A 113,498-nucleotide genomic window follows, 5' to 3' on the forward strand; every position below is an offset into this window, starting at 1 on the left:
CTGCCTCGTCCTCGGCGTCAAGCGGCTCGGCGGCGGCGAGTCGCCGCTCGGCTCGACGACGCTGCTTGCCCTCGCCGTCGGCGGCGGGCTGCTCGTCGCCTTCGTCCGCAGGCAGCGGCGGCGCACGCATCCGCTCGTCGACCTGGCGATGTTCACGCGGCCCGCGTTCAGCACGTCCGTCGGGTGCATCGTGCTCGCGATGCTCGCCCTCGTCGGCCTGGAGCTGATCGCCGCCCAGTACCTGCAACTGGTGCTCGGCCTGTCCCCGCTGGAGACCGGCCTCAGGCTCCTGCCGCTCACCATCGCCGCCATGGCCGCGGGCCTCGCGGGCTCCCGGCTGCTCCAGCGCTTCGGGCCGCGCCGCATGGTCGCCTGCGGCTTCGGCCTCACCGCGCTCGCGGTGGTCGCGCTGACCGGCATGGGCGGCGACGACAACGCCCCGCTGCTGCTCACCGGCTTCGTGCTGCTCGGCTTCGGCTTGGAGACGACGCTGTTCGGGGCGTACGAGTCCATGCTCAGCGAGGCCCCGCAGACCCAGGCCGGTGGCGCCGCGGCCATCGGCGAGACCTCCTACCAGCTGGGCGCGGGCATCGGCATCGCCCTGCTCGGCAGCGTCATGAACGCGGCGTACGCGCCCGGGCTCTCCTCCGTGCGGGGCGTCCCCGCGGCCGACAGCACGGCGGCCGGGCACTCCCTCGGCGAGGCCTACGAAGTCGCCGACCGGCTCGGCGGGGGACAGGGCGAGGCCCTGCGGGCCGCGGCGCGGAACTCCTTCGTCCACGGCCTGCACGTGACCCTCCTGGTCAGCGCGGGACTGCTGCTGCTCGGCGCGCTCGCGGCCCTGCGGCTGCCGCGCCGCATGGACTGCGGTGGCCCTGCCGGGCAGGGCGAACCGGGGATGCCCCTGCCCCGCGACGGCGCGGGCCTTCCCGCGGAGTCCCTCCGCTGAGGCGCACCTCGGCGGGGCCTGATCGGCCTTCGGCCTCGTCCTCAAACGCCGAACGGGCTGAAAGATCCAGCGTGGCCGGTCGCTCTGGACGCGGGGGACCGCGCGTCGTAGCGTCGGGCCGAGCCTGACTGACTACCAGCGCTAGTTAAGAACGCCCCGCCGGAGGCCCCGCATGTCGTCCGCAAGCAGCCGCACCCGCCCGTCCTTCGACCCCGCCGACCCGCTCGGCGTCGACGACCTCCTCGCACCGGAGGACCTCGCCGTCCGCGACACCGTCCGGTCCTGGGCGGCCGACCGCGTGCTCCCGCACATCGCCGAGTGGTACGAGACCGGCGAGCTGCCCCAGGTGCGGGAACTCGCCCGCGAGCTCGGCTCGATCGGGGCGCTCGGCATGTCGCTCACCGGCTACGGCTGCGCGGGGGCCAGCGCGGTGCAGTACGGGCTCGCCTGTCTGGAGCTGGAGGCGGCCGACTCCGGCATCCGCTCGCTCGTCTCGGTCCAGGGCTCGCTCGCCATGTACGCGATCTGGCGGTTCGGCTCCGAGGAGCAGAAGCAGCGGTGGCTGCCGGGGATGGCCGCGGGCGAGATCATCGGCTGCTTCGGCCTCACCGAGCCCGACCACGGCTCCGACCCGGGCTCCATGCGCACGTACGCGAAGAAGGACGGCACGGACTGGGTCCTCACCGGCCGCAAGATGTGGATCACCAACGGCTCGGTCGCGGGCGTGGCCGTGGTGTGGGCGCGGACGGATGACGGGATCCGCGGCTTCGCGGTGCCCACCGACGCCCCGGGGTTCTCCGCCCCCGAGATCAAGCACAAGTGGTCGCTGCGCGCCAGCGTCACCAGTGAGCTGGTCCTGGACGAGGTGCGGCTGCCCGCCGACGCGGTGCTGCCCGGCGCCAGTGGGCTCAAGGGCCCGCTGAGCTGTCTCACGCACGCGCGCTACGGCATCACCTGGGGCGCGATGGGCGCGGCCCGCGCCAGCTTCGAGGCCGCCGTGGAGTACGCGAGGACCCGGGAGCAGTTCGGCAGGCCCATCGGCGGCTTCCAGCTCACCCAGGCCAAGCTCGCCGACATGGCGGTCGAACTGCACAAGGGGATCCTGCTCGCGCACCACCTCGGGCGCCGCATGGACGCCGGGACCCTGCGACCCGAGCAGGTCAGCTTCGGCAAGCTCAACAACGTACGGGAGGCGATCGAGATCTGCCGCACCGCGCGCACGATCCTCGGCGCCAACGGGATCTCTCTTGAGTACCCCGTGATGCGGCACGCCACGAACCTCGAATCGGTGCTCACCTACGAGGGCACCGTCGAGATGCACCAGCTGGTGCTGGGCAAGGCGCTCACCGGAATCGACGCCTTCCGGTGAGGCCCCGCCTCAGCTCTGGTTGAAGAAGCCGTCGGCGCGGCGGCCGGGGCCCTCGCCGTTGACGATCTCCGTGTGGGCCGGGGTCAGCAGGAAGACGCGGTGCGCCACCCGGTCGATGGACCCGCGCAGGCCGAAGATGAGCCCGGCCGCGAAGTCCACCACGCGCTTGGCGTCGGCGGGCTCCATCGCCGTGAGGTTCACGATGACCGGAACCCCGTCACGGAAGAGCTCGCCGATGCCCCGGGCGTCGCGGAAGCTGTCCGGCGTGACGGTGCCGATCCTGGCGCCCTTCTCCTCGGCCACGTCCGACGCCACCTTCACGCGCGGGTCCGTGACCCAGGCGTCGGCCTCGGGGCCATCGGCCCCGTCGTCTTCGTAGCCGTCGTAGTAGCGCTCGTCGTTGTTGTCGTCGACGAGGCCAAGCCAGGCACTCGCCTTGCGCACCGATCCCATGGACGCCTCCTCTCGCTGCGGTCTGCTCGTGTTCCGCACCCCTATCGTCGTCCATGATGCGGATGGTGCGCCAAGGGGATAGACGCCGCACGGGGGTTTCGTGACGGTACTGGTGCACAGTCAACGGGCCGACACGCGTGGTTCTTCAAGGGGATTGCCGTGCCCGGCTGCTGACTGTGAGTGAAATATGATTTCTCTCGGCGTCCGGGTGACGGTCGGTGCGTCCGGGTGAACGGGCCGCTCGCTACGATGCCCGCGGGGGGTCCGTGGCGCGGTGCCGAGCTGCCGTTGACGGACCGTCAGTAGTCGTTCGACCACGCACGGGACCGCCGGTGGGCCACGCGTATGACGCGTCGGCGCACGGGGGAGCACACGGGGGTAATCGTCTTGTTCGGAATAGTCAGGCCCTGTGCCCATCGCCTCGGTGAGGGCCTCAAGACCCAGTGGATGGCGCATCTGTGCGGGCTCTGCCTCGCGCTGCGCGGTGACCACGGACAGTTCGCGCGCGTCGTGACCAACTACGACGGGCTCATCATCTCGGTCCTGACGGAGGCTCAGGCCGAGCGCACCACCGGCTGGCGGCGCACCGCGGGCCCCTGCCCGCTGCGCGGCATGCGCACCGCGTCGGTCGCCCGCGGCGAGGGCGCGCGGCTCGCCGCCGCCGTGTCGCTGGTGCTCGCCTCCGCGAAGGTGCGCGACCACGTCGTCGACGGCGACGGCCTGTTGGCCCGCAGGCCGGTGGCCGCCGCGGCGCGCCGGGTCGCCGGGCGCTGGGACCGGGCGGGCGCGCGCACCGGGGCCTCCGTGGGCTTCGATACGGCCGTCCTCGTCGACGCCGTGGAGCGGCAGGAGGGCATCGAGGCCCTGGCGGGCCCCGGCACGTCCCTGCTCACCGTCACCGAGCCCACCGAGACGGCCACCGCGGCCGCCTTCGCGCACACCGCCGTCCTCGCGGGCCGCCCCGGCAACGCGGAGCCGCTCGCCGAGGCGGGGCGGCTCTTCGGCCGGCTCGCGCATCTGCTCGACGCCGTGGAGGACCGGCAGGCCGACGCCGCCGCGGGCGCCTGGAACCCGATCACGGCCACCGGCGCCACCGCCGCCGAGGCGCGCCGCCTCGCCGACGACGCGCTGCACGGCATCCGGCTCGCCCTCGCCGAGGTGGAGTTCACCGACGCCAAGCTCGCGCACTTCCTGCTCGTGCACGAGCTGGGCCGGTCGGTGGACCGGGCGTTCGGGACGGCGTCCTGCGGCCACGCCCCGCACGAAGGGCGGGGCGCGACCGGCCTCGACGTGACGGCGTACGACGGTTCGTACGGCGGCGGGAGCGGGCAGGGCCCCTACGGAGGCTCCGGCGGCGGATCGCCGTACGGGGGCGGCGGCCCCTACGGCGACGCGTACGGCGGCGGGTACGGCGGCGCGGCCGGTGGGGGCGGGTACGGCGGCGGGGGCTTCGGCCCCTGGTCGGGGGAGCCGAAGAAGCCGCGCGGGTTCTGGGCGGGCTGCCTCGTCGCGATCGGCCTGTGCTGCACGTGCCAGCTGTGCTGCGCCCGCGAGTACGAGGGGCCGTGGTCCCGGAAGAAGCGCAAGGGCGCCTGCCGGGACTGCGACTGCCCGTGCGAGTGCTGCGAGTGCTGCGCGTGCGACTGCTAGCCCCGGCCCCGCCCGGCCGGGGTGACGCCGGGTCAGTCCTTGATCTCCCGTGGTGAGATCCGGGACGCGTCGATCGCCGACGCCCGCGTGCCCCACTTCTTCAGGATGCGGTCGTACGTCCCGTCCTCGATGAGCTGATTGACCGCCGCCTGGAACGCGGGCGCCAGCTTCGTGCCCTTCTTGAACGCGAAGCCCACGTCCAGGCGGTGGAACTCGCCGAGGAACTTCAGGCCCGGCTGCTGCTTCACCGCGTACCGCAGGCCGTTGATGGTCGACATCACCACGTCGCTGCGGCCCTGCCGCAAAGAGCCCCAGATCGCGCCCTGCTCGGTGTACGTCTTGACGCTGTACGGCCTTTTGCCCGCGTCGGCGCACACGTGCTTGTTGTCCTCCAGGGTCGCCTCGAACGTGGTGCCCGCGCCGGTGGCCACGTTCAGACCGCACAGCTGGCGGAAGTCCGTGACCTTCTTGAGCTTGCTGTCGTCGCGGACGGCGAAGCCCTGGCCGTCGTTGATGTAGGTGACGAAGTCGATCGTCCTGCGCCGCTCCTCCGTCACGCCGAAGTTGCCGGTGCCCAGGTCGTACTTGCCGCTGCCGAGCGCGGGCAGGATCGCCTCGAAGCTCGCGGTCTCCCGCTTCAGGCGCAGGCCGAGGGTCTTGGCGACGGCGTCGGCGAAGTCGATGTCCTGGCCGACGACGGTCCTGCCGTCCTCCAGATAGGCGGAGCCCGGTGGGGTGCCGCCGACGCTGCTGCCGATTCTCAGGGTGCCGCGTTCGCGCACGTCGGCGGGGAGGAGGGCCGCCGCCTTCGCGTTCTTGCGCACCGCCGACACCACGTCGGTCGTCGGGAGCTTGCCGCTCCCGCCCCCGGGCGCCGCGCCCGCCGAGGCGCCGGACGAGCCGCCGGAGCCGCACCCGGTCAGCGCGAGCGCGGCGGTCGTGATCAGGGCGAAGGCGGACAGGGACGTGCGGGACGTGCGCATGGCGTGGCGTTCTCCGGTGTCGGGGCGCGAAGGCGGGCGGAAGGAGGGGGCGAGCGAGGGGAGGGGTGTGGCCGCGTCCACGGACGCGTGTGAAGACGGGGGCAACCGCGCGCGGACGCGCGGGAGTTACGGCAGGGCGGACGTACGGGACGACGTCCGTACGGGGGTACGGGAGCGCCGCGTACGGAGGTGCGGGACCGCGGGAACGCGACGTGCGGGAGTACCGGAGAAAGGTGAGACGACCGGTCCGAAGAGTGGGACGCGGTGGGCGAAGGGCCCGGAGGCGCGGCGGGGCGGTCGGCTCAGAGGAGCATCAACAAGACGCCGACCACACACGACCGAAGTCGATGTGGGAGCGCGTGACCAGCCACTGCTGCGGATGCATGAGCACAAGTGGAACAGGCATCCGGAAAGGCGTCAACTGCGTTGAGACGTACGGCTCATATTCTGGACAGAGGCGTGAGACGGCGTGGCGGTCGGTCTTGACAGCGGGCGCGACGTGCCACGTAGTCTCGGGAGGCGGACGCGTGCTGAGGGGCTCGCTCCGTGCGGGCCGGTCGGCCCGGCGTGGCCCGCGTGTCGCACGCGGCGCATGTGAAGGCATCACTCGCACCATCGGAGCTTTCGCATGTCATCCGACGCCCTCACCAAGGTGGCCGTCCACCGGCCCGACCCCTCCAGAGACCATCCGCCCGAGCCGCGCATCGTGCCCCGGCGCCACCTCGGCCAGTGGGCGGCCGCGGCCGTCCTCGTCGCGGTGCTCGCCCTCGCCCTGAACTCCGTCGTGCGCAACGACGCCTTCCAGTGGGGCGTCGTCGGCGACTACTTCACCACCGCGGCCGTGCTGCGCGGACTGTGGCTCACGCTGTGGCTGACCGCCGCCGTGATGGTCCTCGGCTTCGCGCTGGGCACCCTGCTCGCCCTCGGCAGACTGTCGAGCAACCCCGTTCTGCGGGCGGTCAGCTGGGGCTACGTCTGGTTCTTCCGGTCGATGCCGATCCTGGTGCAGCTCCTCTTCTGGTTCAACATCGGCGCGCTGTACCCGACGCTGCTCGGCATCAAGACCGTCGACCTGCTCGGGCCCGTCACCATCGCCGTCATCGGGCTCACGCTGCACGAGGCCGCGTACGCCGCCGAGGTCGTGCGCGGCGGCATCCTCTCCGTCGACCGGGGACAGACCGAGGCCGCGCAGTCGCTCGGGCTCGGCCGCGCGCGCCGCTTTCGGAGAATCGTTCTTCCGCAGGCCATGCGCTCCATCGTGCCCCCGGCGGGCAACATGCTCATCGGCACGCTCAAGGGCACCTCCATCGTCAGCGTCATCGCCGTGCAGGACCTGCTGTACTCCGTGCAGCTCGTCTACCACCGCACCTACCAGGTCATCCCGCTCCTGCTCGTCGCCACGCTCTGGTACGTCGTCGTCACCTCCGTGCTCAGCGTCGGGCAGTACTACGTGGAGCGGCACTACGCGCGCGGCTCGGAGCTCGCCCGATGAGCACCGCGACGGCCTCGTCGACGGTGGCGGGGACACCCACCCTCGTGATCGTCGGCGCGGGCCCGCGCGCCACCGGCCTGATCGAGCGCATCGCCGCCAACGCGCCGTCCCTGTACGCCGGGGCGCGCCTGGACATCCACCTCGTCGACCCCTACCCGCCGGGGCCGGGGCGCATCTGGCGGGAGCGGCAGTCGCCGCTGTTGTGGATGAACTCGCACGCACAGGACGTCACCCTCTTCACCGACGACACCGTGGACCTCGCGGGACCCGTCCGGCCGGGCCCCGCGCTGCACGAGTGGGCGGGTCTCGACGGGCAGACCTTCGCCGGGCGCCGCACCCAGGGCGCCTATCTGCGCTGGGTGTACGAGACGTCCGTGGCCGCGCTGCCGCCGGGCATCACCGTGCACCACCACGCCCGGCGCGCCCTGCGGCTGACCGGGCCCCGCGCGGGCCGCCAGCGGGTGTGGCTCGAAGGCCGCCCGCGCCCCCTCCTCGGCGACCTCGTGATCCTCGCCCAGGGCCACCTCGACGCCGAACCCGACGCCGAGCAGCTCCACCTGGCCCGGCACGCCCGCGAGCACGGGCTCGTGCACCTGCCGCCCGACTTCACCGCCGACAGCGACCTCGACGCCCTCGAAGCGGGCCAGGACGTGCTGGTCCGCGGCTTCGGCCTGGCCTTCGTCGACCTCATGGTGCTCCTCACCGAGGGGCGCGGCGGACGCTACGACGGCGACACCTACGTGCCCTCGGGCCGCGAGCCGGTCCTGTACGTCGGCTCGCGGCGCGGCGTGCCGTACCACTCCAAGCTCGGCTACACCTGGGACGACGGCGAACGGCCGCCGCTGCCGCGCTACCTGGGGCCCGCGCAGATCGACGAGCTGCTCGCCCGGCCCGGCGGCTTCGACTTCGGGCGCGACGTGTGGCCGCTGATCGAGAAGGAGCTGGGCTTCGCCCACTACCACCGCCTGTTCAGCGCGCACCCCGAGCGCACGGCCACCGCCTGGCACGACTTCGACGAGAAGTACGCCGCCTGCCCGCCCGGCAGCCCCGAACTGCACGCCCTGGTCTCCGCCGCCGTGCCCGACCCCGCCGACCGGCTCGACCTCACCGCCCTCGACCACCCGCTGGACGGCGTCCGCCACTCCTCGTACGCGGGGCTCCAGGAGGGCCTGCGCGCCTACATCACCGCCGACCTGACCCGCCGTCACGACCCCGCGCACAGCCCCGACCTGGCCGTCTTCCTCGGCCTGCTCTCCGTCTACGGGCAGCTCACCCGGCTCGGCGACATCGGGCCCTGGTGGCACGGCTACTTCAGCTACCTCGCGTCGGGGCCGCCCGGGCCGCGGCTGCGCCAGCTGCTCGCCCTGTCCCGCGCGGGGATCGTCCGGTTCCTCGGCGCGGACCTGCGCGTCGAGGCGCGCGACGGAGTGTTCCGGGCGACGAGCGCCACCGTGCCCGGACAGCACGTGGACGCCCGCGCCCTGGTCGAGGCGCGCCTTCCGCAGCCCACGCTCGCCCGCACCCGCGACCCGCTGCTGCGCGCCCTGCACGCCGAGGGGGTGGCCGAGACGCCCGACGGGCTCCTCGCCGTCGACCCCGCCGACGGCCGTGTCCGGGACCGCGCGGGCAGCCCGCACCCGCGCCGCTTCGCCCTCGGCCCGCACACCGACGCGCGCGGCGCGGGCGCCTTCACGCGGCCGCGCACCAACAGCCCTTCCTTCCGGCAGAACGACGCCACCGCGCGCGCCGTCCTCACCTTCCTGTACGAGACCTGCCTGCACGAGGCCGGGCGGTGACCGCCGCCCGAGAGAGGTGTACTCCGATGTCCGCAAGCCCACCCCCCTGCCGAGGCCCGCTGCATCTCGCCGCCGCCGTCGACCTGCCCGGCGCCCACGACGCCGCGCCCTTCGTCGAACTCGCCCGGCTCGCCGAGCACGGCGCCCTCGACTTCGTGACCCTCGGCGACGGCTTCGCCCGCCGCGGGCTCGACGCGCTCGCCGTGCTCTCCCGCGTCGCGCCCGCCACCGGCCGCGTCGGCCTGGTGCCCACCGTGACCACCACGCACACCGAGCCCTTCCACGTGCAGGCGGCCGTGGCCACGCTCGACTGGGTCAGCCACGGCCGGGCCGGGTGGGCCGTCGAGGTGTCCGCGACCGAGGCCGAGGCCAGGCTGTTCGGACGGCGCCGGGCGGCCCCGCGCGACGCGCTGTGGCGCGAGGCGGGCGAGGTCGCCGACGTCGCCCGGCGGCTGTGGGACAGCTGGGAGGACGACGCCGAGATCCGGGACGTGGCCACCGGCCGCTTCATCGACCGGGACAAGCTGCACTACGTCGACTTCGAGGGCACCGCCTTCTGTGTGCGCGGGCCCTCCATCGTGCCCCGGCCGCCGCAGGGCCACCCCGTGGTCGTCGTCGACGCCACCGCCGAGCACACCCGCGACGTGGCCGTCTGGCACGCGGACGTCGCCCTCGTCCGGGCCGCGAGCCCGGCCGAGGCCGGGGCCGCCCGCGCCGAACTGCGCGGCCGCGCGGCCGCGCTCGGCCGGGACCCCGAGGCACTGCGGGTGCTCGCCGCGCTCGTCGTCGACCTCGGCGGCGGGGAGCACGCGGCGCAGCCGGGGCACGGCGGCGGCCCGCACCCCACCGCCGACGGGCCGCTCTACCGGGGCGGGCCCGTCGACCTGGCCGACCTCATCGCCGCCTGGCACGCGGCGGGCGCCGCCGACGGCTTCCACCTCACGCCCGTGGAGCCGCGGCGCGACCTGGAGCGCCTGGTCAACGGCACGGTCTCGCTGCTCCAGCACCGCGGCCTGTTCCGCACCTTCTACCCGGGCGCCACGCTCCGGGACCACCTGGGCCTCGCCCGGCCCGCCAACCGCTACGCGGCGCACGCGAGGGAGGCGTCATGACCTCCGGCACCCACGGAGCCGGTCCGCGGGGGTCCCGTCCGCAGGGGCCCCGTACGGCCGGATCCGCCGCGCGCAAGCAGATGCACCTCGCCGCGCACTTCCCCGGCGTGAACAACACCACCGTGTGGGCCGACCCCCGGTCGCGCTCGCAGATCGAGTTCTCGTCGTTCGAGCACCTGGCCCGGACCGCCGAGCGCGGGCTCTTCGACTTCTTCTTCCTCGCCGAGGGCCTGCGGCTGCGCGAGCACAAGGGCCGCATCCACGACCTGGACGTCGTCGGCAGGCCCGAGTCCCTCACCGTCCTGAGCGCCCTCGCGGCCGTCACCGACCGCCTGGGCCTGGCCGCCACCGTCAACGCGACCTTCAACGAGCCCTACGACCTGGCCCGCAGGCTCGCCTCGCTCGACCACCTCAGCGGCGGCCGCGCCGCCTGGAACGTCGTCACCTCCTCCGACGCCTTCACCGGCGAGAACTTCCGGCGCGGCGGCTTCCTCGACCGCGCCGACCGGTACACCCGCGCCGCCGAGTTCGTCGCCACGGCCCGGGAGCTGTGGGACTCCTGGAGCCCCGGGGCGGACGGCTCCCCGGGCGAGCCGCGCCCCTTCGCGCACAGCGGGCGGCACTTCACCATCTCCGGGGAGTTCGGCGTGGCCCGGCCGCCGCAGGGCCACCCCGTCGTGATCCAGGCCGGGGACTCGCCCGAAGGCCGCGAGTTCGCCGCGTCGGCCGCCGACGTGGTCTTCACCCGGCACGGCACCCTGGAGGCGGGCCGCGCGTTCTACGCGGACGTCAAGGGCCGCCTCGCCCGGTACGGCCGCGCGCCCGAGGACCTCAAGATCATGCCCGGCGTCACCTTCGTCCTCGGCGACACCGCGGCCGAGGCGCAGGAGCGGGCCACCGAGATCCGCCGCCAGCAGGTCTCGCCGCAGAACGCCCTCCTGGCCGCGGAGCAGGTGTGGGGCGTCGACCTGTCGGCGTACGACCCGGACGGGCCGCTGCCCGACATCGACCCGGACCCGCACTCCACGCTGGTCCAGGGCCGGGTGCGGGTCGGCGACCCGCTTGCCGTCGCCGAGAAGTGGCGGGCGCTGTCCCGCGCCAAGGGCCTGTCCCTGCACCAGACCGTCATCGAGACGACCGCGCGGCAGTCGTTCGTCGGCACGCCCGCCGCCGTCGCCGAACAGCTCGACGAGTTCGTACGGACCGACGCCGCCGACGGCTTCATCCTCGTCCCGCACCTGACGCCGGGCGGGCTCGACGAGTTCGTCGAACGGGTGGTGCCGCTGTTGCAGGAGCGCGGCGCGTTCCGCACGGAATACGAGGGCGCGACGCTGCGCTCACACCTCGGGCTGTCCGAGCCCGCACGGAAGGGTTGATGCACCATGAGTACGACAGGCTCCACCGAGGACGCGCTCCGCGACTGGAAGCAGTGGCACGCACAGCGCGTCGAGACGGTGTCCGCGCCCTACGGCCCGCTGTCCCTCACCGGCACGCACTGGCTCGCCGACCACCCGGACGGCGCCCTGCCCGGCCTCCCGGGCCACTGGGCCGAGGACGGCGACGAGGTCGTCCTGACCGCGGGCCCCGACGACGGCCTCACCCTCGACGGGAAGCCCTTCCCCGGCACGGCCCGGCTCACCGCGGACCCCGGCCCGGTCACGGCCGCGCGCCTCGCGCTCGGTGCGCGGCGCCTCGTCGTGCTGCGCCGCGAAGGGCTGTGGGCGGTGCGCGACTTCGACCCCGACGCCCCGGCGCGGCGCGCCTTCACCGGGATCGAGGCCACCGCCCACGACCCGCGGTTCGCGGTGGCGGGCCGCTTCACCCCGTACGGCGAGGACCGCACCGTGCGGGTGTCCAACGCGGACGGCGTGGAGCGCGGGCTCGGGCTCGGCGGCGAACTCGCCTTCCGCCTCGCCGGGCAGGACCACACGCTCCAGGTGAGCGTCGAGGCCGACGGCTCGCTGTGGGCCGTCTTCGCGGACGCCACCAGCGGCGGCTCCAGCTACCGCTTCCGGTTCCTGCGGCCGCCCGCGCCCGGCGCCGACGGCAGCGTCACGGTCGACTTCAACCGCGCGCTGCTGCCGCCGTGCGCGTTCGCCGACCACTTCATCTGCCCGTTCCCGCCGCCCGGCAACACCCTGCCCGTCGAGATCGCCGCGGGGGAGCGGACCGTGGCGCTTCGCTGACCTGCGGCCCCGGTGACGCATGCCGGTAGTGCGGCACCGGGGCCGCTTCGGGCGCTCCCGTCACGCGGGCCTGCGGAGGCGTTGCGCTGGCATCCGGCCATAGCGGCTGGAAACGGCACCTTGTGCGGTGCGTCACCCCGCCGAATACTCCCGTGCAGCGCTTGTCAGGGGCACGACGTAGCCGGAATCCGTCGTGTCCGCTGGCTGCGCCTCACGGGCCCGGCCCCCACGGACCCCCTGACTTCCCTCGGGAGGAACCAGCAGTGAGGATCAAGCGCACCACCCCCCGCGGCACCACGACGAGACACCTCCGCACCGTCGCCCTCGCGACCGGTCTGGTGGCCGCGGCGGCGCTCGCCGTGCCCGCCGCCAGCGCCGACGAGGCGCGTACGTACAGCGCGTCCGACCTCACGGCCGCCAGTGACGCCGTCCTCGAAGCGGACGTGGCGGGTACCGCCTGGGGCGTCGACGCGAAGACCGGACAGGTCGTCGTGACCGCCGACAGCACGGTGTCCGCGGCCGAGATCGCCCGGGTGAAGAGGGCGGCGGGCGACAAGGCGGGCGCCCTGAAGATCGAGCGCACGCCGGGCACCTTCCAGAAGTACATCTCCGGCGGCGACGCGATCTACGCCGACAGCTGGCGCTGCTCGCTCGGCTTCAACGTGCGCAACGGCAGCACCTATTACTTCCTCACCGCCGGGCACTGCACCGACGGCGCGGGCACGTGGTGGGCCAACTCCGCCAAGACGACGGTGCTCGGCACCACCTCGGGCTCCAGCTTCCCCGGCAACGACTACGGCATCGTCAAGTACACCAACAACTCGGTCACCAAGTCCGGCACGGTCGGCAGCCAGGACATCACCCGCGCCGCCGACCCGACGGTCGGCCAGAGCGTGACGCGGCGCGGCTCGACCACCGGCACGCACAGCGGCCGCGTCACCGCCCTCAACCAGACCGTGAACTACGGCGGCGGTGACGTCGTCAGCGGCCTGATCAAGACCACCGTGTGCGCCGAGCCGGGCGACAGCGGCGGCCCCCTCTACGCGGGCTCCACCGCGCTGGGCCTGACCTCCGGCGGCAGCGGCAACTGCTCCTCCGGCGGTACGACCTTCTTCCAGCCGGTCACCGAGGCGCTGCGCGCGTACAACGTCAGCGTGTTCTGACGCCGCGCTCCGAGCCGTTCCCGACGAGCCCCCGCCCAACTCCCGGGCGGGGGCTCGCCCTTGGCGCGCCGCGGGGCTCGCCCTGGGGTGGGCGGCGCGTTACCTTCGTACTGCATGCCCTATTCGCCCCATGAGACCCCGGGGGCCGTCGTGGTCGAGGAACTGGTGACGGCCGGAGCGGCCGTCGCGTCCGCCGGACTGCTGTACCTGCTGTCCGCGGCGCGTGTCGTCAAGCAGTACGAGCGCGGTGTCGTGTTCCGGCTCGGGCGGCTGCAAGAGGGAGTGCGCGGCCCCGGCTTCACGACGGTCGTGCCGATCGTGGACCGGATGCGCAAGGTCAACCTCCAGATCGTGACGATGCCGGTGCCCGCGCAGGAGGGCATCACACGGGACAACGTCACCGTGCGCGTCGACGCCGTCGTCTACTTCAAGGTCGTCGACGCCGCCAACGCCATCGTCCAGGTCGAGAACTACCGCTTCGCCGTCTCCCAGATGGCCCAGACCTCGCTGCGGTCCATCATCGGCAAGAGCGACCTGGACGACCTGCTCTCCAACCGCGAGAAGCTCAACCAGGGCCTGGAGCTGATGATCGACAGCCCCGCCATCGGCTGGGGCGTGCAGATCGACCGCGTCGAGATCAAGGACGTCTCCCTGCCCGAGACCATGAAACGCTCCATGGCCCGCCAGGCCGAGGCCGACCGCGAACGCCGCGCCCGCGTCATCAACGCCGACGCCGAACTCCAGGCCTCCAAGAAACTCGCCGAAGCCGCCAAGGAGATGTCCGAACAGCCCGCCGCCCTCCAACTCCGCCTGCTCCAGACCGTCGTCGCCGTCGCCGCCGAGAAGAACTCCACCCTCGTCCTGCCCTTCCCCGTCGAACTCCTGCGCTTCCTGGAACGGGCGCAGGCGGGCCCCGCGCCGTCGGACCCGGCGCCCTCGGGCCCCGCGCCCGCCGCCGCCCCGCCGGAAAGCGGACCGGAAAGCGGAGTGGAATCGTCAACCACCCCTCCCGCCGTGCCGCCCGGCGCTACCGCGGCGACGGAAACCGGACAGGACTAGTCCTCACCCGCTGCCCACCGCCCGCTCGCACCCGGTGTTTGCACCGGGGACCGGCGAGGGGACGACTAGGCGTGACCACGTTGGGTCAACGAGCCGCGGGAACAGGCGCGTTGCCGGGCGGGCGTCCTGAAGTCGACCTTGTGTGCCGCCTGTGAGGCTGGGAATAGTGGGCCGCGTCCTATTGGCATGGACGCGGCTTCACCAGGGCCGCGCCGCCATGCGCTCACGCTTACCGGCCGCCGAGGTCCCCACACCGGAGCGGGCGGACCCCCCACAGGAGGACAAGAGTTGAAGCACCGACGCATACCCAAGCGGCGCGTCGCCGTGGCAGGCGCGGGAGCCGTCGCCCTGATCGGCGCGGCAGTCACCTTCCAGACTGCGAACGCGAGCGACGACAAGCCCACCCCCACACCGGACACGCTGTCGGTGGCACAGGCCGGAAAGCTCGCCTCGTCCCTCGACAAGGAGCTGGGCGCCGACGCCGCGGGCACGTACTACGACGCCGGGGCCAAGCAGCTCGTCGTGAACGTCCTGGACGAGGACGCGGTGGACACCGTCGAGACGGCGGGCGCCAAGGCCAGAGTCGTCGAGAACTCCCTGGCCGCGCTGAAGAGCGCCCGCTCCACGCTCAGCGACAAGGCGTCGATCCCCGGCACGTCCTGGGCCACCGACCCGGCCACCAACAAGGTCGTGGTGACCGCGGACCGCACCGTGCGCGGCGCCGCGCTCCAGAAGCTGGACGCGGTCGTGAAGCAGCTCGGCGGCAAGGCCGAGCTCCAGCGCTCCAAGGGGGAGTTCAAGCCCCTCATCGCGGGCGGCGACGCGATCTACGGCGGCAGCAGCCGCTGCTCCCTCGGCTTCAACGTGGTCAAGGACGGCGCCCCGCACTTCCTGACGGCGGGCCACTGCACGGAGGCCGTCTCCAGCTGGTCCGAGAAGCAGGGCGGCCCGGCCATCGGCAAGAACGTGGGCTCCAGCTTCCCCGACAACGACTACGGCATCGTCAAGTACAGCGGCGACACCGCCCACCCGAGCGAGGTCAACCTCTACGACGGCGGCACGCAGAAGATCACGAAGGCGGGCGCGGCGACCGTCGGCCAGCAGGTGCAGCGCAGCGGCTCCACCACGCAGGTCCACGACGGCAAGGTCACGGGCCTGGACGCCACCGTGAACTACGGCAACGGCGACGTCGTCAACGGCCTCATCCAGACCGACGTCTGCGCCGAGCCCGGCGACAGCGGCGGCGCCCTCTTCGCGGGGGACACCGCGCTCGGTCTGACCTCCGGCGGCAGCGGTGACTGCTCCGCCGGCGGCGAGACGTTCTTCCAGCCGGTGCCGGAGGCCCTCGAAGCCTTTGGCGCGAAAATCGGCTGACGCCTGGGCGGGCGGCCTGAGGGCCCCGGAAACCTTTCGGTTTCCGGGGCCCTTCCGCATTTACGGGGGTGCGTCGGGCGGGTTTAAGTAATGGAGTTGAATAATTTCCCTTCCCTGAATTCCCAAGGGGTGACGCGCGTAGACTCCTGGCCAAAGTGAAGGCTGCGTGCGTGGTGCGCCTTATGAAGCAAGGTCGTGAGGTGCTTCGACCTTGCAGAGTGTGGGTATGTGACGCGTATCTCAAGTCGGGCAAGATGCCCGTTTGACCCCCGTTTGGGGGCCTGGAATGTTGCGCCCCTGTAAATCTCCGCAGCATTCCGGAAATGTCTTCTGTGGAGGATTTGCAAGGGCGCCGCATTGCTGGCTCTAATGATGCGCACCCCGACGCGGGACACCTCCGCGTCCGCACGTCATCAGGAGTTGGGCAGCATGGCCGACGCGCCACGAACCGAGCCCCGCGGCCCGCTCGCGGCAGCCGTCGGCGCCTTCCGCAGGGACCGCGTCGGCCTCGCCGCGCTCGGCGTGGTGGCCTTCTTCGTGCTCCTCGCGCTCGCCGCGCCGCTCGTCGCCGCGCTCTACGGCAAGAACCCCACCGAGCACTACGGCCAGGACGAGGCGGGCCTCCTCAGCCCGGAGGGCCTGCCGGTGCGGCCCAACGGCGGCATGTCCGGCGAGTTCTGGTTCGGCCTCGAACCGGGCCTCGGCCGGGACGTGTTCACCCAGCTCCTGTACGGCATCCGCACCTCGCTGCTCGTCGCGGGCGCCGCCATCGCCGTCATCGCGGTCCTCGGCGTCGTCCTCGGTGTGACCGTCGGCTATCTGAGCGGCCTCGCCGACCGGGTCTTCACCTTCGTCTGCAACGTGCTGCTCGCCTTCCCGACGCTGCTGCTCTTCCTCGCGCTGAGCCCCATCGTGCAGACCCGCTTCGTCGACCCCGGCGAGAACGAGCCCGCCTGGATGCAGTTCACCGTCCTGGTGCTCGTCTTCGCCGCCTTCGGCTGGGTGCCCCTGGCGATGGTCCTCAGGACGACCGTGCGCTCCCTGCGCGAGCGCGAGTTCATCGAGGCCGCACGGGCCGTGGGCGCCTCGCGCCGCCACATCGTGCTGCGCGAGCTCCTGCCGAACGTGTGGGCGCCCGTCCTCGTGCACGTCACGGTCGCCCTGCCGGGCATCGTCACCGCCGAGGCCGCCCTGTCCTTCCTCGGCGTGGGCATCAGCGAGCCCATCCCCGACTGGGGCCGCATGATCGCCCGCGGCTCCGAGGTCTTCTACGACGACCCGACCTACATGATCTTCCCCGGCGTGACGATCCTGCTCTTCGTCCTCGCCTTCAACCTGCTCGGCGACTCCGTACGGGACGCGCTCGACCCCCGTACCGCCCGCTGAGCCCCGGCGCGCCGCGCGCCACCCTCACCCGCACCATCCGCAATGGAGTTCACCATGCCCAGGATCACCTCGCGCACCGTGGCCGTCCCCGTCGTCGCCGCCGCTTCCGCCCTGCTCGTGCTGTGCTCCTGCTCGGCCGGGGCGGGGTCCAAGAGCGACGCGGCCGCGCCCCGCGAGGAGGCCGACCTGGTCGCCGGGGTGGGCAGCGCCAAGGACAGCACCGGCCCGGCGCCCGCCGTCGAGGGCGCGCACCAGGGCGGCACCATCCGCGTCGCCAACCTGCGCGACTACTCTCACCTGGACCCGGCCAAGATCTACGCGGGCGAGGCGTACAACACCTCGCTCCTGTGGGGCCGCCAGCTCACCCAGTACCAGGTGATCGACGGCAAGCCCAAGCTCGTCGGCGACCTCGCCACCGACATCGGCAAGGCCTCCGACGGCGGCCGCACCTGGACGTACCAGCTCAAGGACGGCATCGCCTGGGAGGACGGCAAGCCGATCACCTCGAAGCACGTCAAGTACGGCATCGAGCGCACCTTCGCGCCCGGCTTCGAGGTCGGCCCGCCCTACTGGCCGCAGTGGCTCACCGGCAAGTCCGACCTCGCCCAGGCGCGCAAGGTCTACGGCGGCCCCAAGAAGGACGGCGACTTCGACCGCATCGAGACGCCCGACGCCAAGACGATCGTCTTCCGCTTCCACAAGGCGCAGTCCGACGTGCCGTTCATGGCCGCCCAGTCCTCCTCGTCGCCGGTGCGCCCCGACAAGGACACCGGCACGCGCTACGACCTCAAGCCGTTCGCGACCGGCCCCTACCGGATCGTCTCCCACCGGCAGAACCAGTCGCTGACCCTGGAGAAGAACCCGCACTGGAAGGCGGAGACCGACCCGATCCGCCACCAGTACGCCGACAAGTTCGAGTTCACCTTCGAGAAGAAGGAGCTCAACACCGCCCAGGAGATCCTCAACGGGCGCGGCGACGGCGCCGACACCGTCACCACCAAGAACGAGTTCCCGCCCGAGCTCATCGGCGAGGCCGAGCGCGACCCGAAGAAGAAGGGCCTGATCGTCGACGGGCGGCGCGGCGCCTTCACGTACCACCTGGTCGTCCGCAACGACCGCGTCGCCGACCCCGAGGTCCGCAAGGCCATCCACTACCTCTTCCCGCGCCAGCAGGCCCGCCAGGCGCTCGGCGGCCCCCGCGTCGGCGACATCGCCACCACCTACTCCTCGCCCGCCATCGTCGGCTGGGAGAGCTACGACACCTACCCGGTCAAGCCCACGGGCGACATCGAGAAGGCCAAGCAGCACCTGGCCAAGGCCAAGAAGAAGGTCAAGCGCCTGTCGTACGCCTACGAGTCGAACGCCGTCAACGACCGCATGGCGCAGGTCCTCGTCGACGCCTTCGCCAAGGCGGGCATCGAGCTCGTCACCAAGCCGCTGCCGCTGCCCGCGTACACCAACGAGGTGCTGCGCGGCGCCGACCCCAAGTACGACCTGTGGATGTCCGGCTCCTCCGTGGACTGGCCGACCCCGGCCACCGGCGTGCCCTACCGCTTCGACAGCCGTCGTGACTCCCTCGACAACGACCCGCGGTACAAGAACCCGGCCGTCGACAAGGAGCTCGACCGCATCGCGAAGATCACCGACGCGACGAAGAAGGCCAAGGCGCTCATCGCTCTGGAGAAGAACACGATCATGAAGGACGTGCCGGTCGTGCCGTTCCTGCACCAGCGCGTCCAGCAGGTCCGCGGCGCCCGTGTCGGCGGCGCCTTCATCCACCCGATCTACGGCACCATCAGCCCCGCCTGGCTGTACCTGAAGAAGTCCTGACCCATGCTCACCTACGTCCTGAGACGGGCGCTGACGGCGGTCGTGGTGCTCCTCGCGATCTCCGCGACCGCCTTCGCGCTGTTCTACGCGGCGCCGTCCGACCCCGCCGTCATCGCCTGCGGCCCCAAGTGCGACGCCTCCCAGGTCGCGGCGGTGCGCGCGTCCATGGGCCTGGACCAGCCGGTTCTCGCGCAGTACGCCGACTACGTGCGCGGCCTGTTCGCGGGCCGCACCATCGCGGACGTCGACGGCACCCCGATCGCCTGCGACGCGCCGTGCCTCGGTTACTCCTACGCCCTGCACGAGCCCGTCCGCGCGGCCATCACCAGCCGCTTCCCGGTCACGCTCTCGCTCGCGGCGGGCGCGCTCGCCGTCATCCTCGTCGTCGGCGTCGGCGCGGGCTTCGTGTCCGCGCTGCGCCGCGGCCGCCTCAGCGACCGGGTCCTGTCCGCCTTCACCCTGGTCGGCGCCAGCGTGCAGATCTATTTCCTCGGCTACGCGCTCCAGTACCTGCTCGTCTACCAGACCGGCTGGTTCGCGCTGCCCGGCTACACCCCGCCCGGCGAGGACCCCGGCGCCTGGCTCGCGGGCCTGCTGCTGCCCTGGCTCGTCCTCGGCTTCGTCAACGCGGCCGTCTTCGCCCGGCTCTCCCGCGCCCAGATGCTGGAGGTCATGCACGAGGGGTACGTGCGCACCGCGCGCGCCAAGGGCCTCAGCCCGCTGCGCGCCCATCTCAAGTACACCGCGCGCGGGGCCGCGGCACCCCTGGTGCAGCTCCTCGGCCTGGAGGTGGGCGCGCTGCTCGGCGGCGCGTTCATCACCGAGACGGTCTTCGGGCTCAGCGGCGTCGGCAAGCTCGCCGTGGACGCGGTCGTCCAGAACGACCTGCCGACCGTCGTGGGCACCGTGCTGCTCGCCGCGTTCTTCGTCGTGGTGTTCGTCGCCGTCGCCGACCTCGTGGTCGCGTGGCTCGATCCGAGGGTGAGGCTCGCATGACCGCTCCTGTTCCGGCGACCGCTCCCGCGCTGCGCGTACGCGATCTGAGCGTGACGTTCACCGGGCCGCGCGGCGCCGTCACCGCCGCCGAGGGCGTCACCTTCGACCTGGCGCGCGGCGAGGTGCTCGGCCTGGTGGGGGAGTCAGGATCGGGCAAGTCCACCGTGGGCCTGGCCGCGATGGGTCTGCACGACCCGGCGCGGACCCGGATCACCGGCAGCATCGAGGCGGGCGGCACGGAGGTCGTCGGCGCGTCCGACGCCGAGCTGCGCGCGCTGCGCGGCCGGGCGGTGGCGATGGTGTTCCAGGACGCCCTCGCCGCCCTGTCCCCCTTCCACGCGGTGGGCGCCCAGCTCGCCGAGGCCTACCGGATCCACCACCGGGGCGCGTCCCGCGCGGAGGCCCGGGACCGGGCCGTCGACATGCTGGAGCGGGTGGGCATCGCCGCCGCCCGCTCCCGGGACTACCCGCACCAGTTCTCCGGCGGCATGCGCCAGCGCGTGATGATCGCGATGGCGCTGATCAACAGCCCCGACGTACTGATCGCGGACGAGCCCACGACGGCGCTCGACGCCCGGGTGCAGCGCCAGGTCCTCGACTTGCTCGACGAGCTGCGGCACGAGCACGGCACAGCCGTCGTCCTGGTCACCCACGACGTGGGCGTCGTCGCGCACGCCACCGACCGCGTCCTCGTCATGCGCCACAGCCAGCAGCTGGAGCTGGGGCCGACCGAGCGCGTGCTCACCGCCCCCGAACACCCCTACACCCGCGCCCTGATCGGCGCGGCCCCCACGCTCAGCACCGTCCCCGGCACCCGCCTTCCGACGGTCGACGAGCCGGACCCGGGGCCGCGCACGGCGGCCCGGGCGCTGGTGGCACCCCCCGAGCGGCCCCTCGCCGAAGTCGTGGACCTGCGCGTGGAGTTCGGCGGCGGCCGCACCCTGCTCGGGCGGCGCCGCGAGCCCGCCCGCGCGGTGCGCGGCATCAGCCTCCAGGTGCGCGAGGGCGAGACCCTCGGCCTGGTCGGCGAGTCCGGATCGGGCAAGTCCACCACGGCCCGGGTGCTCGCCGGACTCCAGCGGCCCACCTCGGGCGAGGTCCGCTTCCACGGCCGTGACATCTCCGGCGCCGCCGGGTCCGCCGCGCTGCGCCGCGAGCTCAGCCGCGAGGTGCAGCTCGTCTTCCAGGACCCGTACGCCTCGCTGAACCCGCGGCGCACCGTCCAGGAGATCGTCACCACGCCCCTGCGGGTGCACACCCGGGCGGACGCGGCCGAGCGCCGCGAGCGCGCCGCGCAGCTCCTCGCACAGGTCGGCCTGTCCGCCGACCACCTGGACCGCTACCCGCACGAGTTCTCCGGCGGCCAGCGCCAGCGCATCGGCATCGCCCGCGCGCTCGCGCTGCGCCCCCGGCTGATCATCGCGGACGAGCCGGTCTCCGCGCTGGATGTGTCCGTGCAGGCGCAGGTCCTGAACCTGCTGATGGACCTGCGCGACGAGCTCGGCCTCTCGCTCCTGTTCGTCTCGCACGACCTGGCCGTCGTCCGGCACTTCTGCGACCGGGTCGCGGTCATGCGGCACGGGGAGCTCGTCGAGACCGGTACCCGTGACGAGGTCTTCGACGCGCCGAGCGCCGCGTACACCCGCGAACTGCTGGCCGCCGTGGTCTGACCGGGCCGTCCCAAGGCGGTGCCCCGCCCCCTTCACGAGGGGAGCGGGGCACCGCCGTTTCGCGTACCGGGATCAGCAGGTGCCCGCCGGGCGGGCCCGGGTCACCAGGTCCGTGTGGCCCGTGGTGCCGTCGATCCACACCACGCGCCTGCCGGTGTCGGCCGCGTGGCCGGTCTGCTCACCGCGGTTGCAGGAGACCCGCTTCAGGCCCTTGCCGTCCAGGTCGGTCTGGACGAGCTTGGTGAGGTTGCCGTTGCTCCAGCCGCGCTGCGGCTTCCACTGGGTGAGGGTCACCGCGGAGTCCGAGGCGTCCACGTTCCAGAAGTACGCGGTGGCCGAGCTCTCGGGGATGACGTCCGTCAGGCCGGTGCCGTCCAGGTTGGCGCGGCGCAGGCCCATGCGGTTGTCGTCGGCGATGTCGTCGACCAGCCAGTACAGGTACTTTCCGTTGATCGCGGGGGTCGCGATGCCGAGGTAGGCGCCCTTGGCCGGGACCAGGGTCTGCTGGCCGCTGCGCACGTCCGTGATCTCGGTGGAGATCTGCTGCTGCCCGTCCTTGTCGACGTACACCTTCGCGTAGCCGAGCTTGTCGCCGCTGAGGGTGGGCAGCGCGGTGGCCACGTCGTAGCGGCCGCCGTCCACGAACACCGGCTCGCGCTCGCCCTTGCGCAGGTACGCGACCCGCTGCTGGCCGTGCGGGCTGGACTCCTGCCAGGTCACGGTCTGGCCCGAGACGTGCACGTTGGCGACGGTGGTGCCCGCCGACCACAGCTTCTTCACCGGGCCGCCGGTCAGCGGCCGGGACAGCACCTCGACGCTGGTGGGGCCGTACGCCACCCACGCCACGGTCCTGCCGTCGGTGTCCGGGTAGACGTGGTAGCGCCCGTCGTTGGGGCTGATCAGCTTCTTCGCGCCCTTGCCGTCGGTGCGGCCCGCCCAGACGGAGAAGGCCTCCTGGCCCTCGTCGTCGGACTTCGACGCGGCCCACCAGCCGCCGCCCGCGCCCGCGCCGGTGTTCGGCAGGCGGCCGCCGACGCGGGTGGCGTTCACGTCGCCGAGGAGCTTGTCGGAGTCGGCGCCGATGGCCTTCTCCCAGCCCTTGGTGATGCCGTGCGCGTCGAAGGCCCGGTTCACGGACCGCAGCTTCGTGCCCTTGACGCCGAGCGCCTTGGCCGCGGCGACCACCGCGTTGCGGGCGTCGGTGTAGCCGTCGAGGGGCGTCAGGTACTCGGCGAGGGCCTTGTAGACGATCCGGTCGGCCAGGGTGCCGCCGAGGTCCTCGCGGATGTCCCACAGGGCGCCCGAGAAGATCGTCGAGTTGAGGTGCACACCGCCGCTGTCGGTGCCGATGGTGACGCCGAGGAAGTCCTTGGCGGTGGTCCGCCCGTCGTTCAGGTTGCGGAACGCGCAGGCCTCGGGCGCCTTGGTGCGGCACAGGTCCTCACCGATGAGGGCGGCCTTCGGGTCGCTCATCGGGGTCTTGGACGCGGTCACGTCGATGGCGTTGCCGAAGTAGTCGGCGACCGCCTCGTTCAGGGCGCCGGACTGGCCGACGTAGACGAGGCCCGCGGTGTGCTCGACGACGCCGTGCGTCATCTCGTGGCCCACCACGTCCAGGTCGGCGGAGAGGGTCTTGGTCTCCTCGTCGCCGCCGCCGTACACCATCTTCTGGCCGTCCCAGAAGGCGTTGACGAACGGGAACCCGCCGTCCGTCACGCCCACCAGGGAGTTGATGGCCATGCCCTTGCCGTCGAGGCTGTCGCGGCCGTGCTTCTTCTTGTAGTAGTCGTAGACCTGCCCGGCCGCCCAGTGCGCGTCCACGGCCCCCGACTCGGTGGCGTCCTTGCCGAACTCCTTGGTCGTGGAGGCGACTTCGGCGATGCCGTCCGGCCACCTGCCGGACGCGTCGTTGGCGTCGACGCCGCGCGCGTCCCAGGTGGTCAGCGCGTTCTTGCTGCCGTCCCACTGGTGGCGGTAGTCACGCAGCTGGTACGCGTCCGACGCCGCGTCGTGGGTGAGGTCGAGGTCGACCTTCTCGCCGTCCAGCTTGACGCCGCTGCCCGTCGTGCCGGGGAAGTCGGCGTCGTCGGCTATGGACTGGATGCCCGAGTACTGGAGCACCGGGAAGCCGGAGGCGGCGTCGACGTACACCTCCTGCTTGACCGGCGCGCCGCTCACGGGGTCGGTGCCGGTGACGGTGACGTGGTACGTCAGGACGCCCTTGCCCTGGGGCAGCACGACCAGGCCGTGCGAGGAGCCGGAGAGCGGGGTGCCGCTCTGGGCGCTGCGCTTCCTGGCCTTGGCGTTCGCCTTGGCGTCGGCCGACTTGGGGGCCAGCTTGGTCAGGCTGCCCGTGCGGCCGTCACCGGCGGCGGTCGCCGCGACGGCCCGCGCGACCGCCGTCCTCTCCGCGACCCGCGCCTTCGTCCCCACGGCCAGGCCCGTGAAGTACTTGCCGGAGGTGCCGGTGACGACCCGGTCGCCGTCCTTCTTCTCCATCCGCACCAGGTACTGGCCGCCGAGGACCGGCAGGCCGTGGTACTTCTGCTGGAAGCGGACCGTTTCCCCGGCGCCCTGCCTCAGCGTCTGCTCGGCCGTCAGGTCCCGTGCCGGGTCGGCGATCTCGTACCGGTCCTGCTTGGCCGCGAGGTGGTCGCGGGCCGCGGCGGCCGGGTTGCCCGAGTCCTTGGCGGCCTCCTCGATCCCGTCCACCAGGGCCGGGGTCCTGGTGCCGGTGCCCGGGACGACCTCGGCGGCCGGTCCCTGGGGCGTCTCGTCGGCGGCCTGCGCCGCCGGAACGCCGGACGCGAGCAGCGCCGCCGCGCCGAGCAGCGCGGCGCCGCCGGATATGCGGGCCCGTCTGCGTGACTTGCTCATGTTCCCCTCCACACGCCGAAAAGGCGCACGTCAACAGAGCGCACGTCATGTACGTGCGTGAGCCATGCAAGTCGTTGCCCGAGTGTTGATCAAGGAATAACTACGGGTCACAAGTGGGTCCGCACACTTGTGTGCACCCAGGGGCGGCGTGAGACTTCCGGTCATGACCATGGTGGGGAGCGACAAGGGAAGCGCGCTGCGCGACCTGGGCCTGGGGGAGTCGGACGAGCGGGTGTACGGGGCGCTGCTGCGGCGCCGGGCCGCGGCGGCCCTGGACGCGGAGCAGCTGCGGCGGGAACTGGGGATCACCCGGGGCGAGTTGGAGCGGTCCCTCGCGCGGCTGCGGGAGCACGGCTTCACCCTGCCGGAGCCGGACGCCGCGCCCGGCGCGGGGCGGCCGCGGGCCGCGCTGCCGCGCCCGGTGCCGCCCGCGCCCGCGGTGCGCGCCCTGATCCGCCGAAGACAGGCGGAACTGCGCTACCGGGCAGCGGAGTTGGAGCGCCTCAGGCGGGAGGCCGACGAGATCGCCGAGCACCTGGAGCCGGACCCGGCCGCCGCCCCCGGGGTCGGCGCGGCGGTCGAGACGGTCAGGGGAGCGGCCGCGGTCCGGCGCCGCGTCGACCACCTGCTGGCCCACGCCGAGCGACAGGTGCTGATCCTGGACCGGCCGCCGGGCCTGGACTTCTGGGCGGCGGGGGACACCGCCCCGGCCACCGGCTCCCGGGCGACGGACGGCGTGCTCCCCGGCGCGGGCGTCGCGGCGCTCCTGGAGCGCGGGGTGGCGGTGCGCGCGGTCCTGGCCCGCGCAGGCGCTGCCCCGCCCGGCCTGCTCAGGCCGCTCTCCCCGCTCCTGGAGCGGGGCCTTGAGGTGCGGACGGCGGCACACCTGCCCACCGGGCTCATCGCCGTGGACGGCCGCGCCGCGCTGCTGCTGCCCGCCGGGGACGCCACGGGGGACGCGGGGGAGGGGGCCGCCGTGGTGGTGCGCGGCACGCTGCCCCGGCAGGTCTTCGGGCCGCTCTTCGAGGCGCTCTGGGAGCGGTCCCTGCCGCTCGGCGGCGGTGCGCGGCGCCCGCCCGAGGAACACCGCGACCTGCTCCGGCTGCTCGCCGGGGGCCTCAAGGACGAGGCGATCGCCCGCCGCCTCGGTGTCCATGTGCACACCGCGCGCCGCCGCATCAGCCGACTGCTCGACGAACTGGACGCGGACACCCGCTTCCAGGCGGGCGCCCAGGCGGCGCTGCGGGGCTGGCTCGCGGGCCCGTGACGGCATGAGCCCCGCCGCGCGGGGAACTCGTCCCGGCGTGACGGGGCTTCGGAGGGTGCACGGGCCGCGAGCGGCGAAGCCTCGCGGGCCTCAGAAGGAGAAGACCCGCCCCTGGCCGATCTTCAGCGCACAGGGGTTGGCGAAGGTGTGCGCGTACGAGACCCGGCGGCCCTCCCACACGCCCTGGGCGGTGACGACGATCGGGTTCCACTCCTTGGTGCAGGGGCGCGACGACGACTTCTTGGTGATGGCGTCGAACTTGCCGCCCACCGAGCGCAGCTGGTCGCACGCGGCGGCCGCGTCGGGGTGGCTGCCGACGCCGCCGGAGGAGCAGCCGAGCGTCACGGCACGCTGGATGTCCGCGGTCTCGGCCTTCTCGCCGTAGCCGATGGTGAGCACCAGCTCGGAGGGCGCGTAACCCTGGACCCGGGTGGGCTCGGGCGCGGGACCGGCCGTGGCCGCCGTGGTCAGACCGCCGAGCGCGAGGGCGGCGCCCAGCGCGATCCCCCCAGTGATGTACCGCATTTCGAACACTCCCTTGCTTGATTTCCCGGATAACGAACGGAACCGGAAGCGAGTCTTGCTTAGGGCGTCACGGAAAGCACATCGGACGCTGACTTTCAGTCGTTGGTTGAGAACTGAGGGTAGTGGCGTGAAGTGATGTGCTCCGACGGGCGCGCCGGGAGGTCCGACACCCCTGTGACCGGCGGGGAGTGGGCATTGGGGGGAAATCTCCCGATCGTCGCAAAGTAGGGCGCATGGCTGCGCATGGGTGGTCTGCGCCGCGCCGTGCGCCCCGCGGAGGGGACGGGATTGGCCGGAGGGCGCACCTCGAACGCGTCTGCGGCGGGTGCGCCCGGGGTCAGCGCTTGGGCCAGTACCAGAGCGGCTCGTCCAGCAGGCTGGCGCGGCCCGCCACCTGTGTCTGGCCCAACTCCTTCACCAGCTCTATGGAGTTGACGTCCGTGCGGTGGCGGCGCGCGCCCTCGGCGATCGCGTCCGCGAGGTCCTGGGCGTGGGTGACCAGGACGACCTGGGTGTCCTTGGCGGCCGTCAGGAGCAGGTCCGCGAGGGGGCGAAGGAGGTCGGGGTGGAGGCTGGTCTCCGGCTCGTTCAGGACCAGCAGCGCGGGCGGCCGGGGCGTCAGGAGCGCGGCCGTCCACAGCAGATAGCGCAGGGTGCCGTCGGACAGCTCGGCCGGGCCGAGGGGGCGCCGCAGGCCGCGCTGGTGGAGCTGGATCTCGAACCGCCCGCCGTTGTCGGCGATCCGCACCCGGCTGCCCGGGAACGCGGCGTCCACGGCGGCGTCCAGGGCCTCGTCGTCACCGGTCTCGCGGATGGTCTGGAGCGCGGCCGCGAGGTCTGCCCCGTCGTGGGCGAGCACCGGGGTGCGGGTGCCGACGCGGGCCGCGCGGGCGGGCGCCCCGGCGTCCGTGCGGACGTGGTCGTAGAACCGCCAGGAGCGGATCAGCTCGCGCAGCCTGAGCAGGTCCGGCGCGAGCTGGGGGTCCGCGAACTCGCTCAGCATGCTGTCGTACGGGCGGATGCCCTGGGAGCGGTGCCAGCCGCCGTCGGCGGTGCGGGTGCGCACGGCGGGGCCCGCGCGGTCGCAGAGCAGCGCGGCGGTGCGCAGCACCGGGCCCGCCCAGGTGCACTCCCGCTTGATCTCCGGGTCGAGGGCGAACATGGACGGGGCGCCGCCGGGCTGTGCCCCGTTGGACTGGGGCATGCCGAAGTCCAGCGCGTACCCGAACTCGTCGCCCGCGAATCCCAGCCGCAGGGCGGCGGCCACTTCCTTCCTCTCGCCCGCCCACAGGGCGGAGGGGAGGCCGCCCTCGCGGGCGAGCGCGGCTACCGCGCCGCCCTGGGCGGAGTCCGCGAGGAGCCGCAGGGACCGGTAGAGGCTGGACTTTCCCGTGCCGTTCGCTCCTGTGATGACGTTCAGCCTGCCGAGGGGGACGACCAGTTTGTGGAGTGAGCGGTAGTTCTCCACGGCGAGTGTGCGGATCATGCTGTTCAGGGTCGCAGGTGGGTCTGACACACGGGGGCTTCGCCCTCAGGCGCCGGGCAGGCGCTTCTCGCGCAGCTTCGCCACCGCGAGGGTGGCCGCCGTCCCCGCCACCGCCCACGCCGAGAGCACAAGCAGCGGGCCCGTCACCGCGTTGCCCTTGAAGTACGCGATCGAGCGGGCGACCCAGGTGCCCGCGCCCGGGGGCAGCGCGGGGCCGATCGCCTCCCAGAACGGGGGCAGCATCGGCAGCGGGAAGGCGCCGCCCGCGCTCGGGTTGCCCGCGACCACGATGAGCAGCACCGCGAGGCCGATGCCGACGACGCCGGTGAGCCCCTCCAGGGCGAGGGTGATCGCGCCGACCGCGAAGGTGAGCAGCGAGCCGAGGCCCCACAGGGCCAGGACCGAGCCGGGCAGGGCGCCCAGGATCGGGCCGACGATGACCGCGCCGCCGATGCCGCCCGCGATCGAGAGCAGGGCCATGGCGCCGAGCCTGATCGCCGCGCGCGGCGGGGTCGCGGGCCGGGAGCCCGCGCTGATCGACATGATCGACGCGCACAGATAGCCGCCGACGCACCAGCCGACGACCAGGTAGAAGGACGACAGGCCGTTGAAGTCCTGGGCCGACGCCGGGGCCACGTCCACGGTCTTCACGGTGCGCTTCTCGGCGCCCGCGACCTTGGTACTGATCATCTCCAGGGCGTTGGCGAGCGCCTTGCCGCCGCCGGAGGCGACCAGGAGGGTGTCGTTCGTCCCCTGAGGGTCGACCACCAGGGCCCCGTCGATCTTCCGGTCCATGATCTGCTTCCGGGCCGCGGCCTCGTCCTTGACCACGCGCGGGTCGAGCGGATCCCCGGGGAGCCGGGCCAGCCGGTCCTTGGTCTGCTCGGCCGCGGGGCCCGGCGCGACGACTCCGAAGGGCACGTCCGTCGGCTTCGGGTGGTGCAGCGCCCCCACGTAGGAGGCGATGAACAGCAGCTGCAGCGCCAGGACGCCGATGACCAGCAGGGCTGCTCGCGGGGTGACGGCGCTCTTCAACTCGTCGGCGAAGGTCATGCCCCCACGCTCCGAGGCGCCCGCGGCGGGCGCAGGCGGGGCGGGCCGAATGGATGACGGGTGCCCCGCGCGGGTGCCCCGCACGCGTGGTCGAACGAATATTCGAACGTGGTCTATGGTGGAGGTGGGGGACAGGAAGCGGAAGGTTCAGGAGGTGCGTGTGCCCGGGTTCACGCATCTGCACACCGCCTCCGGGTTCTCCCTGCGGTACGGGGCCTCGCACCCGGAGCGGCTCGCCGAGCGCGCCGCCGAGCGGGGCATGGACGCGCTCGCGCTCACCGACCGGGACACCCTCGCGGGCGCGATCCGCTTCGCCAAGGCGTGCGAGAAGGCGGGCGTGCGGCCGCTGTTCGGGACGGAGCTCGCGGTGGACCCGCCCGCGCCCCGGGAGGACGGCGAGCGCGGCGCGCGCCGCCGCGCCCCGGTGCGCGGCGGTGCCTTCATCGACGAGTCGACCCCGAGGGTGACCTTCCTCGCCCGGGACGGGGCCACGGGCTGGGCGGAGCTGTGCCGCCTGGTCAGCGCCGCCCACCGCGACGGCGGGCCCGTGCTGCCCTGGGACGACAACCACGGCGAAGGCCTGACCGTGCTGCTCGGCCCCGCCTCCGGCGTCGGCCGGGCGCTCGCCGCCGGGCGCCCCGACCGCGCGGCCCGGCTGCTCGTCCCCTGGCGCGAGCGGTACGGCGACGCGCTGCGCCTCGAAGCGGTGTGGCACGGCCGCTCGGGCACCGGGCCCGGTTCGCTGCGGCTCGCCGCCCGCACCGTCGGCTTCGCCGCCGAGCAGCGGCTGCGCCCCGTCCTCAGCAACGCCGTCCGCTACGCCGACCCGGGCCAGGGCCCCGTCGCCGACGTCCTGGACGCCGCGCGCCGCCTGGTGCCCATCGACCCGCGCGGGGAGCACGACGGCGGCGAGCGCTGGCTGAAGGGCGAGGCCGCCATGCGGGACGCCGCCGAGCGGATCGTCGAGGCCGCCGGGTTCCGCCGCGACGCCGCGTACCGGCTGCTCGAACAGACGGCGGCGGCCGCCGCCGAGTGCCTGGTCGACCCCCAGGACGACCTCGGCATCGGCTCCGTGCGCTTCCCCGAGCCCGCCCTCGTCGGCGCCGGGCGCCGCACCGCGCAGCGCGTCCTCGCCTCCCGGGCGGCCGCGGGCATGGTGCTGCGCGGCTACGACCGGCGCGCCGACCGGCGGGCGTACTGGGAGCGGATGCACCACGAGCTGGACATCATCGCCCACCACGGCTACGCCTCGTACTTCCTGACCGTCGCCCAAGTCGTCGACGACGTACGGGCCCTGGGCATCCGCGTGGCCGCGCGCGGCTCCGGCGCCGGGTCCCTGGTCAACCACCTCCTCGGCATCGCGCACGCCGACCCGGTCGCGCACGGGCTGCTCATGGAGCGGTTCCTGTCCACGCGGCGGCGGGTCCTGCCGGACATCGACATCGACGTGGAGTCCGCGCGCCGCCTGGAGGTCTACCGCGCGATCCTCGGCCGGTTCGGCCAGGAGCGGGTGGCGACGGTCGCGATGCCGGAGACGTACCGGGTCCGGCACGCGATCCGCGACGTGGGCGCAGCCCTGTCCATGGACCCCGCGGAGACCGACCGGATCGCCAAGGCCTTCCCGCACATCCGCGCCCGCGACGCCCGCGCGGCGATGGCGGAGCTGCCCGAGCTGAAGGCCGTCGCGGCCGACGCGGACCGGCACGGCCGCCTGTGGGACCTGGTCGAGGGCCTCGACGCGCTGCCGCGCGGCGTCGCCATGCACCCGTGCGGCGTGCTGCTCTCCGACGCCTCGCTGCTGCGCCGCACCCCCGTCATGCCCACCAGCGGCGAGGGCTTGCCCATGTCCCAGTTCGACAAGGAGGACGTGGAGGACCTCGGTCTGCTCAAGCTCGACGTGCTCGGCGTGCGGATGCAGTCGGCGATGGCGCACGCGGTCGCCGAGGTCGAGCGGGCCACGGGGGAGCGGGTCGACCTGGACGACCCGCGCCGGGTGCCGGAGGGCGACGCGGCGACGTACCGGCTCATCCGCTCCGCCGAGACGCTCGGCTGCTTCCAGATCGAGTCGCCGGGCCAGCGGGACCTGGTGGGACGCCTTCAGCCCGCGACCTTCCACGACCTGGTGGTGGACATCTCGCTGTTCCGCCCGGGGCCGGTCGCCGCCGACATGGTGCGGCCGTTCATCGAGGCCAGACACGGCCGCGCGCCCGTCCGCTATCCGCACCCCGACCTGGAGGAGCCGCTGAAGGAGACGTACGGGGTCGTCGTCTTCCACGAGCAGGTCATCCACATCGTCGACATCATGACCGGCTGCGGGCGCGACGAGGCGGACCGGGTGCGCCGCGGCCTGTCCGACCCCGAGTCGCAGGGCCGCATCCGCCACTGGTTCGCGCGGGCGGCGACCGCGAAGGGGTACGACGCCGAGACCGTCCGGCGGACCTGGGAGATCGTCGAGGCCTTCGGCTCCTACGGCTTCTGCAAGGCGCACGCCGTGGCCTTCGCCGTGCCCACGTACCAGTCGGCGTGGCTGAAGGCCCACCACCCGGCGGCCTTCTACGCGGGCCTGCTCACGCACGACCCGGGGATGTACCCGAAGCGGCTGCTGCTCGCGGACGCGCGGCGGCGCGGGGTGCCCATCCTGCCCCTCGACGTGAACCGGTCCGCGGCCGCCCATCGCATCGAACTGGAGTCCGAATCCGGGGTGTGGGGCGTACGGCTCGCGCTCTGTGACGTGCACGGCATCAGCGAGGCCGAGGCGGCCCGGATCGCGGCCGGACAGCCGTACTCCTCGCTGCTCGACTTCTGGGAGCGGGCCCGGCCGAGCCGCCCGCTCGCCGGACGGCTCGCCCAGGTGGGCGCGCTCGACGCCTTCGGCGCCAACCGCCGTGACCTGCAACTGCACCTGACGGAGCTGCAGCGCGGCGCCCGGGGTGTCAGCGGCCCCCAGCTGCCGCTGACCGGCGGCCGGGACACCGCGCCCGCGGGCCTGCCCGACCTCGACGACGCGGAGCGGCTGAGCGCCGAGCTCGGCGTGCTCTCCATGGACGCCTCGCGGAACCTGATGGACGACCACCGCGCCTTCCTCGACGAGCTGGGCGTCACCTCCGCGCGCCGGCTGCGCACCGCGCGGCACGGCGACACCGTCCTGGTCGCGGGCGCCAAGGCCGCGACGCAGACCCCGCCGATCCGCTCCGGCAAGCGCGTCATCTTCACCACCCTCGACGACGGCACCGGCCTGGTCGACCTGGCCTTCTTCGACGACGCCCACGCCGCCTGCGCGCACACCGTCTTCCACTCCTGGCTGCTCCTCGTCCGCGGCGTGGTGCAGCGGCGCGGCCCGCGCAGCCTCAGCGTCGTCGGCTCGGCGGCGTGGAACCTCGCGGACCTGGTGGAGCTGCGCCGCGAAGGCGGCCTGGACGCGGTGGCACCACGCCTGGCCGAAGGCGGCGCGGCGGCCGCGGCGTCCGGGGCGCCGGGCCGGGGCGGCGAGCCCGGAGGCGGCCGCCGCATCCGGATGGAGACCGGATACGAGATGCACCCGTGGGCCGACCTCAAGCCGCCCGGCGAACGGGCGCCCACGGGACGGAAGTTGTGGCACCGGAGCCCGGGGAGTGCGGGATGACCATCCTCTGCGTACGTTTCCAGCTGCCGCCGATGTACGAGGCGGCCCTGCCGGGCCTGCTCGGGCTCCTGGAGGAGTTCACCCCCGTCGTCGAGGCGCTGCCGCCGGACGGGGCCCTCGCCGATCTGCGGGGTGCCGAGCGGTACTTCGGGCGCGACGCCATCGCCCTCGCGTCGGTGATCCGCGTGCGCGCCCTCGCGCTGCACGGCGTCGACTGCCTGATCGGCGCGGGGCCCGGCCCGATGCTCGCCCGGGTCGCGCTGCGCGACGCCCGGCCCGGCGCGCCGTGCGCGGTGCCCGCGGGCGCCGCCGCCGAGTTCCTCGCCGAGAAGCCCGTCGCCGCGCTGCCCGGCGTCGGCACGGCGACCGCCCGCACCCTGTGCGCGTACGGCCTCGACACCCTCGGCCGGGTCGCCGCCGCGCCCCTGTCCACGCTCCAGCGCCTGATCGGCGCCAAGGCGGGCCGCGAGCTGCGCGAGCGGGCGGGCGGCGTGGACCGGGGCCGGGTGGTGCCGAACGCGGTCTCCCGCTCCCTGGCCACCGAACGCGCCTTCTCCCACGACGAGATCGACCCCGGCAGGCACCGCCGCGCCCTGCTCTCGGCCGCCGAGGAGCTGGGCACCCGGCTGCGCGCCCTCGACAAGGTCTGTCGCACCCTGACCCTCACCGTTCGCTACGCCGACCGCTCCGCGACCACGCGCAGCCGCACCCTGAAGGAGCCGACCGCGCACTCGGCGGAGCTGACGCGGGCGGCGTACGGCCTGTACGAGACGCTCGGTCTGCAACGGGCCCGGGTCCGCGCGATCGCCCTGCGCGCCGAGGGCCTCGGCCCCGCCGACCAGGCCGCCCACCAGCTCACCTTCGACCCGGCGGACGAGCGGGCCCGGCGCATCGAGGCGGTGGCGGACCGGGCCCGGCGGAAGTTCGGGGCGACCGCGATCGTGCCGGGATCGCTGGCGGCGTAGGGCGCCCGGGGGCCGCGGCCCACCGGGGAAGTCGTGCCCGCACGCAACTTCACACTTCTGCTACCGGCGCGTAATTTAGCGTGAACGCGTCAACTCTGTGATCCGGGCCACAGCCGATCGTTAGCCGGTCGTCGCACCTGCCTTGAGCCGCGAGGAGATCGCCCGATGCTGCCCTGGAGACGAGCGCTGCGCGCGCTCACCGCCGCCCTGCTGATCACGGGCGCCGCCACGCTCACCCCCACCGCCACGGCCGCCGCGTCCCCCGCTCCCGCCACCTCCGCCCCGACGCGCGGCTGGAACGACTACGGCTGCCGCCCGTCCGCCGCCCACCCCCGCCCGGTCGTCCTCGTCCACGGCACCTTCGCGAACTCCGTGGACAACTGGCTCGTCCTCGCGCCCTATCTGGTGGGCCGCGGCTACTGCGTCTTCTCGCTCGACTACGGCCAGCTGCCGCTCGTGCCCCTCGTCCACGGCCTCGGCCCCGTCGAGAAGTCCGCCGAGCAACTCAAGGCCTACGTCGACGAGGTCCTCGCGGCGACCGGGGCCGAGGAGGTCGACCTCGTCGGGCACTCGCAGGGCGGCCTGATGCCCCGCCACTATCTGAAGTTCCTCGGCGGCGCCGCGAAGGTGAACGCGCTCGTCGGCCTCGCGCCCGACAACCACGGCACGACCCTGCTCGGCCTGACCAAGCTCCTGCCGTACTTCCCGGGCGTCGAGGCCCTGCTCACCACGGCCACGCCGGGCGTGGCCGACCAGATCGCCGGATCGAAGTTCCTGACCAGGCTGAACGCGGGCGGCGACACCGTGCCCGGCGTGCGCTACACCGTCATCGCCACCCGCTACGACGAGGTCGTCACCCCGTACCGCTCGCAGTTCCTCGACGGGCCGAACGTACGCAACGTCCTGCTGCAGGACCTGTGCCCCGTGGACCTCTCCGAGCACGTGGCCATCGGCGCCTTGGACCGGGTCGCCCACCACGAGGTGGCCAACGCGCTCGACCCGGCCCACGCGACCCCGACGACCTGTCTGTCCTAGGCTCTAGGGCCTGTCGGGAAGCTCTCAGCTCACCCACCGGTACCGCCGCTCGGGCCGCCCCGCGCCGCCGTACCTCAGCGTCACCTCCACGCGGCCCGTCATCGCGAAGAACTCCAGATAGCGGCGGGCGCTGACGCGCGAGAGGCGGCCCGCCTGCGCGCACTCGGACGCGGACAGGCCCCGGGGGTGGGCGCGCAGGGTGTGCTCGACCAGGTCCGCGGTGTGCGGGGCCAGGCCCTTGGGGAGTGCGCGGGAGCCGGGCGGACGGCCGCCGAAGAGCTGGTCGACGTCCTCCTGGCGGGCCTCGGCGAGGCCGTCGAGCCGGGCCCGCAGGGCCGCCACGTGCCGCAACTGCTCCCGCAGCGCGGCCTGGTGGAACGGCTTGATCAGATAGTGCAGGGCCCCGGCGCGCAGGGCCGCGCGGACCACCCCCGCCTCGCGGGCGGCGGTGATGAACAGGGCGTCCACCGGCACCCGGCCGGGGTCGAGCCCCTCCGCCGCCCGCACCTCCCGCAGCACCGCGAGCCCGTCCATGTCGGGCAGGTACACGTCCAGGAGCAGCAGATCGGGCCGCAGCCGCTCCACCGCCCGCAGCGCGTCGGCGCCGCTGTGCGCCACGCCCGCCACCGCGAACCCCTCCACCGCGGCGACGTACCGGCTGTGCAGCCTGGCGACCATGAAGTCGTCGTCGACGACCAGCACCCTCGTCATCGCCCGGCCTCCTCGGCCCCTCGTCGTCGCCGCAGGGTACGAGCGCGACCACAACGACCACAACGTCCGTTGATTCCGGAAGGGAGACAGGTTCTCCACGCGTGGGCAGCATGTGGGCCACCTCACCCGCGTACCCGGCCGAAAGGCGGTGGCACCCGTGCGACTGCGCGCCCCCAGGCGACTTGGCACCCCCCTGGCCCTGTGCGGGGCCGCGCTCCTGGTCCTCGTGGGGCCGCCGCTGCTCACCACGGGCGACGGCGACGACACCGGCACCAAGATCCCCGGCCTGCGCCTCATGGTCCCCAACACCCCCGGCGGCGGCTACGACATCACCGCCCGCACCGCGGCGAGGAACGCCGAGGACGCCGGACTCACCCACACCATCGAGGTGTTCAACCTGCCCGGCGCGGGCGGCACCGTGGGCCTCAGCCGCCTCGTCGGCGAGCGCGGCAACGGTCGGCTCGCCATGTCCATGGGCCTCGGCGTCGTCGGCGCCGTCCGCTCCAACGACGCGCCCACGTCCCTCGCCGACACCACCCCCATCGCCCGGCTCACCGAGGAGCAGGACGTCGTCGTGGTGTCGAAGGACTCCCCGTACGACACCATCGACGACCTCGTCGCGGCCTGGAAGGAGCGGCCCGGGAAGATGCCCGTCGGCGGCGGCTCGGCCCCCGGCGGGCCCGACCACATCGCGCCCATGCTGATGGCCCGCGCCGCCGGGATCCCGCCGGAGGACGTCAACTACGTGCCCTTCGACGGCGGCGGCGAACTGCTCGCGTCCCTCCTCGGCGACAAGGTCGCCTTCGGCGTCTCGGGCGTCGGCGAGTACCTGGACCAGATCAGGTCCGGGGAGCTGCGCCTGCTCGCCGTCACCGGGCCGCAGCGGGTCAAGGGCCTCGACGGGCCCACCCTCAAGGAGTCCGGCTACGACGTGGACTTCACCAACTGGCGCGGCATCGTGGCGCCCCCCGGCCTCTCCGACACCGAGCGCGACAAGCTCATCGGGCTCGTCCGCGAGCTCCACGGCTCCACGCAGTGGCGCGCGTCCCTCAAGAAGAACGGGTGGGACGACGCGTTCCTCGCGGGCGACGCGTTCGGCGACTTCCTCGACGCCCAGGACCGGCGCGTCGCCTCCGTCCTGAAGGAGCTCGGCCTGTGACCTCCACCGAACCAGTGCCCGCGCCCGCGGCCCGCGGCCGCCGCGCCTGGCTGCGCGACCACTCCGAACTCGGCGTCTGCGTCCTGCTGTTCGCCCTCGGCGCCGTCGTCCTCACCGACGCCCTCACCATGGACGTCGCCATCGCCCAGCGCGGCCCCATCGGCCCGCGCACCGTGCCGCTCGCCGTCGGCGCCGGGCTGCTCCTCATCTCCGTCCTGCTCGCCGTGGACGTCCTGCGCGGCGGTTCAAGGGTGCCGCGCGAAGCGCGTCCTGCCGGGGTGGCGGTCGGGCGGCGGGCGGGCGCGGCGGAGGGCGGCGAGGACGTCGACCTGTCCGAACCCGCCGACTGGCGCACCGTGCTGCTGCTCGCCGGGGTCTTCCTCGCCACCGCCGTCCTCATCGAACCGGTGGGCTTCCCTGCCGCCGGAGCCCTGCTCTTCTGGGGCGCCGCCCACGCGCTCGGCAGCCGCGCGCCCCACCGCGACCCGCTCATCGCGGCCGGGCTCTCCCTGGTCACCTACGCCGTCTTCGACCACCTGCTCGGCGTGCCGCTGCCCGGCGGCCCCCTGATGGGAGTGCTGTGACATGAACTCCTTCACCTCCCTCATGGACGGCTTCGGCACCGCGCTCACCCCGGTCAACCTGCTCTGGGCCGCGATCGGCGTGCTCCTCGGCACGGCGATCGGCGTCCTGCCCGGCATCGGCCCCGCGATGGCCGTGGCCCTGCTGCTCCCGGTGACGTACGGACTCGAACCCACGGGCGCCTTCATCATGTTCGCGGGCATCTACTACGGCGCGATGTTCGGCGGCTCCACCACGTCGATCCTCCTCAACACGCCGGGAGAGAGCGCCGCCGTCGTCGCCGCCATGGAGGGCAACCCGATGGCCAAGTCCGGCCGGGGCGCGCAGGCGCTCGCGGCCGCCGCCATCGGCCACTTCGCGGGCGGCGTGATCGGCACGATCCTGCTCGTCGCGCTCGCGCCCAAGGTCGCGGACCTCGCCGTCGACATCGGCGCGCCCGACTACTTCGCCGTCATGGTGCTCGCCTTCATCGCCGTGACCTCGGTCCTCGGCTCCTCCCGCGTCCGCGGCCTCGCCTCCCTCCTGATCGGCCTGACCCTCGGCCTGGTCGGCCTCGACCAGATGACCGGACAGCAGCGCCTGACCTTCGGCTCGCTCCAACTCGCCGACGGCATCGACGTGGTGATCGTCGCCGTCGGCCTCTTCGCGATCGGCGAGGCCCTCTGGGTCGCCGCGCACCTTCGGCGCACCAGCGGCCGGGCCATCCCCGTCGGCCGCCCCTGGCTGGGCAAGCAGGACGTCAAGCGCACCTGGAAGTCCTGGCTGCGCGGCCCCCTCATCGGCTTCCCGTTCGGCGCGATCCCCGCGGGCGGCGCCGAGATCCCCACCTTCCTGTCGTACGTCACCGAGAAGCGCCTGTCGAAGCACAAGGACGAGTGGGGCAAGGGCGCCATCGAGGGCGTCGCGGGCCCCGAGTCCGCGTCCTCCGCCTCCGCGGCGGGCACCCTCGTGTCCATGCTGACCCTCGGCCTGCCCACGACCGCCGTCGCCGCCGTGATGCTCGCCGCCTTCCAGAGCTACGGGATCCAGCCCGGACCCCTGCTGTTCGAGCGCGAGTCGGAGCTGGTGTGGGGCCTGATCGCGTCCCTGTTCGTCGGCATGGTGCTGCTCCTCGCCCTGAACCTGCCGCTGGCCCCCGTGTGGGCGAAGCTGCTGCGCGTCCCGCGCCCGTATCTGTACGCCGGGATCCTCTTCTTCGCCGCGGTCGGCGCGTACGCCGTCGGCGGCGAGGCGCTCGACCTGGTCATCCTGCTCGTCATCGGCCTGATCGGCTTCGGCATGCGCCGCTACGGCCTGCCGGTCCTGCCCGCCGTCATCGGCGTCATCCTCGGCCCGAACGCCGAACTACAGCTGCGCCGCGCCCTGCAGATCAGCGACGGCAGCGTCCGGGGCCTGGTCGACACGCCCTTCTCGATCAGCGTCTACGCGGTCGTCGCGCTGCTCCTGCTCTGGCCCCTGCTGCGGAAACCGGCGCGCGGCCTGCTGAACTCCCGCCGTACGGTGAGGCCATGACCGACGAGATCACCCCGCCCGGCGCGCGGGCCGCCGTCCGCCCCGCCACCGCCGCCGACGTGCCCGCCGTGCGGGCGATCACACACGCGGCGTACCACCACTACATCGAGCGCATCGGCCGCGTGCCCGCCCCCATGGAGTCGGACCACGCCCAGAACGTGGCGGCGGGGCGGGTGCACGTCGCCGAGACCCCGGAGGGCACCGTCGTCGGCCTGGTGGTCGTCTACGCCTACGACGACCACCTGTACCTGGACAACATCGCCGTCCACCCCGACGCCAAGGGCACGGGCCTGGGCCGACGCCTCCTGGAGTTCGTCGAGGAACACGCGCGCGGCCTGGGCCTGCCCGAGATACGGCTCTACACCAACGCGATGATGTGGGAGAACCAGAAGCTCTACCCACGCTTTGGCTACGAGTTCGTGGAACGGCGGGTGGAGGGGATCTACGACCGTTTCCACTACCGCAAGACCCTTACGGGGCGGTGAAGGGGCCGTCGGGGGCGAAGGCCAGGGTGGCGAAGCGTTCGCCGATGTGGCGGTGCGTGGCGGCGTCCGGGTGGAGGTTGTCCGGGAGGGGAAGGCGGGCGGCGTCGGCCTCGCCGTACAGGGCGCGGCCGTCCAGGTAGGACAGCTGAGGGTCCTCGGCGGAGCGCTCGCGCACGATGCGGGCCAGCTCGTCGCGGATGACGGCGAGCGTCAGCTTCCCGGCGGCGCGCTCCGCGGGGTCACCCGTGGCCACGAACCGGAGCTTGCCCTCGCCGATGCCGCTGAAGTCCGGCGCGCTGGGGCCGGGCGTGTCCTCGTGGACGGGGCACAGGAGGGGCGAGACGACGAGCAGCGGTACGCTCGGGTGGCCCTCGCGGATCGTGTCGAGGAAGCCGTGCACGGCGGGCCCGAAGGCGCGCAGGCGCATCAGGTCGGCGTTGACCACGTTGATGCCCAGCTTGACGCTGATCAGGTCGGCGGGGGTGTCCCGCAGGGCGCGGGCGGTGAACGGGTCGAGCAGCGCGCTGCCGCCCAGGCCCAGGTTGATCAGCTCCACACCGCCGCGCGCCGCGGCGAGCGCGGGCCAGGTGGTGGTGGGGCTCGCGGCGTCGGAGCCGTGGCTGATCGAACTGCCGTGGTGCAGCCACACCTTGCGGCCGCGCTCGGGCAGCGGCGCGACCGGGGCGTCGGTGCGCAGCGCGACGAGCTCGGTGGTCTCGTTGTGCGGCAGCCAGATCTCGATGTCCTTGTCGCGGTCCGGCAGGCCCGCGAAGCGCAGGGTGCCGGACGGGCCCGGCCGCGTCTCGGCGGATCCGGCGACCATGTCGATGGTCAGGGTGTTGCCCTCGGCCAGGCTCTCCTGACCGCGGAGGTCGCCGTCGACGAGCAGGTCGTAGACGCCGTCGGGCCGGGGCGGCGCGCCCACGTAGACCCGCTTGGTGGGCAGCGCGTCCAGCTCCACGACCGTGGCCCGGCTGCGGAAGGCGAGGCGTACGCCGGAGGGCTGGGACTCCGCCATGGCGAGCTGGCCGTCGGCGCACTGGGCGCGGGCCCGCGCGGGCAGCCGGTGCGGCAGCAGCCCGTGCGCGGTGCGCTCCAGGTCGAGGGCGCCGCGCAGCAGGTCGGCGGTGAGGGGGACGGGGGTCAAGGGGGACTCGGTACGCATGTCTCAGCCTGTCGGGGTGGGGTGGGGAAGCGAGGTCCGGTGGTTCCGGGCAGGGCGCGGCCGCCGTGCCTCCGCTCGGGGCGGGGCACGGCGGGGCCGGGGAGCCACGTGCCTCAGGGCGCGGGCCAGTTCCGCAGCAGGGCGTCGAGGGAGTCCAGGATCCGGGCCCAGCTCTCCCGGGGATCCGGCTCGCTGTGGCTGAACGCGCCCGCCGTCTCCAGGCTGACGTAGCCGTGGAAGACGCTGCCGAGCAGCCGGACGGCGTGCGTCTGGTCCGGCTCCGCCAGGTCGTAGCCGCGCAGGATCGCCCGCATCATCGCCGCGTGCCGGACGCCCGCGCTCGCGGCCGCCGTCTCGGGGTCGAGCCGCAGCCGGGCCGCGGCGTAGCGCCCGGGGTGCTCCGTGGCGTAGTCGCGGTAGACGTGCGCGAAGGCGGTCAGCGCGTCCTTGCCGGAGCGTCCGGCCAGCGCGTCGGCGGCCCGGTCGGCGAGTTCTCCCAGGGCCAGCAGGGCGATCCTCGTCCTGAGGTCCTGGGAGTTCTTCACGTGCGAGTACAGGCTCGCGACCTTGACGTCGAACCGCCGGGCCAGCGCCGAGACGGTCACCTGGTCGAAGCCGACCTCGTCGGCCAGCTCCGCGCCCGCCCGGGTCAGGCGTTCCGGGGTCAGCCCCACGCGTGCCATAGCGGTCCTCTCTTTCGACAGAACCGATTATGCAGTTACCTAAAAGCTTTAGGCAAGCTGGATTACTCCTTAGGCTGAGTCGAGAGGGCCTCGGGCGACCTCGGCAGGAGCCCCCGCTCGGCGAGCCGCTCCAGCTCGTCCAGGGCCCGCACGGCCGCGGCGGCCGCGGCCGGGTCGGCCTCGGTGATGCCGCTCGCCGCGAACTCGTCCTCGTCCAGGCGCAGCACCGCACCGCGGTCCGCCGCGCACCACAGGTCGAGGTCCAGGTCCTCGACGGTGAGGACGCCGCCGCTGCGGACGGCGGGCCGGGTCACGTCGCAGTACCAGCCCTTGAGCGCGCCGTCCGCGGCGTACACCTCCTTGACGGCGTACCAGCGGTCGCGCCAGTAGTGCTCCACGAACGTGTCGCCCGGCTCGAAGCGGACGAAGCCGAAGTCCCGTACGCCCGCGCCCGCCCAGGGTGCGCGGACCGTGACGCGGGTCCCGTCGTCCGCGAGCAGCCGGGCCGGGTAGCGGATCTTCGTGCGCCCCGCCTTGCGCAGCTCGACCTCGACGTCGGCCGAGGGCTCGACGTCAGTCGACAGAACGGACATGACGGACCTCCGTGTCATAGATGTCGTATCCGAACCACTGGTTGATCGCGACCATCGGGCCGTTCTCGCTGTCGTTGCCCGTGAACGCCTCCGCGAAGCCCGCCGCCCGCGCCCGGTGCAGCGAGGCGTTCTTCGCGAGCTTGGCCAGGCCGCGGCCCCGGTGGGCGCGGGCCGTGCTGGTCATGCCGGACGCGTACCGGGACGCGTCGTCGGTGTGCGCGAGCGTGAACGCGGCGGGCTCCCCGTCCACCACGGCCACCGTGGTCAGCTCGTGGTTCAGGAGCGGGTGGCGCCAGGTCTCGGTGAGCCAGTGCGCGTAGTCCGTGAACTGGGCGGCCACGTCGCCCGGTTCGTCCGCCGCGGTCTCCGCGTCCAGGGCGAACAGGGGGCGCGGGTCGTCCCGGAAGTCGGCCGCCGAGCGCAGTTCGACGCCCGAGGGCGGGGCGGCGAGCGGCGGCAGCTCGCCCCGCGCCAGGTCGAGGCGGAGGAAGTGCGCGGTACGGCTCGCGCGGTAGCCGCGCCGGGCCGCGAACGCCCGGTTGCGCGGCGCGTCCAGGACCCACGAGTACAGCGCCGTCGCGCCCGCGCCCGCGAGGTGCTCCTCCGCCGTGCGCACGAGCAGCGAGCCCGCGCCCAGGCCGCACCGCTCCGGGTGCACGTAGACGTTGAGGAAGCCCTGGCCCGGCTCCGGGCTGTCGTGCGCGATGCCCACCTGGGCCGTGCCGATCACCTCGCCGTCCGCCTCCGCGACCAGCGCGCGGTAGTGGGCGTCGGGATGGGCGTGCGCGCAGGAGTACGCCACCGACGCGGCGGTGGCCAGCAGGGCGGGCACCGCGGCGCGCCGCACCGCCGCGTAGGCGGCGGCGTCCCGCGGGTCGGAGGTGCGCAGGTCGCGCACCTGGATCTCGGTCATGGCCCGGACGGTACGCGCGGGGCGGGCCCGGGTGCCTCCGAATTTCCGCGCGTGCGGGACAATCGGCGGGTGGCTCTGAAGATCGTCATCAAGGAAGGCGCGGGTGCCGCGCCGCCGTTCGAACAGGTGCGGACGCAGATCGCCGGGCAGGCGCGGGGCGGGGTGCTGCCCGTCGGCTACAAGCTGCCGACGGTACGCGGGCTCGCCGAGGAGCTCGGGCTCGCGGCGAACACCGTGGCCAAGGCGTATCGGGCGCTTGAGGCGGACGGGGTGGTCGAGACGCGGGGGCGGCACGGGACGTTCGTCGCGGCGGCGCGTGAGGCGGGGGCCCGGGCCGCGGCCGGGGCCGCGCAGGCCTATGCCGAGCAGGTGTGGCGCCTTGGCCTCTCCGAGGCCGAGGCGACCTCGGCGGTCCGCGATGCCTTGCGTGCGGCTTACGGCTCCACCGCCTGAGCCCCAGTGCACGGTTGCTCGGCACCTAGGTGCTGTGCCCACCCTTCCCCAAGCCCTCGGCTCCGCTCGAGCAGGGGAGACCCCACTCGCCCTGCGGGACGATTGCCCACAGCCGGGGGGCCGGGGGGCTATAGATACAGCCCGTCGTCCGCGCCGTCCCGGGTGGGTGGGATGGACGGTGGGGGCGTGCCGCGGCGCAGGGCGTAGAGTTCGGCCAGGGTCGCGCCCTCGCGGGAGACGCCCTCGGGGGTGCCGAGCCAGCTCACCGACTCGGCGCGGGTGAGCGCCCCCACCTCGATCCGGGCCAGGCACCGCCCGGGCCGCACCACCGCGGGGTGCAGCCGCTCCAGGTCCTCGTTGGTGGTGACCCCCACCAGCACGTTGCGGCCCTGGCCGAGCAGGCCGTCCGTGAGGTTGAGCAGGCGCGAGAGGGCCTGGCCCGCTGTGTGCTTGGCCTCGCCGCGGATCAGTTCGTCGCAGTCCTCCAGGAGCAGCAGCCGCCAGCGGCCCTTCGCCGTGCCCTCGTCCTCACCGATGGCGATGTCCATCAGATAGCCGACGTCCGTGAACAGGCGCTCCGGATCCAGGACGCAGTCCACCTGGCACCAGTCGCGCCAGGAGCGCGCGAGCGTGCGCAGCGCGGACGTCTTGCCCGTGCCGGGCGGACCGTGCAGCAGGAGAAGCCGCCCGGAGATGTCCTCCGGCGTGGTCTTCATCAGCTTGTCCATGGCGTCGGCCACCGGCGCGGTGTAGTTCTGCCGCACCTCCGACCACGTACCGGCGGAGATCTGCCGCGTCGTGCGGTACGGGCCGCGCCGCGGCGAGACGTACCAGAACCCCATGGTCACGTTCTCCGGCTGGGGCTCCGGGTCGTCCTGCGCGCCGTCCGTGGCCCGTTTCAGGACGTCCTCGGCGAGCTCCGCGGTGGTCGCCGTGACCGTGACGTCCGCGCCCCGGTTCCAGCGCGAGACGAGCAGCGTCCAGCCCTCGCCCTCGGCGAGCGTCGCGCTGCGGTCGTCGTCGCGGGCGGCCCGCAGCACGCGGGCCTCCGGCGGCAGCAGCGTCGAGCCCGCCTTGACCCGGTCGATGTTCGCGCTGTGCGAGTACGGCTGCTCGCCCGTCGCGAAGCGGCCGAGGAACAGCGCGTCGACGACGTCCGACGGGGAGTCGCTGTCGTCGACGTTGAGCCGGATCGGCAGGGCGTCCTGAGGGTTCGCAGACATGCCGCCATGATCCGCCACGAATGCGCCGCTGTGCACCCCGGTTTCGGTACTCCGCCCGAACGCCACGCGTAAGTCCCGGACACTCGTACGGAACGCGCCCGACCGGGAAACGCCGCCGTTACGCTGACCCTCGATGCGACGGCATGGGTGGAACTCGGATGCGCGGAAGTGGCGTCTCGCCGCTCTGCTCGGCGTTGGTGCGGCCGCTCTGGCCCTGGTCCTGACCGTGCTCACGCTGCCCGACGAGCGCGGCGGCAGCACCGCGGGCACCACCAAGGACGGCGACAAGGTGCACGGCACGCCCATGGACCCGCCGCCCCGGGGGGAGGCCCAGGTCGGCTGGGGCTTCACGCACACCCAGCACAGCGCGGACCAGGGCGAGGACGCCGCCGTCGCGCGCGCCGAGAAGCTGCTCAAGGGCCAGCCGCGCCCGCTGCCGCAGATCCAGCACATCATGGGCTGGGGCTCGGGCAACCCCGAACCGGTCAAGGGGCGCTACGACTTCGACGCCATGGACCGCCGCGTCGACTTCATCCGCGCCACCGGCGGCACGCCCGTCGTCACCCTGTGCTGCGCCCCCGACTGGATGAAGGGCGGCACGCCCGGCTCCGACCACACGGACTGGAGCAAGAGCTCCCTGGAGACCGCCCCGAAGCCCGAGCACTTCGACGACTTCGCCCGGCTCGCCGCCACCGTCGCCAAGCGCTATCCGGACGTACGGCACTTCGTCGTCTGGAACGAACTCAAGGGCTTCTGGAACAGCACCGAGCACCGCTGGGACTACGAGGGCTACACCGAGCTGTACAACCGCGTCTACGCAGCCCTGAAGGCCGTGAACAAGGACATCATGGTCGGCGGCCCGTACGTGGTGATGAACAGCGTCGACCCGCGCCAGACCGACGGCGTCGCCAAGGACCTGAAGGGCCCCTGGGGCGCCATGGACCAGCGCTCGCTCGACGCCTTCGACTACTGGAACAAGCACAAGGCGGGCGCCGACTTCGTCGTCGTCGACGGCGCCAGCTACACGGTCGACGACGAGCTGCTCCCCGACGAGTTCAAGGCCACCGAGAAGTTCACCGACGTCAGCCGCTGGCTGCGCGAGCGCTCCGGCGACCTGCCCCTGTGGTGGGCCGAGTACTACGTGGAGCCCGGCGACGGCGAGGACGAGCGCGACGGCTGGTCCGAGGCGCACCGCGTGGCCGTGCACGCCGCCGGCCTCATGGCCCTGGTCCGCGGCGGCACCACCAGCGGCTTCTACTGGAACCCGCAGAAGCGCGGCGACTGCGCGGGCTGCCTGTGGAGCTCGACGCAGCTCGCCGACGGCGGCCGCGGGAAGCCGATACTGGACCTGCTCGGGAAGTTCGCCGCGGCCTTCCCGCCCGGTACCCGGTACGAGAAGGTCACCGTCGCCGCCGACGACGTGCCCAACGTCCGCGTCCTCGCCGACGACGCCACCGTCCTCGTGGTGAACACGCTCGACCGGCCCATCAGCGCGCTGGTGGACGGCAAGCGGTTCGACCTCGCCGGGTACGGGGTGAAGTGGCTCAAGCGCTGAGCCGCTCCACACCCGCCCACGGCCCCCGGGTCTACGCCATCGTCAGGAACCGCTGGATCAGCGACGCCAGGAACACCGCGAGCAGCGGCAGCGAGAACCAGAAGCTGCTCTGCAGCCAGCGCTGCTGAGCCACGCTCGGCGCCACCGCGACGCGCACCACCTCGCGCGCCGCGAGCAGCAGCACGAGCGCCACCACCGCGAGGCCGCCGACCACCGACCACGGCGTCCACGTCACCTTGGGGCCGACCGCGCCCGGATCCGCCTTCGGCACCGCGCCCTTCGGCTGCTCGCGCAGCGTGTACAGCGTCGCGTCGGCGTTGCTGAGGACCTTCTTCAGATCCGCGCGCCTGTCCAGGTTCCGCACCAGCCGGGTGTCCCAGTGCTCCGGATAGCCCGAGTCCATCTGGAGGTACACCGTCTGGCCGCGGTTGACCATCAGATACGAGTTGGGCCCCGCGTCCTTGAGCGCCTTCACCAGGCCCGACACCAGGCGCGGGTCGGGCGGCGCGAGCGTGGGCAGGTACTCGACCTTCTCCGGGTCCCGCTCGCCCCAGGGGATCGCGGGCGTCACGTTGGTGACGGTGTCGTTGCTCATCCACAGCAGCCGCACCGTCGGGTCGTCGTGCGCGTACACGTACTCCATCGCGGCGACCTCGCCCGTGCGGACGCGCTCGAAGGGCTCGTTGCCCCAGCGGGCCACCAGGAAGCCGCCCACCAGGACGAGCCCCGCGAGCAGCGCGGCGTACGGCGCGAGGCTCACCCGGTCCCGGTCCCGCTCCTTGGCGGTGGCCCCGGTGCGCGGGAACAGCGCCAGCCCGCCGAGCAGGGCCGCGCCCGGCAGCGCGAACATGAAGACGCGCAGCGCCATCTCGCCGCCGTAGCTCTGCATGCCGAAGCCCAGGAACGGCACGAAGGCCAGGACGAGAAGGGACACCTCGCGGTACTTCAGGCGGCGCCTGCGCAGCCAGCCGAAGCAGGCGAGCGCCAGCACGCTCCCGGCCAGCGCCACGCGCGTGTACAGGACCAGCTTGTGCGTGGGGTCGCCGCCCTCGATGCGGCCGGAGACGGACGACGACACGTTGCCGCCGACCCCGCCCACGCCGCCGAACAGCTCGTCGAAGTGCCCCGACCAGTACGGCTCCGCGAGGAAGCCCAGCCAGAGCACCACCAGGACGCCGAAGAGCAGCGGCAGGCCCCGCAGCTCACAGCGGCGCACGAGCACGAGGACCGTGACCACGCCGAGCATCACGAACGGCGTCAGCTGGTGCGCGGGCACCGTGGCCGCGAACAGGCCCATGAGGACCAGGAGCAGCACCGCCTGCTGCCGCCGGTTCGCGGGCTCCACCTCGGCCTCGCCGGGCCGCCGCTTCGACCAGAGCACGCGCGGCGCCCGGAACCACACCAGGAGGATCGCCACGAAGGCGATGTACAGCAGATACGTGAAGCCCTGCGGGGAGAAGTAGTCCTGGCCCACCCAGCCGCTCAGGACGAAGAGCCACAGGCCCGTCCACTTGGCCCGCCAGCTCGCCCGCAGGTGCCGGGTGAGCAGGTACATGGGCGGCAGGTACAGGAGCTGGATGGTCAGCGGCCACCAGCGGATGAGCCCGGTCAGGTCCGAGACGCCGCACGCCTCGGCGAGGAACGAGGCGCCCGCGAAGAACCCGGGCCAGCTCCAGCGCGCGTCCAGGTCGGGCGCCGCCGTGCCGGTCCGGTCGATGAACTCCATGAATCCCAGGTGCTGCCAGGCCGTCGCGAACCGCGGCTCGGTCTCGATGACGGCGGGCAGCGCGTGCAGCGACACGACGGTGGCCACGAGCGTCGCCGCGAGCAGCCAGGTGCGGGGCCGGTCGAGGCGCAGCAGCGAGGCGAACACGACCACCAGGAGCACCGCCCCGACCAGCGTGGGCGCCGGCAGTACGGAGATGAGGCCGAGCCCGCCCATCGCGTCGAGGTCGCCCTCGCCGAGCCCGAGCGCGGGCACCCAGTACAGGCCGAGGGCCAGCGCCAGGAGCAGCGCGAGGACCAGCGGGGTGCGGTCCGGGGCCGGGGCGGGCCGCGGCGGGGGAGCGGGGGCGGCGGACGCCGGTGAACCGGCGGGCGGCGCGGGCGACTTCGCCGCGGCGGACCCGGACGCGCCCCGGGTGGCCGGGGCGCCCGTGACGGGTGTCGGTGTCTTCATGCCCGGTGAACCGGGCGAGGCGGGCGCCGGTGACGGCACGGCGGCCGCACCCGGGGCGGAACCGGGCGCGCGGCCCGGGCCCGGGCGCTCCACCGGCGTCCCGTGCGACGGCGCGCCGCCGAACGGCCGCCCCACGGCCCACGTGGGCCGGTGCCCGTCCATGCCGCCCCCGTCCGTGTCCCCCGAGCCCGGGCGCGGCCGCGTCCCGAACACCGGCGTCGCCGGGCCGGGCCGCACGTCGGGCCTGCGCTCCTGGTGGTCCAGGTCGGCCCGGTGGATCGCCAGTTGCAGGGTGTCCGAGTCGAGGGAGTCACGCAAGGCCCACGCCGGGCCGAGGCGGTGCCCGGGGGCCTTCCTGAGGGTGGCGCCCTGGGTGCGGGCCACCGGTGACGGCGGGACGTCCGGGGTGCCGAGGTCCGCGAGGTCGCCGTCCGGCGCGGCCTCCGGGGCCGCGCGGTGCGTGATCGCGTACAGCTTGGGCGCGGCGATCGCCACGATCACCGCGAGGCTGGAGATCTCCGCGACGCCCGCGCCCGTCAGGCCCATCCGCGGCAGCAGGACCAGCGTCAGACCGAGGACGAGCGCGCACAGCAGGCCCTGCAGCCAGGCGAGGCCGGAGGTGCGGCTCTGCGCCCTGAGGACGGCGAAGTACGTCTCCATGACGACCCGCAGCGCGGAGCCGACGGCGAACCAGCGCAGCAGCGGCGTCGCCGCCTCCGAGTAGCCCTGCCCGAACACGTGCAGGATGTAGGGCGCGCCCAGGAAGATGACCGCGCACACCGGCAGCATGATCCGCAGCATGCGGCGCAGCGCCGCGCGGGTGTTCGCGGCGAGCCGCGCCGGGTCGTGCGCCCCCTCGACGGTCAGCGAGGCGCCCATGTTGATCGCGAGGAGGTTGGTGGTGCCCGCGATCGTGGTGGTGATGTAGAAGTACGCGTTGTCCTCGGAGCTGACCTGCGAGGCGACGATCACCGGGACCAGGTACACCACGGCGAGCGAGAACAGCGAGCCCGTGTAGTCACCGGCCAGGAAGCGGCCGATCTCGCGCAGCGAGGGCGGCTTCGCCTTGCCCTCGGTGGCCCGCACGTGGCGCGGCACCAGGCGGCGGAAGACCAGCCAGCCGAGCGGCACCACCGACAGGGCGATGGCGGCCACCCACGAGACGAACACCCCGGCCGTGGGGACGGCCGCGGCGAAGACGATCAGCAGGCCGAGCTTGACCACGGAGAACACGGTGTTGCCCACCGGCACCCACACCGCGCTGCGCAGGCCGGTGAGCACGCCGTCCTGGAGGGTGAGCAGACACCAGGCCACGACCGCCGCGACGAAGCCCACCCCGGCGAGCGGGCCGTGCAGGAAGCGGTAGGAGGGCCCCCACAGGTCGAGCGTGCTCAGGAAGATCAGCGCGGCGAAGCCGACGACGATCGAACTTCCCGTGTACGTACGGAAGATGAGCCTTCCGGTGGCGCGGCCCGCCACCGGGATGAAGCGCGCGAGGGCGCCCGTGAGCGTCACGGCGGTGACGCCCGCGAGGAGCTTCATCGCCGCGATGGCCGCCGAGCCCTGGCCGACCGCCGACTCCGAGTAGTACCGGGCGGCGGCCAGCCAGAAGCCCAGGCCCAGCACGCCGGAAATGCCGGTGTTCAGCATCAACGCGTACGCGTTGCGGAACAGCGGGCTGCCCCCGCCCGCGCCTGGCAGACGCACCCTCCGGGACCTTCTCTCCTTTCCGCCGGACGACGGTGTGCCGCCGGTACTGCTGGTGGTCCCAGTGACCTCTGCCTGTGCGGTGGTCGTGTCAGACACGGGAGCGAGCTGCCTTCCGGCGGGCTTGTTGGCAACGGCGGACTATCGCATAACCCTTGGTGAGGACCCGGTCCTTGGCGAAGGTCCGGGCGACCGAACGGCCCTCGGCGAGCCGCTCGAACTCCTCCAGGCCCGTACTGCGCCGCACCGTCACGCGGCGCAGCGCGTACGGGCCCTGACATCGGCGCGCGAGGGTGTTCCCCACGGCGAGCGACTGGCAGAAGCCGGCCCCGCGCACCGCGCGCCGCACCCGGCGGCTGGAGTAGCCGTACGGGTAGGCGAACGACACGGGCGGGGTGCCGAGTTCACCGGCCAGGATCTCCTTGCAGCGGATCACCTCGAACCACAGGGCGTCGTCCGAGAGCTGGTCGAGCTGCGGGTGGGTGTGGCTGTGGCCGCCGATCTCCACGCCGGAGTCGGCGAGCTCGCGCACCTGGTCCCAGGTGAGCATGGTGTCGAGGCCACCGCCGGTGTTGTGCGTGCCGCGCAGCCAGCCCGTCGCGATGAACAGCGTCGAGCCGAACCCCTGCTTGGTCAGGACCGGCAGGGCGTGCTGGTGCACGCCCTCGTAGCCGTCGTCGAAGGTGATGACGACGGGCCGGGTGGGCAGCGGCCGGCCCGGGTGGCGCCAGAGCCGGGCCAGCTGCGCGGTGGTGAGCGGGGTGCAGCCGAGCGCGCGGAGCACTTCCATCTGCTCCGCGAACGCCTCCGGCGACACGGAGAGCTCGTGCGTCGCGTCGTTCGGCAGCTGTGCGACCGAGTGGTACATGAATATGGGGATCCCTCTTCGGGTCATCCGGTCGCTCCCTCCACGCGTCTCTCCTCGGGGCCCTCCGTCACGTCCACGACGGCGAACTCCGTCCCCGCCCTGCGTGCGCGAACGCTCCCGACGACGTACCCACCGGCCGCCGCCAGCACGCCTGTCACGATGGCGCCCGCGCGGCCCGCGCCGCCGGGGCGGCCGAGGACCGCGTCGCGCAGCCCCCGCCCGACCCCGGCGGGCAGCACCCGCGTGGTGTAGCGGCGCTCGGACTCCAGGCCCTTGTCCGCGCCCACGCTGCGGGCCACCAGGGCCTTGGAGAGCCCCTCGGCGTAGGCGCGGGAGCGGAAGTAGCCGAACCGCTCGCGGGCCGCGGGCACCCGGTGGTGGATGACCGCGCGGTCGTCGATGAGCAGCACGGCGTCGGGCCGGGCCCGGGTGAGCCGGATGCACAGCTCCGTCTCCTCGCCGCCCAGCGGGCGCTTGTCGCCGTCGCGGCCGATGCCGCTGGCGAAGCCCCCGGCGAGCTCGAAGGCGGTGCGCCGGAACGAGGCGTTGCCGCCGAGCACGTTGCGCACCCGCACCCGGCCGGTCGGGTGGCCCCGGTACATGCATCCGACGACCCAGTCGAACTCCTCGGGGAACCAGGCGGGGCGGCGCCGTGAGGCCCACACCGGCCGGGTGGCGCCGCCGACGGCGAACACCCGCGGGTCGTCGTACGCCTCGGCGAAGCGCAGCAGCCAGTCGCGCTCGGCGACCGCGTCGTCGTCGAGGAAGGCGATGACCTCGCCGCGGGACGCGGCGATGCCGGTGTTGCGGCCCGCGGACAGGCCGCGGGGGCCCGCGTTCGCGAGCACCCGCACGTCCGGCGCCTCCTTGTACTCCTTGGCGAGGCGTTCTCGCAGTGATGTGTTGTGGTCGACCACGAGCAGGGTCTCGTGGGCCGCGTGGGACTGGGCCCGGACCGAGGCGACCGCCGAGAGGATGTCCTCCCAGCGGTCCTCGGTGTACACGCAGATGACCACCGAGATAGTGATCAAGACGCCTCTCCCTGGCGCGCCGGGACGGCGGCGGTGCGTGTGACCCGCCGTTGGGTGCGCCTGTTGGAGCGCTCGGTGAGGATCACCCTGAGCACCCGCAGGCCGTCGCGCACCGCGCTGAGATTGCTCACGCCGTGGATGCGCAGGTACTCGTGGCTCGGGATCTCCTGGACCTTGAGCCCCGCCTTGACGACGCGGATGTTCATCAGCGTCTCGACCTCGAAGCCGGTGCAGTCGAGCTCGATCTTGTCGAGGCAGTGCCGCCAGAAGGCGTTGTAGCCGTAGCACAGGTCCGTGTACCGGGCGCCGAACTTGGCGTTCACGACCGCGCACAGGGCGAAGTTGCCGAGTTTGCGGATGAGCGTCATGTCGTCCGTGCCGCCGCCGTTGGCGAACCGGGAGCCCTTGGCGAAGTCGGCGCCGGAGACGAGCGCGGAGACGTAGGAGACGATCTCGTGGCCGTCGGCGGAGCCGTCCGCGTCGACCATCACGATGATGTCGCCGGTGCACGCCTCGAAGCCGGTGATGAGCGCGTCGCCCTTGCCCTTGCCGAGCTGCCGGACGACCTTCACGTCCGGCCACAGCTCGCGCGCGACGCGGACCGTGTCGTCCGTGGAATTGCCGTCCACGAGCACGACTTCATGGATCCACTCGGGCAGGGTCTTGAACACATAGGGAAGATTCTCCGCTTCGTTCATCGCGGGAATCACGACGCTCACCGGAGGCGCAATCGCCAGATGTGAGGAGACCGGCCGGTATTGCGCCTGGCTCGGAATGGCGGGCAATCCGCCTTTGGACAGCGACGGCCGTGCCGACTTCGCGGTGGAGCCGTTCTGCGACGGGTCGATTAAAGGATCTTGGCCCGAATTGAACGGGCGCACGACAGAACTCATGAGTCTTTGGTCCCTCTCGTCCGGTGGACCGCCCGCCCCCGGGCGGTCCGGTTGTGGATCCGGTTCGAAAGAGGGGGTTCTCACGTCCGGCCATGGCGGAGCCCACACCGTGCTGTGAGCTCCGGGACATACCCGGGTGAGCTGGCATGACTGCGCGGCACGTGACCCGGACGACTTGTGGTCACCGGGCACGGGCACCCCCCTACCGCGCCCCGCGCCGGGATCATCGCGGTCTTGAGCCCTCCCCTAGACCGACTGCCGATGAACCGTTGCGGGTGGATGTACGACGGTATTGATGCTTGCGACCGTATGGCAAGACCTGGAACGAGGTCTCGCGTTTTCGATAAATTGACTGTTGTCTTAGGACACTTTGGCTGTGCCCTGTTCACTGGATCTTCTCTGACGTTCCCTGGCGCTTCTTGCGCGCTTCTCACTCTTTTTGGCGCCGGGAACGGATCTTTCCCAGGCCCTTGAGCAGGCGGTCTGCCGGTTCGAACAATTCCGGTCGGGATACGACCGTGTTGCGCAGCGCCCGGACCGGCGCGCGATGCGCACGATGTCCGAGAGCCATGGGGTGGCGCAGCGCCACCCACCCCTCGGACACGGCGAGTTCCCGTGTCTTCAGGGAGTCCTTGTACTGTTTCTGGCCACGCCCGAGATCGAGGTGGGCGATGCCGTCGGCGGCGGCCGCCTCGGCCATGTGCAGATGCAGCAGCAGGCCGGGCGAGTACTTCGCGAACGCCGGGTCGTAGGCCGGGAACCAGCAGGAGAGCACGCGCTCGGTGCGCGGGCCGAAGTGCGCGGCGACGGGTGCGCCGTCGACGTAGAGCACGGAGAGCAGCCCCTGGAAGGTCTCCGAGCGGGTGTGGAAGAGCTGGTGCACCAGCTGGGTGATCCAGGCCTGGGCGAAGCGGTCGCTGCGGCCGGTCCTGCGGTACTGCGCGGACTTCCAGGCCATCAGCGTGCGCAGCGCCTCGGGGTCGCGCTCGTCGTGCACGTAGCGCACCTCGCGGTGGACGCGGTCGAGCTTGCGGCCCTTGGCGAGGGTGCTGCGCAGGAACTTCGGCGCATGCGTGCGCAGATGGTCGAGGTAGGCCTCGTAGCCCTGGTCGAGGTCCATGACGGGTGAGGGGTAGGAGCCGGTGGCCCCCTCCTGGAACGCGGGCTGGCCGTCCACGAGGTGGTCGTACTCGTACATCACCAGGCGGCAGGCGCGCAGCAGTCGGCGGGCGTCCCAGGTGAAGCCCGGCCGGTGCACGACGCCCTGGCTGTCGGAGACGCCGAGACCGACGGCGCGGCCCACTCCTGTTCTGGATCGCTGGTACGGGAAGAACGCGGCGGGCTCGCCGTCCTCCCGGGCGACCGCGATCCGCACGTCGCGCCGCACCCGCGCCACGGCGAGCGTGAACTCGGGGGAGAGGAAGGGGTTCGCGAGCCCCGGTGAGCCGTTCAGATGCGCTTTGGACTGCAGGGCGGTCCAGGCCACCCGGTCCGCCGCGGTGAGTTCGCCGGGACGGTGGACGGTGATCTCCACGTCTTCAAGTCCGTCTCCTCGGGGCGCGGGGGCGCTAGCGCCGCGCCAATGCCGACAGGAAGATGACCGAACTGATCCCCGCCACCGCCGCGACGCCGCCGCGGACCGACCACACGTGCAGGGCCAGCATGGCCTGGGCGACCAGCAGGTCGACCACGAGGGCCGCCGAGACGGAGGCGAGGACACGGCCCCAGGGGTCGAGCCCCCGCAGCCAGGGCGCGAGCGCGGCGGCGGGGGCGGCGACGAGGAAGAAGAGAGTCAGGGGTCCGCGCACCGGTGAGGAGAGGTCGAGCAGCGCGAACAGCGCCCCGACGCACCCGGCCGTGACGGCCGCGCCCGTGAGCAACGGGCTCAGATCCCTGTGCGACGACTTGAACCTGATGGTCTGCATTGGCGACTTTGCCCCCCGACGCGCCGGATGCCGGGCTTCAATGTGGCGCAGTCGGCGGCGGCTCGTCAAGACGCGCAGGGAGCGCGCAGATGTTCGCCGTCACTCCGTCGGATGATCGGTGAACTCGCGGAGCGGGCAAGGGAATTACTGAAGAATTGATTGTCATGAACACTATCGACGGCGGTGGTGCGGTGCTACCACTGTCCAGGCGGAAATCCTGCTCAAGGAGGCACCATGAGATTGTCCCGTTTCACGGCCTATGCAGCGTCGCTCCTCCTCGCCGCGGCCGCCACCCTCACCGGGGTGGGCGCCGCGCACGCCGACTCTGGCGCCCCGCGGAGCGCGGCCCCCGCCTATGTGGCGCTCGGGGACTCCTACTCGTCCGGCGTCGGGGCCGGCAGCTACGACAGCGGCAGTGGCGGCTGTAAACGCAGCACCCGCGCCTTCCCGGCGCTGTGGGCCGCCGCCAACTCGCCCTCCGGGTTCAGCTTCACGGCCTGCTCCGGCGCGCGCACCGACGACGTGCTCGCCAACCAGCTGGGGCCGCTCAACTCCGGCACCGGCCTCGTCTCGATCAGCGTCGGCGGCAACGACGCGGGCTTCAGCGACGTCATGACGACCTGCGTCCTGCAGTCCGAGGACAGCTGCGTGGCGCGCGTCAACCAGGCCAAGGCCTACGTCGACTCGACCCTGCCCGGCAAGCTCGACCGCGTGTACACGGCGATCAAGAGCAAGGCGCCGTCCGCCCGGGTCGTCGTCCTCGGCTACCCCCGCTTCTACAAGCTCGACGGCAGCTGCCTCGCCGGTCTGTCCGAGCGCGAGCGGAGCGCCATCAACGGCGGCGCCGACTACCTCAACGCGGCCGTCGCCAAGCGCGCCGCCGACCACGGCTTCGCCTTCGGGGACGTCACCACCACGTTCGCGGGCCACGAGATCTGCTCCGGCGCCCCGTGGCTGAACAGCGTCGTCTGGACCAACATCGGCGAGTCGTACCACCCGACCGCCGCGGGACAGTCCGGCGGCTATCTGCCCGTCTTCAGCAGGAACGCCTCCTGAGGCCCGCCGCGCGCCGGAGCCCGGCGCGGCCGGTGCGCCCTCAGGGCGCGAAGGCCCCGTAGGACGAGGAGGAGCCCCCGCCCGTCGTGGGCTCCTCCTCGCACGTCACCGAGTACGCCACGGCATTGGACGTGGCCGTCACGGGCGAGCGGACCTCGACGCTGAGTTCGTTGTGGTACGTCCCGCTCGTGGTGCCCGGCTGCTCCGTGTGGTTGACCTGCTTGGTCTTCCCGCCCCCGGCCGGGAACGAGAGCGACTTCCAGCCCGGGTCGTCGGACTCGCCCTCGGCGGTGATCCAGCGGTACTCGACCGTCACCGGGACGCGCCCGACGGTGAACGTCGCCGTGAACGAGGCCGCCTGCGCGGGCGGGCAGGCCCCCGCGTACTCCGTGCCGTGGCCGGTGAGGGAGACGCGCACGGACTGGGGCGGGGGCTTGGTGGTGCCCCCGCCCGTGCCGCCGCCCGAGCCCCCGCCGTGGGTGGAGCCGCCGTCCGTCGAACCGCCCTTGCCGCCCCCGCCGTTGGTGCCGCCGCCCCCGCTCGAACCGCCGCTGCCGCCGCCGTCGGAGCCCCCGCTTCCACCGCCGTCCTTTCCTCCGGTGCCGCCGCCCCCGCTGCCGCCGCCCGCGTCGGCGCCGGAGTTGCTACCGGCGTCTTTGCCCCCGCCGTTCCCGTTCCCGTCGCCGTCGTTGACGAGTGCGTACGTGAGGCCGCCGATGGCGAGCACCAGCGCGGCGGCGCCCGCGACGAGGGCCGCGGCCGCGCGCCGCGAGCGGGGTCTCTCGGGCGTGGTCGTCGAGGTCGTACCGCCGTACGGGGCGCCCGCGGTGGCCGTGGGCGCGGCCGCGTGGCCGCCGGGCGGCGGCGGCACGGGGACCGGCGGCTGGTGGGCGACCGCCGTCGGCGTGTACGGAACGTCCCGTCCGCCGCTCGGCGGGTGGCCCTCGGCGATCAGGCGCAGATCGCGCTCGGCGTCGGCGGCCGTGGCGCGCTCGGCGGGGTCCTTGCGGAGCAGGCCCTCGATGACCGGCGCCAGGGGCCCGGCGTCGCGCGGCGGCGGCAGCGCCTCGTCGACGACCGCGCGCAGCGTGCTCAGCGGGGTGTCCTGCCGGAACGGAGAGACGCCCTCCACCGCCGCGTACAGCAGGACGCCGAGGGACCACAGGTCGGACTCGGGTCCCGGCCGCTGCCCCAACGCCCGCTCCGGGGCGAGGAACTCGGGCGATCCGACGACCTCGCCCGTCATCGTCAGGGCCGAGCTGCCCTCCACCATCGCGATCCCGAAGTCCGTGAGGACGACGCGGCCGTCGTTGCCGAGCAGGACGTTGCCCGGCTTCACGTCGCGGTGCAGGACGCCCGCGCCGTGGGCGGCCCGCAGGGCGCCGAGGACCTCCGCGCCCACGCGCGCGGCCCGCTGCGGCGTCATCGGGCCCTCGGCCTCCAGGACGTCCGACAGGGCCAGGCCGCGCACCAGCTCCATGACGATCCAGGGGCGGCCCTCCTCGCGCGTCACGTCGTACACCGTGACCACGTTCCGGTGGGGGATGCGGGCGGCGGCCCAGGCCTCGCGCTCCAGGCGCGCGTACAGCCGCTCCACCTCGCTCGCCGGGAGGCCCGCGGGCGCGCGGACCTCCTTGACCGCGACCTCACGGCCGAGCACGTCGTCCCGGGCCCGCCACACCGTGCCCATGCCGCCCTCGCCGAGCGGGGAGAGGAGGCGGTAACGCCCCGCGATCACGCGCGCCTGACCGGTCACGGTCCCCCCCCATTCGCAGCCGTGCGATTCTCCACAAAAGTAGCTCAACCGAGCGCCGTTGCAGCCCCCTTGACCACCAATCCACACCCGAGGGCGAGGACCACGCAGGCGGAGCCCAGCGGTGCGAAGCGGCGGGCGAGGCCGGGGGTGCGGCCGTGGGCCAGGCGCCGTCCCGCCACCGCGCCGAGCCGTACGACGAGGAACCCGGCCGCCGTCAGCGTGACGGCAAGACCCGCCCCGTACGCGAGGACGAGCAGGAGGCCGAACCAGGCCTCGCCCAGGGCGGCCGCGCCCACCAGCACCACGACGGCGGAGGGGCTGGGCACGAGGCCACCGGCGAAGCCGAGCAGGAGGGTGCCGCGCAGGGTGGGCGGCGGGTGGGGGCGCGCGTGGTGGTGCGGGTGTGCGTGGGGGTGCGTAGGCCGGTGCCTGCGGCGCCAGGCCCGCCGTACGAGCAGCGCGCCCGCGCCCGTCACCAGGGCCCCGCTGGCCACGCCCAGCCAGGCGACGACCGAGGGCGCGGCCGCCGAGCCGCCCGCCACCAGCAGCCCCAGCGCCACCACGCCGAGGGTGTGCGTGAGCGTCACGGACGCGGCGAGGGGCAGCACGTCCCGCGCCGACGCGCTGCCCCGGGCGGCGGCGGTCGCGGCCATCAGGGTCTTGCCGTGGCCCGGCGCGAGCGCGTGCAGGGCGCCGAGCAGCACGGCGGTGCCGAGCGCGAGCGCCGCGAAGGCCGGGGTGAGGTCGTGCCGGGCCACCAGGCCGGTGAGCGCGTCGGTCGCGGCGCGCGGCAGGGCCGAGCCGGGGGCCGTGGGCGGCTCGTCGGCGAGGGCGGGGCCGCCGGGGCGGGCCCGCAGCGAGGCGGCTGTCGCGTCGGGCGGGGAGGCGCCGGGCGGGTAGCGGGTGAGGCGCTCGGAGCGGGACGTGCGCGGCACGCTCGAACCGCTGAGGGCCATGCGGTCGCCGCGCGCGGTGATCTCCCGCCAGCCCGGGGCGGCCTGGGGCGCGGCGCGGAAGCGGACCGTCAGGGCGCCGGGCGGCAGCGGGGCGGTCATGCGGCACTCGACCCGGACGGTGGGCAGGCCCGCCTGGCCCGGCCGCACGCGGGCCGTGGCCGCGGCCGTGCGCAGGGCGACGCTCCGCCCGCCCACCTCCACCCGGCCCCGCGCGGCCGCCGCGCGGCACCTCTCCCGTGCCCAACGGTCCCTTCCCTCGCGGTCGATGGCGGGCTCCGCCTGCGCGGCGGGGATCTCGGCGAGGTCCTCCACGTGCTCGACGCTCAGGCGGCCCGGGGCCAGGAGCAGGCCGTCGTACTGGTTGACGGTGAAGTTGCCGAGGGGGTGGGCGTGGGCGGGCGCGGCGGCGCCCAGCAGGACGGCGAGCACGACGAGGCTCCGCAGGGCCCACCGCCAGGCCTTGTGCAGCCGGGGCGATTCGGGTGGGTGGGTGGGAAGTCCCGCCGCGGTAGCGGCGGGGAGGGGGCGGCGGGTCGCAGGCGCGGTCACCGGTGCACCCCCAGAAGGCGTCGCGCCTCCCCGGCGCCCCGGGGGGAGAAGCCGGGGTTCAGGTCCAGCGCGGCTCGCAGCCACTTGTGGCCCGCCCCGGGTGACAGGGCGGACTCGATGGCTCCCCGGTGGTACAGGAAGGAGGCCTCCCGCACCCCCGTCCTCGTGGCGCGCCGCGCGTACCGCAGGGCCTCCCGGTCGTGCCCGTTGACGTGCAGGGCCCAGGCCAGCGCGTCCGCCGTGTGCACGGTGTGCCGCCGCTTCCACTCGTCCCGCGCCGCGCGCAGCGCCTCGGCCCGGTCGCCGTGGTCCGCCGCGGCGAGCGCGGTGTCGAGGTCGGGATTGACCCCGTGCGCGCGGGCGAGCCGCACCCAGGAGTCGATGAGCCGGTACTGCTCGCGGGCGCGCGCCGGTTCCCCGTGGGCGTCGTACAGCTCCCCGAGGGCCACGAGCGTCCCGGGCAGCGGCCGCCGGGAGACGACGGTGCGCAGATCGGCGATCGCGGCCTCCGTCTCGCCCCGCGCCGCCCGGGCCCGCCCCCGCGCCTCCAGGGCGGGCAGGTTCCCGGGGTCGGCCCGCAGCGCGGCCGCGCAGTGGCGCAGGGACGCGGCGTACTCGCCCTGGCGCCAGGCCAGTTGCGCGAGCGCCGTGGCGACGTACGAGACGTCCCCGGGGGACCGCGCCGCCGTCGCGGCCCGGCGCAGCACGCGCCGGGCACCGGCCACGTCGCCGTGCAGCTCCTGTACGTAGGCGTACCGCGTGAAGACGGGGACGCCGGGGCGGCGCGCGTCGGCCTCCCGCACGGCCCGCGCCGCCCGGTCGTAGCGCCCGAGTTCGACGAGCGCGTCGACGCGGGAGGCCAGCGCCCCCTCGCTGTAGGGGTTCACGGCGAGCGCCCGCTCCGCGTACCGCAGGGCGCCCCCGAAGTCGTGCCGGGCGGCGGCGAGCGCGGCCTGCCCGGCGAGCGCGGAGTCGTCGCCGGGGCGCAGCGCGAGCGCGCGGTCCAGGGCCCGCTCGGCCTCCGCGTAGCGGGACGGGTCGCCGCGGAGCCGGGCCTGCTCGACGTACGCGGTGCCGAGCGCGGCCCAGGACCGGGCGTCCTGGGGCCGGGCGCGCAGCCGCGCCCGCAGCGCGGCCACCCCGCGGTCCAGGTCGGCGGCGAGCAGCCGGTTCGCGGTGGCGTCCGGGGCCCCGCCCCGCGCGGCGGGCGGGGCGGCCGCCGTTGACGGCCGCCCCTTGCCCGGGTCCGACGGCACCCCGCCGAGCGCCAGCGCCCCGCCGGTCAGCGCGACCGCGAGGACGGCGGCGGCGAGGAGCCCGCGGCCGGAGACGTGGTTCACCTCAGGCACCTCCGGCCGTGGCCCGGGTGCGCCGCCACCACAGGAGACCGGCGCCGACGAGCAGCACCCCGGCGCCGCCCACGCCCGCGGACGCGATCAGCACGGTGTCGGTGGAGCCGGACGAGCCGGAGCCCACGGGCGGCGCGCCACCGCTGAGGGCGTTGCGCGCGCTGGTGCCGTCCTTGCCCGCCACCGGCCCCCGCGACCCGGCCGTGGGCAGCGCCAGATAGGGGAAGGAGCGCCCGAAGGCCTTGTCGTTGGTGTCGACCGCGTCGCCCAAGTCGTTCTTCTGGCCGACGAGTTCGCCCTCGACGACCTGGAGCGAGATGTCCAGGACGTCGTCGCTCAGGCGCCGCCCGTTCGGATAGCCCGCGTTGTCGCCGTCGAGGACACCGAGCCGCTTGGGCGTCTCGGCGGGCTTGACCGAGGTGTTCAGGCGCAGCGCCTCGGCGGGCCGTACGTTCGGCGGCTGGTTGAGGTCCTTCACGCCGGTGAGGAACACCGAGACCAGGTCCTTGCGGGGCTCCTTGGGCGCCTTGATCTTGTAGAGCTTCTCGATGATCCGCGGCAGCTCCGGCTTCTGGACGTACGGCAGGAACCGCGCGTCGTTCCACGGCGCGGAGGCGTTGAACCTGTCCTTGTCCTTCATCGGGACGACGACCTCGTTCACCAGGGGCGAGCCGAGCCGGGACACCTGGGTCCACTTGCCCGCCGCGTTCCTGCGCTGGGTCGTCGACCAGATGCCGACGGTCGGCTGGTCCTTGGACTGCCGTATCTCGGCGCTCGGCACCTGGAGCGCCACCGAGTTCACGTTGTACCCGGCGACCGTGTCCCGGCCGACCTCCGACAGGTCCTTGCCGTACACCAGGTCGAAGACCCTGAGGTCCAGGAAGAAGGGGTCGTCGGCCTGCCCCACGAAGGAGGTGGTGCCGCCGGGGAGCTTGCGCACGGCCTGGTCGCGCAGCTTGCCGTAGTCGGGCATGGACGCCTTGCCCACGTGCGAGGGCGCGATCGGCAGGTCGTCGGCGATCTTCTTGGTGGACACGACCTCCTGGTCCTTCAGCCGCAGCAGGTCGATGTCGTACGTCTGCGTCACGTTCAGGTCCGGGTCGTCCAGGCTCGTGACCTCACCGGTGTTGTAGAGGAAGGTGTCGCCGTTCCTGGTGCGCGTGTCGAAGGTCCAGCGGTAGAGCAGGTCGCCCTGCGCGTCGCCGTCGCTGTCGATGTGCACGTCGTACTGGGCGTCCTCGGGGAACGGGTAGAAGTTCGGCCCGCCCGCCGGCTCCTCGAACGGCAGCCAGTTCGCGACGAGGGTCGTCGTGTCGGGCTTGTCGGGGCTGACGAAGGCGTACACGTCGGTGTTGTCGTACTGCGGCTGCCCCGAGATCAGCGGGGCCTCCCGGTGGCTGGAGGCGCGCGCGGCCTCCGGTCGAAGCGTGCTGACCCCGGCGGCGGCGAGCCCCCCGGTGGCCAGTGCCCCGCAGACCAGCGCGGCGACGCCACGGATCCCGCGGCGCCGCGCGCGGCGTGTGACGACTGCTGTCATCGCGTCCGTCCTCAGTTCGGCGGTAGGGGCCGCGCGCTGACCGCACGGCCCGCCTGACGCATGCCATTCGGCGCGGGGGCGGCGGTGGATTGGCCCGCGGCCGGTGAATTCCGCGGCGCCGCGCCAATCCGGTCCGGGGGCTCGCCCCGAATCTCCGCCGAGTCCAGAATTGAGCGCCCGGGATGCCGGGAGAGTGGGGGGACGGCTGTGGACGCGGACGCACTGCTGCCACGGGTGGCCGACGGCGACCACCAGGCCTTCGAGGAGCTGTACGCGCTGGTGTCCGGGCCGGTCTACGGCCTGGTGCGGCGTGTCCTGCGCGATCCGGCGCAGTCCGAGGAGGTGGCCCAGGAGGTGCTGCTCGAACTGTGGCGCACGGCGGCCCGCTTCGACCCGGCGCGCGGCACGGCCCTGTCGTGGATCCTGACGCTCGCCCACCGCAGGGCCGTCGACCGGGTGCGCAGCGCCCGCGCGGCCGGTGACCGCGAGCGGCGCCTGGCCCACCGCGGCGAGGGCCCGGCCTTCGACCAGGTCGCCGAGGCGGTGGAGGGCAGCCTGGAGCGCGAGTGGGTGCGCCGCTGCCTGGAGCGCCTGACCGACCTCCAGCACCAGGCGCTCACCCTCGCCTACTACGACGGCTACACCTACCGGGAGGTGGCGCGGCGCCTGTCCGTGCCGCTCGGCACCGTCAAGACCCGCATGCGGGACGGCCTGCTGCGCCTGCGCGACTGCCTGGGCGCCGCCGCATGAGCCCTGCGGAACCCGGACCGCTGAGCCGCCTGCGCCGGTACGCGGGCGGCCTCTGGCCGGGCGGCCCGCTGCGCTCCCTGCACTCCCTGGCCGTGCCGTACGCGCTCGACGCCCTCGACCCGGACGAGACGCGCCGCTTCGAGGAGCATCTGGCCGCCTGCGACCGATGCACGCGGGAGGTGCGCGCGCTCGCCGCCGACACCGTGCGCCTGGCGCGCGCGGCCTCCGTCCCCGCCCCCGAGGACCTGCGGGAGCGCATCCTCGCCGCCGTGCGCACCACGGCCCAGGAGCCCGCCGGGCGGGACGCCGCGCCCTTGGTGGTGCCGGAGCGCCGTGTTCGTGGCCGGGCTCCGCTCGCGCTGGCCGTGTCCGGCGTGGTGCTCGCCCTCGTGGCTGTCGGTCTCCTCGCCCTCGCGCTGGTCCGCACCGACGGCGAGCTGTCCGACGAGCGGGCGGCCGCACGTGAGATCGCCCACGTCCTGGCCGCGCCCGACGCCCGCGCGAGCACCGGACGGGACGCCCGGGGGCGGGGCATCGGCGTGGTCGCGTCCCATGCGGAGCGGCGGGCCGTGGTGAGCGTCAGGGGCCTCGGGCGGCCTCCGGACGGGCGCGCGCATCAACTGTGGGTGATGCGCGCCGGGGCCGCGCCCCGTTCGCTCGGGCTGCTCGATGGCGAAACGCCGGTGGTCGCGAAGGATCTCAGCACGCGAGCGAAATCACTCGCTGTCACCATCGAACCCGACGGCGGCTCCGCGCGGCCCACCAGTAGGCCTCTCGTCCAACTCACCCTGGAATCAGTTGGATTCGGAGAGTAACCGTCAACGTCCTTGTGGAGAAGGTGAATCCCGCCACCGGGATACACGAGTGTCATGGTGGGGCGATAGGGTTAACCTGCCCTGGGCCGGGTGCCCTCGTACGGGTGGGGAGTGACATGGAACAGATAACAGTGCGCAGCAGGGCGAGGGTCCCTGCGATCACATGTGGGAGCGGCGCGAGCAGTTCGCGTCTCGACCGCCATCTCTCGGTGCTGGGTGGCCCTGCCATTCCGCAGCGTGAGGCGGCCGAGGCGACCCTGCTGATGCGTGAGCTCACCTCGCGTGGCGCCGCGCACGACCGGGGCGGCAAGCGCGCGCAGGTGCGCCGTGTCTCGCTGTTCGCACCGCTGCGCAGACTGCGCCGCTCGCTTTTCGGCGGCCACTGACCTCGGGCGCGGGTGCCTCCGGTCTCGCCCTGGGGCGCCCGCGCTTCCTCCTCTCCCGCCGTCACTCCCGGCACGCGGCGGGCACCGATGACTCCCCTCTCCGCGGCGGAGCCGCATATCAACACAGCCCCGCGCCCCTTCAGGGCGTCAGCAGGACGACCTTGCCGACCGTGGCGCGGCCGAGCAGCGCCGTGTGCGCGGCGGCCGCGTCACGTAGTGGGAACGTCGTGACGGTCGGTACGAGGGTGCCGCTCGCGGCCTCGGCGAGGGCGCGCTCCTGGAGCGCGCGCAGGCCCCCGGGCACCCGCAGGACGCGCGGGCCGAGCGCGTACGTCGCCGTGATCAGGCGCGCGTGCAGGTCCTGGGAGGTGAACTCCGTCGGCGCCCCCGCCGACCAGCCGTACAGCACGAACTGCCCGCCGTAGCCCAGGAGGTCGAACGCCGCCCGGCCCGCGGCCCCGCCGACGCTGTCGAAGACGACGTCGACCTCCCGGCCGCCGAGCGCGGCGCGCACCTCCTCCGCCCAGTCCGGGCGGTCGTAGTCGACGGCGACGTCCGCGCCGAGGGCCCGGACGCGGGCGGCCTTGTCCGGGCCGCCCGCCGCGCCCACCACGGTCGCGCCGAGGTTCCGCGCCGCCTGCACGAGCAGCGTGCCGATGCCGCCCGCCGCCGCGGTCACCAGGACCACGTCGTCGGCCGCGGGCGCGGCCACCTCCAGGACGCCGAGCGCCATCCGGCCGGTGCCGACCATCGCGATCGCGGCCTCGTACGACACCGAGTCCGGCAGCGGGAACAGCGCCTCCGTCTCGCGCACGGCCAGCTCGGCGTAGCCGGCGTTGACCAGGCCGAGATGCGTGACGACGCGGCGCCCGAGCCACGCGTCGGCCACGCCGTCGCCGAGCCGGTCGATGACCCCGGCCACCTCGCGCCCGGGCGTCAGGGGCAGGTCGGGCAGCGGGAACGGCAGCTCGTCGCCCGCGCCGCGCTGAAGGGCCGTGTCGAGCAGGTGGACTCCCGCCGCCCGTACGGCGATCCGGACCTGGCCGGGCCCCGGCTCGGGGTCGCCGACCTCTTCGAACCGCAGTTCCTCGGGGCCGCCGAAGGCGTGCAGTCGGATGGCGTGCATGGGTGGTTCCTCCCGGGCGGTGGGGGCGGGCGATGACGCTCTCGACGCTAGGTGGGAGCGGGCAGGGGCCGCCTCTGTCGGGTGACTGGGTCCGCCCCACGCCCGACCCCTACAGGACCAGCCTCAGAGCAGGGCGAACTGCCCCTCCGGCCCCTCCTCGTGGTGGTCGAGGACCGAGGCCGGGCGCCGGGCCGCCGCCGGGACGGGCAGGACGCCCGCCGCGTGCAGGTCGGCGACCGTGAGCGCGTCGGCGGGGGAGGGCTCCGGGAGGGCGGGAAGCTCCGCGAGGAGGGCGAGGACCGTGATCAGCTCCAGGAGCTGGGAGGTCCAGGCCTGGGGCCACGCCGAGGGCCGGACGGCCTCCAGGGTGCCGGGCTCCGCCGGGGCCGCACGCCGCTCGAACCACAGCTCGATGACCCGCACCCCGCTGACCCGGAAGTCCCACGCGCCCGCGGGCACGGGCGAGATGAGCCCGCCCTCGCCGATCCGCAGGGCCTCGTCCTCGGCGTCGTAGGCGAGCCCGGAGGGGTGTGCGGGCAGCGGCGCCCGCACGTACGGCCGCCGCCCGCCGGGCAGTTTCGGCCGCTCTCCCGCGGCCCCGCGCAGCTGGAGCCAGAGCGCGCGCCGCCCCAGCTCCACGCCCCGCGCCCAGGCGTCCGCGGCGGACGTGAGCGGCACGACGGGGCCCGCGGGCGTGGCCCGCGCGGCGACCAGGGTCCAGGCCAGGAAGTCCTCCGGGGCGACACCCGTGCCGTACAGCCGGGAGAGGTGTTCCAACAGACCGGATAGAACGTTCGTTTCGGTGCCACCAGGACGTCGGTAGAGCGGGCGGATGCGGCCGGGCCGCCCGGCGGGGGAGCGCCCGTCCGGCAGCACCGCGGAGGCGAGCACCGCGGGTCCGGCGTCCGGGTCGGGCACGTACCCCTGCTCGGTGAGGAAGAGCTGCTCGGCACCGGCCACCCGCCACAGCTCGGGGCGGGCCGCGTCGAGGAGGCGGTGGTCGGGTATCAGCCACTGCTCGTCGAAGGGCCCGTGCACCACCCGGACGGGTTCGGCGCAGGGCCCGTCCTCACGGGCGAGGCGCCCCGTGCCGCCGCCGCACCCGGGCAGCTGCGCGACCGAGGTGTGCAGGGTGCGTGCCCGGGTCGGCCCGAACAGCGCCTCGCGCCCGGCCGCGTCGGCGCGGACGAAGGCGTCCCAACGGGCCCTGAGGGACGCGGCGTCGGGCGCCATCGGCCACCCGCGCCCCGGCCGGAGCGGCGCGACGGACCACGGCATGAGATCGGCGAGCGGCGGCGCGTCGTCGTACGTCACGCCCGGCATCGTACGACGCGCCGGGAGGCGGCCATCAGGTCGCGTCGAGCGTGACGGTGAACGAGAAGCGGTCGCCCCGGTACTGGATCCGGGCCACGTCAAGGGCCCGGCCCTCGGTGTCGTAGGTGATGCCCGTGTAGTGCAGGATCGGGCTGAGCAGCGGCACTTGGAGCAGCCGGGCCGTCTCCGGGTCGGCGAGCCGGGCCTCCACGGTGTCGGTGATGCGCGAGATCGCCACGCCCACCACGTCGCGCAGGACCTTCGTCATCGGCCAGCGCTCCAGGTCGGTCGGGTCGATGCGCTCGGCGAGGTCGGGACGTACGTGGTTGCGCGCGTGGTTGGTCGGCTCGCCGGTCCTGGCGTCGCTGCGCAGCCGGTGGTACGTGGCGACCTCGGCGAGCCCGGGGAAGTGCTCGGCGACGTCGGTGGGCACCTGCTCCCGGCCGTGGGACAGGAGCTTGGTGTCCATGCCGGACTGCTGCGCCACGATGGCGTCGACCGAGCCGAGCAGGCGCACCGGCGAGCCGCGCCGCACGTCCGGCTCGATGAACGTGCCGCGCCGCCGGTGCCTGCTGATCAGGCCCTCGTCCTCCAGCTCCTTGAGGGCCTGGCGCATGGTGAGCACGCTGACGCCGTAGTGCCCCGCCAGCTGCTCCTCGGTGGGCAGGCGCAGCGGGGCGTCCGGCGCCCGGCCGAGTATCGAGGCGCGCAGCGACTGCGAGACCTGATACCACAGCGGCAGCTTTCGGTTCAGGACGATCGAGTCCGGGGCGAAAGCGGTCACAGGGAACTCCGTACTTCCGAGACGACGCGGACAGCGGCCGGAAGTGGTGGTGCTACGGCCGGAAATGACGCTCCAGACCCTGCCACACGTCGTCGTACCTCCGCTGCAGGTGGTCCGCCGAAGCCGCCTGCTCGGTGGCGGTCACCGGCCAGCGGGTCTCGAACATGAACGCGAGGCCGTCGTCGATCTTCTGCGGCCTCAGCTCCACGGCGCTGGCCTTCTCGAAGGTCTCCCGGTCGGGGCCGTGCGCCGACATCATGTTGTGCAGCGAGCCGCCGCCCGGCACGAAGCCCCCCTTTCCGGCGGTCTTGGCGTCGTACGCGCCCTCGATCAGGCCCATGTACTCGCTCATCACGTTCCGGTGGAAGTACGGCGGCCGGAACGTGTCCTCGCCGACCAGCCAGCGCGGCGCGAAGACCACGAAGTCGACGCCCGCGAGGCCCGGGGTGTCCGAGGGCGAGGTGAGCACCGTGAAGATCGACGGGTCGGGGTGGTCGTAGGAGATGGTGCCGATGACGTTGAAGCGGCGCAGGTCGTACACGTACGGCACGTGGTTGCCGTGCCAGGCGACCACGTCGAGCGGGGAGTGGTCGTACGTCGCCGTCCAGAGGTTGCCGCAGAACTTGTTGACGACCTCGACGGGGCCCTCCACCTCCTCGTACGCCGCCACCGGGGCCTTGAAGTCCCGGGCGTTCGCGAGGCCGTTGGCGCCGATCGGGCCGAGGTCGGGGAGCTGGAAGGCCGCGCCGTAGTTCTCGCAGACGTACCCGCGGGCGCTCTCGTGGAGCAGCTCGACGCGGAAGCGGACGCCGCGCGGGATCAGGGCGACGTGACCGGGCTCGGCGTGCAGCAGGCCCAGTTCGGTGCGCAGGAGCAGGCCGCCGTGCTCGGGGACGATCAGGAGCTCGCCGTCGGCGTCGCTGAAGACCCGGTCCATGGAGGCGTTGGCGTGGTAGAGGTGCACCGCCATGCCCGTGCGCTGGGTCGCGTCGCCGTTGCCGCCGAGGGTCCACAGGCCCGCCAGCCAGTCGGTGCCGGGGGCGGGCTCCGGCAGCGGGTCCCAGCGCAGGCGGTTGGGGTCGGGCACGGTCTCGGTGAAGGGGGCCGTGCGGATCGCGCCGTTGTCGGTCCGGGTGAACGACGGGTGGGCGGCCGAGGGGCGCACCCGGTACAGCCACGAGCGGCGGTTGTGGGCGCGAGGCTCGGTGAACGCGGTGCCGCTCAGCTGCTCCGCGTACAGGCCGAGGGGGGCGCGCTGGGGTGAGTTGCGGCCGATCGGCAGGGCGCCGGGGACGGCCTCCGAGCTGTGCTCGTTGCCGAAGCCGGAGAGGTAGGTGAGCCCCTCCGCGAGCTTGCGCGCGTTGCCCCTGTCGTCCTTCGGCTGGTCCCCGCTCATGACAGCTCCCTCGGCTCCCTGGCCCACGACGGGCCGACGCCGGCGTCCTCGCCAACGATTCCTATGGAACACCGTAGGATTCGTCATTTCCCCGCGCAAGAGGGATCCGTGAAATGTGAACGGTGCTCTACCCTCCCGGAGTGCGTGACTCCTCCGGTCCGCGTGACCCGAACCCCGCCGCCGCCCTGCGCCGCAGCCCCGTGCAGCGCCGCAGCGCGGAGCGCCTGGGCCGGATCCTCGACGCGTGCGCCGCCCTCCTCGACGAGGTCGGCTACGAGGGGCTGACCACCCGGGCGGTCGCGGTCCGCGCGGGCGTGCCCATCGGCTCGGTCTACCGCTTCTTCGACAACAAGCGCGCCCTGGCCGACGCCCTCGCCCACCGCAACCTCGACGCCTACGCCCGCCGGGTCGCGGCGCGCATGACGGCGGTGCCCCGCGGTGATCTGCGCGGCGCCGTCGAGGCCGCCTTCGACGAGTATCTGCTGATGAAGCGCACCGTGCCCGGCTTCGGGCGGGTCGACTTCGGCATTCCGTCGGCGCCCGAGGCGATGCCCGACGCCAACGAGACCGTCGCCGACCGCGTGGCCCGGCTCCTCGCCGGACACCTCGGCCGCCCGCTGGACGCCCGGCTCCGCCGCGCCATGCTCGTCAGCGTCGAGGCCGTCGACGCCCTGCTCCAACTCGCCTTCCGCGCCGACCCGTTGGGCGACCCGGAGCTCGTCGCCGAGACGCGGACCCTGCTGTACGCGTACGTCGAGCGGGCGCTCGGCTGAACCCTGGCGCCATACGTACTGGTCGGTATGCTGAGGGTGCACCGCGCCTCCGCGCCCCGCCCCGGGAGGGCCCATGACCCGCACCGCCCCGCGCATCTGCCCGCTCTGCGAAGCCACCTGCGGCCTCACGCTCACCGTCGAGGGCACGCGCGTGACCGGCGCGCGCGGCGACCGCGCCGACGTCTTCAGCCGCGGCTTCATCTGCCCCAAGGGCGCCTCACTCGGCGCGTCCGACGCCGACCCCGACCGGCTGCGGCGACCCCTCGTCCGCACCGGCGGGCGCCTCGCGGAGGCGAGCTGGGACGAGGCCTTCGCCGCCGTCGCCGCGGGCCTGCGCCCCGTCGTCGAGCGGTACGGACCGCACGCGGTGGGCGTCGTGCTCGGCAACCCGAACGTGCACACCATGGCGGGCGCCCTGTACCCGCCCGTGCTGCTCGGCGCCCTCGGCACCCGCAGCCTGTTCACCGCGAGCACCGTCGACCAGATGCCCAAGCACGTCTCCTGCGGCCTCCTGTTCGGCGACCCGCTGGCGATCCCCGTACCGGACCTGGACCGCACCGACCACCTGCTCGTCCTCGGCGCCAACCCCCTGGAATCCAACGGCAGCCTGTGCACCGCGCCCGACTTCCCCGGCAGGCTCAAGGCGCTGCGCGCCCGGGGCGGCCTGCTCACCGTCGTCGACCCGCGCCGCACCCGCACCGCCCGGCTCGCCGACCGGCACCTGGCGATCCGGCCCGGCACGGACGCGCTGCTGCTCGCGGCGGTGGCGCAGGTCCTGTTCGCCGACGGCCTCACCCGCCTCGGCGCGCTCGCGGACCACGTCACGGGGATCGACGAACTAGCCGACGCCGTACGGGACTTCACCCCGGAGGCCGTCACCACGGCCTGTGACGTGCCCGCCGCCACCATCCGGACCCTCGCCCACGAACTGGCCGCGGCGCCCACCGCCGCCGTGTACGGCAGGGTCGGCGCGAGCACCGTCGCCCACGGGACGCTGACCTGCTGGCTCGTCGACGTCCTGAACGTCCTGACCGGCAACCTCGACCGGCCCGGCGGGGTCCTGTTCCCGCTCTCCGCCACCGGCAGGGCACCGCGCCCCGCCGGGCCCGGCCGGGGCTTCGCGCTCGGCCGCTGGCGCAGCCGCGTGAGCGGACACCCCGAGGCCAAGGGCGAACTGCCCGTCGCCGCGCTCGCCGAGGAGATCGACACCCAGCCCCGCGTCCCGGACAGCGGCCTGGGCGAGAGCCCCGTCCGCGCCGTCATCGCCATCGCCGCCAACCCCGTCCTGTCCGCGCCCGACGGCGACCGCCTCGACAAGGCCCTGGCGTCCCTGGACTTCATGGTGAGCGTCGACCCGTACCTGAACGAGACCGCGCGCCACGCCCACGTCGTGCTTCCGCCGCCACCGCCCGCCCAGAGCGCCCACTTCCCCTTCGCCTTCAACGCCCTGGCCGTGCGCAACCAGGTCCGCTACACCCGCGCCGCCGTGCCCCTGGAGGCGGGCCGGATGCCGGAGACCGAGATCCTCGCGCGCCTTGTCCTCGCCGCGACCGGCGGGCACGGCACCGACCCCGCCGCCGTCGACGCCCTGGTCATCGAGCGCACCCTCGCCGAGGCCGTCGCCGCCCCGCACACGCGCGTGCACGGCCGCGACCCCGCGGACCTCGCCGCCCGGCTCACGGGGGAGAGCGGCCCCGAGCGGCGCCTTGACCTGATGCTGCGCCTCGGCCCGTACGGCGACGGCTTCGGCGCGGAGCCGGACGGGCTGAGCCTGGCCCGCCTCCTCGACCATCCGCACGGCATCGACCTCGGGCCGCTCGCCCCGCGCGTCCCGGAGGTCCTCAGGACCCGCAGCGGGCGGATCGAGCTGCTGCCCGGCCCGATCGCCGCCGACCTGCCGCGGCTTGCCCGCGCGCTGCGCGAGACGCCCGCCGAGCTCGTCCTCGTCGGCCGCCGCCATCTGCGCTCCAACAACAGCTGGATGCACAACGTCCCCGCCCTCACCGGCGGCTCCAACCGCTGCACCCTGCACGTCCACCCGAGGGACGCGGCCCGGCTCGGCCTGGCGGACGGCCGCCCCGCGCGCGTGTCGGCCGCGGGCGGAGAGATCGAGGCCCTGGTGGAGGTCACGGACGCGATGCGCCCCGGGGTGGTGAGCCTGCCGCACGGCTGGGGCCACGACCGGCCCGGCACCCGCCTGACCGTCGCCGCCGCCGACCCCGGCGCCAACGTGAACCAGCTCCTCGACGGCAGCCTCCTCGACCCGCTCTCCGGCACGGCGGTACTGAACGGCTTCGCGGTGAGGGTCACTCCGCTCGCGCGGTGATTTCGGTGGGCCCGGGGGAGCGCCCCGAAGGGGCGCGGGGAACTGCGCGCTCAACCACGACGAACCCGCGGACGCCCGACATCGCGGAGCGGCACATCCAACGAGGCGCTCAGGGCCGCGGGGCCCGACACTCCGTGCGTCCCGCCGCCCCCGCGGCCACGCACAGCAGGATCCCCAGCGTGACGAAGGGAGCCGCCGCCCCCGCCGCCCCGGCGATGAGGCCCGCCCCGGCCGGTGCGGCGACCTGGCCGAGCCGGTTCCCGGTGAGCCGCAGGGCGAGGGCGGTGGAGCGGGCCCCGGCGGGCGCCGCCTGGACCACGGTCGTCATCGACAGGGGCTGGCCGACGCCGAGGCAGAACCCGAGCAGCGTCAGGACCACCCCGAGCGCCCAGACGGGCAGCGGCAACGCGACCCCGGCGCACAGGAGTCCGGCGGCGGCGCAGGTGCCCACGATCAGCGCACGGCGGCCGAGCAGCCGGATGAGGGGCGTCATCACGAGGCGGCAGGCGATCGTCGCGCCCGCGCGCAGGCCGAGCAGGATGCCGACGGTCGCGGGCGCGATGCCCCGGTCCTCACCGATGACGGGCAGATACGCGGTGAGGATGTCGGTGGCGGACAGCACGGCGAGGCTGATGAACATCCCCGCGGGCACGCCACGGGCGCCCAGGATGCGCAGCACGGAAACCTTGGGCCCCGCGGACGCACCGGCCCCCGGCTCCGGGGAGGCCCCGCCCGCAGACGCCCCGACCTCGCCCGCGCACGCCTCGGCCCCGCCCCGAGGCTGCTCCAGGCGCCACAGCGACGTACAGGACACCGCCGCGACGCCCGCCGCCACCACCAGGGCGAGGGCGCTCGTGCGGCCCGTGTCGCCGCCGATCAGCGCACCGGCCGCCAGCGGGCCGACGAGCTGGCCGAGGGAGGCGCCGATGGTGAAGTGCCCGAAGTTCCGGTCCCGTTCGGCGGGAGCCGACCGGCGGGCGACGATGGACTGCGCGCCGATGACGAAGCAGAGGTGGCCGAGGCCCATCACCCCGCTCCACGCGGCGAGGGCGCCGAGCGACCCCGAGGTGCCGCCGAGCGCGCAGCCGCCCGCGATCAGCGCGACGCCGAGGAGCAGCAGCGGCGCGCACCGGCCGTGGTCGGTACGGCGGCCGAGCGGCACCGCCACGAACAGCGGGAGCAGCGCGTACCCGCCCGCGATCACACCGACGGCCCGCTCGTCGGCGCCCAGCGCGAGGGCCCGGTAGGAGACGGCGGGCCGCGCCATCGAGACCGCGGCCTGCGCACAGCTGAAGGAGATGACGAGCCGCAGCAGCCAGCCCCTGTCCCCGCGCCGCCGCGTGCCCTTCTCCCCGGCCCCGCGGGAACGGCGTATCCGCAGCATCAGGACTCAGATGATGCCGAACAGGATCCCGGACCCAAGGACCACGAGCGAGGTGAGGACCGCCCACTTCACCGTGAACCGGGTGTGGTCGCCGAACTCGACCTTGGCCATGCCGACGAGGACGTACACGGCGGGCACCAGCGGGCTCGACATGTGCAGGGCCTGCCCCGCGATGGAGGCGCGGGCGATCTCGATGGTGGAGACGCCGTGCGCGTTGCCCGCCTCGGCGAGGACCGGCAGGACGCCGAAGTAGAAGCCGTCGTTCGACATGAAGTACGTGAGGGGGATCGAGAGCAGACCGGTGACCAGGCCCATCTGGCCGCCCATGCCGTCGGGGATGGCGTTCACGAGCCAGTCGGCCATGTGGTCGACCATGCCGGTGCCGGTGAGCACGCCGGTGAAGACGGCGGCGGCGAAGACCATGCCGGTGACGTTGAGGACGTTCTCGGCGTGCGCGGCGACGCGGGCCTTCTGGTCGGGCATGTGCGGGAAGTTGACGGTGAGGGCCAGGGCCGCGCCGAGCAGGAACAGGACCGGGATCGGCAGCCACTCCATGATCATGGCGGTGAGCAGGAGGGCGGTCAGGCCCGCGTTGAACCAGTAGAGCTTGGGCCGCAGGGTGGGGCGGTTCGGGTCGAGGCCCTGGAAGCCGTCGTCGTCGGGGCCATCCGCGGAGGTGCCGTCGGCGGAGGTGCCGTCCGCGGAGGAGCCGCCTGCCGTGGAGCCCGAAGGGGAGCCTGCCGTGGGGCCCGTCGTAGAGCCCTCGGAGGAGTCCACAGAGGAGCCCGCCAGGGAGCCGCCCGTGGCGGAGCCGCCGTCCTTCACGAAGCTGACCCGCTCGGCCCCGCCCCCGCCCACCAGCACCGGCTCGCCCGCGACCGCCCCGCTCTCCAGGACCTCGTCGAGCGAGAGCACCCCGAGGCGCTTGCGCTCGCGCAGGCCGAGGGCGTACGCGAGGACGAAGACGGCGACGAGGCCGACCGCGAGCGCGGGGATCATCGGCACGAAGATGTCGCTGGCGTCGACCTTGAGGGCGGTGGCCGCGCGGGCCGTGGGGCCGCCCCAAGGCAGCGTGTTCATCACGCCGTTGGCGGTGGCCGCGACGCCCGTCATGACGACGAGGCTCATCTTCAGGCGCTTGTACAGCGGGTACATCGCCGACACGGTGATCATGAACGTGGTGGAGCCGTCGCCGTCGAGCGAGACGATCGCGGCGAGCACGGCGGTGCCGACGACGATCCGCATCGGGTCCGCCTTGCAGAACCGCAGGATGCCCCGGACGATCGGGTCGAAGAGGCCGACGTCGATCATGACGCCGAAGTACACGATGGCGAACATGAGCATCGCGGCCGTGGGCGCGAGGTTGCCCACGCCGTCGAGGACGTAGTCGCCGAGGTGGGCGGCCTTGCCCACGAAGACGCAGAACAGCGCGGGGATGAGCACCAGTGCCGCGATGGGCGACATCTTCTTCATCATGATCAGCACCAGGAAGGTGGCGATCATGACGAATCCGAGGATTGTCAGCATGGGAGCTACCTATCGTTCACCATCGAACTGCCACCAGGTCTGGCGGTTCGGATGACCGTAGGACCCGCTTTCCCGCGTTAACAAGATGTTGACGTGTGAGCAATAAGCGCAAAACTCCAGGTCAACGCGGTGTGGCGGGGGAGCGGGCCGTTCCGCTCCGGCCGCCCGGGCCCGGGGTGGAGGAGCCGGAGGGGGCCTCTGGCGGCAGAAAACTATCGGCGCTAGTTTGACTCCATGAAGCCCCACACCGGCATGTACATCGCGGGGCAGTGGCGCCCCGCCGCCACCCAGGACACCACCCCGGTGGTGAACCCGGCCGACGAGCAGGTCATCGCCCACGTCCCCGCGGGCACCGCCGAGGACGTCGCGGCCGCAGTCCGGGCCGCGCGCGAGGCGCTCCCCGGCTGGCGGGCGACCCCGCCCGCGGAGCGCGCCGCGCGGCTCGCCGCGATCCGCGACGGCCTCGTCGCCCGCAAGGCCGAGATCGCCGGGACGGTCGCCGCCGAACTGGGCGCCCCGCTGCCGTTCGCGGAGGCCGTCCACGCCGGGGTGCCGGTCCTCGTGGCGGGCTCGTACGCGGAACTCGCGGCCAGCCACCCCTTCGAGGAGAAGGTGGGCAACTCCACCGTCCACTTCGAACCCGTGGGCGTCGTCGGCGCGATCACCCCCTGGAACTACCCGCTCCACCAGATCGTCGCCAAGGTCGCCCCGGCCCTCGCGGCGGGCTGCACCGTGGTGCTCAAGCCCGCCGAGGACACCCCGCTCACGGCCCGCCTGTTCGCCGAGGTCGTGCACGAGGCGGGCCTGCCCTCAGGGGTGTTCAACCTGGTCACAGGGCTCGGCCCGGTCGCGGGCCAGGCGCTCGTCGAGCACGACGGCGTGGACCTCGTCTCGTTCACCGGCTCCACGGCGGTCGGCAGGAGGGTCGGCGCGATCGCGGGCGCGGCCGTCAAGCGCGTCGCCCTCGAACTCGGCGGCAAGTCCGCCAACGTCATCCTGCCGAGCGCCGACCTCGCCAGGGCCGTGAACGTGGGCGTCGCCAACGTCATGGCCAACTCCGGCCAGACGTGCAGCGCCTGGACCCGCATGCTCGTCCACACCTCGCAGTACGACGAGGCCGTCCGGCTCGCCGCGCTGGCGGCCGGGAAGTACGCCGAGCGCATCGGCCCGGTCGTCAGCGAGAAGCAGCGCGACCGCGTGCGCGGCTACATCGAGCGCGGCGTGGCGGAAGGCGCGCGCCTGGTGGCGGGCGGCCCCGACGCCCCGCGCGAGCGCGGCTACTACGTGCGCCCCACGGTCTTCGCCGACGTCACCCCCGACATGACCATCGCCCAGGAGGAGATCTTCGGCCCGGTGCTCTCCCTCATCCGCTACGAGGCCGAGGACGAGGCCGAGGCGATCGCCAACGGCACGGTGTACGGCCTCGCGGGCGCGGTGTGGGCGGCGGACGACGCGGAGGCGGTGGCCTTCGCCCGCCGCCTCGACACCGGCCAGGTCGACATCAACGGCGGCGGCTTCAACCCGCTCGCGCCCTTCGGCGGCTACAAGCAGTCGGGCGTCGGCCGCGAACTGGGGCGGCACGGCCTGGCGGAGTACCTCCAGACCAAGTCGCTCCAGTTCTAGGGCCTGTCCGCCTCTCCGTAAAGCCCTTCCCGTAAGGCCCTTCCCGTGAAAGCCCTTCCCGCCCCTTGGAGGATTCACCGTCGTGGTCCGCGCCGCCGTACTGCCCGCCATCGGTTCCCCGCTGGAGATCACCGACATCGAGCTGCCCGACCCCGGGCCCGGTCAGGTGCGGGTGCGCCTGGCCGCCGCCGGGGTCTGCCACTCCGACCTGTCCCTGACGAACGGCACGATGCGCGTGCCGGTCCCCGCGGTGCTCGGCCACGAGGGCGCGGGCACGGTGGTGGCCGTGGGCGAGGGCGTCACCCAGGTCGCGCCCGGCGCCCGCGTGGTCCTCAACTGGGCCCCGTCCTGCGGCGACTGCCACGCCTGCGGCCTCGGCGAGGTCTGGCTGTGCGGCAACGCGCTCACCGGCGCGGGCGCCGTGTACGCCCGCCGCGCCGACGGCACCGACCTGCACCCCGGCCTGAACGTGGCCGCGTTCGCGCAGGAGACGGTGGTGGCCGCCGGGTGCGTCCTGCCCGCGCCCGAGGGTGTGCCGCTCACCGACGCCGCCCTGCTCGGCTGCGCCGTCCTCACCGGCTACGGCGCGGTGCACCACGCGGCGCGCGTCCGCGCGGGCGAGACGGTCGCCGTCCTCGGCGTGGGCGGGGTGGGCCTGGCCGCGCTCCAGGCGGCCAGGATCGCCGGGGCGGCCCGGGTGCTCGCGGTCGACGTGTCCGCCGAGAAGGAGGCCCTGGCCCGCGCGGCCGGGGCCACGGACTATCTGGTCGCCTCTGACAGGACGGCCCGCGACCTGCGCGAACTCACCGGCGGCCACGGCGTCGACGTGGCCGTGGAGTGCGTGGGCCGCGCGGTCACGATCCGCGCCGCCTGGGAGTCCACCCGCCGCGGCGGCCGCACCACGGTCGTCGGCATCGGCGGCAAGGACCAGCAGGTCACCTTCAACGCCCTGGAGCTCTTCCACTGGGGCCGCACCCTCTCCGGCTGCGTCTACGGCAACACGGACCCGGCACAGGACGTCCCCGTCCTCGCCGACCACGTCCGCGCGGGCCGCCTCGACCTGGGTCTGATGGTCACGGACCGGATCGGCCTTGAGGACATCCCGACGGCCTTCGCGGCCATGGAGGCGGGCAGGGGCGGCCGGGCGCTCGTGGTGTTCTGAGGCCACTGCCGGGGGTGCGCCGGAGCCGTGGGGCCCGGTCACCCCGCGCGCAGCGCGACGCGTTCGTACTGCAGCGCCAGCCCGTCGAGCAGCGCCGTGAGCCCCGCGTCGAAGGCCCGCTCGTCGACCAGTTCCTGGTGCTCCGCGAGGAGATGGGCCTGGCCGAGGTGGGGGTAGTCGGCCGGGTCGTACGCCGCCTCGTCGTCGACGAAGCCGCCCGCGAAGGAGCCGAGCGCGGAGCCCATGATGAAGTACCGCATCAGCGCGCCGATCGACGTGGCCTGCGCCGGGGGCCACCCCGCGTCGACCATGGCGCCGAACATCGCGTCCGCGAGGCGCAGCCCTGCGGGGCGGCGGCCGGGGCCGCGGGCGAGGACGGGGACGATGTTCGGGTGCCGGGTGAGCGCGGCCCGGTAGGAGACGGCCCAGTCGTGCAGCGCGGCGCGCCAGTCGCGGCCGTCCTCGAACATCGACAGGTCGACCTGCGCGCTGACCGAGTCCGCCACCGCCTCCAGGATCTGGTCCTTGGTGGCGAAGTGGTTGTAGAGGGACGGGCCGCTGACGCCCAGTTCGGCCGCGAGGCGGCGGGTGGAGACCGCGGCGAGGCCCTCGGCGTCCACGAGGGAGCGCGCCGCGTCGACGATGCGGTCGCGGCTGAGGAGGGGCTTGCGCGGTCGGGCCATGCGGCACATAGTAGGGCTGCGAAGGAAAACTAGCAGTGCTAATTAAAACTCCGTCGGGCGGGGAGGCTTCGATGAACCTGGAGCTCAGCGAGGAGCAGGACGCCGTCAGGCGGCTCGCCAAGGACTTCGTCGAGCGCGAGATCGCCCCGCACGCGGCCGCCTGGGACCGGGCCGAGGGCGTGGACAAGGCCATCGTGCGCAAGCTCGGCGACGTCGGCTTCCTAGGCCTCACCATCGACGAGGAGTACGGCGGCAGCGGCGGCGACCACCTCGCGTACTGCCTGGTGACCGAGGAGCTGGGCCGGGGCGACTCCTCCGTGCGCGGCATCGTCTCGGTCTCCCTCGGGCTCGTCGCCAAGTCCGTCGCCGCCTGGGGCGACGAGGAGCAGAAGCGGCGCTGGCTGCCCGGCCTCACCTCCGGCACGGCCGTGGGCTGCTTCGGACTCACCGAGCCGGGGACGGGCTCGGACGCGGGGAACCTCGCCACCAGGGCCGTCCGCGACAGCGACGGCTCGTACGTCATCGACGGCACCAAGATGTTCATCACGAACGGCACCTGGGCCGACGTGGTCCTGCTGTTCGCGCGGACGAACGACGCCCCGGGCCACAAGGGCGTCTCCGCCTTCCTCGTGCCCACCGACGCCCCCGGCCTGACCCGCCGCGCCGTGCACGGCAAGCTCGGCCTGCGCGGCCAGGCCACCGCCGAACTGGTCCTCCAGGGCGTCAAGGTGCCCGCGAGCGCGCTGCTCGGGCCCGAGGGAAAGGGGTTCTCGGTGGCCATGGCGGCCCTCGCCAAGGGGCGGATGTCGGTGGCGGCGGGCTGCGTGGGCATCGCCCAGGCCGCCCTCGACGCGGCGGTGGCGTACGCGACCGAGCGCGAGCAGTTCGGCCGGAGCATCGCCCACCACCAGCTCGTCCAGGAGCTGCTCAGCGACATCGCCGTGGACGTGGACGCGGCCCGGCTGCTCACCTGGCGGGTCGCCGACCTCATCGACCGGGGCCTGCCGTTCGCCACCGAGTCGTCCAAGGCCAAGCTGTTCGCGTCGGAGGCCGCCGTGCGCGCCGCGAACCAGGCGCTCCAGGTCTTCGGCGGCTACGGCTACATCGACGAGTACCCGGTCGGCAAGCTCGTGCGCGACGCGCGCGTGATGACGCTCTACGAGGGCACGAGCCAGATCCAGAAGCTGGTGATCGGGCGCGCGCTGACCGGGGTGTCCGCCTTCTGACCGGCCACCGCGCCCTTCCGGACGCACCCGGCGCACTTGCCTAAGCGCTTGCTCACCCTCAGGGTAGGGTGACGGTCCGGAACGGTGGAAGGAGCGCGCATGGGCGCGGCGCAGGAGACCCTCGGCGAGGAGCAGCCGTGGGCCGAGGTCAGTCCCGACGCGGCGAGGCGGCTGCTGATCGCCGCGGTCGAGGCCTTCGCCGAGCGCGGCTACCACGCCACGACCACCCGGGACATCGCGGGCCGCGCCGGGATGAGCCCGGCCGCGCTCTACATCCACTACAAGACCAAGGAAGAGCTCCTCCACCGCATCAGCAGGCTCGGTCACGACAAGGCCCTGGCCATCCTGCGCACCGCGGCCGACGGTGAGGGCAGCGCCGCCGAGCGCCTTGCCGACGCCGTGCGCTCCTTCGTCCGCTGGCACGCCGGGCACCACATGACCGCGCGCGTCGTGCAGTACGAACTCGACGCGCTCGGGCCCGAGCACCGCACCGAGATCGTGGCGCTGCGCCGCGAGTCCGACGCCGCCGTGCGCGAGATCATCAACGACGGCGTGCGCGCGGGCGAGTTCGACGTCCCCGATGTCCCCGGCACCACCCTCGCCGTGCTCTCCCTGTGCATCGACGTGGCCCGCTGGTTCAACGCCGCGGGGCAGCGGACGCCGGACGAGGTCGGCGCGCTCTACGCCGACCTCGTGCTGCGGATGGTGGGAGCGGCTCAGAAGTAGCGGCTCAGGGATGCGGATCCGACATAGCGGCTCAAGGGCGGCGGCTCAGAAGAAGTAGCGCGACACCGACTCCGCCACGCAGGCGGGCTTGTCGCCGTCCTCGCGCTCCACCGTGACCGCCGCCGTCACCTGTACGCCGCCGTCCTTCGTCGGCTCCACCCCGGTCAGCACGGCGGTCGCGCGCAGCCGCGAGCCGACGGGCACGGGGGAGGGGAAGCGCACCTTGTTCGTGCCGTAGTTGAGGCCCATCTTCATGCCCTCCACGCGCAGCACCTGCGGGACGAGCGCGGGCAGCAGCGCGAGCGTCAGATACCCGTGCGCGATCGTCGCGCCGAACGGGCCCGACGCCGCCCGCTCGGGATCCACGTGGATCCACTGGTGATCGCCGGTGGCCTCCGCGAACAGGTCGATCCGCTTCTGGTCGACCTCCAGCCAGTCGCTGTGCCCCAGTTGCTCGCCGACCGCGGCGCGCAGCTCCTCGGCTGACGTGAAGATCCTCGGCTCTGCCATGTGCGACCTCCCAGGGGATGGATGAGACTAAGCGCTTGCTCAGCATGCTGGGTGTGCCGACCGGTGTCAACGCACCGACCAGTAGGCTTCGAGGGGTGCCCCAGATCCCAGAGAAGATCCACGAACTCACCGTCGGCCAGGTGTCCGCACGCAGCGGCGCCGCCGTCTCCGCGCTGCACTTCTACGAGGCCAAAGGGCTCATCAGCAGCCGCCGCACCTCGGGCAACCAGCGCCGCTACAGCCGCGACACACTGCGCCGCGTCGCCTTCATCCGGGCCGCACAGCGGGTGGGCATCCCGCTCGCGACGATCCGCGACGCCCTCGCGGAGCTGCCCGAGGAGCGGACGCCGACGCGGGCGGACTGGGCCCGCCTCTCGCAGACCTGGCGGTCCGAACTCGACGAGCGCATCAAGCAGCTGGGCCGCCTGAGGGACCACCTCACGGACTGCATCGGCTGCGGCTGTCTGTCCCTGGAGACCTGCGTCCTGTCCAACCCCGACGACGTCTTCGGCGACCGCCTCGTCGGCTCCCGCCTCCTCAACGAGCGCCGCGCCGCGCACTGACCCCGCCCGGGCCGCTCCCCGGGGCTGCCGAGGCCGCCGGTTCCCGGCGCGTCCGGTGCCTTTCCGCGCGCGGCCGGGGGGTGTACATGTACGTCACGCGCTCCGGCGGCGACCGCTGCGGCCGCCGCGGGGCAGGACGTCGTCACCACACACACGGGGAGAGCCGATGAGCGTCGCCGTCTGCTCGCTGAAATGGGAAGCCGCCCGCTCGGGACGGCAGCGGATCACGTACGACAGCGACGGGTACCACCTGGTGCGCTTTCCGTACGACGCGGACGAGGAGGCGTACGACGCCTGGCGCATGCACGACCCGCTGCACGGCGCCACCAAGCCGTCGAAGTTCCCCGACGCGCGCTCGGGCCTGATCTGGCCCAGCCACGACGGGTGGGGCACGCTGTCGGCGATGGTCTTCTGGGAGCCCGACAGCAGGCCGACGGAGTACCGCGCGCGCTTCGTGCGCGACCCGCTGGACCTGTCGACGGGCTACGACTCCACCGCCACCACCGACTTCGTGCCCACCCGCGGCGGTCAGTACCGCACCTACACCTGGCAGATGTTCGTGCACCCGGGGACACCGGTGGGCCTGAAGATATCCGCGCGCGGTCCGGGCGACGTGAAGATCACCGCGCCGCTCGTCCTGGCCGAGTTCAAGCTGGCCATCCAGACGGACGTCGTCAGGCCCTAGGTTCGGCTGTCCCTCAGGCGGACACCAGCGACCGCGACCGCGACCGCCGCACCGCCTCGGGGGTGAGGACCGGCGCGGGCACCACGATGCCGCAGCCGGTGCAGACGGGGCCTGCCGACGGGACGTGCGCCAGGCCGTAGCGCCATTCGAGGGCCGCGTCGCCGCACACGGGGCAGGCGGCGCCCGGCTCTCGTTCCAGTGCGGTGATGAGCTTGCGCAGCACGTCCGCGAGCGGCGCGGAGGGGTGCACGTCCGGGTCGTCGCACCAGGCGACCCCGTGCCCGCCCCACGTGCAGCGGTGCCAGTCGTCGACACTGCCGGGCCGCCGCAGGCCGTCGTGCTTCTCCCTGCGGCGGCGGCGCGCGAAGCTCTCCTCATAGGCGAGCCACACGGCGCGGGCCGCCTGGAGTTCGTCGAGCGCGGCGACGAGCCGCGCGGGGTCCGGCGACCGGTCCTCGGGACCGAAACCCGCGCGGGAGCACAGGTGGTCCCAGGTCGCCCGGTGGCCGTAGGGGGCGAATCTCTCCAGACACTTGCGCAGTGAGTACCGCCGCAGCGCCAAGTCGCTGTGCGGGTCACGCACCTGTCTCGCGAGACTCCGGAATCCGGCCATCGCCCTGCACCTCCGTCACACTTCTCGGACGTCGCCAGTGACCCGGCGGACATCGAGTAGACGTATCGACACGCGATTTGGTGCCATCCGATTTCCGATGGCTACTCATCAGCGCGTTCCCCGCAGGTCAGCGTCAATGCGTGAGGAATGTGGAGGTGCCGTGGGGGACGACGCGCACAGGTCACGCACAGCTTTCGCACAGGTCCGGAGCGAGCCCCGCGCACACCGCGGACCGCGCGTGCGGCCGCGCGGGAACGGCGGCTTGTGGTGGTTGTGAAAAGGCGACGGTTGTTCATCTTTCAGGTTCGACAACCCAGCAGTAACCTCCGCCGCGACGGCCCTCCGGAGGAGCATCCATGCGACCACGCAGCGCACGGCTCAGAACCCTCACCACCACGGCGGCCCTGGCCCTCGGCGCCTCCCTGCTGCTCGCGCCCGGCCCCGGCGCGGCCGCCGCCGAGCCGCCGCCCGCCGCCCCCGACTTCTGCGAGAACCGGTGCGCGGACATCCTGCCGCCCGGCGCCAACGGCAACGCCACGCTCGCGGAGATCCTCAGCCACCGCGTCCTCGGCACGCGGCCCGCCCACGCCGACGACCAGCTCGGCCCGTACGACGCGCTGGCCACCGGCTACCCGTCGCTGACCGACGACAAGCTCGGCGAGTTCTTCGACGACGCCTCCTTCGGCGTCGAGCCGGACCAGGTCGCCTCCGTCACCAGGCCGCGCGACGACGTGACCATCACGCGCGACAAGAAGTACGGCGTCCCGCACATCCAGGGCAGCACCCGCTACGGCACCGAGTTCGGCGCGGGCTACGCCGCGGGCCAGGACCGCCTCTGGCTCATCGACCTCTTCCGGCACATCGGCCGCGGCCAGCTGACCCCGTTCGCCGGCGGCGCGCCCGCCAACCAGGGCCTGGAGCAGCAGTTCTGGCCGCAGGCCCCGTACACCGAGCAGGACCTGGAGCGGCAGGTCGAGTACATCAGGAACACCCAGGGCGAGCGCGGCCGACAGGCCATGGCGGACGCGCAGGCCTACATCGACGGCCTCAACGCCTACCGCGAGCAGTCCAAGAACGGCCGCTACTTCCCCGGCGAGTACGTCCTGACCGGCAAGATCGACGCGATCACGAACGTCGGCGAGATCGAGCCCTTCAAGGTCACCGACATGATCGCCCTGGCGTCCGTGGTCGGCGGCCTGTTCGGCAACGGCGGCGGGGGAGAGGTCGAGTCCGCGCTCTCGCTGCTCGCCGCGCAGAACAAGTACGGCGTCGAGAAGGGCAGCCGGATCTGGGAGGACTTCCGCGCCCGCAACGACCCGGAGACCGTACAGACCGTCCACGACGGCACCCGCTTCCCGTACGCGGGCAAGCCGGACGAGCCGCGCGGCACCGCCCTGCCCGACCCGGGCTCGGTCCAGCGCGAACAGCTCGTGTTCGACCGCGAGGGCGGCGCGCGGACCCCCGCCAAGGACCCCGTCGCGGCCCCGAAGAAGCTCAAGCCGCTCCAGGGGATGTACGACGACGGCGTGCTGCCCGCCGACCTGTTCGGCAGGGCCGGGCAGCGCAAGGGCATGTCGAACGCCCTGCTGGTCTCCGGCAAGCACACCGCGAGCGGCCACCCCGTCGCCGTCTTCGGCCCGCAGACCGGCTACTTCGCCCCGCAGCTCCTCATGCAGCAGGAGCTCCAGGGCCCCGGCATCAGCGCGCGCGGCGTGTCCTTCGCGGGCGTCGGCATGTACGTGCAGCTCGGCCGGGGGCAGGACTACGCGTGGTCGGCGACCTCCGCGACGCAGGACATCACCGACACCTACGCCGTCGAGCTGTGCGAACCGGACGGGTCGAGCCCCACCAAGCAGTCGGCGCACTACCGCTACCGGGGCACCTGCACGCCCATGGAGAAGCTGGAGCGCAAGAACGCCTGGAAGCCGACCGTCGCCGACTCCACGGCCGCGGGCTCCTACCGCATGCAGGTGTTCCGCACCCGACTCGGCGTCGTCACGCACCGCGCCACGATCGGCGGCAAGCCCGTCGCCTACGTCTCCCTGCGCTCCACCTACCGCCACGAGGCCGACTCGATCATCGGCTTCCAGATGCTGAACGACCCCGGCCACGTCAAGGACGCCGCGTCCTTCAAGGAGGCGGCCCAGCACATCTCCTACGCCTTCAACTGGTTCTACGCCGACTCCCGCGACACCGCGTACTACAACAGCGGCGCCAACCCCGAGCGCGCCGACGGCGTCGACCCGGCCTTCCCCGTCCACGCACAGGAGGCCTACGAGTGGCGGGACTTCGACCCCCGGGACAACACCTCCGCGCAGACGCCGCCCGCCGCGCACCCGCAGTCCGTCAACCAGGACTACTACATCTCCTGGAACAACAAACAGGCCACCGACTACACCTCCGGCGGCTTCGGCATGGGCGCCGTGCACCGCGGCGACCTGCTCGACGACCGGGTCAAGGCGCTCGTCAGGGACGGCGGCGTCACCCGGGCCTCGCTCACCCGGGCCATGGCCGACGCGGCCGTCACCGATCTGCGCGGCGAACAGGTCCTGCCGGAGCTGCTGGAGGTCATCGGTACGAAGGCCGTCGACGACCCCGACCTGGCCAAGGCCGTGCGGCAGCTGGAGGCCTGGCGCACGGCGGGCGCCCAGCGCAAGGAGACCGCGCGCGGCTCGCACGCCTACGCGCACCCCGACGCCGTGCGGGTCATGGACGCCTGGTGGCCAAGGCTCGTCGAGGCCGCCTTCGCACCGGGGCTCAGCAAGGACCTCTACGACGCGCTGACCGCGCAGCTCGGCGTCGACGAGGCGCCGTCGGCGGGCCACGGGCCGACCGGCGCGCACGCGGGATCCGCCTTCCAGTACGGCTGGTGGGGCTATGTCGACAAGGACCTGCGGACCGTCCTCGGGCGGCCCGCCGAGGGCTGGAGCCGCACCGCCCACTGCGGCGGCGGCACGCTCGACGCCTGCCGCGAGACGCTCCTCACCACCCTGAAGCAGGCCCTAGCCGTACCGGCGTCAGCGGTCTACCCCGGTGACGCCTCCTGCAAGCCGGGCGACCAGTGGTGCGCGGACGCGGTGATCCACCGCCCCCTCGGCGGCATCACACACCGCCCCATCCAGTGGCAGAACCGCCCGACGTACCAGCAGGTGGTGGAGTTCCCCCGACACCGCTAGCCGGGCCCCGAAGGGGCGCGGCTAGCGGTGCCGGGCCCCGAAGGGGCGCGGGGAACTGCGCGCCCAGCCACAACGGACGCGCGGTTCCCCACCCACGGAACCCCAACGGCGCTCAACTCGATTCAATCCGCCCAGCCACACAGACAACCCGAGCCAGTTCCTCATGGCAGATGTCACTATGAGCCCCGCTGGGAGGACCACCCCGCCTAACCACCGCGGCGGCGTCCACGCTCACGCACCCCCGCCGGGGCAACGCGGCGCCGAGCCGCACCCGCTGGGCGCCGTCCGTGGCTTGGATTCCGTCGAACCCGACGGCGCCCCACCGTTCCCACAGGCCAAGGAAGCTCGCGGAGTCCCCGGCGAGCTTGGAGGCGAGCGGATAGATCCGGCCGAGGGCGTCGTCGTGCGATGAGTAGCAGGCGACCAGCGGCCCGTCGACCCGCTGCTGCACCCCGCGCAGGGCGCCGCCGCGCGAGCGGTCGTGCGGCAGCCGCTCGCTGAACGCGTAGTGCGAGAAGGCCCCCTGCAGCAGCGTCGCCGACTTCACACAGCCCGCCCCCGCGGGCATGCCGCGCAGCCCGTACGACACCAGGCGGGCGCCGAAGCTGTGCCCGATCAGATGCACCCGCAGGCGGGGCACCCGGGCGGAGAGCAGCCCGAGCGCGGGCCCGAGGCCCACCTGGCCGACGGCTCCCGCGCGGCGCTTCATCGCGTAGTAGGAGCCCTGGCGCAGCAGCTCGCGGGCGCCGTGCCAGAGTCGCTTGCGCAGCCCGCCGAGGAGTTCGGGGCAGCCCGCGCTCTCCAGGGCCGCGGTCAGGACCTCGCAGACCTCGACGGCGTCGTCGGTGAGCATGGCGGGCTCGCCCGCGCCCGTGTCGTCGGCGAACTCGTGCGCGGGGCTCGTCTCGTGCACCGCCACCAGGTCGCGCACGTGCCGCGCGAACTCGTCGAGCCGGGAGCGAACCTCGGAGCGCTCGTCCAGCAACCGGGCCAGGCGGTCGAGCCGCGCCGCCTGCGCGGGGCCCGGGAACACCCGGGCGAGCTGCCGCCGCGTCGACTCGTCGAGCGCGGGCGGCACGGCAGCGGCCCCGGGGCCGCCGGGAACACCGGGCGCCCCAGTGGCCACGGACGGCTCGAAGTCCGGGATGGGCTCGTCGGGGAAGCGCATCGAGGGCCACAGCACACCGACGTAGCCGAGGCGTACCTCCGGGCCCGTGAGGGAGGCGAAGGGGGTGAAGAAGCGCTGGTACAACGCGCGGGCACGCCGCTGGTCGTTGTTCCAGCCGTGCGCGAACACCAGAAGGTCGGTGACGCGCTCGTCGGCCGCGCCGGACAGGAGCCGGTCGCGCTGCGCGGCGTCGACGTCCCCGTCGGCGTCGAAGGTCAACTCCCAGTAGGGCTCCACGCCCACCATCGTCCCGCCGCACCGGGTCGCTGGCCAGATCTGCGGCATGACATACCGGATGTTTCCCGTGATCACGGGACAAGAGGCAGGGGAAACAGGGCGTGGAAACGAGCCAGAGAGGCCGGTGCCGTCCCCCGGACACACCGGCCCCCGCCTATGAGGGCTGCCGGTGGGCCGCCGTGACGTCGTGCAGATGTATGAGCACGTCGTGGGACGACGCCAGCGCGATCTTGTAGGGACCGTCGGGCCAGCCCGAGCCGATGCTGTAGGTCGTCCGGGCCTTTCGGAGCCAGGACCGGGCGGCTTCGGGGGCCGTGCGCAGATCCACGTAGTAGTCGTCGTGGCGGACCTGGTCGAGCGTGTGCTCGTTCATCTCCGGTGTGGCCGGGCCCACCGAGAAGGACTTCCAGGCCGTCTCGCCGTCGGGCTGCGCCATGAACGCGCCCCGGTCGAAGGTGAAGCCCACGCTCACGTACTTCTCGCCGAGGCGGTCCCGCAGGAAGGCGCCCTGCATCTTCGGATAGCGCGGGTCGTACGAGGCGTACGCGACGTGGGCGTTGTGCGCCGAGAGCAGGACCTTCGTGTGCGTGTACCGCTGCCACCAGGCGGTGTTCTCCGCCATGATGCGGTCGCGGTACAGCATGGCGGCGCGGTCGCCCGCCGGGGTGTTCAGCGCGAAGGCGTAGATCGTCGCGGTCTGCTGGACGGACCGGGCGTGGTGCAGGGCCAGGGCGAACCGCTTGCCGCCGTGCTCCGGCTGACGTGCCTTGAGGAGCCGGTAGGCCGTCCGTGCCCTCTGCGCGAGGCGCTCGCGCTCGGCCTGGGGCCTGCCCATGTGCGCGTCGCCGTCCGTCAGGCGCCGCAGCGGCGCGTACAGCTCGGTGATGCGGGGGAGCAGGTCTGGCTCGTGGCGCCGTACATAGTCCGTCACGCCGTCGTACAGCTCTTCGCCCGTCCGCGGGTAGTTGAGGTCGTTGCCCATGAAGCGGAGCTGCCGCCGTGGGTGCTCGGCGTTGTACGCGCGCATCCAGGAGAGCAGTTCCACATACTCCTCGGTGTCCCAGGGGGTCTTCGCCAGCTCGCGGTGGACGAGCGCGCGCACGTCGCCCGCGCCGCCGCGCACATAGGCGTCGAAGCGCAGCCCGGTCGTCCAGCTGACCTCCTGGGCGAAGGTGGTGAAGCCCTTGTCCTCGACCAGGTGGCGGAAGACCCGGTCCTTCATGGTGAAGAACTCGTGCGAGCCGTGTGTGGCCTCGCCCAGGCCCACCACCGTGGCGCCGCCCACCATCGCGTCCAGCGGCCGCAGGTCCTTGTCCGGGCCGCCCGGGGCGGTCGAGCGCAGCGGGTGCGCCACGCGCTCCAGGGCCCGCACCGGGTCGCCCTCGCGCGCCGCCGCCCCGGCGCCCTGCGGGGCGACCAGGGCCCCCGCGCCGACCGCGGCCGCCACCACCAGCAGCGGGGCCGTGCGCCGTGCCGTCCGTGCCATGCCGAACCACTCCTCAACTCGCCTGTCGTACGCCCGTCCTGAGCCACTGATCACGATCCCGGGTCCGGCGGCCCGTCACCAGCCGGGAAGCCCCCAGAGCGGGAGGGGGGCCCGCGCACCCTGAGACGTACCGGAAAACCGGTAGGGGCCCGCCCTGACGCTCACCCCGACGTGCCCGCCCCGAGGCCCACCCCGGCGCCCGCCTCCACGGCCGCGCGTGGCCAGGACCTCCCCTTCCGCCGAACATACCGACCGGTTAGTCTGCTGCCGCAGCGCGTCAGTGAGGCAGTGTGTTCGAGGCCGAAGGGGAGACCGTGGAGAGCTTGCGGGGCAAGGGAGTCGTCGTCACCGGAGCCGGGGGCGGGATCGGGGCCGCGCTGGCCCGCCGCTTCGCCGCGGCCGGGGCCCGCGTGGTCGTCAACGACTTGGACGCCGCCAAGGCCGCCGCCGTCGCCGAGGAGATCGGCGGGTCCGCGGTGCCGGGCGACGCCTCCGAGGCCGTGCCCGGCGCGCTCGCGGCCCTCGACGGCGCCGTCGACGTGTACTGCGCCAACGCGGGCCTGGCGTCCGGCGGTTCCGAGGCCGCCGACGAGCAGGTCTGGGCGAGCGCCTGGGACGTGAACGTCATGGCGCACGTACGGGCCGCGCACGCGCTGCTGCCCGGCTGGCTGGAGCGCGGCGCGGGCCGGTTCGTGTCCACGGTGTCCGCGGCCGGGCTCCTCACCATGGTGGGCGCGGCCCCGTACAGCGTCACCAAGCACGGCGCGTACGCCTTCGCGGAGTGGCTCTCCCTCACCTACCGCCACCGGGGCCTCAAGGTGCACGCGATCTGTCCGCAGGGCGTGCGCACCGACATGCTCACCGCCGCTGGGTCCGCGGGCGAACTGGTGCTCGTGCCCACCGCCATCGAGCCGGAGGACGTCGCCGACGCCCTGTTCGCCGGGATGGCCGAGGACCGCTTCCTGATCCTGCCGCACCCCGAGGTCGCGGAGTACTACCGGGCGCGGGCGTCCGCCCCCGACAAGTGGCTCACCAGCATGAACCACATCCAGCAGAAGTGGGAGGCGACGCGGCTCCCGTAGCCGGTCAGTGGGAAGATCCTCCGGCGGGAACCGCGTTGTCACCGGAGACCGTGTGAACGACCGAACGCACCGAGGCGCACGCATCAGCGGGCGGCACAGGAAACGGAAGGCAGGTGGCGGCAGTGGCCAGGACGACGGACGGTGACGGCACGCCCGTCCCGCAGCGGCTGCTCGCCGCCGCCACCCGGCTCTTCGCCGACCGCGGCTACGACCGCACGTCCGTGCAGGAGATCGTGGAGGCGGCCGGCGTCACCAAGGGCGCGCTGTACCACTACTTCGGCTCCAAGGACGACCTGCTGCACGAGGTGTACGCCCGCATGCTGCGGGTCCAGCAGGAGCGGCTCGACGCCTTCGCGGACGCCGACGCGCCCGTGGAGCGGCGGCTGCGGGACGCGGCGGCCGACGTCGTGGTGACCACCATCGCCAACCTCGACGACGCCGCGATCTTCTTCCGGTCCATGCACCACCTCAGCCCCGAGAAGCACAAGCAGGTGCGGGCCGAGCGCCGCCGCTACCACGAACGCTTCCGCGCGCTGGTCGAGGAGGGCCAGGAGGCGGGCGTCTTCTCCTCGGCGACCCCCGCGGACCTGGTGGTCGACTACCACTTCGGCTCGGTCCACCACCTGTCCACGTGGTACCGCCCCGACGGCCCGCTGTCCCCGCAACAGGTCGCGGACCACCTGGCGGACCTGCTGCTGAGGGCCCTGCGCCCGTAGTTCCCGGTGGGCCCTCCCGTTCCGTCCTGTCGGGCGGGACGGGAGGGCACGGCCCGCCGCTAGGCGTACCGCTTCAGCTCCCGCCGGGCCAGCGACCGCTGGTGCACCTCGTCAGGGCCGTCGGCCAGCCGCAGCGTCCGCGCCGCGGCCCACAGCTCCGCCAGCGGGAAGTCCTGGCTCACCCCGCCCGCGCCGTGCAGCTGCACCGCGCGGTCCAGGATGTCGACGACCGCCCGGGGCGTCGCGATCTTGATGGCCTGGATCTCCGTGTGCGCGCCTTTGTTGCCCACGGTGTCCATCAGCCACGCCGTCTTGAGCACGAGAAGGCGCAGCTGCTCCACCGTCACGCGCGCGTCGGCGATCCACTGCTGTACGACGCCCTGCCGGGCCAGCGGCTTGCCGAACGCGGTGCGGTCCAGGGCCCTGCGGCACATGAGCTCGATCGCCCGCTCGGCCATGCCGATGAGCCGCATGCAGTGGTGGATGCGCCCGGGACCGAGCCGCGCCTGGGCGATGGCGAAGCCGCCGCCCTCCTCGCCGACGAGGTTCGTCACGGGCACGCGCGCGTGGTCGAAGACGACCTCGGCGTGCCCTCCGTGGGAGTGGTCCTCGTATCCGTAGACCGTCATGGCGCGGCGCACCTCGACGCCGGGGGTGTCACGGGGGACCAGGACCATCGACTGCTGGCGGCGGATGTCGGGCCCTTCCGGGTCCGTCTTGCCCATGACGATGAAGACCTCGCAGCGCGGGTTCATCGCCCCGGAGATGTACCACTTGCGGCCCGTGATCACGTACGCGTCGCCGTCGCGCCGGATGTGCGTGGTGATGTTCGTGGCGTCGGAGGAGGCCACCTCCGGCTCCGTCATCGCGAACGCCGAGCGGATCTCGCCCGCGAGCAGCGGCGCGAGCCAGCGCTTTCGCTGCTCGCCGGTGCCGAACTGGGCGAGCACCTCCATGTTGCCGGTGTCCGGAGCCGCGCAGTTCAGGGCCGTGGGCGCCAAGTGCGGGCTGCGGCCGGTGATTTCCGCGAGCGGCGCGTACTGGAGGTTCGTCAGGCCCGCGCCGTGCTCGGCGTCTGGCAGGAAGAGGTTCCACAGGCCCTGGCGGCGGGCCTCGGCCTTCAGGTCCTCGACCACGGCGGGCGTGTCCCACGGGGAGGCGAGGCGGGCGCGCTGTTCGTCGGCGACCTTCTCGGCCGGGTACACGTACGCGTCCATGAAGGCGAGCAGCCTGCCGCGCAGTTCTTCGGTACGGGCGTCGAATGCGAAGTCCATGGGGGCGGATCAGCCTTCCTGGAGGGTGGTCAGGCCGTGCTCGATGAACAGGGGCACCAGTTCGCCGATGCGGTCGAAGCCCGGGCCGACCGTCTGGCCCTGGGTGTAGCGGTAGTGGATGCCCTCCAGGATCACGGCGAGCTTGAACCAGGCGAACGCGGTGTACCAGGAGACCGCGGACACGTCGCGCCCGGAACGGGCCGCGTACCGCTCGACCAGCTCGGCCGGATCCGGGTGCCCCGGAGCGCCCGCCGTGGTGCTGACGGGGGAGTCGGGCACCTCCAGGCGCACGCTGTACATCACCAGGAGCCCCAGGTCCGTCAGCGGGTCGCCGAGGGTCGACATCTCCCAGTCGAGGACGGCCGCGATGCGGTCCGTCCCGGACGTGGAGTCGATCAGGACGTTGTCCAGGCGGTAGTCGCCGTGGACGACGGCGGGCGCGGGCGAGGCGGGCAGCGTCCGGCCGAGCGCCGCGTGCAGCTCGTCGATGCCGGGGAGCTCGCGGCCGCGCGAGGCCGCGAGCTGCTTGCCCCAGCGGCGCAGCTGCCGGTCGAGGAAGCCCTCGGGCCGCCCGAAGTCGGCGAGTCCCACCGCCTCCGGGTCCACGGCGTGCAGGTCCACGAGCGCGTCGACGAGGCCGAGCACCGTGGCCCGGGTGCGCTCGGGCCCGAGCGGCGCGAGCTGCTCCGCCGTGCGGTACGGCGTGCCCTCGACGAACTCCATGACGTAGAAGGGCGCCCCGATGACCGACTCGTCCTCGCACAGCAGCACGGGACGGGGCACCGGCACGGCGGTCGGGTGCAGCGCGCTGATCACCCGGTGCTCGCGCCGCATGTCGTGCGCGGTGGCCAGGACGTGGCCGAGCGGCGGGCGGCGCACCACCCAGCGGGCGGCCCCGTCCGTGACGGCGTACGTGAGGTTGGACCGGCCGCCTTCGATGAGGCGGGCCGTGAGCGGGCCGCCGCCGAGCAGCCCCGGGCGCGCGCGGTCGAGGTGGCCGCGCAGCCGGTCGAGGTCGAGGCCGGGCGGGTGGTCTGCGCTCATGGGCGGTCGCTCCTGATCGTGGACGGACACACGGGGACGGACAGGCGTCGAACTGGCGGGCAAACGCGCTGGCGTTCATGATGCCGACCAGTCGGTATGTCGTCCAGAGGGGGTGCCCGAACGTGATCAGGATCGCGGCCCCGCAACGGGCGCGGGTCCGGCGGCGGTGCGGCAGGGGCGGGCTCAGGCGGTCAGTGGTCGTCCCAGTGGCCGTCGTGCGCCGCGTGCCGGTGCCCGTCGTGCACGTAGTCCACGTGGTCGCCGTGCGGCACGGAGGCGTGCCCGCAGTCCGTGCCGTGCTGGTGGTCGTGACCCTCGTGCGCGACGTGGCCGCCCGGCTCGCACTCGTCGTAGTGGCCGCCGTGCGCGCGGTGCAGATGGCCGTCGTGCGCGTAGTCGACGTGGTCGCCGTGCGGGACCTCGGGGTGGCCGCAGGCGGGGCCGTGCGCGTGCTCGTGGGCGGGGTGTTCCTGATGGGTGGCGGTCATGGGACGTGCCTCCCGTAGAGGGGCCTGATGACCCTCTCAGGCTAGTCCTCGATGCCCCTTTGGTCCCGTTGTGCAAGCGTGCTGCGTAGTGTCACGACTGCGTGAGGCGACTCGATGAAAGCGATCAGCTACCGCGCGTACGGCGGTGCCGAGGTCCTGGAGTACGGCGACGTGCGCGACCCGAAGGTCGGCCCGGACTCCGTCCTGGTCAAGGTCCGGGCCGCGGCCGTCAACCCGGTCGACCACAAGTGCCGCGAGGGCTACCTCGACGCCATCCTGGACCCGGTCTTCCCGGTGATCCCCGGCTGGGACGTGGCGGGCGTGGTGGTGCAGCCCGGCGTCGCCGCCCCGGAGTTCGCCGTCGGCGACGAGGTCATCGGCTACGTGCGCGAGGACTTCCTGTCCCGGGGCACGCTCGCCGAGTACGTGGCCGCGCCCGTGCGCACCCTGGCCCGCAAGCCCCGCAACCTCACCTTCGAGGAGGCCGCGGGCCTGCCGCTGGCCGGGCTCACCGCCTACCAGGTGGTGCACAGGGCGCTCACCGTGGGCGAGGGCGACGTCGTCCTGGTGCACGCGGCCGCGGGCGGCGTCGGCTCCTTCGCCGTCCAGCTCGCCCGGCACGCGGGCGCCCGCGTCATCGGCACCGCGAGCGAGCGCAACCACGCCTACCTGCGGGAGCTGGGCGCCGAGCCCGTCACCTACGGCGAGGGCCTCGTCGAGCGGGTGCGCGCCCTCGCCCCGGAGGGCGTCGACGCCGCCTTCGACACCATCGGCGGCGACACGCTGAGGGCCTCCGTCGAGCTGCTCGCGCCCGGCGGCCGCCTCGCCTCCGTCGCCGACGGCTCCGTGATCGGCCTCGGCGGCCAGTACTGCTTCGTCCGCCCCGACGCGGACGACCTGCGGCACCTCACCGAACTCGCCGAGCAGGACGTGCTCACCGTCCACGTCGACGCGACGTTCCCGCTGGAGCGGGCCGCGGACGCGCACCGCCTGAGCGAACAGGGGCGCACCCGAGGGAAGATCGTCGTCACGGTGGACTGGGCGGCGGAGGAGGACTAGCCCCCGGCGCCGCGCCCGTCAGAACAGCGCCACCAGCGCGCACAGCGCGAGCGCCCCCGTGCACACGGCCGCCACCGTCGCCGCCCGCGCGCCCAGCGCGCGCGGGCGCGCCACGGCGAGCTCCGTGATCCTGCGGTGCGCCACCGCGAGGAAGCCGAGCCAGAGCAGCAGGGTCAGCGCGCACGCCACGACACCCGCCGCCGACCGGCCGTGGTGCAGGGCCGTGCGCGCCGCGAGCACCGCGGCGACCGTGCACGTCAGGGTCGTACGCCGCCACGCGAGCCGGGTGCGCTCGGGCTGGAGGCCCGGGTCCCGGGCCGCGCGGGACCCGTCCGGCATCGCCTCCGTCACCCTTCCCAGCCGAACAGCACGACCGCCACCATCGCGAGGGCGACCACCGCCACCGCGAGGCCGAGCAGCGCGGGGAAGCGCGAGACCGGGAGGTCCTCGCCGCGCCGCATGGCCCGCTCGCACCGCACCCAGTGGTCGACCGCCCGCAGCGCGCACAGCACCCCGGCGCCGAGCAGGGCGAGCGCGAGCCCGACGCGGGCGCCCCAGCGCAGGTCGGGCAGGAACTGGTCCACGGCGAAGCCGCCGCCGACCAGCGCGAGCGCGGTGCGCAGCCAGGCCAGGAAGGTGCGCTCGTTGGCCAGCGAGAAGCGGTAGTCCGGGGTGTCGCCCTCGTCCCGCAGCCCGGCGGGGCCGAACCACAGCCGCAGCCCCTTGAGGCCCCCGGACCCCTTCCCAGGCGCCGCCTCGTCCTCCCCGCGCCCGCCTGTCATCGGGCCGCCCGGAAGTCGCGCAGGCGCCGGTACGCGTCCAGGCCGTCCGGCACCCACGCCCACTCCTCGGCGCGGCGCGCGAGCTCCCCGTCGGTCAGGAAGCCGTGCCAGGCGACCTCCTCCACCTGCGGATCCACCGGGCCCGCGCAGCGGACCTCGTAGACGTACGACCACCAGGTGCGGCCCGCGCCGTCGTCGTACAGGAACTTGAACAGCGGGGTGGGGCGGGGGAGTCCGCGGACGCCGAGCTCCTCCTGGGCCTCGCGCAGGGCCGCGTCGTCGTAGGACTCGCCCGCGCCGACGACCCCGCCGACGAACATGTCGTACAGGGAGGGGAAGACGAGCTTCGTGGCGGTGCGGCGGTGCACGAAGACGCGGCCCTCGGCGTCGCGGGCCTCGATGAAGACGCAGCGGTGGCGCAGGCCGCGGGCGTACGCCTCGCCGCGCGGGGCCTCGCCGATCACGCGGTCGTGCTCGTCGACGATGGCCAGAATCTCGTCCGCCGGATGCGTGGCGTCAGCACTCATACGGCCATCCTGACAGGTCAGCGCAGGGCGGAGGCCCGTGCCCCGCTGCTTCCGCCGCCCGTGCCCGCGGGCATCGCCGGGTGCAGGCCGAGCAGGACGATGCCGGTCACGATCCCGGCGAGGCCCGCCGCCTCCCACGCCAGGGCCGCGGTGTCCGTCCGCAGCCGGTCGCCCAGGAAGCCGACGCCGCAGGCGATGCCCGCCAGTGGCTGGGCGGCGGTGAGCGCGGGCAGGGACATCCGCAGCGGCGCCATCTCGAACGCGCTCTGCACCAGGACGAGCCCGGTCACGCCGAGCACCAGGACCGCGTACGGCTGCCAGCCGCCGAGGAGTTCGGCCCAGCCGCCCGCGACGAAGCGCTCCTCGCTGACCCGCGTCAGGGCGTCCTGCACGCCGTAGAGCAGCCCGGCCGCGACCCCGAGCAGCGCGGGCCCGGAGCCGAGGGGGGACTTCTTCGCCAGCGCGGCGAGCGCGAGCGCCCCGCCGGTCATCACGCCGAGGACCAGCCAGTGCCGCAGCGGATCGGGGTCCGCCGCGCCGCCGTGCGGCTCGCCCGCCACGATGAAGGCCGTCACGCCGCCCGCGAGCAGGGCGAGCCCGGCCCAGCCCTGACGGCCGAGCGGCTGCTTGGTCTGGTGCCGCGACAGCGCGAGGGCGAACAGCAGGTTCGTGGCGAGCAGCGGCTCCACCAGGGTGACCTCGCCCTCCCCGAGCGCGAGGGCGCCGAGCACCATGCCGCACACCATCAGGCCGATGCCGCCCAGCCAGCGCGGCACCCGCACCAGGTCGAGCAGGAGCCGCGGCGAGAGGAAGTCGCCGAGCGGGGCCCGCTGGGCGGCGTTCTGCTGAAGCACGAAGCCGACGCCGAGGCAGCAGGCCGCGGCGACGGACAGAAGCAGGACCAGAACCGACACGTGAGGAACCCCAGACTCGACGACGGCCGGGCAAGCGGTACCCGGCCGACGATAGCGGCCCTCGACCGGACCCCAGCCACTCCGCGCCGCCCCCGCGCCCGGCCCCTGGCCGGACCGTGGCTGGATCCCTGGCGGGCCATGGCCGGATCCTCGGCGGGCTACGCCCGGTGCGCGGCCGATCCGCGGCGGTTCTCCGGCGGTCCACCGGCACATTACGGGTGGGCCCCGGCCGGAGCCCTGGCGGGCCACGCCCGGTCCGTGGCCGAGCCACGGGCGGCCCCCGGCTGGTCCCCGGCCGGATCACGGGCGATCTGCGGCCGGTGCACGGCGGTGCCTGGCTGATCCACGGCCGGTTCACGGGTAGTCCGTGACCGGATCAGCGGCGGAGCACGGTCGGATCACCGGCCGACCATGGAGGGTCCGCGCCCGCCCCCCCGGGGGGGCGATCCCCGGCCGGGCCATGGTCGGGTCCCTGGCGGACCACGGTCGGTCCGTGACTGATCCGCAGCAGTCCACCGGCACAATCCGGGCGGCCCCGGCTGGTCCCCGGCCGGATCACGGGCGATCTGCGGCAGATGCACGGCGGTGGCTGGCTGATCTATGGCAGGTTCCCGGGTGGTCCATCCACTGGATCAGCGGCGGAGCACGGTCGGATCACCGGCCGACCAAGGAGGATCCGCGCCCGGCCCCCTGGGCGATCCGCGGCTGGCACCCGGGCGATCCGCGCCCGGCTCTCGGCTGGGCCACAGCCGGATCACGGCCGGTCCGTGGCCGACCCGCGGCAGCCCCCCCCCGGGGGCGGGCCACCGGCACAGCACGGCCCGCCCCCGGCAGGGGCCCAGCCATGGACCATCCGCCCACCCGCCCCGGGTAACCCGTACCGGACGGTTGACGTCCGGCCCGGCGCTATCCAGGATCTGACCCACGGGTAACACGCGTCCGCGCACGCGCCACCGCTGGCGGACGTACTGCTCGGCGCGCCCGACCAGGGGCCGGGAGCCGGAAGTCGAGAGGGGGCCTTCATGGCCTACGACGCGGACGTCATCGTGATCGGTGCGGGGCTCGCCGGGCTCACGGCCACCGCCGAGCTCGTCGACGCGGGGCGCAGGGTGATCCTGGTCGACCAGGAGCCGGAGCAGTCCCTGGGCGGGCAGGCCCACTGGTCCTTCGGCGGGCTCTTCTTCGTCGGCTCCCCCGAGCAGCGGCGCATGCGGATCAAGGACCACCGCGAACTCGCCCTCCAGGACTGGATGGGCACGGCCGCCTTCGACCGCGCGGAGGACCACTGGCCGCGCGAGTGGGCCAAGGCGTACGTGGACTTCGCGTGCGGCGAGAAGCGGGCCTGGCTGCACGGCCTCGGCGTGCGGTTCTTCCCGGTCGTCGGCTGGGCCGAGCGCGGCGGCTACGACGCCCAGGGACACGGCAACTCCGTGCCCCGCTTCCACATCACCTGGGGCACGGGCCCCGGACTGCTCGCCCCGTTCGTGCGCCGCGTGCGCGAGGGCGTCGAACGCGGCCTCGTCCAGCTGAGGTTCCGCCACCGCGTCACCGGCCTCGGCCGCAGCGCGGGCGCGGTCGACACCGTGACCGGCGAGGTCCTGGAGCCGTCCGAGGCCGAGCGCGGCACGGCCAGCAGCCGCGAGGTCACCGGGTCCTTCGAGTTCCGCGCCCAGGCGGTGATCGTCACCTCCGGCGGCATCGGCGGCAACCACGACCTGGTCCGCGCCAACTGGCCCGAGCGGCTCGGCAGCCCGCCCGGGAAGATGCTCTCCGGGGTGCCCGCGCACGTCGACGGCCTGATGCTCGGCATCGCCGAGCGGGCGGGCGCGCACCTGATCAACCGCGACCGCATGTGGCACTACACCGAGGGCATCGAGAACTGGAACCCCATCTGGGCCGGGCACGGCATCCGCATCCTGCCCGGACCGTCCTCGCTGTGGCTGGACGCGCGCGGCGACCGGCTGCCCGTGCCGCTGTTCCCCGGCTTCGACACCCTGGGCACGCTCAGCCACATCATGGGCACCGGGTACGACCACACCTGGTTCGTGCTCAACCAGCGCGTCATCGGCAAGGAGTTCACCTTGTCGGGCTCCGAGCAGAACCCCGACCTGACCGGCAAATCCGTACGCGGGGTCATCGAGCGGGCGCGGGCCGACGTGCCCGGGCCGGTGCGGGCGTTCATGGACCACGGCGTCGACTTCGTCGTGGAGAAGGACCTCGGCGCCCTGGTGCGCGGCATGAACGCGCTCACCAAGGAAGCCCTCATCGACGAGGCGGCCCTGCACCGCACGATCGCCGCCCGCGACCGCGAGATCGTCAACCCCTTCACCAAGGACCTCCAGGTCATGGCCGTCCGTGGCGCGCGCAAATTCCTCGGCGACCGGCTGATCCGCTCCACCGCGCCGCACCGCCTCCTCGACCCCGGCGCGGGACCGCTGATCGCCGTCCGTCTGAACATCCTCACGCGCAAGACGCTCGGCGGCCTGGAGACCGACCTGTCCTCGCGCGTCCTGCGGGAGGGCGGCGAACCGCTGCCGGGCGTGTACGCCGCGGGCGAGGCCGCCGGGTTCGGCGGCGGCGGGGTGCACGGCTACCGCTCCCTGGAGGGCACCTTCCTCGGCGGCTGCCTCTTCTCCGGGCGCGCGGCGGGGCGTGCGGCAGCAAAGGCCGTCGACTAGGGGAGGCCCGGCGGCGGCGCCGCGCCGGGTGTCCGCCGCTCCTGGGGCCCCGCCGCGCCCCGCCGGAACCCGTGAAGGAGTACGGCAGGATGCGTGCGAGACATGTCAAGACGCTTGGGGCGCCCGGGCCTTGACGCGGAGCGCTGCCTACCGGTTGGCTGTGCGTGATCGCCCGCCCACCTACCGCGTCTTGGGAGGACGCCCGCGGTGTCCCCACCCCCACCTCTCGGTCGCTCCCGCAAACGCGCGAGCCACGTCTTCGACGCCGCCCTCGACGACGCCGAACTCGTCGCCGCGCGCGCCGCGTTGGCGCAGGGCCGCTGGACCGAGGTGCGGGAGCTGCTCGCCGCCACCGGCGACGACTGGGACCGCCGCGGCCACCGCTGCGACGTGCTCGCCCGGGAGCAGAGCACCACCGCGTGGATCCGCGACTGGCGGCTCGCCGAACCGGAGAGCGCCGACGCCGCCGTGCTGCTCGCCCACGCCGCCGTGCACCGCGCGCTGCGCGGCAAGGAGCGCTCCGAGAAGGCCCGCACCGCCTGCCGGGAGGCGGCGGCCCGCGTCCCCGCCGACCCGACGCCCTGGCTCGCGCTGCTGCTCCTGGAGCGCTCGCTCGGCCACGAGGAGGACGTCGTACGGCTCTTCGACGAGGTCAGGCACCGCCACCCCGAGCACCACCACGCGCACTACCTGATGCTCGCGCGGCTCGCCGAGCGGCGCCCCGGCGCGGGACAGGACCCGCTGCACGAGGTGTACGACTTCGCCACCTGGGCGGCCGAGCAGGTGCCCGCCCACTCGCCGCTCGCGGTGCTCCCGGTCGTCGCGCACGCCGAGCGCTACCGGGTGCTCGCCACCGCGGGCAGCGAGAGCCACGACCCGGTCGCCTCCGGGCACTGGTCGAGCCGCCGCGCCCGGCAGGTGATGAAGGCCTCCTTCGACTGGTGGCTCGCCTGGGAGACCCCGGGCGGCGCCCCGGCGGGCACCGCCCACCCGCGCGCCTTCGTCGACCTCAACTTCCTCGCCCACGCCACGTTCTGCGAGGGCCGGTCGGCCGAGGCGGCCGCGCTGTTCCACCGCATCGGCCGGTACGCGACCGAAGCGCCCTGGTCGTACCCCGACCGGGACCCGCACGAGGCCTACACCGCCGCGCGGGCCGCCGTGCTCGGCACCGCGTGACGCGTAGGCGGCACCACCCCAGACCGATCGACCCACGAACAGCGGAAAGGACAACCGCGCCATGGCGACGGGCAGTTCGAACGCGAGGGCAAGCAGAGCGGGGCTCCCCACGGGAGCGGGAACCGGAGCCCACGGCAGGCCCGCCGCGGGCCAGGGGGACATCAACACCTACATGGGCCAGGAGCGGGCGCTGCGCGCGGGCCGCCTCGGCACGGCGGGGCTCCTGCTCTCCGTGCTCGCCGCCACCGGGCCGCTGATGGTGGTCGCGGGCGTCATGCCCACCACGTACGGCGTGATGGGCGTGGTCGGCCAGCCCCTGCTCTTCCTCGCGCTCGGCGTCGTCCTGGCCCTGTTCAGCTTCGGGTACGCGGAGATGAGCAGGCACGTCCACAACGCCGGGGCCTTCTACGCGTACATATCGCGCGGGCTCGGCGGCACCGCGGGCGCGGGCGCCTCCGCCGTCGCGCTCGTCGCCTACAGCGCGCTCCAGGCGGGCCTGTACGGCCTGCTCGGCTTCGAGGTGTCCGGGCTGCTCGCCAAGTACGCCGACACCACCGTCGCCTGGTGGATCCCGGCCCTCGTGACCGTGGCCCTCGTCGCCGTGCTCGGCTGGCTGAAGATCGACCTCAACGCGCGCGTGCTCGGCGTGCTGCTGCTCGTGGAGGTCGCCCTCGTCGTCATCTTCGACGTCGCCGCCCTCGCCGACCCCGCCGCCGAGGGCGTGTCGCTGCACGCCTTCAACCCCGACACGCTCACCGGCGCGGGCGTCGCGACCTCCCTGTGCTTCTGCATCGCCGCGTTCACCGGCTTCGAGCAGGCGCCCGTGTACGCGGAGGAGACCAGCCGCCCCCAGGTCGTCGTGGCCCGCGTGATGTTCTTCGCCGTCGGGTTCGTCGCCGTCTTCTTCGCGCTCAGCTCCTGGGCGCTCACGGTGGCCGCGGGGCCCTCGGGCATCGTGCCCGCCGCGCGTGAACAGAGCGCGGGCCTGCTCTTCGGCCTCACCGAGTCCCGGCTCGGCACCACCTTCACCGACGTCCTGCACGTCCTGTTCGTGACCGGCATGTTCGCGGCGGTCCTCAGCTTCCACAACGTGGTCGCGCGGTACGCGTTCGCGATGGGCCGCGAGGGCCTGCTCCCGGCCGCCTTCGGCCGGACCAGCAGCGCGAGCGGCGCGCCCGGCACCGGCTCGCTCCTGCAGACCGTGGTGGCCGCCGTCGTGGTGGCGGGCTTCGCCGTCGCCGACGACAAGCCCGCGGGCGACCCCACCGCGCCGGTCCTGCACCTGTTCACCTGGGGCGGCAACGTCGGCGCGCTCGGCGTGCTGCTGCTCATGGCCACCGCGTCCGTGGCGGTCATCGTCTTCTTCGTACGCCGCGGGGCCGCGCGCGCCCAGCTCTGGCGCCTGGTGGCCTCCGGGCTCGCGGCCGTCGCGCTGCTGGTCATCGCGGGCTACACCGTCAAGGACTTCGACATCCTCGTCTCCGCGGGGCCCGACTCGGCGCTGCCCTGGCTGCTGCCCGGCATCATCGTGGCCGCGGCGGTCATCGGCCTCGCCCACGGCGCCTACCTCCGCGCCCGCAGGCCCGCGGCCCACGCCCGCATCGGCCTGGGCAACGAGGCCTTCCAGCTGGAGAAGGCCGCGACGACGCCGCCTCCGGGCGCTTAGGGCCTGCCGAAAGGCCGCCGCCCACCCGCCCCGGGCAGGGGCGAGTGGGCGGCGGCCTCGGTTCCGGTACGGCGGAGCCGTGGCTACAGCACGAGCGAGAGCAGCAGGACGAACCCGAGCGACACCACCGAGATGATCGTCTCCATCACCGACCACGTCTTGATCGTCTGGCCGACGTCAAGGCCGAAGTACTCCTTCACCAGCCAGAACCCGGCGTCGTTCACATGGCTGAAGAAGAGCGAGCCCGCACCGATCGCCAGCACGAGCAGGGCCGTGTGCGAGGTGGACATGTCCGCCGCGAGCGGCGCCACGAGCCCCGCCGCCGAGATCGTCGCCACGGTCGCGGAGCCCGTCGCGAGCCGGATCGCGACGGCGATCAGCCAGGCGAGCAGCAGCGCGGGGATGGACCAGTCCTCGGAGAAGTCGAGGATCATCTGCCCGACCCCGACGTCGATGAGCGTCTGCTTGAAGCCGCCGCCCGCGCCGACGATCATCAGGACGCCCGCGATGGGCGCGAGCGACTTCTCGACGGTCGTGGAGAGCCGCTCCTTGGTGAAGCCCGCTGCCCGCCCCAGCGTGAACATGCCCACGAGTACCGCCGCGAGCAGCGCGATCAGCGGCGATCCGACGACGTCGAAGACGCGCTGCACGGTCGCCTCGGGGTCGTCCACGACGATGTCGACGAGCGCCTTGGACAGCATGAGGACGACGGGCAGCAGCACGGTGGCGACCGTGACGCCGAACCCGGGCCGCTTCTCCAGGTCCTCGGAGGCCCGCTGCGGAATCATCTTCTCCGGCGGCGCCACGTCCACCCAGCGCGCGGCGACCTTGGAGAACACCGGCCCCGCGATGATCACGGTGGGGACGGCGACGAGCACACCGAGGGCCAGCGTCACGCCGAGGTTGGCCTTCACCGCGTCGATGGCGACGAGCGGGCCGGGGTGCGGCGGGATCAGGCCGTGCATCACGGACAGACCGGCGAGGGCGGGGATGCCGATCCGCATCAGCGAATAGTTGCCGCGCTTGGCGACCATCAGGACGACGGGGATCAGCAGGACGATCCCGACCTCGAAGAAGAGCGGAAGCCCGATCACCGAGGCGATCAGGACCATGGCCCACGGCATGGCCCGGCCGCCGGAACCCCCGGCCTTGGCCAGGATCGTGTCCACGATCTGGTCGGCGCCGCCGGAGTCCGCGAGCAGCTTGCCGAGGATCGCGCCGAGCGCGATGAGCACGCCCACACCCGCCACGGTGTTGCCGAGCCCGGTGGTGAAGCTGGCGATGGCCTTGTCGAGCGGGGCCCCGGCGAAGGCGCCGAGGGCCAGCGAGCCGATGGTCAGCGCCAGGAAGGCGTGGACCTTGAACTTCGTGATGAGCAGGACGATGACGGCGATGCCCGCGAGGACGGCGATGCCGAGCTGGGCATGGCCCGCCGAGGTGATCGGTTCGACGGGGTCCGCTGCCAGCATCTCGACGCTGAGACTGGTCACGGTGGTTCCTTGTGCGTGTGGGCGTACGTCGGCGTGGGGGCGTACGTACGTGAGGGGGCAGGGAAGGGGGAGCGGGGCTACCGGGCGGCCAGGGCCTTCGCCGCCCGCTGTGCGATGTCCTCCGGCGTGCCCGCGACGTCCACGGCCACGCCCGCCTCGTCCGCGCCGAGCGGCTGGAGGGTCGCGAACTGGGAGTCCAGGAGCGCGGTCGGCATGAAGTGGCCCTCGCGGTGGCTCATCCGGTCCTCGATGAGGGCCCGGTCGCCGGTGAGGTGGACGAAGACGAGGCCGGGCGCGGCGGACCGCAGCCGGTCGCGGTAGCCGCGCTTGAGGGCGGAGCAGCTGACGACGCCGCCGTGCCCGGCACGGCTCTGCGCCCAGGCGCCGATGGCGTCGAGCCAGGGCCATCGGTCGTCGTCGGTCAGGGGCGTGCCGGACGACATCTTGGCGATGTTGGCCTGCGGGTGGAAGTCGTCGCCCTCGGCGTAGGGCACGCCGAGCCGGGCGGCGAGCAGGGGGCCGACCGTGGTCTTGCCCGTTCCTGCGACGCCCATCACTACGACGACGTGGGGGGTGCTCATCGCTGCTGCCTCGCTGTCTTCATCGACATCGGCCGGGCCCGTCGCCCGCTCCCCGAACGGGGATTTCGGACACGGACCCGTTCCGTTCACGCCACTGAAACTCATTAGGTCAGACAAATTCAAGAGCCTGTGACAGAAAAGTCTGACTTTTTCGCCGTGCTGCTCTCCTCGTACGCTGACCCCATGACCGCACAGGCCCCGGGGCTGCACGCCCGCGTACTGGACAGCCTCGGGCCCAGCATCACCGGGGGCGAGTACCCGCCCGGCAGTGTCCTGCGCACGGACGAGCTGGCGCAGCGCTTCGAGGTGTCCCGCTCCGTGATGCGCGAGGCGGTACGGGTCCTGGAGTCCATGCACCTGGTCGCGTCCCGGCGCCGGGTCGGCGTGACCGTGCTGCCCGCCGCGGAGTGGAACGTCTACGACCCGCAGGTCATCCGCTGGCGCCTGGCCGGCGCTGACCGCCCGCGCCAGCTGCGCTCCCTGACCGTCCTGCGCTCGGCGGTCGAGCCGGTCGCCGCGGGCCTCGCCGCGCGCCACGCCACGGCCGAGCAGTGCGCCGCCCTGACCGAGTACGCCCTCGGCATGGTCGCCACCTCGCGCGGCCAGCAGCTGGACGCGTACCTGGTGCACGACATCGCCTTCCACCGCACCGTCCTGAACGCCTCGGGCAACGAGATGTTCGCCCGCCTCGGCGACGTCGTCGCCGAGGTCCTGACCGGCCGTACGCAGCACGACGTGATGTTCGAGGACCCCGACCCGGCGGCCGTGACCCTGCACGTGCGCCTCGCCGAGGCCGTACGGGAGGGCGACCCGGCCCGCGCCGAGGCCCTGACCCGCGAGATCGCCGAAGGCGCCCTCCAGGAACTGGACGTCCTGGCCCCGTGACGGCCCCCGGACCGTCGAGGCCCGCCACCGCTCAGGCCCGCCCCGCCCCCGCTCAGGCCCGCCCCGCCCCCGCCCCACCCCGCCCGGCAGAATGACCCGCATGTCCCCCCGTGCGCCCCGCGCCCCCCGTGCCCCACACCCGCGAGCCTGCCCCTGCGGCTCCGCCCCGTCGTACGACACGTGCTGCGGGCGGCTGCACCGCGGCGAGGCGGCCGCCGCCACGCCCGAGGAGCTGATGCGGTCGCGCTACAGCGCCTTCGCCGTGCACGACGAGGCCTATCTGCTGCGCACCTGGCATCCGCGCACCCGCCCGCCGGGCATCGACTTCGACCCGGCGCTGCGCTGGACGGGCCTGGAGATCGAGGACACCACCGACGGCACCGCCTTCCACAGCTCGGGCACGGTCACCTTCCGCGCCGCCTACCGCGACGGTGGCAGCCCGGGCGCCCTGCACGAGCGCAGCCGGTTCGAGCGGGTCGACGGCGCCTGGGTCTACGTGGACGGCGACTTCATCGACTGACCCGCCCGCGCCCCGTCGCGACCCGGCCACCGCCGCGCCCGGCGCCGTGGGGTGCGTGGGAGCCGAGGCCCGCGAGGGACGGCCCCGCGCGGCCGCCGCACGCCGCTGACGGGCCCGAACGCCGCCGTCCGCCCGCCAGTTCGACCCCGTGCGCGGCCCCCGCACATGGCGGGATCGCGCGCTGCGGACGCCCGGTGCCCCCAGTAGCGTCGACGCCTCCCGCCGTGTACGCGACCTCGTGCGAAGGGAAGCGCCCCATGGCCCAAGCGACACCGTACGAGCAGAGTTACGAGCGCTACCTGGGCGGCAGCCCCGAGGCGGAGCGCCGCGTCTTCGCACGGCTCGCCCGCGAGCTGACGCGGGTCCAGGCCGTCAACAAGCGGGCGGCGGGCGCCGGTTCCCTGGCCCGCACCCAGCACGCCAAGGCCGCCCTCGGCGTGGAGAACGCGCGCCTGCGCTTCCACGACGACCTGCCCGCCGCGCTCCGCGGCGGCTTCGCCCGGCCCGGCGCCGAGTACCCGGCGACCGTACGGCTCTCCAACGCCAGCGGCATCCGGCAGGCCGACGGCGCCGCCGACCTGCGCGGCATCGCCGTACGCGTCGACGTGTCGGCCGAGGAGAGCCACGACCTGCTCGCCACCAACTGGCCGGTGTCACACGCCAAGGACGCCCGCGAGTTCGTCGCCTTCGCCCGGGCCATGGCGGGCGCCCACACCCCGCTCCGGGCCGCCGTCGGCCTCTTCGTCAAGCTTCCGCTGGCGGTCGGCCCGGCCACCGCCACCCGCATGCGGCGCACCGTACGAGCCGCCACCCGGCGCACCGTCACCAGCCTCGCGGGCGAGACGTACTGGAGCCGCGGCGCGATCCTGTGGGGCGACGCGGGGCCCGTCCGCTATCTGCTGCGCCCGGCGGGCGGTGCCGCACCCGGGCCGCGCTCCGACCGGCGCGACCCCAACCGCCTGCGCCGCGACCTCGAACACCGGCTCGCCACCGCCGACGTCTCCTTCGACCTGTGCGTCCAGCGGTACGTCGACGAGAGCCGCACCCCCATCGAGGACGGCGCCACCGACTGGCGCGAGGCCGTCGCACCCGCCCTGCCCGTCGCCCGGCTCACCATCCCCAGCCAGGACCTCGACACCGCCGAGGCCCGCGCCGCCGCGGGCCGCGTGGAGGACCTCGCCTTCAACCCCTGGTACACCACCGACGACTTCCGGCCGCTCGGCAACCTCAACCGCGCCCGCAAGGCCGCCTACGAAGCGAGTGCCGCCCACCGCGCGGGCCTGCGCTTCCGCTCCCCGGAACCCGCGCGCAACCGGATCCTCTCAGCGCCCGTGGGAGCCGCCTTCCGGCTCCTCAACCGCTCCGTGCCCTGGCACCGCCTGCCCACCTGGGCGAGCCTGCTCAACCTGGTCTTCCTGCGCAGGGCATTGCGCCGCTTCAACCTCATCGACACCGACGCGCACGAGGCGCCGCCGAAGCCCGGGCCCGTACCGCGCCCGCCCGACGAGCGGCTGCGCGCCGCGCGCAGCTACGACGGCACGTACAACGACCTGTCCGCGCCCGCCATGGGCTCCGTCGGCGCGGCCTTCGGGCGCAACCTCACGCCCGACTACCGCCCCGACCTCTTCGACACGCCGAACCCCGTCACCGTCAGCAGGCAGCTCCTGCACCGCGAGACCTTCCTGCCCGCGACCTCGCTGAACATCCTCGCCGCCGCCTGGATCCAGTTCCAGGTGCACGACTGGGTCAACCACCGGCGCCACCCCGCGGGCACCAAGACCGTCGAGGTGCCGCTGCCCGGCGGGATGTCCTGGCGCAACACGCCCGGCGGCCCCGCCGAGACCGTGATGCGCTTCGCCGAGAACGAGGGCCTGCCCGTGCCCGAGGGCCGCCCGCCGGTCCTCTTCGGCAACACCGCCTCGCACTGGTGGGACGGCTCCGAGGTGTACGGCGCCGACGAGACGACCGCGCGCTCCCTGCGCGCCCCCGACGGCGGCGCCCGGCTGCGCCTGGAGCAGGGGCATCTGCCGATCACCCCGAACGGCGTCCCGCTCAGCGGCTTCACCGACAGCTGGTGGCTCGGCCTCAGCGTCATGCACACCCTCTTCGCGCGCGAGCACAACGCCGTCTGCGACGCCCTGCGCGGGGCCTACCCGGCCATGAGCGAGGAGTCCGTCTACCAGACGGCCCGGCTCGTCGTCTCCGCCCTCATCGCCAAGATCCACACCGTGGAGTGGACCCCCGCGATCCTCGCCACCGAGGCCCTGGACATCGGGCTGCACACCAACTGGGACGGCCCGCCGGACAGCTGGCTCACCAAGCTCGGCCTGTGGCTCTTCGACGCCCACGCGCTCACCGGCATCCCGGGCACCCTGCCCGACCACCACGACGTGCCGTACTCCCTCACCGAGGACTTCGTCACCGTCTACCGCATGCACCCGCTGATCCCCGACGACTTCGAGCTGCGCGAGCACCACTTCGGGCAGCGCCTCGAAACCGTCGGCTTCCTCGACATCAACGGCGCCGCCGCCGAGGGCGCCCTGCGCAAGACGGGCCTGGCCAACACCCTCTACTCCTTCGGCATCGCCCACCCCGGCGCCATCACGCTCCACAACTTCCCCCGCGCCCTCCAGGCCTTCGAACGCGACGGCGAGATCATCGACCTGTCCGTCGTCGACCTCGTCCGTACGCGCCGCCGCGGCGTGCCCCGCTACAACGACTTCCTCGCGGGTCTGCACAAGCCGCGCCTCCGCCGCTTCGAGGACCTGACCGAGGACCCGGAGACGCTGGCCCGCCTCAAGGACGTCTACGCCTCGGTCGACGAGATCGACACCGTCATCGGCCTGTTCGCCGAGAACCCGCCCACCGGCTTCGGCTTCAGCGACACGGCGTTCCGCGTCTTTATCCTCATGGCCACCCGGCGCCTGCAGAGCGACCGCTTCCTGACCGTCGACTTCCGCCCCGAGATCTACACCCCGCTCGGCATCGACTGGGTCCAGAAGGGCGGCATGAAGTCCGTCATCCTCCGCCACTGCCCCGAACTCGCCGCGCTCCTGCCGCGCACGGCGACCGCCTTCGCCCCGTGGCGCCAGGTGACGCCGCACCCGAACCGCTGAGGGAGCCTCCGAACCGCTGAGGGAGCCCCCGACTCGCTGATGGAGCAGCCGTGGGTCACGCGATGGGCGGCACCACGCACTCCACCAGGAACGGCCCCGGCTCCGCCAGCCCCCGCTCCAGGAGCGAGGCGAACCCCTCCACGGTCGTGGCCCGCCCCGCGGAGACGCCCATCCCGCGCGCCAGCGCGACGAAGTCCAACTCGGGCCGCCCGAGGTCGAACAGCTCACGCCCCGCGGCCCCCACGGCGGCGCCCATCATCCCCTGCTCGAGCCCCAGGATCGCGTACGCGCGGTTGCTGAAGACGACGGTCGTGACGTCGAGCCCCTCCCGCGCCTGCGTCCACAGCGCGGGCAGCGTGTACATCGCGGCCCCGTCGGCGACGAGCGCCAGGACGGGCCGCTCGGGCCGCGCCACGGCCGCGCCCACGGCGAGCGGCAGCCCTTGTCCGAGCGCCCCGCCGGTGAGCGTCAGCCAGTCGTGCGGCGGCGCCCCGGCGGTCGCGCCGGGCAGCCAGAGCCCGGACGTGTTGGACTCGTCCACGACGACGGCGCCCTGCGGCAGCAGCGCCCCCACCACGGCGGCCGCGGTCTCCGCGGTGAGCTCTCCGCCGGGCACCCGGGGCCGCCCCGCCTCCCGCGCCGCGGGAGCGGCGGTGGCGCCGCCCACGGCGGCGGCCAGCTCCCGCAGGGCCACGCCCACGTCCTGCCCCGCGCCGCCGAGCTCGCGGACCTCGCACCCGTCGGGTACGACGACTCCGCTCTGCCCGGGGTACGCGAAGAACGGCACCGGCAGCGACGCTCCGGCGAGCACGAGATGGCGTACGCCGGAGAGCTGCCCGGCGGCGTCGGCCGTGCGGTAGCCGAGGCGCTCGACGGGCGGCAGGCCCGCGCCCCGTTCGAGCCGCGCGGGAAACGTCTCGCACAGCAGCCGCGCTCCCGTCGCCCCCGCGACCTGCGCGGCGGCCCGCAGCCCGGCCCCGTGCGTGGCCGCGCCGCCGAGCAGCAGTGCGGCGGGCTCCCCGGACCGCAGCACCGCGGCGGCCTCCTCCAGGCCCCGCTCGGACACGAACCCGTGCGGGACGGCGGCCCGGCGCCGCGGCGCGGCGGGCTTCTCGGCGTCCGCCCAGGCGACGTCGGCGGGGACGACGAGCGTGGCGACGGCCCCGGGCGGCCCGACCGCGGCCGCCACGGCGTCGGCGGCGTCCTCCGCGAGGTCGGTGGCGTCGTACGCGCGCCGCGTCCACGCGGACACCGTGCGGGCGAGCGCGGTGATGTCCGACTCCAGGGGCGCGTCGAGGCGTTTGTGCCGCAGCGCGTGGTCGCCGACGACGTTCACGACGGGCGTACCGGCCCGGCGCGCGTTGTGCAGGTTCGGCAGTCCGCCCGCGAGGCCGGGGCCGAGGTGCAGCAGCGTGCTGGCGGGGCGGCCGGTCATACGGCCGTACCCGTCGGCGGCACCCGTCGCGACGCCTTCGAAGAGGCACAGGACAGGCCGCATCCGCGGCACGTCGTCGAGCGCGGTCACGATGTGCAGCTCGGACGTGCCCGGATTGGCGAAGCACACCTGGACTCCGGCCTCAACAAGGCCGCTGATGAGGGACTGGGCTCCGTTCGGCATGGCCGCAAGTCTCATCTGAGACACCCCTCCAGCGTCAGCCGCATTCCAGCCAGGCCCCGCACCAGGGCGGCACACGCCTGGAGCAGGCCGAGATACGGCCCGCGGGCCCGTCGGATGTCCTGTAGTCACCCCTCGAAGGCCCTTGCCCGAAGGAGAGCCATGGGACCGCGCGGATTCGTCACCACCGTGGCCGTGACGGCACCCCGGACGGCGCGGAGCTGAAGAGGTTGCTGCCCGAGACAACTCACCGATACGACTTCGGCGGGCTCGCCTTCCAGGCTCGGTCGAGCGAGTCGTCCCACGTGCCGTCCCGGTCGAAGCTGGCGGCCCGGCAACCACGGGACATGGGCGCCGCGGTGCTGTGGCGCCAGGCCGCGTCCCCGATCCTGGCGATGGCGTGGCCGCAGTGGCGGCAGACCGTGCTGCCCATGAGCTCGTCGGCCAGCCGCTCGAATTGCGCGGTGCGGTCCGCCACCATCTCCATGACCCCCCGCAGCACCTCCTCGGCGCTGGAGGCCCCCGCCTTTTCGATGATCTCGCGCACGAACGCCCCCGCCTCGATCGCGATGTCGGCCCGGCGTGCGGCGTTGACCAGGCTCTGCGCGCCATCGCTGCCCGGCGCCTTGCGCACGGTCCGTTCCGCCAGCTCGGCCGACGGACGGCTCGACACCGTCGGCCGGTCGGCACCGGCCTCGTCCTCCGCACCCCCGTCCCGCAGGCGCCTGCGGGCCACTTCGAAGGCCCACGCCTCGGTGGACGCCTTCTTGGGGACGTTGAAGTGCGTGCTGGTCGCCGAGTCCATCACCGTGTGGAACTCCTCCATCAACGCGCCCCAGTGGTACCCGCCGGCGAAGTCCTCCGGCGACCAGCCGTAGTGACGCACGAGTTCGTCACGGACCCGGTCGAAGTGACGCAGGCTCTTCCGCACCGGCCCGGACGTCTCGACGCGGAGGCCGAGGCGTTCCATCGTCGCCAGCGTCTCCGGCTCCACCCCCTCCCACTTCATGTGGCCGTCGCGCTCACAGGCGTAGTCGACCCAGGACCAGAAGGCCTCGGCGTCCGCGACGTCGGGCGCCTCGCGGTGGTGGCGAGGGCAGAGGAGGGCGAAGTTGCGCACGTCGTTGGACCCGCCGAGTGACTCCGGGACCACATGGGCCCGCTCCACCGGCGCCTGCCAGCAGATCAGGCAGATCGGCTCGTCGAGGCCCAGGTAGTCGGCGATGGCCTGGACCGGGGGTCTTGACCGCCGCTGGTCGGGTTGGCTGTCCCGGTTGCGCACGCCCAACTCCCGGTGGTCGTAGGCATGCTCACGATCGGGGTCTCGTATCGTCAGAACCCGGGGTATGTCCTCACGCTGTGGTTCGGGGTTCTTCCCCTGGCGGAGCGGCGTACTGATCTCCGTGAGGTAGGGGCCGAGGAATCCCGGCAGGAAGTCGCACATGATCTCCCGCGCGTCCGCGTCGTAGTCGCCGTCCGCGTCACGGTGCCCCTGAATGTCGAGGTAGAGATGGCGCGGAGCGCCGGGTCTCGTCTCCGCGGCCTTCTTGAGGATCGCGAAGAGCCGGGTGGCGCACTTGGCGAAGTCCTCTTCGACCCGCATGTCGTGATACAGCGCGATCCCCTTCGGCTCCGCACCGCCTTCCGCCCCCTCGAGAGGCGTCGCACCCCCGGACCGGTCCGCACGCCGCCCCGCCCTCAGCTTCCGTGAGCTGTCATCCATGACCGCACAGTAGACGCCACCTCTGACAGCCACCCTCGCCTGCTGTTGGTCATGCGTTGGTCACGTTGCCAACGCCTACTCGGGAGGTCGGCTGTACCGCTCCAGGGGCGCCTTGCTCGTGGACGGGTCCATGAGGCGAAGCTCCCAGGGGCCGGTGTTCACGTCGAAGTCCTTGCCGAAGCCGACCCACTTCCCGACCATGCGGCGGCCGGTCGGCTCCGGGCCGTCACCCACGAGCAGCGCGGCACAGGCTGCCCTGCCAACGACAGGGAGAAGATCCAGCTCGCCGCCCTGGCGAAGCACAGCCGCAGCGTGCGCGGCCTCACGGCCATCAGGGGGGATCGGAGGCGGAGTCCAACCCTCGGGCTCCTGCCCTCTTCCGGCTGGTGAGGTCCCTGTAAGGGGGCGGGGCGGCAAGCGCTCGACGGCGCGGGGACCGATTCCCCGCTTCAGTACGTCGAAAGGATGGCACCGTGGCCGAAGCCCTGGAGTTCGATCTCCGCACGTCCAGCGCGTGCAAGTACGACAACGACAACCCGCGCTGCGCGGCATCTGCGACGCTGACCACCGAACTAACGCCCCTGCCGAAGAAGGCAGGGGCGTTCATCGTTTTGTTCGACTCCTCAGAGCAGTGTCAGGTACGGGTTGGTGCCGGGGTGGGACGGCCGACGTCTAGCGAGACGATCTCCGTCGCCTTCACGGAGCGGCCCTCTCCCGTCGGCTCAGTCGTCCGGGCACGCACCTCCTCCGCAACGTGGCCTGGGTCGTGGTCGAAGAAGGCAACACCTTCCGGCTGCGCAAGCTCACCAAGGACGGAGACGGTCACGCGATCATCTCCGTAGACCAAGCCCTGATGAACAGCCGCTGTGGGTGGATCACGGCCTGGTGTTCGCCCGTGACGGCTTCAAGCTCCAGAAGGGGCGCACGGCGGACGGGCCACAGGACCCGAGGAAGGTCTCTGCCCGCTGGCGCACCGCCGCGCGCGGATGAAGCTGCCGGACAGCTTCCGGCTGCACGACCGCCGAGCGTCGAAGATCACAAACGATCTCGACCACCACGAGAACCCGGTGGAGGCCTCCGCCAACGCCCGGCACCACTCACCGGGACCGGGCTACACCATGACGCGCTACGGCAGACGTCTCGCCGAGGCTGCCAAGAAGCTCGCCGCATCCAGCGCGGCCCAGATCGTGGCTCGCCTCCCTGGTCTGGCCAGGAAACCGTCTGGGCCGTCGGCCACGCCCCTGCTGCCCAGACACGAAGAAGGCCCCTCAAGAGGGGCCTTCTTGCTGGTGTCCGAGGGGGGACTTGAACCCCCACGCCCGATAAAGGGCACTAGCACCTCAAGCTAGCGCGTCTGCCATTCCGCCACCCGGACCGGTGGTCTGTCGCGGTTTCCCGCGGCGACGTGGAAAACCATAGCAAACATTCGGGGGTGCCTGATCACGCAGGTCATGAGCGTGAACGGCGTATGACGAGCGCCGCCCGCCCTTGGGCCCTGGCGGTCGGCGCGGGAGGATGGGAGGGACCGAGAGTGCGACAGCGGGAGGAACAGCGTGAGCGAGCCGACCACGGGCGGCAGGGTGGCGGGGGCCGTGTCCGGTGAGGACGAGGTCGTCGACCTCTGCCGGGACCTGATCCGCATGGACACCAGCAACTACGGCGACCACTCGGGGCCGGGGGAGCGCAAGGCCGCCGAGTACGTCGCGGAGAAGCTCGCGGAGGTGGGGCTCGAACCGCGGATCTTCGAGTCGCACCCGGGGCGCGCCTCCACGGTGGCCCGCATCGAGGGCGAGGACCCGTCGCGGCCCGCGCTGCTCATCCACGGCCACACCGACGTCGTCCCCGCCAACGCCCAGGACTGGACGCACCACCCCTTCGCCGGGGAGATCGCCGACGGCTGCCTGTGGGGCCGGGGCGCGGTCGACATGAAGGACATGGACGCGATGACCCTCGCGGTCGTGCGCGACCGGCTGCGCAGCGGCCGCAAGCCGCCCCGGGACATCGTGCTCGCCTTCCTCGCCGACGAGGAGGCGGGCGGGACGTACGGGGCGCGGTACCTGGTGGACAACCACCCGGACCTCTTCGAGGGCGTGACCGAGGCGATCAGCGAGGTCGGCGGCTTCTCCTTCACCGTCAACGAGAAGCTGCGCCTCTATCTCGTGGAGACGGCCCAGAAGGGCATGCACTGGATGAAGCTGACCGTGGACGGCACCGCGGGCCACGGTTCGATGATCCACAAGGACAACGCGATCACGGAGCTGTCCGAGGCCGTCGGGCGCCTCGGGCGGCACAAGTTCCCGATCCGCGTCACCAAGACGCTGCGGCACTTCCTCGACGAGCTGGGCGACGCCCTCGGCACCGAGCTCGACCCGGAGAACATGGACGAGACGCTCGCCAAGCTCGGCGGCATCGCCAAGCTGATCGGCGCCTCGCTCCAGAACACCGCGAACCCGACCCAGCTCGGCGCCGGGTACAAGGTCAACGTGATCCCCGGGCAGGCCACCGCGCACGTCGACGGACGCTTCCTGCCGGGGTACGAGGAGGAGTTCCTGGCCGATCTGGACCGGATCCTCGGGCCGAACGTC

At 73.6% G+C, this 113,498-nt stretch carries 92 protein-coding genes, 1 tRNA gene and 1 pseudogene (2 of these 94 cut by a window edge); 48 read left to right on the forward strand and 46 right to left on the reverse strand.

The genetic code is table 11. The annotated features are described in order from the left end of the window. Positions 1-949, forward strand: partial view of an MFS transporter gene (locus tag ACIG3E_RS34620; protein ID WP_399623838.1) — the 3' portion only. The gene continues 671 nt to the left of window position 1, outside the view; 949 of the gene's 1,620 nt are visible here — the last part of the coding sequence; the start codon falls outside the window, past its left edge; its stop codon occupies positions 947-949. Positions 950-1,121: 172 nt separating this feature from the next. Then, on the forward strand, positions 1,122-2,318 hold the full coding sequence (locus ACIG3E_RS34625) for an acyl-CoA dehydrogenase family protein (RefSeq protein ID WP_399623839.1): 1,197 nt from the start codon (positions 1,122-1,124) through the stop codon (positions 2,316-2,318). A 9-nt stretch (positions 2,319-2,327) separates the two neighbouring features. Here the strand turns inward: ACIG3E_RS34625 and ACIG3E_RS34630 are convergent, their stop codons facing one another. Further along, positions 2,328-2,771 (reverse strand): cell division protein SepF, encoded by a 444-nt coding sequence (locus ACIG3E_RS34630; RefSeq protein ID WP_399623842.1) that lies wholly within the window; start codon positions 2,769-2,771, stop codon positions 2,328-2,330. 387 nt (positions 2,772-3,158) lie between these two features. On the opposite strand from ACIG3E_RS34630, the gene ACIG3E_RS34635 reads away from it, so the two are divergent. Further along, positions 3,159-4,421 carry a DUF5685 family protein gene (locus ACIG3E_RS34635; protein ID WP_399623845.1) on the forward strand — a complete coding sequence of 421 codons (1,263 nt, stop codon included), beginning with the start codon at positions 3,159-3,161 and terminating at the stop codon, positions 4,419-4,421. A 32-nt stretch (positions 4,422-4,453) separates the two neighbouring features. Here the strand turns inward: ACIG3E_RS34635 and ACIG3E_RS34640 are convergent, their stop codons facing one another. Further along, a complete protein-coding gene (locus ACIG3E_RS34640; protein ID WP_399623847.1) occupies positions 4,454-5,404 on the reverse strand; it encodes an ABC transporter substrate-binding protein in 951 nt (316 codons plus the stop codon). A 628-nt stretch (positions 5,405-6,032) separates the two neighbouring features. On the opposite strand from ACIG3E_RS34640, the gene ACIG3E_RS34645 reads away from it, so the two are divergent. The 12 genes from ACIG3E_RS34645 (at position 6,033) to ACIG3E_RS34700 (ending at position 21,468) form a co-directional block, all read left to right on the forward strand. Next, on the forward strand, positions 6,033-6,896 hold the full coding sequence (locus ACIG3E_RS34645) for an amino acid ABC transporter permease (RefSeq protein ID WP_399623849.1): 864 nt from the start codon (positions 6,033-6,035) through the stop codon (positions 6,894-6,896). Then, positions 6,893-8,692, forward strand: coding sequence for an FAD/NAD(P)-binding protein (locus ACIG3E_RS34650; protein WP_399623851.1), 1,800 nt, complete (start codon positions 6,893-6,895; stop codon positions 8,690-8,692). Before ACIG3E_RS34645 ends, ACIG3E_RS34650 begins: the two co-directional genes overlap by 4 nt. Before the next feature lie 26 nt (positions 8,693-8,718). Continuing rightward, a complete protein-coding gene (locus tag ACIG3E_RS34655) occupies positions 8,719-9,804 on the forward strand; it encodes an LLM class flavin-dependent oxidoreductase (protein ID WP_399623853.1) in 1,086 nt (361 codons plus the stop codon). A gap of 80 nt (positions 9,805-9,884) precedes the next feature. Further along, positions 9,885-11,180: an NtaA/DmoA family FMN-dependent monooxygenase gene (locus ACIG3E_RS34660; RefSeq protein ID WP_399624019.1), complete on the forward strand. Its 1,296-nt coding sequence runs from the start codon at positions 9,885-9,887 to the stop codon at positions 11,178-11,180. Between the two features lie 6 nt (positions 11,181-11,186). Next, a complete protein-coding gene (locus ACIG3E_RS34665) occupies positions 11,187-11,990 on the forward strand; it encodes a DUF1684 domain-containing protein (protein ID WP_399623855.1) in 804 nt (267 codons plus the stop codon). A gap of 263 nt (positions 11,991-12,253) precedes the next feature. Further along, the gene (locus ACIG3E_RS34670) at positions 12,254-13,153 is read left to right on the forward strand and encodes a S1 family peptidase (protein WP_399623857.1); all 900 of its coding nucleotides are present in this window, start codon (positions 12,254-12,256) and stop codon (positions 13,151-13,153) included. Positions 13,154-13,267: 114 nt separating this feature from the next. Further along, a complete protein-coding gene (locus tag ACIG3E_RS34675) occupies positions 13,268-14,212 on the forward strand; it encodes a slipin family protein (RefSeq protein WP_399623858.1) in 945 nt (314 codons plus the stop codon). Between the two features lie 288 nt (positions 14,213-14,500). Continuing rightward, positions 14,501-15,586 carry a S1 family peptidase gene (locus ACIG3E_RS34680; RefSeq protein ID WP_399623860.1) on the forward strand — a complete coding sequence of 362 codons (1,086 nt, stop codon included), beginning with the start codon at positions 14,501-14,503 and terminating at the stop codon, positions 15,584-15,586. Between the two features lie 429 nt (positions 15,587-16,015). Further along, on the forward strand, positions 16,016-16,972 hold the full coding sequence (locus tag ACIG3E_RS34685) for an ABC transporter permease (RefSeq protein ID WP_399623862.1): 957 nt from the start codon (positions 16,016-16,018) through the stop codon (positions 16,970-16,972). Between the two features lie 54 nt (positions 16,973-17,026). Continuing rightward, positions 17,027-18,802 (forward strand): ABC transporter substrate-binding protein, encoded by a 1,776-nt coding sequence (locus ACIG3E_RS34690; RefSeq protein ID WP_399623864.1) that lies wholly within the window; start codon positions 17,027-17,029, stop codon positions 18,800-18,802. A 3-nt stretch (positions 18,803-18,805) separates the two neighbouring features. After that, a complete protein-coding gene (locus ACIG3E_RS34695; protein ID WP_399623866.1) occupies positions 18,806-19,798 on the forward strand; it encodes an ABC transporter permease in 993 nt (330 codons plus the stop codon). Further along, positions 19,795-21,468, forward strand: coding sequence for a dipeptide ABC transporter ATP-binding protein (locus ACIG3E_RS34700; protein ID WP_399623868.1), 1,674 nt, complete (start codon positions 19,795-19,797; stop codon positions 21,466-21,468). The genes ACIG3E_RS34695 and ACIG3E_RS34700 overlap by 4 nt, the downstream gene beginning before the upstream one ends. A gap of 72 nt (positions 21,469-21,540) precedes the next feature. On the opposite strand, the gene ACIG3E_RS34705 is transcribed toward ACIG3E_RS34700, so the two are convergent. Continuing rightward, the gene (locus ACIG3E_RS34705; RefSeq protein WP_399623870.1) at positions 21,541-24,345 is read right to left on the reverse strand and encodes a M4 family metallopeptidase; all 2,805 of its coding nucleotides are present in this window, start codon (positions 24,343-24,345) and stop codon (positions 21,541-21,543) included. A gap of 163 nt (positions 24,346-24,508) precedes the next feature. Here ACIG3E_RS34705 and ACIG3E_RS34710 point away from each other — a divergent pair, with 163 nt between their 5' ends. Further along, entirely contained in the window at positions 24,509-25,612 is a 1,104-nt protein-coding gene (locus ACIG3E_RS34710; RefSeq protein WP_399623872.1) for a hypothetical protein, read from the forward strand. Between the two features lie 90 nt (positions 25,613-25,702). Here the strand turns inward: ACIG3E_RS34710 and ACIG3E_RS34715 are convergent, their stop codons facing one another. From ACIG3E_RS34715 to ACIG3E_RS34725, 3 genes are all read right to left on the reverse strand, one after another. Further along, positions 25,703-26,137, reverse strand: coding sequence for a subtilase-type protease inhibitor (locus tag ACIG3E_RS34715; protein WP_399623874.1), 435 nt, complete (start codon positions 26,135-26,137; stop codon positions 25,703-25,705). A 337-nt stretch (positions 26,138-26,474) separates the two neighbouring features. Further along, positions 26,475-27,623, reverse strand: a complete 1,149-nt coding sequence (locus ACIG3E_RS34720) for an AAA family ATPase (RefSeq protein ID WP_399623876.1) — start codon at positions 27,621-27,623, stop codon at positions 26,475-26,477. A gap of 45 nt (positions 27,624-27,668) precedes the next feature. Continuing rightward, entirely contained in the window at positions 27,669-28,676 is a 1,008-nt protein-coding gene (locus ACIG3E_RS34725; protein WP_399623878.1) for a DUF3533 domain-containing protein, read from the reverse strand. Positions 28,677-28,836: 160 nt separating this feature from the next. On the opposite strand from ACIG3E_RS34725, the gene ACIG3E_RS34730 reads away from it, so the two are divergent. From ACIG3E_RS34730 to ACIG3E_RS34740, 3 genes are all read left to right on the forward strand, one after another. Next, a complete protein-coding gene (locus ACIG3E_RS34730; protein WP_399623880.1) occupies positions 28,837-32,298 on the forward strand; it encodes a DNA polymerase III subunit alpha in 3,462 nt (1,153 codons plus the stop codon). Next, on the forward strand, positions 32,295-33,263 hold the full coding sequence (locus ACIG3E_RS34735; RefSeq protein WP_399623882.1) for a DNA polymerase thumb domain-containing protein: 969 nt from the start codon (positions 32,295-32,297) through the stop codon (positions 33,261-33,263). The genes ACIG3E_RS34730 and ACIG3E_RS34735 overlap by 4 nt, the downstream gene beginning before the upstream one ends. 165 nt (positions 33,264-33,428) lie before the next feature. Continuing rightward, complete coding sequence (locus tag ACIG3E_RS34740) at positions 33,429-34,298, forward strand: esterase/lipase family protein (RefSeq protein WP_399623884.1); 870 nt, start codon at positions 33,429-33,431, stop codon at positions 34,296-34,298. Positions 34,299-34,322: 24 nt separating this feature from the next. Here the strand turns inward: ACIG3E_RS34740 and ACIG3E_RS34745 are convergent, their stop codons facing one another. After that, positions 34,323-35,009, reverse strand: coding sequence for a response regulator (locus ACIG3E_RS34745; protein WP_399623887.1), 687 nt, complete (start codon positions 35,007-35,009; stop codon positions 34,323-34,325). A 163-nt stretch (positions 35,010-35,172) separates the two neighbouring features. On the opposite strand from ACIG3E_RS34745, the gene ACIG3E_RS34750 reads away from it, so the two are divergent. From ACIG3E_RS34750 to ACIG3E_RS34765, 4 genes are read left to right on the forward strand one after another with little or no spacing between them, the layout of a single operon-like run. Continuing rightward, positions 35,173-36,168, forward strand: a complete 996-nt coding sequence (locus tag ACIG3E_RS34750) for a Bug family tripartite tricarboxylate transporter substrate binding protein (protein WP_399624021.1) — start codon at positions 35,173-35,175, stop codon at positions 36,166-36,168. After that, positions 36,165-36,752 carry a tripartite tricarboxylate transporter TctB family protein gene (locus tag ACIG3E_RS34755; protein ID WP_399623889.1) on the forward strand — a complete coding sequence of 196 codons (588 nt, stop codon included), beginning with the start codon at positions 36,165-36,167 and terminating at the stop codon, positions 36,750-36,752. Before ACIG3E_RS34750 ends, ACIG3E_RS34755 begins: the two co-directional genes overlap by 4 nt. 1 nt (position 36,753) lies before the next feature. After that, positions 36,754-38,262 (forward strand): tripartite tricarboxylate transporter permease, encoded by a 1,509-nt coding sequence (locus ACIG3E_RS34760; RefSeq protein ID WP_399623892.1) that lies wholly within the window; start codon positions 36,754-36,756, stop codon positions 38,260-38,262. Beyond that, a complete protein-coding gene (locus ACIG3E_RS34765) occupies positions 38,259-38,747 on the forward strand; it encodes a GNAT family N-acetyltransferase (protein WP_399623894.1) in 489 nt (162 codons plus the stop codon). The genes ACIG3E_RS34760 and ACIG3E_RS34765 overlap by 4 nt, the downstream gene beginning before the upstream one ends. On the opposite strand, the gene ACIG3E_RS34770 is transcribed toward ACIG3E_RS34765, so the two are convergent. The 4 genes from ACIG3E_RS34770 to ACIG3E_RS34785 all read right to left on the reverse strand — a co-directional run bounded on the left by ACIG3E_RS34770 (position 38,734) and on the right by ACIG3E_RS34785 (position 42,101). Next, entirely contained in the window at positions 38,734-39,912 is a 1,179-nt protein-coding gene (locus ACIG3E_RS34770) for a GDSL-type esterase/lipase family protein (protein ID WP_399623896.1), read from the reverse strand. The genes ACIG3E_RS34765 and ACIG3E_RS34770 overlap by 14 nt on opposite strands. 113 nt (positions 39,913-40,025) lie before the next feature. Then, positions 40,026-40,595, reverse strand: coding sequence for a TetR/AcrR family transcriptional regulator (locus tag ACIG3E_RS34775; protein ID WP_399623898.1), 570 nt, complete (start codon positions 40,593-40,595; stop codon positions 40,026-40,028). Between the two features lie 62 nt (positions 40,596-40,657). Beyond that, a complete protein-coding gene (locus tag ACIG3E_RS34780) occupies positions 40,658-41,188 on the reverse strand; it encodes a DUF402 domain-containing protein (RefSeq protein WP_399623900.1) in 531 nt (176 codons plus the stop codon). Then, positions 41,169-42,101 (reverse strand): GNAT family N-acetyltransferase, encoded by a 933-nt coding sequence (locus ACIG3E_RS34785; protein WP_399623901.1) that lies wholly within the window; start codon positions 42,099-42,101, stop codon positions 41,169-41,171. Before ACIG3E_RS34785 ends, ACIG3E_RS34780 begins: the two co-directional genes overlap by 20 nt. Before the next feature lie 69 nt (positions 42,102-42,170). Here ACIG3E_RS34785 and ACIG3E_RS34790 point away from each other — a divergent pair, with 69 nt between their 5' ends. Beyond that, a complete protein-coding gene (locus tag ACIG3E_RS34790; protein ID WP_399623903.1) occupies positions 42,171-42,554 on the forward strand; it encodes a GntR family transcriptional regulator in 384 nt (127 codons plus the stop codon). 128 nt (positions 42,555-42,682) lie between these two features. Here the strand turns inward: ACIG3E_RS34790 and ACIG3E_RS34795 are convergent, their stop codons facing one another. Continuing rightward, positions 42,683-43,777: a DUF5925 domain-containing protein gene (locus tag ACIG3E_RS34795; RefSeq protein WP_399623904.1), complete on the reverse strand. Its 1,095-nt coding sequence runs from the start codon at positions 43,775-43,777 to the stop codon at positions 42,683-42,685. Between the two features lie 133 nt (positions 43,778-43,910). On the opposite strand from ACIG3E_RS34795, the gene ACIG3E_RS34800 reads away from it, so the two are divergent. Further along, positions 43,911-45,332, forward strand: a complete 1,422-nt coding sequence (locus ACIG3E_RS34800) for a xylan 1,4-beta-xylosidase (protein ID WP_399623906.1) — start codon at positions 43,911-43,913, stop codon at positions 45,330-45,332. Between the two features lie 31 nt (positions 45,333-45,363). Here the strand turns inward: ACIG3E_RS34800 and ACIG3E_RS34805 are convergent, their stop codons facing one another. From ACIG3E_RS34805 to ACIG3E_RS34830, 6 genes are all read right to left on the reverse strand, one after another. Further along, complete coding sequence (locus ACIG3E_RS34805) at positions 45,364-49,317, reverse strand: lipopolysaccharide biosynthesis protein (protein WP_399623908.1); 3,954 nt, start codon at positions 49,315-49,317, stop codon at positions 45,364-45,366. Continuing rightward, positions 49,310-50,113 carry a polysaccharide deacetylase family protein gene (locus tag ACIG3E_RS34810; RefSeq protein ID WP_399623910.1) on the reverse strand — a complete coding sequence of 268 codons (804 nt, stop codon included), beginning with the start codon at positions 50,111-50,113 and terminating at the stop codon, positions 49,310-49,312. The genes ACIG3E_RS34805 and ACIG3E_RS34810 overlap by 8 nt, the downstream gene beginning before the upstream one ends. Continuing rightward, a complete protein-coding gene (locus tag ACIG3E_RS34815; RefSeq protein ID WP_399623913.1) occupies positions 50,110-51,117 on the reverse strand; it encodes a glycosyltransferase family 2 protein in 1,008 nt (335 codons plus the stop codon). The genes ACIG3E_RS34810 and ACIG3E_RS34815 overlap by 4 nt, the downstream gene beginning before the upstream one ends. Further along, positions 51,114-52,010: a glycosyltransferase family 2 protein gene (locus ACIG3E_RS34820; RefSeq protein WP_399623915.1), complete on the reverse strand. Its 897-nt coding sequence runs from the start codon at positions 52,008-52,010 to the stop codon at positions 51,114-51,116. Before ACIG3E_RS34820 ends, ACIG3E_RS34815 begins: the two co-directional genes overlap by 4 nt. Positions 52,011-52,440: 430 nt before the next feature. Beyond that, positions 52,441-53,544 (reverse strand): GNAT family N-acetyltransferase, encoded by a 1,104-nt coding sequence (locus ACIG3E_RS34825; protein WP_399623916.1) that lies wholly within the window; start codon positions 53,542-53,544, stop codon positions 52,441-52,443. A 34-nt stretch (positions 53,545-53,578) separates the two neighbouring features. Beyond that, positions 53,579-53,935 carry a hypothetical protein gene (locus tag ACIG3E_RS34830; RefSeq protein ID WP_399623918.1) on the reverse strand — a complete coding sequence of 119 codons (357 nt, stop codon included), beginning with the start codon at positions 53,933-53,935 and terminating at the stop codon, positions 53,579-53,581. 234 nt (positions 53,936-54,169) lie between these two features. Here ACIG3E_RS34830 and ACIG3E_RS34835 point away from each other — a divergent pair, with 234 nt between their 5' ends. Beyond that, complete coding sequence (locus ACIG3E_RS34835; RefSeq protein WP_399623920.1) at positions 54,170-54,991, forward strand: SGNH/GDSL hydrolase family protein; 822 nt, start codon at positions 54,170-54,172, stop codon at positions 54,989-54,991. 40 nt (positions 54,992-55,031) lie between these two features. On the opposite strand, the gene ACIG3E_RS34840 is transcribed toward ACIG3E_RS34835, so the two are convergent. The 4 genes from ACIG3E_RS34840 to ACIG3E_RS34855 form a co-directional block, all read right to left on the reverse strand. Continuing rightward, a complete protein-coding gene (locus tag ACIG3E_RS34840; protein ID WP_399623922.1) occupies positions 55,032-56,747 on the reverse strand; it encodes a serine/threonine-protein kinase in 1,716 nt (571 codons plus the stop codon). 44 nt (positions 56,748-56,791) lie between these two features. After that, positions 56,792-58,171, reverse strand: a complete 1,380-nt coding sequence (locus tag ACIG3E_RS34845; RefSeq protein WP_399624023.1) for a nickel transporter — start codon at positions 58,169-58,171, stop codon at positions 56,792-56,794. A 77-nt stretch (positions 58,172-58,248) separates the two neighbouring features. Beyond that, positions 58,249-59,592 (reverse strand): tetratricopeptide repeat protein, encoded by a 1,344-nt coding sequence (locus tag ACIG3E_RS34850; RefSeq protein WP_399623924.1) that lies wholly within the window; start codon positions 59,590-59,592, stop codon positions 58,249-58,251. Between the two features lies 1 nt (position 59,593). After that, a complete protein-coding gene (locus tag ACIG3E_RS34855; protein ID WP_399623926.1) occupies positions 59,594-61,138 on the reverse strand; it encodes a DUF4331 domain-containing protein in 1,545 nt (514 codons plus the stop codon). A gap of 207 nt (positions 61,139-61,345) precedes the next feature. Between ACIG3E_RS34855 and ACIG3E_RS34860 the strand changes: the two genes are divergently transcribed. The 3 genes from ACIG3E_RS34860 to ACIG3E_RS34870 all read left to right on the forward strand — a co-directional run bounded on the left by ACIG3E_RS34860 (position 61,346) and on the right by ACIG3E_RS34870 (position 63,089). Next, positions 61,346-61,888 carry a sigma-70 family RNA polymerase sigma factor gene (locus ACIG3E_RS34860; RefSeq protein ID WP_399623928.1) on the forward strand — a complete coding sequence of 181 codons (543 nt, stop codon included), beginning with the start codon at positions 61,346-61,348 and terminating at the stop codon, positions 61,886-61,888. Further along, a complete protein-coding gene (locus ACIG3E_RS34865) occupies positions 61,885-62,703 on the forward strand; it encodes an anti-sigma factor domain-containing protein (protein ID WP_399623930.1) in 819 nt (272 codons plus the stop codon). The genes ACIG3E_RS34860 and ACIG3E_RS34865 overlap by 4 nt, the downstream gene beginning before the upstream one ends. Positions 62,704-62,819: 116 nt before the next feature. Continuing rightward, positions 62,820-63,089 carry a hypothetical protein gene (locus ACIG3E_RS34870; RefSeq protein ID WP_399623932.1) on the forward strand — a complete coding sequence of 90 codons (270 nt, stop codon included), beginning with the start codon at positions 62,820-62,822 and terminating at the stop codon, positions 63,087-63,089. Positions 63,090-63,228: 139 nt separating this feature from the next. Here the strand turns inward: ACIG3E_RS34870 and ACIG3E_RS34875 are convergent, their stop codons facing one another. The 4 genes from ACIG3E_RS34875 to hmgA form a co-directional block, all read right to left on the reverse strand. After that, complete coding sequence (locus ACIG3E_RS34875) at positions 63,229-64,215, reverse strand: zinc-binding dehydrogenase (protein ID WP_399623933.1); 987 nt, start codon at positions 64,213-64,215, stop codon at positions 63,229-63,231. A 123-nt stretch (positions 64,216-64,338) separates the two neighbouring features. Beyond that, positions 64,339-65,538, reverse strand: a complete 1,200-nt coding sequence (locus tag ACIG3E_RS34880; RefSeq protein ID WP_399623935.1) for a type ISP restriction/modification enzyme — start codon at positions 65,536-65,538, stop codon at positions 64,339-64,341. A 25-nt stretch (positions 65,539-65,563) separates the two neighbouring features. Then, positions 65,564-66,313, reverse strand: a complete 750-nt coding sequence (locus ACIG3E_RS34885; RefSeq protein WP_144002582.1) for a GntR family transcriptional regulator — start codon at positions 66,311-66,313, stop codon at positions 65,564-65,566. 52 nt (positions 66,314-66,365) lie between these two features. Further along, positions 66,366-67,709 carry a homogentisate 1,2-dioxygenase gene (gene hmgA / locus ACIG3E_RS34890; protein WP_399623938.1) on the reverse strand — a complete coding sequence of 448 codons (1,344 nt, stop codon included), beginning with the start codon at positions 67,707-67,709 and terminating at the stop codon, positions 66,366-66,368. Positions 67,710-67,849: 140 nt separating this feature from the next. Between hmgA and ACIG3E_RS34895 the strand changes: the two genes are divergently transcribed. Both ACIG3E_RS34895 and ACIG3E_RS34900 read left to right on the forward strand, forming a co-directional pair. Beyond that, on the forward strand, positions 67,850-68,482 hold the full coding sequence (locus ACIG3E_RS34895) for a TetR/AcrR family transcriptional regulator (protein WP_399623940.1): 633 nt from the start codon (positions 67,850-67,852) through the stop codon (positions 68,480-68,482). 73 nt (positions 68,483-68,555) lie between these two features. After that, positions 68,556-70,808, forward strand: coding sequence for a molybdopterin oxidoreductase family protein (locus ACIG3E_RS34900; RefSeq protein ID WP_399623942.1), 2,253 nt, complete (start codon positions 68,556-68,558; stop codon positions 70,806-70,808). A 109-nt stretch (positions 70,809-70,917) separates the two neighbouring features. Here the strand turns inward: ACIG3E_RS34900 and ACIG3E_RS34905 are convergent, their stop codons facing one another. Further along, positions 70,918-72,192 (reverse strand): MFS transporter, encoded by a 1,275-nt coding sequence (locus ACIG3E_RS34905; protein ID WP_399623943.1) that lies wholly within the window; start codon positions 72,190-72,192, stop codon positions 70,918-70,920. 6 nt (positions 72,193-72,198) lie between these two features. Beyond that, positions 72,199-73,719: a CitMHS family transporter gene (locus ACIG3E_RS34910; protein WP_399623945.1), complete on the reverse strand. Its 1,521-nt coding sequence runs from the start codon at positions 73,717-73,719 to the stop codon at positions 72,199-72,201. Between the two features lie 234 nt (positions 73,720-73,953). Between ACIG3E_RS34910 and ACIG3E_RS34915 the strand changes: the two genes are divergently transcribed. Continuing rightward, on the forward strand, positions 73,954-75,342 hold the full coding sequence (locus ACIG3E_RS34915) for an aldehyde dehydrogenase family protein (RefSeq protein ID WP_399623947.1): 1,389 nt from the start codon (positions 73,954-73,956) through the stop codon (positions 75,340-75,342). Positions 75,343-75,424: 82 nt separating this feature from the next. Beyond that, a complete protein-coding gene (locus ACIG3E_RS34920) occupies positions 75,425-76,504 on the forward strand; it encodes a zinc-binding dehydrogenase (protein ID WP_399623950.1) in 1,080 nt (359 codons plus the stop codon). A gap of 38 nt (positions 76,505-76,542) precedes the next feature. On the opposite strand, the gene ACIG3E_RS34925 is transcribed toward ACIG3E_RS34920, so the two are convergent. Further along, positions 76,543-77,187 (reverse strand): TetR/AcrR family transcriptional regulator, encoded by a 645-nt coding sequence (locus tag ACIG3E_RS34925; protein ID WP_399623951.1) that lies wholly within the window; start codon positions 77,185-77,187, stop codon positions 76,543-76,545. 71 nt (positions 77,188-77,258) lie between these two features. On the opposite strand from ACIG3E_RS34925, the gene ACIG3E_RS34930 reads away from it, so the two are divergent. Together ACIG3E_RS34930 and ACIG3E_RS34935 are read left to right on the forward strand one after the other, a co-directional pair. Continuing rightward, the gene (locus ACIG3E_RS34930) at positions 77,259-78,413 is read left to right on the forward strand and encodes an acyl-CoA dehydrogenase family protein (RefSeq protein ID WP_399623953.1); all 1,155 of its coding nucleotides are present in this window, start codon (positions 77,259-77,261) and stop codon (positions 78,411-78,413) included. Positions 78,414-78,512: 99 nt separating this feature from the next. Then, complete coding sequence (locus tag ACIG3E_RS34935; protein ID WP_399623955.1) at positions 78,513-79,139, forward strand: TetR/AcrR family transcriptional regulator; 627 nt, start codon at positions 78,513-78,515, stop codon at positions 79,137-79,139. Between the two features lie 45 nt (positions 79,140-79,184). Here the strand turns inward: ACIG3E_RS34935 and ACIG3E_RS34940 are convergent, their stop codons facing one another. Beyond that, positions 79,185-79,649 (reverse strand): MaoC family dehydratase, encoded by a 465-nt coding sequence (locus ACIG3E_RS34940; RefSeq protein ID WP_399623958.1) that lies wholly within the window; start codon positions 79,647-79,649, stop codon positions 79,185-79,187. A 95-nt stretch (positions 79,650-79,744) separates the two neighbouring features. On the opposite strand from ACIG3E_RS34940, the gene soxR reads away from it, so the two are divergent. Together soxR and ACIG3E_RS34950 are read left to right on the forward strand one after the other, a co-directional pair. After that, on the forward strand, positions 79,745-80,212 hold the full coding sequence (soxR, locus tag ACIG3E_RS34945) for a redox-sensitive transcriptional activator SoxR (protein ID WP_399623961.1): 468 nt from the start codon (positions 79,745-79,747) through the stop codon (positions 80,210-80,212). A 166-nt stretch (positions 80,213-80,378) separates the two neighbouring features. Then, entirely contained in the window at positions 80,379-80,897 is a 519-nt protein-coding gene (locus ACIG3E_RS34950; protein WP_399623964.1) for a hypothetical protein, read from the forward strand. A gap of 13 nt (positions 80,898-80,910) precedes the next feature. Here the strand turns inward: ACIG3E_RS34950 and ACIG3E_RS34955 are convergent, their stop codons facing one another. Then, positions 80,911-81,510, reverse strand: a complete 600-nt coding sequence (locus tag ACIG3E_RS34955) for a hypothetical protein (protein WP_399623966.1) — start codon at positions 81,508-81,510, stop codon at positions 80,911-80,913. A 356-nt stretch (positions 81,511-81,866) separates the two neighbouring features. Between ACIG3E_RS34955 and ACIG3E_RS34960 the strand changes: the two genes are divergently transcribed. After that, positions 81,867-84,686: a penicillin acylase family protein gene (locus tag ACIG3E_RS34960; protein WP_399623968.1), complete on the forward strand. Its 2,820-nt coding sequence runs from the start codon at positions 81,867-81,869 to the stop codon at positions 84,684-84,686. A gap of 112 nt (positions 84,687-84,798) precedes the next feature. Here ACIG3E_RS34960 and ACIG3E_RS34965 read toward each other — a convergent pair whose 3' ends face one another. After that, positions 84,799-86,100, reverse strand: coding sequence for a serine-threonine protein kinase (locus ACIG3E_RS34965; protein WP_399624025.1), 1,302 nt, complete (start codon positions 86,098-86,100; stop codon positions 84,799-84,801). Positions 86,101-86,245: 145 nt separating this feature from the next. Beyond that, positions 86,246-87,577 carry an erythromycin esterase family protein gene (locus ACIG3E_RS34970; protein WP_399623969.1) on the reverse strand — a complete coding sequence of 444 codons (1,332 nt, stop codon included), beginning with the start codon at positions 87,575-87,577 and terminating at the stop codon, positions 86,246-86,248. 323 nt (positions 87,578-87,900) lie between these two features. Between ACIG3E_RS34970 and ACIG3E_RS34975 the strand changes: the two genes are divergently transcribed. Both ACIG3E_RS34975 and ACIG3E_RS34980 read left to right on the forward strand, forming a co-directional pair. Further along, a complete protein-coding gene (locus tag ACIG3E_RS34975; RefSeq protein WP_399624028.1) occupies positions 87,901-88,659 on the forward strand; it encodes an SDR family oxidoreductase in 759 nt (252 codons plus the stop codon). Between the two features lie 122 nt (positions 88,660-88,781). Continuing rightward, on the forward strand, positions 88,782-89,375 hold the full coding sequence (locus ACIG3E_RS34980; protein WP_138958790.1) for a TetR/AcrR family transcriptional regulator: 594 nt from the start codon (positions 88,782-88,784) through the stop codon (positions 89,373-89,375). 59 nt (positions 89,376-89,434) lie between these two features. Here the strand turns inward: ACIG3E_RS34980 and ACIG3E_RS34985 are convergent, their stop codons facing one another. The 3 genes from ACIG3E_RS34985 to ACIG3E_RS34995 form a co-directional block, all read right to left on the reverse strand. Then, on the reverse strand, positions 89,435-90,649 hold the full coding sequence (locus ACIG3E_RS34985; protein WP_399623971.1) for an acyl-CoA dehydrogenase family protein: 1,215 nt from the start codon (positions 90,647-90,649) through the stop codon (positions 89,435-89,437). A gap of 9 nt (positions 90,650-90,658) precedes the next feature. After that, the gene (locus tag ACIG3E_RS34990; RefSeq protein ID WP_399623973.1) at positions 90,659-91,693 is read right to left on the reverse strand and encodes a phosphotransferase family protein; all 1,035 of its coding nucleotides are present in this window, start codon (positions 91,691-91,693) and stop codon (positions 90,659-90,661) included. Positions 91,694-91,884: 191 nt separating this feature from the next. Then, entirely contained in the window at positions 91,885-92,181 is a 297-nt protein-coding gene (locus ACIG3E_RS34995) for a hypothetical protein (protein ID WP_399623975.1), read from the reverse strand. A gap of 114 nt (positions 92,182-92,295) precedes the next feature. On the opposite strand from ACIG3E_RS34995, the gene ACIG3E_RS35000 reads away from it, so the two are divergent. Next, positions 92,296-93,240, forward strand: coding sequence for an NADP-dependent oxidoreductase (locus tag ACIG3E_RS35000; protein ID WP_399623977.1), 945 nt, complete (start codon positions 92,296-92,298; stop codon positions 93,238-93,240). Between the two features lie 18 nt (positions 93,241-93,258). On the opposite strand, the gene ACIG3E_RS35005 is transcribed toward ACIG3E_RS35000, so the two are convergent. The 4 genes from ACIG3E_RS35005 to ACIG3E_RS35020 are packed head-to-tail and all read right to left on the reverse strand — an operon-like array spanning position 93,259 to position 95,463. Then, entirely contained in the window at positions 93,259-93,579 is a 321-nt protein-coding gene (locus tag ACIG3E_RS35005) for a DUF202 domain-containing protein (protein ID WP_399623979.1), read from the reverse strand. Between the two features lie 8 nt (positions 93,580-93,587). Continuing rightward, entirely contained in the window at positions 93,588-94,022 is a 435-nt protein-coding gene (locus ACIG3E_RS35010; RefSeq protein ID WP_399623981.1) for a YidH family protein, read from the reverse strand. After that, positions 94,019-94,549 carry an NUDIX hydrolase gene (locus ACIG3E_RS35015; protein ID WP_399623983.1) on the reverse strand — a complete coding sequence of 177 codons (531 nt, stop codon included), beginning with the start codon at positions 94,547-94,549 and terminating at the stop codon, positions 94,019-94,021. The genes ACIG3E_RS35010 and ACIG3E_RS35015 overlap by 4 nt, the downstream gene beginning before the upstream one ends. Positions 94,550-94,566: 17 nt before the next feature. After that, positions 94,567-95,463: a DMT family transporter gene (locus tag ACIG3E_RS35020; protein ID WP_399623985.1), complete on the reverse strand. Its 897-nt coding sequence runs from the start codon at positions 95,461-95,463 to the stop codon at positions 94,567-94,569. A 1,022-nt stretch (positions 95,464-96,485) separates the two neighbouring features. Between ACIG3E_RS35020 and ACIG3E_RS35025 the strand changes: the two genes are divergently transcribed. From ACIG3E_RS35025 to ACIG3E_RS35035, 3 genes are all read left to right on the forward strand, one after another. Beyond that, positions 96,486-98,141: an FAD-binding dehydrogenase gene (locus ACIG3E_RS35025; RefSeq protein ID WP_399623987.1), complete on the forward strand. Its 1,656-nt coding sequence runs from the start codon at positions 96,486-96,488 to the stop codon at positions 98,139-98,141. A gap of 207 nt (positions 98,142-98,348) precedes the next feature. Beyond that, positions 98,349-99,317: a hypothetical protein gene (locus ACIG3E_RS35030; RefSeq protein ID WP_399623988.1), complete on the forward strand. Its 969-nt coding sequence runs from the start codon at positions 98,349-98,351 to the stop codon at positions 99,315-99,317. A 61-nt stretch (positions 99,318-99,378) separates the two neighbouring features. Next, a complete protein-coding gene (locus ACIG3E_RS35035) occupies positions 99,379-100,983 on the forward strand; it encodes an APC family permease (RefSeq protein WP_399623990.1) in 1,605 nt (534 codons plus the stop codon). Positions 100,984-101,066: 83 nt separating this feature from the next. Here ACIG3E_RS35035 and ACIG3E_RS35040 read toward each other — a convergent pair whose 3' ends face one another. After that, the gene (locus tag ACIG3E_RS35040) at positions 101,067-102,473 is read right to left on the reverse strand and encodes a GntP family permease (RefSeq protein ID WP_399623992.1); all 1,407 of its coding nucleotides are present in this window, start codon (positions 102,471-102,473) and stop codon (positions 101,067-101,069) included. 77 nt (positions 102,474-102,550) lie between these two features. Further along, positions 102,551-103,054, reverse strand: coding sequence for a gluconokinase (locus ACIG3E_RS35045; RefSeq protein WP_399623993.1), 504 nt, complete (start codon positions 103,052-103,054; stop codon positions 102,551-102,553). A gap of 183 nt (positions 103,055-103,237) precedes the next feature. Between ACIG3E_RS35045 and ACIG3E_RS35050 the strand changes: the two genes are divergently transcribed. The 3 genes from ACIG3E_RS35050 to ACIG3E_RS35060 all read left to right on the forward strand — a co-directional run bounded on the left by ACIG3E_RS35050 (position 103,238) and on the right by ACIG3E_RS35060 (position 107,575). Continuing rightward, positions 103,238-103,939: a FadR/GntR family transcriptional regulator gene (locus tag ACIG3E_RS35050; RefSeq protein WP_399623995.1), complete on the forward strand. Its 702-nt coding sequence runs from the start codon at positions 103,238-103,240 to the stop codon at positions 103,937-103,939. 100 nt (positions 103,940-104,039) lie between these two features. Continuing rightward, positions 104,040-104,459, forward strand: a complete 420-nt coding sequence (locus ACIG3E_RS35055; protein WP_399623997.1) for a YchJ family protein — start codon at positions 104,040-104,042, stop codon at positions 104,457-104,459. A 257-nt stretch (positions 104,460-104,716) separates the two neighbouring features. Next, entirely contained in the window at positions 104,717-107,575 is a 2,859-nt protein-coding gene (locus tag ACIG3E_RS35060; protein ID WP_399623998.1) for a peroxidase family protein, read from the forward strand. 55 nt (positions 107,576-107,630) lie between these two features. Here the strand turns inward: ACIG3E_RS35060 and ACIG3E_RS35065 are convergent, their stop codons facing one another. From ACIG3E_RS35065 to ACIG3E_RS35080, 4 genes and pseudogenes are all read right to left on the reverse strand, one after another. Next, positions 107,631-109,193 carry an acetolactate synthase large subunit gene (locus ACIG3E_RS35065; protein ID WP_399624000.1) on the reverse strand — a complete coding sequence of 521 codons (1,563 nt, stop codon included), beginning with the start codon at positions 109,191-109,193 and terminating at the stop codon, positions 107,631-107,633. A gap of 244 nt (positions 109,194-109,437) precedes the next feature. Continuing rightward, positions 109,438-110,793, reverse strand: coding sequence for an HNH endonuclease (locus tag ACIG3E_RS35070; protein WP_399624002.1), 1,356 nt, complete (start codon positions 110,791-110,793; stop codon positions 109,438-109,440). A gap of 195 nt (positions 110,794-110,988) precedes the next feature. Further along, positions 110,989-111,132: pseudogene (locus ACIG3E_RS35075) on the reverse strand (XRE family transcriptional regulator); the annotation flags it as partial. Positions 111,133-112,200: 1,068 nt separating this feature from the next. Continuing rightward, positions 112,201-112,288, reverse strand: a tRNA-Leu gene (locus ACIG3E_RS35080). A gap of 178 nt (positions 112,289-112,466) precedes the next feature. Between ACIG3E_RS35080 and ACIG3E_RS35085 the strand changes: the two genes are divergently transcribed. Next, on the forward strand, positions 112,467-113,498 hold the 5' portion of the coding sequence (locus ACIG3E_RS35085; protein WP_399624004.1) for a M20/M25/M40 family metallo-hydrolase. Its footprint extends 306 nt past the window's final position; 1,032 of the gene's 1,338 nt are visible here — the first part of the coding sequence; the start codon lies at positions 112,467-112,469; its stop codon lies beyond the right edge, outside the window.

This window comes from Streptomyces sp. NPDC053474, from assembly GCF_044544845.1.
Classification (GTDB): Bacteria; Actinomycetota; Actinomycetes; order Streptomycetales; family Streptomycetaceae; genus Streptomyces.

What these genes read in the sequence shown, in the direction of transcription:
- ACIG3E_RS34625 (WP_399623839.1), top strand. Translation starts at nt 1,122, where the DNA reads ATGTCGTCCGCAAGCAGCCGCACCCGCCCGTCCTTCGACCCCGCCGAC.
- ACIG3E_RS34630 (WP_399623842.1), bottom strand. Translation starts at nt 2,771, where the DNA reads ATGGGATCGGTGCGCAAGGCGAGTGCCTGGCTTGGCCTCGTCGACGAC.
- ACIG3E_RS34640 (WP_399623847.1), bottom strand. Translation starts at nt 5,404, where the DNA reads ATGCGCACGTCCCGCACGTCCCTGTCCGCCTTCGCCCTGATCACGACC.
- ACIG3E_RS34645 (WP_399623849.1), top strand. Translation starts at nt 6,033, where the DNA reads ATGTCATCCGACGCCCTCACCAAGGTGGCCGTCCACCGGCCCGACCCC.
- ACIG3E_RS34650 (WP_399623851.1), top strand. Translation starts at nt 6,893, where the DNA reads ATGAGCACCGCGACGGCCTCGTCGACGGTGGCGGGGACACCCACCCTC.
- ACIG3E_RS34655 (WP_399623853.1), top strand. Translation starts at nt 8,719, where the DNA reads ATGTCCGCAAGCCCACCCCCCTGCCGAGGCCCGCTGCATCTCGCCGCC.
- ACIG3E_RS34660 (WP_399624019.1), top strand. Translation starts at nt 9,885, where the DNA reads ATGCACCTCGCCGCGCACTTCCCCGGCGTGAACAACACCACCGTGTGG.
- ACIG3E_RS34665 (WP_399623855.1), top strand. Translation starts at nt 11,187, where the DNA reads ATGAGTACGACAGGCTCCACCGAGGACGCGCTCCGCGACTGGAAGCAG.
- ACIG3E_RS34675 (WP_399623858.1), top strand. Translation starts at nt 13,268, where the DNA reads ATGCCCTATTCGCCCCATGAGACCCCGGGGGCCGTCGTGGTCGAGGAA.
- ACIG3E_RS34685 (WP_399623862.1), top strand. Translation starts at nt 16,016, where the DNA reads ATGGCCGACGCGCCACGAACCGAGCCCCGCGGCCCGCTCGCGGCAGCC.
- ACIG3E_RS34690 (WP_399623864.1), top strand. Translation starts at nt 17,027, where the DNA reads ATGCCCAGGATCACCTCGCGCACCGTGGCCGTCCCCGTCGTCGCCGCC.
- ACIG3E_RS34695 (WP_399623866.1), top strand. Translation starts at nt 18,806, where the DNA reads ATGCTCACCTACGTCCTGAGACGGGCGCTGACGGCGGTCGTGGTGCTC.
- ACIG3E_RS34700 (WP_399623868.1), top strand. Translation starts at nt 19,795, where the DNA reads ATGACCGCTCCTGTTCCGGCGACCGCTCCCGCGCTGCGCGTACGCGAT.
- ACIG3E_RS34705 (WP_399623870.1), bottom strand. Translation starts at nt 24,345, where the DNA reads ATGAGCAAGTCACGCAGACGGGCCCGCATATCCGGCGGCGCCGCGCTG.
- ACIG3E_RS34710 (WP_399623872.1), top strand. Translation starts at nt 24,509, where the DNA reads ATGACCATGGTGGGGAGCGACAAGGGAAGCGCGCTGCGCGACCTGGGC.
- ACIG3E_RS34715 (WP_399623874.1), bottom strand. Translation starts at nt 26,137, where the DNA reads ATGCGGTACATCACTGGGGGGATCGCGCTGGGCGCCGCCCTCGCGCTC.
- ACIG3E_RS34720 (WP_399623876.1), bottom strand. Translation starts at nt 27,623, where the DNA reads ATGATCCGCACACTCGCCGTGGAGAACTACCGCTCACTCCACAAACTG.
- ACIG3E_RS34725 (WP_399623878.1), bottom strand. Translation starts at nt 28,676, where the DNA reads ATGACCTTCGCCGACGAGTTGAAGAGCGCCGTCACCCCGCGAGCAGCC.
- ACIG3E_RS34735 (WP_399623882.1), top strand. Translation starts at nt 32,295, where the DNA reads ATGACCATCCTCTGCGTACGTTTCCAGCTGCCGCCGATGTACGAGGCG.
- ACIG3E_RS34740 (WP_399623884.1), top strand. Translation starts at nt 33,429, where the DNA reads ATGCTGCCCTGGAGACGAGCGCTGCGCGCGCTCACCGCCGCCCTGCTG.
- ACIG3E_RS34745 (WP_399623887.1), bottom strand. Translation starts at nt 35,009, where the DNA reads ATGACGAGGGTGCTGGTCGTCGACGACGACTTCATGGTCGCCAGGCTG.
- ACIG3E_RS34760 (WP_399623892.1), top strand. Translation starts at nt 36,754, where the DNA reads ATGAACTCCTTCACCTCCCTCATGGACGGCTTCGGCACCGCGCTCACC.
- ACIG3E_RS34765 (WP_399623894.1), top strand. Translation starts at nt 38,259, where the DNA reads ATGACCGACGAGATCACCCCGCCCGGCGCGCGGGCCGCCGTCCGCCCC.
- ACIG3E_RS34770 (WP_399623896.1), bottom strand. Translation starts at nt 39,912, where the DNA reads ATGCGTACCGAGTCCCCCTTGACCCCCGTCCCCCTCACCGCCGACCTG.
- ACIG3E_RS34775 (WP_399623898.1), bottom strand. Translation starts at nt 40,595, where the DNA reads ATGGCACGCGTGGGGCTGACCCCGGAACGCCTGACCCGGGCGGGCGCG.
- ACIG3E_RS34780 (WP_399623900.1), bottom strand. Translation starts at nt 41,188, where the DNA reads ATGTCCGTTCTGTCGACTGACGTCGAGCCCTCGGCCGACGTCGAGGTC.
- ACIG3E_RS34785 (WP_399623901.1), bottom strand. Translation starts at nt 42,101, where the DNA reads ATGACCGAGATCCAGGTGCGCGACCTGCGCACCTCCGACCCGCGGGAC.
- ACIG3E_RS34795 (WP_399623904.1), bottom strand. Translation starts at nt 43,777, where the DNA reads ATGTCTGCGAACCCTCAGGACGCCCTGCCGATCCGGCTCAACGTCGAC.
- ACIG3E_RS34800 (WP_399623906.1), top strand. Translation starts at nt 43,911, where the DNA reads ATGCGACGGCATGGGTGGAACTCGGATGCGCGGAAGTGGCGTCTCGCC.
- ACIG3E_RS34810 (WP_399623910.1), bottom strand. Translation starts at nt 50,113, where the DNA reads ATGACCCGAAGAGGGATCCCCATATTCATGTACCACTCGGTCGCACAG.
- ACIG3E_RS34820 (WP_399623915.1), bottom strand. Translation starts at nt 52,010, where the DNA reads ATGAGTTCTGTCGTGCGCCCGTTCAATTCGGGCCAAGATCCTTTAATC.
- ACIG3E_RS34830 (WP_399623918.1), bottom strand. Translation starts at nt 53,935, where the DNA reads ATGCAGACCATCAGGTTCAAGTCGTCGCACAGGGATCTGAGCCCGTTG.
- ACIG3E_RS34835 (WP_399623920.1), top strand. Translation starts at nt 54,170, where the DNA reads ATGAGATTGTCCCGTTTCACGGCCTATGCAGCGTCGCTCCTCCTCGCC.
- ACIG3E_RS34855 (WP_399623926.1), bottom strand. Translation starts at nt 61,138, where the DNA reads ATGACAGCAGTCGTCACACGCCGCGCGCGGCGCCGCGGGATCCGTGGC.
- ACIG3E_RS34865 (WP_399623930.1), top strand. Translation starts at nt 61,885, where the DNA reads ATGAGCCCTGCGGAACCCGGACCGCTGAGCCGCCTGCGCCGGTACGCG.
- ACIG3E_RS34870 (WP_399623932.1), top strand. Translation starts at nt 62,820, where the DNA reads ATGGAACAGATAACAGTGCGCAGCAGGGCGAGGGTCCCTGCGATCACA.
- ACIG3E_RS34875 (WP_399623933.1), bottom strand. Translation starts at nt 64,215, where the DNA reads ATGCACGCCATCCGACTGCACGCCTTCGGCGGCCCCGAGGAACTGCGG.
- ACIG3E_RS34880 (WP_399623935.1), bottom strand. Translation starts at nt 65,538, where the DNA reads ATGCCGGGCGTGACGTACGACGACGCGCCGCCGCTCGCCGATCTCATG.
- hmgA (WP_399623938.1), bottom strand. Translation starts at nt 67,709, where the DNA reads ATGAGCGGGGACCAGCCGAAGGACGACAGGGGCAACGCGCGCAAGCTC.
- ACIG3E_RS34900 (WP_399623942.1), top strand. Translation starts at nt 68,556, where the DNA reads ATGACCCGCACCGCCCCGCGCATCTGCCCGCTCTGCGAAGCCACCTGC.
- ACIG3E_RS34905 (WP_399623943.1), bottom strand. Translation starts at nt 72,192, where the DNA reads ATGCTGCGGATACGCCGTTCCCGCGGGGCCGGGGAGAAGGGCACGCGG.
- ACIG3E_RS34910 (WP_399623945.1), bottom strand. Translation starts at nt 73,719, where the DNA reads ATGCTGACAATCCTCGGATTCGTCATGATCGCCACCTTCCTGGTGCTG.
- ACIG3E_RS34915 (WP_399623947.1), top strand. Translation starts at nt 73,954, where the DNA reads ATGAAGCCCCACACCGGCATGTACATCGCGGGGCAGTGGCGCCCCGCC.
- ACIG3E_RS34925 (WP_399623951.1), bottom strand. Translation starts at nt 77,187, where the DNA reads ATGGCCCGACCGCGCAAGCCCCTCCTCAGCCGCGACCGCATCGTCGAC.
- ACIG3E_RS34930 (WP_399623953.1), top strand. Translation starts at nt 77,259, where the DNA reads ATGAACCTGGAGCTCAGCGAGGAGCAGGACGCCGTCAGGCGGCTCGCC.
- ACIG3E_RS34935 (WP_399623955.1), top strand. Translation starts at nt 78,513, where the DNA reads ATGGGCGCGGCGCAGGAGACCCTCGGCGAGGAGCAGCCGTGGGCCGAG.
- ACIG3E_RS34940 (WP_399623958.1), bottom strand. Translation starts at nt 79,649, where the DNA reads ATGGCAGAGCCGAGGATCTTCACGTCAGCCGAGGAGCTGCGCGCCGCG.
- ACIG3E_RS34950 (WP_399623964.1), top strand. Translation starts at nt 80,379, where the DNA reads ATGAGCGTCGCCGTCTGCTCGCTGAAATGGGAAGCCGCCCGCTCGGGA.
- ACIG3E_RS34955 (WP_399623966.1), bottom strand. Translation starts at nt 81,510, where the DNA reads ATGGCCGGATTCCGGAGTCTCGCGAGACAGGTGCGTGACCCGCACAGC.
- ACIG3E_RS34960 (WP_399623968.1), top strand. Translation starts at nt 81,867, where the DNA reads ATGCGACCACGCAGCGCACGGCTCAGAACCCTCACCACCACGGCGGCC.
- ACIG3E_RS34965 (WP_399624025.1), bottom strand. Translation starts at nt 86,100, where the DNA reads ATGGTGGGCGTGGAGCCCTACTGGGAGTTGACCTTCGACGCCGACGGG.
- ACIG3E_RS34970 (WP_399623969.1), bottom strand. Translation starts at nt 87,577, where the DNA reads ATGGCACGGACGGCACGGCGCACGGCCCCGCTGCTGGTGGTGGCGGCC.
- ACIG3E_RS34985 (WP_399623971.1), bottom strand. Translation starts at nt 90,649, where the DNA reads ATGGACTTCGCATTCGACGCCCGTACCGAAGAACTGCGCGGCAGGCTG.
- ACIG3E_RS34990 (WP_399623973.1), bottom strand. Translation starts at nt 91,693, where the DNA reads ATGAGCGCAGACCACCCGCCCGGCCTCGACCTCGACCGGCTGCGCGGC.
- ACIG3E_RS34995 (WP_399623975.1), bottom strand. Translation starts at nt 92,181, where the DNA reads ATGACCGCCACCCATCAGGAACACCCCGCCCACGAGCACGCGCACGGC.
- ACIG3E_RS35000 (WP_399623977.1), top strand. Translation starts at nt 92,296, where the DNA reads ATGAAAGCGATCAGCTACCGCGCGTACGGCGGTGCCGAGGTCCTGGAG.
- ACIG3E_RS35005 (WP_399623979.1), bottom strand. Translation starts at nt 93,579, where the DNA reads ATGCCGGACGGGTCCCGCGCGGCCCGGGACCCGGGCCTCCAGCCCGAG.
- ACIG3E_RS35010 (WP_399623981.1), bottom strand. Translation starts at nt 94,022, where the DNA reads ATGACAGGCGGGCGCGGGGAGGACGAGGCGGCGCCTGGGAAGGGGTCC.
- ACIG3E_RS35015 (WP_399623983.1), bottom strand. Translation starts at nt 94,549, where the DNA reads ATGAGTGCTGACGCCACGCATCCGGCGGACGAGATTCTGGCCATCGTC.
- ACIG3E_RS35025 (WP_399623987.1), top strand. Translation starts at nt 96,486, where the DNA reads ATGGCCTACGACGCGGACGTCATCGTGATCGGTGCGGGGCTCGCCGGG.
- ACIG3E_RS35035 (WP_399623990.1), top strand. Translation starts at nt 99,379, where the DNA reads ATGGCGACGGGCAGTTCGAACGCGAGGGCAAGCAGAGCGGGGCTCCCC.
- ACIG3E_RS35045 (WP_399623993.1), bottom strand. Translation starts at nt 103,054, where the DNA reads ATGAGCACCCCCCACGTCGTCGTAGTGATGGGCGTCGCAGGAACGGGC.
- ACIG3E_RS35050 (WP_399623995.1), top strand. Translation starts at nt 103,238, where the DNA reads ATGACCGCACAGGCCCCGGGGCTGCACGCCCGCGTACTGGACAGCCTC.
- ACIG3E_RS35055 (WP_399623997.1), top strand. Translation starts at nt 104,040, where the DNA reads ATGTCCCCCCGTGCGCCCCGCGCCCCCCGTGCCCCACACCCGCGAGCC.
- ACIG3E_RS35060 (WP_399623998.1), top strand. Translation starts at nt 104,717, where the DNA reads ATGGCCCAAGCGACACCGTACGAGCAGAGTTACGAGCGCTACCTGGGC.
- ACIG3E_RS35065 (WP_399624000.1), bottom strand. Translation starts at nt 109,193, where the DNA reads ATGCCGAACGGAGCCCAGTCCCTCATCAGCGGCCTTGTTGAGGCCGGA.
- ACIG3E_RS35070 (WP_399624002.1), bottom strand. Translation starts at nt 110,793, where the DNA reads ATGCGGGTCGAAGAGGACTTCGCCAAGTGCGCCACCCGGCTCTTCGCG.